Source organism: Marinomonas communis, assembly GCF_004363305.1.
Taxonomy (GTDB): domain Bacteria; phylum Pseudomonadota; class Gammaproteobacteria; order Pseudomonadales; family Marinomonadaceae; genus Marinomonas; species Marinomonas communis.
Window position 1 is genome coordinate 1 of the sequence record NZ_SNZA01000006.1, and the last position, 115,343, is coordinate 115,343.

115 protein-coding genes (1 of these 115 running past the window's edge) are annotated in these 115,343 nt (G+C 47.1%); 53 read left to right on the forward strand and 62 right to left on the reverse strand.

From position 1 onward, the window contains the following. Positions 1-635: 635 nt before the first annotated feature. Positions 636-4,532 (reverse strand): phosphoribosylformylglycinamidine synthase, encoded by a 3,897-nt coding sequence (gene purL, locus C8D85_RS15240; protein ID WP_133564325.1) that lies wholly within the window; start codon positions 4,530-4,532, stop codon positions 636-638. Between the two features lie 104 nt (positions 4,533-4,636). Continuing rightward, on the reverse strand, positions 4,637-5,173 hold the full coding sequence (gene tadA / locus C8D85_RS15245; RefSeq protein ID WP_133564327.1) for a tRNA adenosine(34) deaminase TadA: 537 nt from the start codon (positions 5,171-5,173) through the stop codon (positions 4,637-4,639). 48 nt (positions 5,174-5,221) lie between these two features. On the opposite strand from tadA, the gene C8D85_RS15250 reads away from it, so the two are divergent. Then, on the forward strand, positions 5,222-5,632 hold the full coding sequence (locus C8D85_RS15250; RefSeq protein WP_133564329.1) for a CBS domain-containing protein: 411 nt from the start codon (positions 5,222-5,224) through the stop codon (positions 5,630-5,632). A gap of 57 nt (positions 5,633-5,689) precedes the next feature. Here the strand turns inward: C8D85_RS15250 and C8D85_RS15255 are convergent, their stop codons facing one another. The 4 genes from C8D85_RS15255 to C8D85_RS15270 all read right to left on the reverse strand — a co-directional run bounded on the left by C8D85_RS15255 (position 5,690) and on the right by C8D85_RS15270 (position 11,067). Next, positions 5,690-5,920 carry a cold-shock protein gene (locus tag C8D85_RS15255; protein WP_133564331.1) on the reverse strand — a complete coding sequence of 77 codons (231 nt, stop codon included), beginning with the start codon at positions 5,918-5,920 and terminating at the stop codon, positions 5,690-5,692. A gap of 68 nt (positions 5,921-5,988) precedes the next feature. Then, positions 5,989-8,772, reverse strand: a complete 2,784-nt coding sequence (locus tag C8D85_RS15260; RefSeq protein ID WP_133564333.1) for a valine--tRNA ligase — start codon at positions 8,770-8,772, stop codon at positions 5,989-5,991. 86 nt (positions 8,773-8,858) lie between these two features. Further along, positions 8,859-9,332 carry a hypothetical protein gene (locus C8D85_RS15265; protein WP_133564335.1) on the reverse strand — a complete coding sequence of 158 codons (474 nt, stop codon included), beginning with the start codon at positions 9,330-9,332 and terminating at the stop codon, positions 8,859-8,861. A 277-nt stretch (positions 9,333-9,609) separates the two neighbouring features. After that, positions 9,610-11,067 carry a leucyl aminopeptidase gene (locus C8D85_RS15270; RefSeq protein WP_133564337.1) on the reverse strand — a complete coding sequence of 486 codons (1,458 nt, stop codon included), beginning with the start codon at positions 11,065-11,067 and terminating at the stop codon, positions 9,610-9,612. A gap of 128 nt (positions 11,068-11,195) precedes the next feature. Here C8D85_RS15270 and lptF point away from each other — a divergent pair, with 128 nt between their 5' ends. Both lptF and lptG read left to right on the forward strand, forming a co-directional pair. Further along, positions 11,196-12,311 carry an LPS export ABC transporter permease LptF gene (gene lptF / locus C8D85_RS15275; protein ID WP_133564339.1) on the forward strand — a complete coding sequence of 372 codons (1,116 nt, stop codon included), beginning with the start codon at positions 11,196-11,198 and terminating at the stop codon, positions 12,309-12,311. After that, positions 12,304-13,365, forward strand: a complete 1,062-nt coding sequence (gene lptG, locus C8D85_RS15280) for an LPS export ABC transporter permease LptG (protein WP_133564341.1) — start codon at positions 12,304-12,306, stop codon at positions 13,363-13,365. Before lptF ends, lptG begins: the two co-directional genes overlap by 8 nt. Before the next feature lie 29 nt (positions 13,366-13,394). Here the strand turns inward: lptG and C8D85_RS15285 are convergent, their stop codons facing one another. Together C8D85_RS15285 and C8D85_RS15290 are read right to left on the reverse strand one after the other, a co-directional pair. After that, on the reverse strand, positions 13,395-13,817 hold the full coding sequence (locus C8D85_RS15285; protein WP_133564343.1) for an RDD family protein: 423 nt from the start codon (positions 13,815-13,817) through the stop codon (positions 13,395-13,397). A 120-nt stretch (positions 13,818-13,937) separates the two neighbouring features. Then, positions 13,938-15,098, reverse strand: a complete 1,161-nt coding sequence (locus tag C8D85_RS15290) for an aminotransferase class I/II-fold pyridoxal phosphate-dependent enzyme (RefSeq protein ID WP_342353332.1) — start codon at positions 15,096-15,098, stop codon at positions 13,938-13,940. 168 nt (positions 15,099-15,266) lie between these two features. Here C8D85_RS15290 and dksA point away from each other — a divergent pair, with 168 nt between their 5' ends. The 9 genes from dksA (at position 15,267) to C8D85_RS15335 (ending at position 26,479) form a co-directional block, all read left to right on the forward strand. Beyond that, complete coding sequence (gene dksA, locus C8D85_RS15295; RefSeq protein ID WP_133564347.1) at positions 15,267-15,701, forward strand: RNA polymerase-binding protein DksA; 435 nt, start codon at positions 15,267-15,269, stop codon at positions 15,699-15,701. Positions 15,702-15,704: 3 nt separating this feature from the next. Beyond that, a complete protein-coding gene (gene gluQRS / locus C8D85_RS15300) occupies positions 15,705-16,586 on the forward strand; it encodes a tRNA glutamyl-Q(34) synthetase GluQRS (RefSeq protein ID WP_133564349.1) in 882 nt (293 codons plus the stop codon). 64 nt (positions 16,587-16,650) lie between these two features. Further along, the gene (locus C8D85_RS15305; protein ID WP_133564351.1) at positions 16,651-18,066 is read left to right on the forward strand and encodes a sigma-54-dependent transcriptional regulator; all 1,416 of its coding nucleotides are present in this window, start codon (positions 16,651-16,653) and stop codon (positions 18,064-18,066) included. A gap of 542 nt (positions 18,067-18,608) precedes the next feature. Continuing rightward, the gene (pcnB, locus tag C8D85_RS15310) at positions 18,609-20,039 is read left to right on the forward strand and encodes a polynucleotide adenylyltransferase PcnB (RefSeq protein WP_133564353.1); all 1,431 of its coding nucleotides are present in this window, start codon (positions 18,609-18,611) and stop codon (positions 20,037-20,039) included. 3 nt (positions 20,040-20,042) lie between these two features. Next, positions 20,043-20,531, forward strand: coding sequence for a 2-amino-4-hydroxy-6-hydroxymethyldihydropteridine diphosphokinase (folK, locus tag C8D85_RS15315; protein ID WP_133564355.1), 489 nt, complete (start codon positions 20,043-20,045; stop codon positions 20,529-20,531). A 3-nt stretch (positions 20,532-20,534) separates the two neighbouring features. Next, positions 20,535-21,362 (forward strand): 3-methyl-2-oxobutanoate hydroxymethyltransferase, encoded by an 828-nt coding sequence (gene panB, locus C8D85_RS15320; RefSeq protein ID WP_133564357.1) that lies wholly within the window; start codon positions 20,535-20,537, stop codon positions 21,360-21,362. After that, the gene (gene panC / locus C8D85_RS15325; protein WP_133564359.1) at positions 21,359-22,210 is read left to right on the forward strand and encodes a pantoate--beta-alanine ligase; all 852 of its coding nucleotides are present in this window, start codon (positions 21,359-21,361) and stop codon (positions 22,208-22,210) included. The genes panB and panC overlap by 4 nt, the downstream gene beginning before the upstream one ends. A gap of 31 nt (positions 22,211-22,241) precedes the next feature. Continuing rightward, positions 22,242-23,888, forward strand: a complete 1,647-nt coding sequence (gene pgi / locus C8D85_RS15330; protein WP_133564361.1) for a glucose-6-phosphate isomerase — start codon at positions 22,242-22,244, stop codon at positions 23,886-23,888. A 290-nt stretch (positions 23,889-24,178) separates the two neighbouring features. Beyond that, positions 24,179-26,479, forward strand: a complete 2,301-nt coding sequence (locus tag C8D85_RS15335) for a bifunctional diguanylate cyclase/phosphodiesterase (RefSeq protein WP_133564363.1) — start codon at positions 24,179-24,181, stop codon at positions 26,477-26,479. Between the two features lie 7 nt (positions 26,480-26,486). On the opposite strand, the gene C8D85_RS15340 is transcribed toward C8D85_RS15335, so the two are convergent. The 7 genes from C8D85_RS15340 to C8D85_RS15370 form a co-directional block, all read right to left on the reverse strand. Then, entirely contained in the window at positions 26,487-27,215 is a 729-nt protein-coding gene (locus C8D85_RS15340) for an SDR family oxidoreductase (protein ID WP_133564365.1), read from the reverse strand. A 169-nt stretch (positions 27,216-27,384) separates the two neighbouring features. Continuing rightward, positions 27,385-27,861 (reverse strand): transcription elongation factor GreA, encoded by a 477-nt coding sequence (gene greA, locus C8D85_RS15345; RefSeq protein WP_133564367.1) that lies wholly within the window; start codon positions 27,859-27,861, stop codon positions 27,385-27,387. Beyond that, positions 27,861-31,079: a carbamoyl-phosphate synthase large subunit gene (gene carB / locus C8D85_RS15350; protein WP_133564369.1), complete on the reverse strand. Its 3,219-nt coding sequence runs from the start codon at positions 31,077-31,079 to the stop codon at positions 27,861-27,863. The genes greA and carB overlap by 1 nt, the downstream gene beginning before the upstream one ends. A 17-nt stretch (positions 31,080-31,096) precedes the next feature. Continuing rightward, positions 31,097-32,227, reverse strand: coding sequence for a glutamine-hydrolyzing carbamoyl-phosphate synthase small subunit (gene carA, locus C8D85_RS15355; RefSeq protein WP_133564371.1), 1,131 nt, complete (start codon positions 32,225-32,227; stop codon positions 31,097-31,099). Between the two features lie 250 nt (positions 32,228-32,477). Next, on the reverse strand, positions 32,478-33,029 hold the full coding sequence (locus tag C8D85_RS15360; RefSeq protein ID WP_133564373.1) for a DJ-1 family glyoxalase III: 552 nt from the start codon (positions 33,027-33,029) through the stop codon (positions 32,478-32,480). A gap of 12 nt (positions 33,030-33,041) precedes the next feature. Continuing rightward, a complete protein-coding gene (gene rimI, locus C8D85_RS15365) occupies positions 33,042-33,512 on the reverse strand; it encodes a ribosomal protein S18-alanine N-acetyltransferase (protein WP_133564375.1) in 471 nt (156 codons plus the stop codon). After that, complete coding sequence (locus tag C8D85_RS15370) at positions 33,509-34,342, reverse strand: hypothetical protein (protein ID WP_133564377.1); 834 nt, start codon at positions 34,340-34,342, stop codon at positions 33,509-33,511. Before C8D85_RS15370 ends, rimI begins: the two co-directional genes overlap by 4 nt. Positions 34,343-34,522: 180 nt before the next feature. Between C8D85_RS15370 and C8D85_RS15375 the strand changes: the two genes are divergently transcribed. Both C8D85_RS15375 and C8D85_RS15380 read left to right on the forward strand, forming a co-directional pair. Then, the gene (locus C8D85_RS15375) at positions 34,523-35,311 is read left to right on the forward strand and encodes a transporter substrate-binding domain-containing protein (protein WP_133564379.1); all 789 of its coding nucleotides are present in this window, start codon (positions 34,523-34,525) and stop codon (positions 35,309-35,311) included. A 26-nt stretch (positions 35,312-35,337) separates the two neighbouring features. Next, positions 35,338-36,129 (forward strand): amino acid ABC transporter permease, encoded by a 792-nt coding sequence (locus tag C8D85_RS15380; protein WP_244937034.1) that lies wholly within the window; start codon positions 35,338-35,340, stop codon positions 36,127-36,129. Positions 36,130-36,177: 48 nt separating this feature from the next. Here C8D85_RS15380 and thiL read toward each other — a convergent pair whose 3' ends face one another. The 7 genes from thiL to nrdR all read right to left on the reverse strand — a co-directional run bounded on the left by thiL (position 36,178) and on the right by nrdR (position 41,624). Further along, complete coding sequence (gene thiL / locus C8D85_RS15385) at positions 36,178-37,128, reverse strand: thiamine-phosphate kinase (RefSeq protein ID WP_133564384.1); 951 nt, start codon at positions 37,126-37,128, stop codon at positions 36,178-36,180. 65 nt (positions 37,129-37,193) lie between these two features. Further along, positions 37,194-37,673: a transcription antitermination factor NusB gene (nusB, locus tag C8D85_RS15390; RefSeq protein ID WP_133564387.1), complete on the reverse strand. Its 480-nt coding sequence runs from the start codon at positions 37,671-37,673 to the stop codon at positions 37,194-37,196. Further along, on the reverse strand, positions 37,673-38,152 hold the full coding sequence (gene ribH / locus C8D85_RS15395; protein ID WP_133564389.1) for a 6,7-dimethyl-8-ribityllumazine synthase: 480 nt from the start codon (positions 38,150-38,152) through the stop codon (positions 37,673-37,675). Before ribH ends, nusB begins: the two co-directional genes overlap by 1 nt. Positions 38,153-38,167: 15 nt before the next feature. Continuing rightward, positions 38,168-39,307 (reverse strand): bifunctional 3,4-dihydroxy-2-butanone-4-phosphate synthase/GTP cyclohydrolase II, encoded by a 1,140-nt coding sequence (gene ribBA / locus C8D85_RS15400; RefSeq protein WP_133564391.1) that lies wholly within the window; start codon positions 39,305-39,307, stop codon positions 38,168-38,170. A gap of 32 nt (positions 39,308-39,339) precedes the next feature. Beyond that, entirely contained in the window at positions 39,340-40,008 is a 669-nt protein-coding gene (locus C8D85_RS15405; protein WP_133564394.1) for a riboflavin synthase, read from the reverse strand. Further along, entirely contained in the window at positions 40,008-41,144 is a 1,137-nt protein-coding gene (gene ribD, locus C8D85_RS15410; protein ID WP_133564396.1) for a bifunctional diaminohydroxyphosphoribosylaminopyrimidine deaminase/5-amino-6-(5-phosphoribosylamino)uracil reductase RibD, read from the reverse strand. Before ribD ends, C8D85_RS15405 begins: the two co-directional genes overlap by 1 nt. Before the next feature lie 3 nt (positions 41,145-41,147). Beyond that, positions 41,148-41,624 (reverse strand): transcriptional regulator NrdR, encoded by a 477-nt coding sequence (nrdR, locus tag C8D85_RS15415; RefSeq protein ID WP_133564860.1) that lies wholly within the window; start codon positions 41,622-41,624, stop codon positions 41,148-41,150. A 165-nt stretch (positions 41,625-41,789) separates the two neighbouring features. On the opposite strand from nrdR, the gene C8D85_RS15420 reads away from it, so the two are divergent. Together C8D85_RS15420 and ettA are read left to right on the forward strand one after the other, a co-directional pair. Next, a complete protein-coding gene (locus C8D85_RS15420) occupies positions 41,790-42,695 on the forward strand; it encodes a DMT family transporter (RefSeq protein WP_133564399.1) in 906 nt (301 codons plus the stop codon). Between the two features lie 115 nt (positions 42,696-42,810). Continuing rightward, positions 42,811-44,472, forward strand: a complete 1,662-nt coding sequence (gene ettA, locus C8D85_RS15425; protein ID WP_133564401.1) for an energy-dependent translational throttle protein EttA — start codon at positions 42,811-42,813, stop codon at positions 44,470-44,472. 55 nt (positions 44,473-44,527) lie between these two features. Here ettA and C8D85_RS15430 read toward each other — a convergent pair whose 3' ends face one another. The 5 genes from C8D85_RS15430 to C8D85_RS15450 all read right to left on the reverse strand — a co-directional run bounded on the left by C8D85_RS15430 (position 44,528) and on the right by C8D85_RS15450 (position 48,054). Further along, complete coding sequence (locus C8D85_RS15430; protein WP_133564403.1) at positions 44,528-45,262, reverse strand: hypothetical protein; 735 nt, start codon at positions 45,260-45,262, stop codon at positions 44,528-44,530. Between the two features lie 16 nt (positions 45,263-45,278). After that, a complete protein-coding gene (locus tag C8D85_RS15435) occupies positions 45,279-45,683 on the reverse strand; it encodes a PIN domain-containing protein (RefSeq protein WP_133564406.1) in 405 nt (134 codons plus the stop codon). A 19-nt stretch (positions 45,684-45,702) separates the two neighbouring features. Then, positions 45,703-46,107 carry a type II toxin-antitoxin system HicB family antitoxin gene (locus C8D85_RS15440; RefSeq protein WP_133564408.1) on the reverse strand — a complete coding sequence of 135 codons (405 nt, stop codon included), beginning with the start codon at positions 46,105-46,107 and terminating at the stop codon, positions 45,703-45,705. A gap of 7 nt (positions 46,108-46,114) precedes the next feature. Continuing rightward, positions 46,115-46,300 (reverse strand): type II toxin-antitoxin system HicA family toxin, encoded by a 186-nt coding sequence (locus C8D85_RS15445; RefSeq protein ID WP_133564410.1) that lies wholly within the window; start codon positions 46,298-46,300, stop codon positions 46,115-46,117. Positions 46,301-46,440: 140 nt separating this feature from the next. Further along, the gene (locus C8D85_RS15450; protein ID WP_133564412.1) at positions 46,441-48,054 is read right to left on the reverse strand and encodes a methyl-accepting chemotaxis protein; all 1,614 of its coding nucleotides are present in this window, start codon (positions 48,052-48,054) and stop codon (positions 46,441-46,443) included. 206 nt (positions 48,055-48,260) lie between these two features. On the opposite strand from C8D85_RS15450, the gene C8D85_RS15455 reads away from it, so the two are divergent. Together C8D85_RS15455 and C8D85_RS15460 are read left to right on the forward strand one after the other, a co-directional pair. After that, positions 48,261-49,475: a DUF2868 domain-containing protein gene (locus C8D85_RS15455; protein WP_133564414.1), complete on the forward strand. Its 1,215-nt coding sequence runs from the start codon at positions 48,261-48,263 to the stop codon at positions 49,473-49,475. Then, positions 49,475-50,827, forward strand: a complete 1,353-nt coding sequence (locus C8D85_RS15460; RefSeq protein WP_133564416.1) for a GTPase/DUF3482 domain-containing protein — start codon at positions 49,475-49,477, stop codon at positions 50,825-50,827. Before C8D85_RS15455 ends, C8D85_RS15460 begins: the two co-directional genes overlap by 1 nt. Positions 50,828-50,833: 6 nt before the next feature. Here the strand turns inward: C8D85_RS15460 and C8D85_RS15465 are convergent, their stop codons facing one another. The 3 genes from C8D85_RS15465 to C8D85_RS15475 form a co-directional block, all read right to left on the reverse strand. After that, positions 50,834-51,559, reverse strand: coding sequence for a 1-acylglycerol-3-phosphate O-acyltransferase (locus C8D85_RS15465; protein ID WP_133564418.1), 726 nt, complete (start codon positions 51,557-51,559; stop codon positions 50,834-50,836). Between the two features lie 75 nt (positions 51,560-51,634). After that, positions 51,635-52,585 (reverse strand): 23S rRNA (adenine(1618)-N(6))-methyltransferase RlmF, encoded by a 951-nt coding sequence (gene rlmF / locus C8D85_RS15470; RefSeq protein ID WP_244937035.1) that lies wholly within the window; start codon positions 52,583-52,585, stop codon positions 51,635-51,637. 78 nt (positions 52,586-52,663) lie between these two features. Continuing rightward, complete coding sequence (locus C8D85_RS15475; protein ID WP_133564423.1) at positions 52,664-53,599, reverse strand: LysR family transcriptional regulator; 936 nt, start codon at positions 53,597-53,599, stop codon at positions 52,664-52,666. Between the two features lie 112 nt (positions 53,600-53,711). On the opposite strand from C8D85_RS15475, the gene C8D85_RS15480 reads away from it, so the two are divergent. Together C8D85_RS15480 and C8D85_RS15485 are read left to right on the forward strand one after the other, a co-directional pair. Beyond that, on the forward strand, positions 53,712-54,689 hold the full coding sequence (locus C8D85_RS15480; protein ID WP_133564425.1) for a DMT family transporter: 978 nt from the start codon (positions 53,712-53,714) through the stop codon (positions 54,687-54,689). A 62-nt stretch (positions 54,690-54,751) separates the two neighbouring features. Next, positions 54,752-55,168: a CBS domain-containing protein gene (locus C8D85_RS15485; protein ID WP_133564427.1), complete on the forward strand. Its 417-nt coding sequence runs from the start codon at positions 54,752-54,754 to the stop codon at positions 55,166-55,168. Positions 55,169-55,200: 32 nt separating this feature from the next. Here C8D85_RS15485 and C8D85_RS15490 read toward each other — a convergent pair whose 3' ends face one another. The 9 genes from C8D85_RS15490 to C8D85_RS15530 form a co-directional block, all read right to left on the reverse strand. Further along, the gene (locus C8D85_RS15490; protein ID WP_133564429.1) at positions 55,201-55,563 is read right to left on the reverse strand and encodes a DUF6164 family protein; all 363 of its coding nucleotides are present in this window, start codon (positions 55,561-55,563) and stop codon (positions 55,201-55,203) included. A 73-nt stretch (positions 55,564-55,636) separates the two neighbouring features. Further along, on the reverse strand, positions 55,637-56,176 hold the full coding sequence (locus C8D85_RS15495) for a DUF3833 domain-containing protein (RefSeq protein ID WP_133564431.1): 540 nt from the start codon (positions 56,174-56,176) through the stop codon (positions 55,637-55,639). Positions 56,177-56,212: 36 nt separating this feature from the next. Continuing rightward, on the reverse strand, positions 56,213-56,911 hold the full coding sequence (locus C8D85_RS15500) for a hypothetical protein (RefSeq protein WP_133564433.1): 699 nt from the start codon (positions 56,909-56,911) through the stop codon (positions 56,213-56,215). Continuing rightward, a complete protein-coding gene (locus tag C8D85_RS15505; protein ID WP_133564435.1) occupies positions 56,904-57,428 on the reverse strand; it encodes a DUF2878 domain-containing protein in 525 nt (174 codons plus the stop codon). The genes C8D85_RS15500 and C8D85_RS15505 overlap by 8 nt, the downstream gene beginning before the upstream one ends. Before the next feature lie 25 nt (positions 57,429-57,453). After that, complete coding sequence (locus tag C8D85_RS15510) at positions 57,454-58,710, reverse strand: class I SAM-dependent methyltransferase (RefSeq protein WP_425324510.1); 1,257 nt, start codon at positions 58,708-58,710, stop codon at positions 57,454-57,456. A 13-nt stretch (positions 58,711-58,723) separates the two neighbouring features. Continuing rightward, positions 58,724-59,500: a DUF1365 domain-containing protein gene (locus C8D85_RS15515; protein WP_133564439.1), complete on the reverse strand. Its 777-nt coding sequence runs from the start codon at positions 59,498-59,500 to the stop codon at positions 58,724-58,726. Continuing rightward, positions 59,500-60,753: an NAD(P)/FAD-dependent oxidoreductase gene (locus tag C8D85_RS15520; RefSeq protein WP_133564441.1), complete on the reverse strand. Its 1,254-nt coding sequence runs from the start codon at positions 60,751-60,753 to the stop codon at positions 59,500-59,502. The genes C8D85_RS15515 and C8D85_RS15520 overlap by 1 nt, the downstream gene beginning before the upstream one ends. Positions 60,754-60,758: 5 nt before the next feature. Beyond that, entirely contained in the window at positions 60,759-61,523 is a 765-nt protein-coding gene (locus C8D85_RS15525) for an SDR family NAD(P)-dependent oxidoreductase (protein WP_133564443.1), read from the reverse strand. A gap of 1 nt (position 61,524) precedes the next feature. Then, positions 61,525-61,974 (reverse strand): nuclear transport factor 2 family protein, encoded by a 450-nt coding sequence (locus C8D85_RS15530; protein WP_133564445.1) that lies wholly within the window; start codon positions 61,972-61,974, stop codon positions 61,525-61,527. Between the two features lie 162 nt (positions 61,975-62,136). Between C8D85_RS15530 and C8D85_RS15535 the strand changes: the two genes are divergently transcribed. From C8D85_RS15535 to olsF, 4 genes are all read left to right on the forward strand, one after another. Then, the gene (locus tag C8D85_RS15535; RefSeq protein WP_133564447.1) at positions 62,137-62,712 is read left to right on the forward strand and encodes a sigma-70 family RNA polymerase sigma factor; all 576 of its coding nucleotides are present in this window, start codon (positions 62,137-62,139) and stop codon (positions 62,710-62,712) included. Between the two features lie 5 nt (positions 62,713-62,717). Beyond that, entirely contained in the window at positions 62,718-63,419 is a 702-nt protein-coding gene (locus C8D85_RS15540; RefSeq protein WP_133564449.1) for a ChrR family anti-sigma-E factor, read from the forward strand. Between the two features lie 103 nt (positions 63,420-63,522). Further along, on the forward strand, positions 63,523-63,705 hold the full coding sequence (locus tag C8D85_RS15545; RefSeq protein WP_133564451.1) for a hypothetical protein: 183 nt from the start codon (positions 63,523-63,525) through the stop codon (positions 63,703-63,705). A gap of 134 nt (positions 63,706-63,839) precedes the next feature. Continuing rightward, a complete protein-coding gene (gene olsF, locus C8D85_RS15550; RefSeq protein ID WP_133564453.1) occupies positions 63,840-65,576 on the forward strand; it encodes a bifunctional ornithine lipid synthase OlsF in 1,737 nt (578 codons plus the stop codon). Here olsF and C8D85_RS18225 read toward each other — a convergent pair. Next, positions 65,561-65,683: a hypothetical protein gene (locus C8D85_RS18225; protein ID WP_266099417.1), complete on the reverse strand. Its 123-nt coding sequence runs from the start codon at positions 65,681-65,683 to the stop codon at positions 65,561-65,563. The genes olsF and C8D85_RS18225 overlap by 16 nt on opposite strands. 248 nt (positions 65,684-65,931) lie before the next feature. Between C8D85_RS18225 and C8D85_RS15555 the strand changes: the two genes are divergently transcribed. The 3 genes from C8D85_RS15555 (at position 65,932) to betA (ending at position 69,645) form a co-directional block, all read left to right on the forward strand. Next, positions 65,932-66,237, forward strand: a complete 306-nt coding sequence (locus tag C8D85_RS15555) for an isoamylase early set domain-containing protein (protein ID WP_133564455.1) — start codon at positions 65,932-65,934, stop codon at positions 66,235-66,237. Between the two features lie 270 nt (positions 66,238-66,507). Further along, a complete protein-coding gene (betB, locus tag C8D85_RS15560) occupies positions 66,508-67,965 on the forward strand; it encodes a betaine-aldehyde dehydrogenase (protein ID WP_133564457.1) in 1,458 nt (485 codons plus the stop codon). A gap of 15 nt (positions 67,966-67,980) precedes the next feature. Beyond that, the gene (betA, locus tag C8D85_RS15565) at positions 67,981-69,645 is read left to right on the forward strand and encodes a choline dehydrogenase (protein ID WP_133564460.1); all 1,665 of its coding nucleotides are present in this window, start codon (positions 67,981-67,983) and stop codon (positions 69,643-69,645) included. A gap of 251 nt (positions 69,646-69,896) precedes the next feature. Here betA and dhiA read toward each other — a convergent pair whose 3' ends face one another. The 4 genes from dhiA to C8D85_RS15585 form a co-directional block, all read right to left on the reverse strand. Then, entirely contained in the window at positions 69,897-70,394 is a 498-nt protein-coding gene (dhiA, locus tag C8D85_RS15570) for a type II toxin-antitoxin system antitoxin DhiA (protein WP_133564462.1), read from the reverse strand. Further along, positions 70,388-70,657, reverse strand: a complete 270-nt coding sequence (gene dhiT, locus C8D85_RS15575) for a type II toxin-antitoxin system toxin DhiT (protein ID WP_133564465.1) — start codon at positions 70,655-70,657, stop codon at positions 70,388-70,390. Before dhiT ends, dhiA begins: the two co-directional genes overlap by 7 nt. A gap of 651 nt (positions 70,658-71,308) precedes the next feature. Further along, the gene (locus tag C8D85_RS15580; RefSeq protein ID WP_133564467.1) at positions 71,309-71,566 is read right to left on the reverse strand and encodes a Txe/YoeB family addiction module toxin; all 258 of its coding nucleotides are present in this window, start codon (positions 71,564-71,566) and stop codon (positions 71,309-71,311) included. Continuing rightward, positions 71,563-71,814 carry a type II toxin-antitoxin system Phd/YefM family antitoxin gene (locus tag C8D85_RS15585; RefSeq protein WP_133564469.1) on the reverse strand — a complete coding sequence of 84 codons (252 nt, stop codon included), beginning with the start codon at positions 71,812-71,814 and terminating at the stop codon, positions 71,563-71,565. Before C8D85_RS15585 ends, C8D85_RS15580 begins: the two co-directional genes overlap by 4 nt. Positions 71,815-72,103: 289 nt before the next feature. On the opposite strand from C8D85_RS15585, the gene C8D85_RS15590 reads away from it, so the two are divergent. Then, on the forward strand, positions 72,104-72,604 hold the full coding sequence (locus C8D85_RS15590; protein WP_244937036.1) for a GNAT family N-acetyltransferase: 501 nt from the start codon (positions 72,104-72,106) through the stop codon (positions 72,602-72,604). Positions 72,605-72,677: 73 nt separating this feature from the next. Here C8D85_RS15590 and C8D85_RS15595 read toward each other — a convergent pair whose 3' ends face one another. Further along, complete coding sequence (locus C8D85_RS15595) at positions 72,678-73,247, reverse strand: GNAT family N-acetyltransferase (protein WP_133564471.1); 570 nt, start codon at positions 73,245-73,247, stop codon at positions 72,678-72,680. Between the two features lie 100 nt (positions 73,248-73,347). Between C8D85_RS15595 and sdhC the strand changes: the two genes are divergently transcribed. The 3 genes from sdhC to C8D85_RS15610 all read left to right on the forward strand — a co-directional run bounded on the left by sdhC (position 73,348) and on the right by C8D85_RS15610 (position 74,607). Continuing rightward, positions 73,348-73,728, forward strand: coding sequence for a succinate dehydrogenase, cytochrome b556 subunit (sdhC, locus tag C8D85_RS15600; protein WP_133564473.1), 381 nt, complete (start codon positions 73,348-73,350; stop codon positions 73,726-73,728). After that, positions 73,719-74,069, forward strand: a complete 351-nt coding sequence (sdhD, locus tag C8D85_RS15605; protein WP_133564476.1) for a succinate dehydrogenase, hydrophobic membrane anchor protein — start codon at positions 73,719-73,721, stop codon at positions 74,067-74,069. The genes sdhC and sdhD overlap by 10 nt, the downstream gene beginning before the upstream one ends. Positions 74,070-74,142: 73 nt before the next feature. Then, positions 74,143-74,607, forward strand: coding sequence for a GNAT family N-acetyltransferase (locus C8D85_RS15610; protein ID WP_133564478.1), 465 nt, complete (start codon positions 74,143-74,145; stop codon positions 74,605-74,607). Between the two features lie 154 nt (positions 74,608-74,761). Here the strand turns inward: C8D85_RS15610 and C8D85_RS15615 are convergent, their stop codons facing one another. Beyond that, a complete protein-coding gene (locus C8D85_RS15615; protein WP_133564480.1) occupies positions 74,762-75,442 on the reverse strand; it encodes a zinc metallopeptidase in 681 nt (226 codons plus the stop codon). Positions 75,443-75,528: 86 nt separating this feature from the next. Here C8D85_RS15615 and C8D85_RS15620 point away from each other — a divergent pair, with 86 nt between their 5' ends. Further along, entirely contained in the window at positions 75,529-76,122 is a 594-nt protein-coding gene (locus C8D85_RS15620) for a DNA-J related domain-containing protein (RefSeq protein WP_133564482.1), read from the forward strand. Positions 76,123-76,194: 72 nt separating this feature from the next. Then, on the forward strand, positions 76,195-77,307 hold the full coding sequence (gene mltA, locus C8D85_RS15625; RefSeq protein WP_133564485.1) for a murein transglycosylase A: 1,113 nt from the start codon (positions 76,195-76,197) through the stop codon (positions 77,305-77,307). 7 nt (positions 77,308-77,314) lie between these two features. Here mltA and C8D85_RS15630 read toward each other — a convergent pair whose 3' ends face one another. Genes C8D85_RS15630 through C8D85_RS15645 form a run of 4 tightly spaced genes read right to left on the reverse strand, consistent with a single transcriptional unit; the run spans position 77,315 to position 79,716 of the window. After that, complete coding sequence (locus C8D85_RS15630) at positions 77,315-78,196, reverse strand: energy transducer TonB (RefSeq protein WP_133564487.1); 882 nt, start codon at positions 78,194-78,196, stop codon at positions 77,315-77,317. Further along, entirely contained in the window at positions 78,196-78,633 is a 438-nt protein-coding gene (locus C8D85_RS15635; protein WP_133564489.1) for an ExbD/TolR family protein, read from the reverse strand. The genes C8D85_RS15630 and C8D85_RS15635 overlap by 1 nt, the downstream gene beginning before the upstream one ends. Continuing rightward, a complete protein-coding gene (locus C8D85_RS15640; RefSeq protein ID WP_133564491.1) occupies positions 78,630-79,052 on the reverse strand; it encodes an ExbD/TolR family protein in 423 nt (140 codons plus the stop codon). Before C8D85_RS15640 ends, C8D85_RS15635 begins: the two co-directional genes overlap by 4 nt. Then, entirely contained in the window at positions 79,042-79,716 is a 675-nt protein-coding gene (locus C8D85_RS15645; RefSeq protein WP_133564493.1) for a MotA/TolQ/ExbB proton channel family protein, read from the reverse strand. The genes C8D85_RS15640 and C8D85_RS15645 overlap by 11 nt, the downstream gene beginning before the upstream one ends. A 142-nt stretch (positions 79,717-79,858) precedes the next feature. Here C8D85_RS15645 and C8D85_RS15650 point away from each other — a divergent pair, with 142 nt between their 5' ends. Genes C8D85_RS15650 through C8D85_RS15660 form a run of 3 tightly spaced genes read left to right on the forward strand, consistent with a single transcriptional unit; the run spans position 79,859 to position 84,212 of the window. After that, positions 79,859-81,178, forward strand: coding sequence for a DASH family cryptochrome (locus C8D85_RS15650; protein ID WP_133564495.1), 1,320 nt, complete (start codon positions 79,859-79,861; stop codon positions 81,176-81,178). Positions 81,179-81,180: 2 nt separating this feature from the next. Then, the gene (locus C8D85_RS15655) at positions 81,181-82,665 is read left to right on the forward strand and encodes a cryptochrome/deoxyribodipyrimidine photo-lyase family protein (protein WP_133564497.1); all 1,485 of its coding nucleotides are present in this window, start codon (positions 81,181-81,183) and stop codon (positions 82,663-82,665) included. Next, entirely contained in the window at positions 82,662-84,212 is a 1,551-nt protein-coding gene (locus C8D85_RS15660) for a cryptochrome/photolyase family protein (protein WP_133564499.1), read from the forward strand. The genes C8D85_RS15655 and C8D85_RS15660 overlap by 4 nt, the downstream gene beginning before the upstream one ends. Before the next feature lie 52 nt (positions 84,213-84,264). Here the strand turns inward: C8D85_RS15660 and C8D85_RS15665 are convergent, their stop codons facing one another. The 6 genes from C8D85_RS15665 to C8D85_RS15690 all read right to left on the reverse strand — a co-directional run bounded on the left by C8D85_RS15665 (position 84,265) and on the right by C8D85_RS15690 (position 91,324). Further along, on the reverse strand, positions 84,265-85,587 hold the full coding sequence (locus tag C8D85_RS15665; protein ID WP_133564502.1) for an MATE family efflux transporter: 1,323 nt from the start codon (positions 85,585-85,587) through the stop codon (positions 84,265-84,267). A gap of 60 nt (positions 85,588-85,647) precedes the next feature. Next, the gene (locus C8D85_RS18300) at positions 85,648-85,815 is read right to left on the reverse strand and encodes a DUF2256 domain-containing protein (RefSeq protein WP_133564504.1); all 168 of its coding nucleotides are present in this window, start codon (positions 85,813-85,815) and stop codon (positions 85,648-85,650) included. Then, complete coding sequence (locus C8D85_RS15675; protein WP_133564506.1) at positions 85,787-87,049, reverse strand: multidrug effflux MFS transporter; 1,263 nt, start codon at positions 87,047-87,049, stop codon at positions 85,787-85,789. The genes C8D85_RS18300 and C8D85_RS15675 overlap by 29 nt, the downstream gene beginning before the upstream one ends. 64 nt (positions 87,050-87,113) lie before the next feature. Next, positions 87,114-88,766, reverse strand: coding sequence for a cation:proton antiporter domain-containing protein (locus tag C8D85_RS15680; protein ID WP_342353333.1), 1,653 nt, complete (start codon positions 88,764-88,766; stop codon positions 87,114-87,116). Then, the gene (locus tag C8D85_RS15685; protein WP_133564508.1) at positions 88,754-90,337 is read right to left on the reverse strand and encodes an L-lactate permease; all 1,584 of its coding nucleotides are present in this window, start codon (positions 90,335-90,337) and stop codon (positions 88,754-88,756) included. Before C8D85_RS15685 ends, C8D85_RS15680 begins: the two co-directional genes overlap by 13 nt. A gap of 105 nt (positions 90,338-90,442) precedes the next feature. Then, on the reverse strand, positions 90,443-91,324 hold the full coding sequence (locus C8D85_RS15690) for a LysR family transcriptional regulator (protein WP_133564510.1): 882 nt from the start codon (positions 91,322-91,324) through the stop codon (positions 90,443-90,445). Between the two features lie 127 nt (positions 91,325-91,451). On the opposite strand from C8D85_RS15690, the gene C8D85_RS15695 reads away from it, so the two are divergent. Both C8D85_RS15695 and C8D85_RS15700 read left to right on the forward strand, forming a co-directional pair. Continuing rightward, positions 91,452-93,005 (forward strand): NADH-quinone oxidoreductase subunit L, encoded by a 1,554-nt coding sequence (locus tag C8D85_RS15695; RefSeq protein ID WP_162847601.1) that lies wholly within the window; start codon positions 91,452-91,454, stop codon positions 93,003-93,005. Further along, positions 93,005-95,416 (forward strand): YbcC family protein, encoded by a 2,412-nt coding sequence (locus C8D85_RS15700; RefSeq protein ID WP_133564514.1) that lies wholly within the window; start codon positions 93,005-93,007, stop codon positions 95,414-95,416. The genes C8D85_RS15695 and C8D85_RS15700 overlap by 1 nt, the downstream gene beginning before the upstream one ends. On the opposite strand, the gene C8D85_RS15705 is transcribed toward C8D85_RS15700, so the two are convergent. Continuing rightward, positions 95,417-97,105: a flavodoxin domain-containing protein gene (locus tag C8D85_RS15705; RefSeq protein WP_133564516.1), complete on the reverse strand. Its 1,689-nt coding sequence runs from the start codon at positions 97,103-97,105 to the stop codon at positions 95,417-95,419. A 108-nt stretch (positions 97,106-97,213) separates the two neighbouring features. Here C8D85_RS15705 and C8D85_RS15710 point away from each other — a divergent pair, with 108 nt between their 5' ends. From C8D85_RS15710 to C8D85_RS15760, 11 genes are all read left to right on the forward strand, one after another. After that, entirely contained in the window at positions 97,214-97,819 is a 606-nt protein-coding gene (locus tag C8D85_RS15710) for a PepSY-associated TM helix domain-containing protein (protein WP_133564519.1), read from the forward strand. A gap of 14 nt (positions 97,820-97,833) precedes the next feature. Further along, positions 97,834-98,307, forward strand: a complete 474-nt coding sequence (locus C8D85_RS15715) for a DUF2271 domain-containing protein (RefSeq protein WP_133564521.1) — start codon at positions 97,834-97,836, stop codon at positions 98,305-98,307. Positions 98,308-98,323: 16 nt separating this feature from the next. Beyond that, positions 98,324-99,133: a DUF4198 domain-containing protein gene (locus C8D85_RS15720; protein ID WP_133564524.1), complete on the forward strand. Its 810-nt coding sequence runs from the start codon at positions 98,324-98,326 to the stop codon at positions 99,131-99,133. Next, positions 99,133-99,438, forward strand: a complete 306-nt coding sequence (locus C8D85_RS15725) for a hypothetical protein (RefSeq protein WP_133564527.1) — start codon at positions 99,133-99,135, stop codon at positions 99,436-99,438. Before C8D85_RS15720 ends, C8D85_RS15725 begins: the two co-directional genes overlap by 1 nt. Further along, the gene (locus C8D85_RS15730; protein WP_133564529.1) at positions 99,425-99,865 is read left to right on the forward strand and encodes an SH3 domain-containing protein; all 441 of its coding nucleotides are present in this window, start codon (positions 99,425-99,427) and stop codon (positions 99,863-99,865) included. Before C8D85_RS15725 ends, C8D85_RS15730 begins: the two co-directional genes overlap by 14 nt. A gap of 8 nt (positions 99,866-99,873) precedes the next feature. Further along, positions 99,874-100,725, forward strand: coding sequence for a metal ABC transporter solute-binding protein, Zn/Mn family (locus tag C8D85_RS15735; protein ID WP_133564531.1), 852 nt, complete (start codon positions 99,874-99,876; stop codon positions 100,723-100,725). Then, positions 100,722-101,420, forward strand: coding sequence for a metal ABC transporter ATP-binding protein (locus C8D85_RS15740; protein WP_133564534.1), 699 nt, complete (start codon positions 100,722-100,724; stop codon positions 101,418-101,420). The genes C8D85_RS15735 and C8D85_RS15740 overlap by 4 nt, the downstream gene beginning before the upstream one ends. After that, positions 101,410-102,306 (forward strand): metal ABC transporter permease, encoded by an 897-nt coding sequence (locus C8D85_RS15745; RefSeq protein WP_133564536.1) that lies wholly within the window; start codon positions 101,410-101,412, stop codon positions 102,304-102,306. The genes C8D85_RS15740 and C8D85_RS15745 overlap by 11 nt, the downstream gene beginning before the upstream one ends. Continuing rightward, positions 102,297-103,040, forward strand: a complete 744-nt coding sequence (locus C8D85_RS15750) for a metal ABC transporter substrate-binding protein (RefSeq protein ID WP_133564538.1) — start codon at positions 102,297-102,299, stop codon at positions 103,038-103,040. Before C8D85_RS15745 ends, C8D85_RS15750 begins: the two co-directional genes overlap by 10 nt. A 230-nt stretch (positions 103,041-103,270) precedes the next feature. Next, complete coding sequence (locus C8D85_RS15755; protein WP_162847602.1) at positions 103,271-105,487, forward strand: TonB-dependent receptor; 2,217 nt, start codon at positions 103,271-103,273, stop codon at positions 105,485-105,487. Positions 105,488-105,630: 143 nt separating this feature from the next. Beyond that, positions 105,631-106,317, forward strand: coding sequence for a Fe2+-dependent dioxygenase (locus C8D85_RS15760; RefSeq protein WP_133564542.1), 687 nt, complete (start codon positions 105,631-105,633; stop codon positions 106,315-106,317). A 3-nt stretch (positions 106,318-106,320) separates the two neighbouring features. Here C8D85_RS15760 and C8D85_RS15765 read toward each other — a convergent pair whose 3' ends face one another. The 5 genes from C8D85_RS15765 to C8D85_RS18100 all read right to left on the reverse strand — a co-directional run bounded on the left by C8D85_RS15765 (position 106,321) and on the right by C8D85_RS18100 (position 110,314). Beyond that, complete coding sequence (locus C8D85_RS15765) at positions 106,321-107,409, reverse strand: alpha-hydroxy acid oxidase (protein WP_133564544.1); 1,089 nt, start codon at positions 107,407-107,409, stop codon at positions 106,321-106,323. A gap of 10 nt (positions 107,410-107,419) precedes the next feature. Further along, positions 107,420-107,773, reverse strand: coding sequence for a DUF3325 family protein (locus tag C8D85_RS15770; RefSeq protein ID WP_133564546.1), 354 nt, complete (start codon positions 107,771-107,773; stop codon positions 107,420-107,422). Then, complete coding sequence (locus tag C8D85_RS15775; protein WP_133564548.1) at positions 107,770-109,590, reverse strand: PepSY-associated TM helix domain-containing protein; 1,821 nt, start codon at positions 109,588-109,590, stop codon at positions 107,770-107,772. The genes C8D85_RS15770 and C8D85_RS15775 overlap by 4 nt, the downstream gene beginning before the upstream one ends. After that, positions 109,587-109,898 (reverse strand): hypothetical protein, encoded by a 312-nt coding sequence (locus C8D85_RS15780; protein WP_133564550.1) that lies wholly within the window; start codon positions 109,896-109,898, stop codon positions 109,587-109,589. The genes C8D85_RS15775 and C8D85_RS15780 overlap by 4 nt, the downstream gene beginning before the upstream one ends. Before the next feature lie 263 nt (positions 109,899-110,161). Then, positions 110,162-110,314 carry a hypothetical protein gene (locus tag C8D85_RS18100; RefSeq protein WP_162847603.1) on the reverse strand — a complete coding sequence of 51 codons (153 nt, stop codon included), beginning with the start codon at positions 110,312-110,314 and terminating at the stop codon, positions 110,162-110,164. On the opposite strand from C8D85_RS18100, the gene C8D85_RS15785 reads away from it, so the two are divergent. The 4 genes from C8D85_RS15785 to C8D85_RS15800 all read left to right on the forward strand — a co-directional run. Then, positions 110,295-111,479, forward strand: coding sequence for an efflux RND transporter periplasmic adaptor subunit (locus tag C8D85_RS15785; protein WP_133564552.1), 1,185 nt, complete (start codon positions 110,295-110,297; stop codon positions 111,477-111,479). The two genes, C8D85_RS18100 and C8D85_RS15785, sit on opposite strands and share 20 nt — an antisense overlap. Then, on the forward strand, positions 111,469-113,397 hold the full coding sequence (locus tag C8D85_RS15790) for a MacB family efflux pump subunit (protein WP_162847604.1): 1,929 nt from the start codon (positions 111,469-111,471) through the stop codon (positions 113,395-113,397). Before C8D85_RS15785 ends, C8D85_RS15790 begins: the two co-directional genes overlap by 11 nt. Further along, positions 113,397-114,749 (forward strand): TolC family protein, encoded by a 1,353-nt coding sequence (locus C8D85_RS15795; protein WP_133564554.1) that lies wholly within the window; start codon positions 113,397-113,399, stop codon positions 114,747-114,749. Before C8D85_RS15790 ends, C8D85_RS15795 begins: the two co-directional genes overlap by 1 nt. Positions 114,750-115,042: 293 nt before the next feature. Beyond that, a protein-coding gene (locus C8D85_RS15800; RefSeq protein ID WP_133564556.1) for a TonB-dependent receptor domain-containing protein crosses the window boundary here: on the forward strand, positions 115,043-115,343 show its 5' end (the start). The gene runs 1,844 nt beyond the window's last position; the window shows 301 of its 2,145 coding nt (coding positions 1-301); its start codon is at positions 115,043-115,045; its stop codon lies off the right edge, out of view.

Consider the following 115,343-nt stretch of genomic DNA (forward strand, 5'->3'; position numbering starts at 1 on the left):
AGCCTGCCGCCAGCGTTCAATCTGAGCCATGATCAAACTCTTCAGTTTAAAAAAGCTTGCTCAAACTCATGAATCACGTCTGACTTTAACTATATTCTTCAACCAAAAGATTAAAGAACGTAAAGCGAATTGACATGGTCACTCATTTAAGACTTCAAAGTTTTTGAGAAGTCTCCAGCGAGTGCCCACACAAATTATCTGATTATCTATTTTAAAGAGCGTTGACACATTTTCTTACCGTTTCCAGTTCGCTGTGCAGTCCGTGGTGGTCTGCCGTGTCAGTGGGTGCGTATAATACGCATCAGAATTTTCAGCGCAAGCTCTTTTTCAATTAATTTTAAAAAAGTTCCGTTTATGACGAAAAAAGCTCGAACCTGTTTATTTATCAACCAAAAACACACGCCAATCGATCAATAAACAGCCAAATCAGTTTTCAATAGTCTTCCGTGGAGATTGATAGACCTCTAACCCCTCCCCAATCCTCATTAAAAGGGGTCAGATCCCTTAACAGATAGAAGGCATTGAAAGCTAATACTTTGAAGGGATCTGACCCCTAGGCCAAAGGAATGCCTTAAAACCAAAAAGCCCGCTACTAAAATAAGTAGCGGGCTTTGAAATGTTTTTTAGCTAAGTGATTAGCCTAGGAACTTGCGTGCGTTTTGGAATAGACGCAACCAAGGGCCTTGCTCTTGCCAACCTTCTGGTTTCCAGCTGTGCTGAACCGCTCGGTAAACACGCTCTGGGTGAGGCATCATAATAGTCACGCGACCATCTTCAGATGTTAGGCCAGTGATACCTTCAGCAGAACCGTTCGGGTTGAATGGGTAACGTTCCGTTGCTTGACCGTAGTGGTCAACATACTGAAGTGCTACTTGACCATTCGCTTGAAGGATCGCTTTGTGTGCATCATCACGGTATTCCGTGTGACCTTCACCGTGAGCAACGGCAATCGGCATAATCGAACCAGCCATGTCTGCCAGTAGAACAGAGTTAGACTCTTTCACTTCTACTTGTACTAGACGTGCTTCGAACTGAGCAGATTGGTTACGTACGAACTTCGGCCAGTTTTGCGCACCTGGGATCAGGTCATGCAAGTTAGATAGCATCTGACAACCGTTACACACACCTAGTGAGAAAGTTTCTTGACGGTTGAAAAATGCTTCGAACTGCTCGCGTGCACGTGTGTTAAACAGGATAGACTTCGCCCAACCTTCACCAGCACCCAGTACGTCACCGTAAGAGAAACCACCACATGCCACTAGGCCATGGAACTCTTCTAGCGAAATACGACCAGATAGAATGTCACTCATGTGTACGTCTACTGGATTGAAACCAGCTTTATGGAAGGCTGCCGCCATTTCCACTTGACCGTTAACACCCTGCTCACGCAATACCGCCATACGAGGTTTCGCGCCAGTATTGATGTAAGGTGCCGCAACATCAGCATTGATATCGAAACTTAGCTTCGCAGATAGACCAGGATCTTTGGCATCTAGCAAGTTATCGAATTCTTGCTGTGCTGATTCTGGGTTATCACGCAGTGCTTGGATACGGTAACTTGTTTCAGACCAAGTACGCTGCCAAGTCACACGATCTTGAGAAAGCACTTGCTCACCCTGGAAAGCGAAGTTCAAGGTATCGCTATCGTTTAGTGTAGCAACCACTGTCGCAGAAACACCCGCTGCTTGGTAAGCCGCTAGGACTGCATCCACTTCACTGTTCGCGACTTGGATGACCGCACCTAGTTCTTCGTTGAACAACGCCGCTGCTAGAGACGCTTTATCTTTCGCTACGTTTGTTAGGTCAACATCTAGACCGATGTGGCTAGCAAACGACATTTCTGTCAGCGTTGCGAACAGACCACCGTCAGAACGGTCGTGGTAAGAAAGCAACTTACCTTCCGCGTTCAAGGCTTGCGTGGTATCGAAGAAACCAGCCAGTACTGCTGCACTGTCAACGTCAGGTGTTGCGTTACTTACTTTGTTGAATACTTGAGCAAGCACCGAACCACCTAGACGATTTTGACCCGCACCAAGATCTAGAAGGATCAATTGGCTGTCAGCTTTCTTAAGCTCAGGTGTTAGAGTCTTACGAACATCTTCCACTGGCGCAAACGCTGAAATCACTAGAGACAATGGTGAAGTAACGGCTTTCTCTTCTCCGTCTTCTTTCCATACCGTCTTCATAGACATAGAGTCTTTACCAACAGGGATCGCGATATCCAATGCAGGACATAGCTCCATACCGACTGCTTTTACAGTTTGGTATAACTTCTCGTCTTCACCTGCGTGACCCGCAGCCGCCATCCAGTTTGCCGATAGCTTAATGTGGTTACGTTTGGTGATTTTCGCTGCCGCAAGGTTCGTTAGCGCCTCACCCACTGCCATGCGACCAGACGCTGGCGCATTCAATAGAGCCGCAGGTGTACGCTCACCCATAGTCATCGCTTCACCAGTGTAGCTGTCTAGTGACGAAGTCGTTACTGCTACGTCTGCTACGGGTACCTGCCATGGACCAACCATCTGGTCACGCGCCACCATACCGGTGATCGTACGGTCACCGATAGTGATCAAGAAGCTCTTAGACGCAACCGTTGGTAGACTAAGAACGCGTTTTGCTGCTTCAGCAAGTTCAACGTCAGAACCGTCAAAGTCATCGCCTTTAACATCGGCTTTAGTCGCTTCACGGTGCATCTTAGGTGGCTTACCAAATAGTACAGACATTGGTAGGTCAACTGGGCTGTTGTCGAAGTGTGGATCTTCCACTTCTAGGTGTAGCTCTTCTTTCGCTTCACCGACCACAGCAAATGGACAACGTTCACGCTCACAGATCGCTGCGAACTCATCAATGCGGTCAGCAGGGATCGCCATTACGTAGCGTTCTTGAGACTCGTTACACCAGATTTCTAGTGGTGACATGCCAGGCTCGTCGTTCAATACTTTACGTAGATCGAACTTGCCGCCACGCTCACCGTCTTTAACAAGCTCTGGTAAAGCGTTAGATAGACCACCAGCACCCACATCGTGGATAAAGCTGATTGGGTTCTTATCACCAAGCTGCCAACAACGGTCGATAACTTCCTGACAACGACGCTCCATTTCTGGGTTACCACGTTGTACAGAGGCGAAATCTAGATCTTCATTACCGTCAGAAGAGGCCATAGAAGAGGCTGCGCCACCACCTAGACCGATCAACATAGCAGGGCCACCTAGCACGACTAGTTTAGAACCTACTTGGATCTCGTCTTTTTCAACGTGCTCACGACGGATGTTACCGATACCGCCGGCAAGCATGATTGGCTTGTGGTAACCGCGAACTTCGTCACCCGTTGGGCCTTCTACTTTCTGTTCGAAAGTACGGAAGTAACCGAGTAGGTTTGGACGACCAAATTCGTTGTTAAATGCCGCGCCACCGATAGGACCTTCGATCATGATGTCCAGAGGTGTCACGATACGACTTGGTTTGCCGTACTGGCTTTCCCATGGTTGTTCAAAACCAGGAAGTTTCAGGTCAGAAACCGTGTAACCTGTTAGACCCGCTTTTGGCTTCGCACCGATACCTGTCGCGCCTTCGTCACGGATCTCACCACCAGAGCCTGTCGCAGCACCGGCAAATGGTGCAATCGCTGTTGGGTGGTTGTGAGTTTCTACCTTCATCAGAATATCGATGTTCTCTTGCGAGAAATCGTATTCACGAGTTTCAGAGTTCGGGAAGAAACGACCTGCTTTGTGACCTTCCATCACCGCAGCGTTGTCTTTGTACGCAGACAAAGTGCCATCTGGGTTATGTTCATGAGTGTTCTTGATCATCTTGAACAAAGAACGTTCTTGTTCTTCGCCATCGATTGTCCAAGAAGCGTTAAAGATCTTGTGACGACAGTGTTCAGAGTTCGCTTGGGCAAACATCATTAGTTCTACGTCATTTGGGTTACGACCCAATTCTTTGAATGACTCTACCAAGTAGTCAATTTCGTCTTCCGCCAAAGCCAGACCAAGTTTTTGGTTAGCTTCCACCAATGCTTCGCGGCCGCCGCCTAGCACATCCACGCTGGTCATTGGTGCAGGTGTTGCGTGGCTGAACATCGTTTGTGCCGCCGCTACATCTAACAGTACGCTCTCAGTCATACGATCATGAAGCAGTGCTGCAACTTCGCCACGTTGAGCATCAGATAAGGCTTCATTTGCATGTACAAAGTACTGAACCCCACGTTCAACACGCTCGACTAGCTCAAGACCACAGTTATGCAGGATATCCGTTGCTTTAGAAGACCATGGAGAGATAGTGCCTAGACGTGGTACTACTAAAACGTAGTGATCAGATACTTGAATCGGCGCAGACTTAGCACCGTAAGTCAGAGCCTGTTCCAACACCGCTTGTTGTTCTGCAGTCAGCGCCTGACCTGACTTTAGTTCAACAAAATGTAGAAACTGAGCATCGATATCTGTGATGGATGGATACAGATCTTGTAGACCTGCTAAAAGCTTAGCTTTGCGAAACGCAGAAAGCGCTGCGGAACCATGCAGAGTCAGCATGTCGAGTTTTGCCTCATGTGGTAGTTTGGGGAAAAATTTGCGCGTATTTTAAATCATTGGGGCGTTTTGAAGCCAGCATAGTCTGCTCAATATGACGACTTTCCTTACTCAGTATCGCCAACTTGTGCTTTAGCTTGTTGTTTTAAGCGCTTTTTTTGCTCACGACGATACTGAAAAAAGTTTGAAAGCTGAGAACTGGCTTGCTCCGCTAGCACACCTCCAGATGACTCGACCTGATGATTCAGAAACGGGTGAGAGAAAAACTGCTGCTGACTTTCAACAACACCACTCTTTGGTTCAGTCGCACCATACACCACTCGAGCAATTCGACTATGCACAATTGCGCCCGCGCACATAGAACATGGCTCTAGGGTCACGTACAAGGTCGCTTCAGGAAGTCGATAATTATTGACGTTTTTACAAGCGTCGCGAATGGCTTGAATTTCCGCATGGGCGGTCGGGTCACAAGTAAGAATCGGTGAATTAAAACCTTGGCCGATGATCTCACCATCCAGCACAACAATGGCACCAACTGGGATTTCGCTTTCCGCCTCAGCTTTCGCTGCTAGCTCTAGGGCTTTCGCCATCCAAAATGCATCAATCTCTGACTGAGAGTGATTCGGGTCTATTGCACTGGGCATTTCAAATCTCCTAAACTCAAGGAAACTATTATACAAGGAGTTTGAAGCGTGCAAACTGTAGCTGATTTAATGATCACCAATTTAATCACTCTTAAAGAAAGCGACTCAATGGCCAAAGCCAAAGCTCTGATGGCAGAAAAAAACATTCGCAACCTGCCCGTCATTAACGATGAGGGCACCTGCGTAGGCATGCTGACTCAAAGAGAGTACCTTAAACACGCCTTTTACTTAGTGAGCCAATTTGGTACACAACAACTGACTAAGAAGGAAGAACAAACGCCTGTACGCAATGCCATGAATAAAGACATTCTGAGCATAGAGCCAAGCTTGTCATTAAAAACTGCCGCTGAATTTTTTATTGAAAATAAATATGGCAGCTTACCAGTGGTTGAAGACGGTAAACTAGTGGGCATTCTAAGCCCCGTGGACTTTGTGAAGCTTGCCCACAGTATGCTTTAAGCACTTTTTTGAACACATAAAAAAACCAGCCGTCGGCTGGTTTTTCTTTCTAATACGTTAAATATCAGCGGTTGGTTTCTTCTCCAAGGTGACATCTGCCGCTTGGGTACCAAAATCCGTTTCTGTAATCGCAAAACTTACGTATTGACCCTTTTTTAACGTTTTATGCCCATCTGACAAAATCGACTTGTAATGCACAAACACATCAGGGAAATCATCGCGCTTGATAAAACCAACCCCTTTCGTGTCATTAAACCAACGTACCTTACCGAAAAATCGTTCTGCCATTGACCACCTCTTGTTATTTTTCTGAGCCAACCACTCAGGTGACGCCAGCGCCACCTGAGTTCATTAGATTACAGCGACTCGATGCTTGCTTTTTGTTCTTCAAGCTTCGCAACAACCGACTTCAAGTCTTCACACTTCGCTTTTTCTTTCTCAACAACCGCCGCCGGCGCTTTTGCTACAAAAGACTCGTTTCCAAGCTTGCCTTCAATGCGCTGAAGATCTTTACTCGCTTTATCGATTTCTTTTTGTAGACGTGCAAGCTCTGCTTCTTTGTCGATTAGGCCTGCCATAGGCACCAACACTTCCATCTCGCCTACCAACGCCGTAGCAGACATTGGCGCTTCCGCACCAGCTTCCAACCAAGTGATCGACTCAATCTTCGCCAGCTTCTGCAAGAATGCCAAGTTAGCTTCCATGCGCGCCTTATCTTGCGCAGAGCCATTACGGAAGAAAATCTCCAATGGCTTAGATGGTGCAATATTCATCTCACCACGGATATTACGAACACCTTCAATAACGCCTTTTAGCCATTCCACATCAGCTTCTGCCTCTGCATCGATCTTAGAAGCTTCTGTTTCAGGGAACGCTTGCGTCATGACAGTTTCGCCCGTTTGACCAGCTAGCGGAGCAACACGTTGCCAAATCTCTTCTGTAATGAACGGCATCATTGGGTGTGCAAGACGAAGGAATGCTTCCAATACACGAACCAATGTACAACGAGTGCCTGCAAGCTGTGCTGGTGTGGCATTTTCATCCCATAGCACAGGTTTCGACAACTCTAGGTACCAGTCACAGTACTCATGCCACATGAATTCATAGATAGCTTGCGCCGCCAAGTCAAAACGGTGCGTGTCGTAAGCTTTATTCACCGCATCTTCCGCATGCTGTAAACGAGAAATGATCCATTTATCCGCTAGAGACAACTCCACTTCGCCACCGTTTTGCGCACAGTCGTTACCTTCCGTGTTCATTAATACGTAACGAGCAGCGTTCCAAATCTTGTTACAGAAGTTGCGGTAACCTTCTAAACGGTTTAAGTCGAACTTGATGTCACGACCACCTGATGCAAGCGAGCACAAAGTAAAGCGCAATGCATCAGTACCGTACGCAGGCATGCCTTCTGGGTAAGCCTCACGAGTGTTTTTCTCAACTTTTTCTGCCAAACGTGGCTGCATCATGCCGTAAGTACGTTTTGCGACCAGCGCATCTAAATCGATACCATTGATCAAATCCAATGGATCGATCACGTTACCTTTCGACTTAGACATTTTGTCGCCACGTTCATCACGGATCAGACCGGTGATGTAAACAGTTTTAAACGGTACTTTGTTAGTGAACTTCAGGGTCATCATGATCATACGAGCAACCCAGAAGAAAATAATGTCAAAGCCTGTTACCAAAACATCCGACTCACCAAACAGGTCTAGATCTTCCGTTTGCTCCGGCCAACCTTGTGTTGCGAAAGTCCATAACGCAGAAGAGAACCAAGTGTCTAGTACGTCTTCGTCTTGAGTCAGCTCAAGGTCTGCTGCTAGGTTGTACTTAGCACGAACCGTCGCTTCGTCTTGACCTACATAGAAGTTACCTTCTGCGTCGTACCAAGCTGGGATCTGATGCCCCCACCAAAGCTGACGAGAAATACACCAGTCTTGAAGATCACGCATCCACGCAAAGTAAGTGTTTTCCCATTGCTTAGGTACGAATTGGATATCACCGTTTTCAACTGCTTCGATCGCAGGCTTAGCCAATGACTCAACCGCTACATACCATTGATTGGTTAGGTATGGTTCAACCACTGTGTTACCACGCTCACTACGCGGCACTTTCAGTTTGTGGTCATCAATCTTCTCAAGCAGGCCTAGCTCTTCGAAATCTTTCACGATGACTTTACGGGCATCGAAACGATCAAGGCCACGGTACTTTTCTGGGGCATCGTTATTGATCGCAGCATCATCAGTAAAGATGTTTAGCATTGGTAGGTTATGACGCTTACCTACTTCGTAGTCATTGAAGTCGTGCGCAGGGGTGATTTTCACACAGCCAGTACCGAACTCTTTGTCTACGTATTCATCGGCAATGATCGGAATACGACGATCAACCAATGGCAATAGGATTTCTTTACCTACCAAATCAGCGTAGCGCTCATCATCTGGCGCAACCGCTACAGCAGAGTCACCTAGCATGGTTTCAGGACGCGTCGTTGCGACAACAATATAGTCTTTACCTTCCGCTGTTTTCACGCCATCCGCTAGCGGGTAACGGAAATGCCACATGAAGCCATTTTCTTCTTCAGACAATACTTCTAGGTCAGAGATCGCGGTATGCAGTTTAGGATCCCAGTTTACAAGACGCTGACCGCGGTAAATGATGCCTTCATCATATAAACGAACGAATACTTCTTGAACCGCCGCAGACATACCTGGATCCATCGTGAAGCGCTCTTTATTCCAATCAACCGAATCACCCAAGACACGCATTTGATCAGAGATAGTACCGCCTGATTGACCTTTCCATTCCCAGACTTTCTCAAGGAATTTTTCACGACCAAGTTCAGTACGCGTTAGATTTTGTGCTGCCAATTGACGCTCAACTACCATCTGAGTCGCGATACCCGCGTGGTCACTACCTGGCTGCCATAATGTGCGCTTACCTTGCATACGTGCACGACGAATCATGGCATCCATCAAACTATGCTGGAACGCGTGCCCCATATGTAGGCTACCCGTGACGTTTGGCGGTGGAATCATGATAGAAAATGGCGTGCCAGTACCGCTTGGGGCGAAATAGTTTTGATCTTCCCAGCGCTGGTAAATTGGCTGTTCGATACTTTGAGGTTGGTAAGTCTTTTCCATTATGGTGTCTTAAAGCTCTTGGATGGCAAAAATAAAGTTGTGGGAATTATAACGCTTACATGGCGAGCGAGAAAGCCGCCAATACACTAAGAACGTTTGTCGCGCTCGATTTCCTGCAAGACCTCAGTCACTAGGTCTGGTAAACGTTTCTCCAGTACACGCTGTATCGCTAGGGCGACCAATGATTGATCTGTATGTGAAGTCTCTTTTTCTGATATCTGCACGGCACTGTGTTCATCTGATGTCGTGCCCAAGAATCCGTTAGATGACTCCTCAGCAAAGGCTTCCTTAAGGGTCGCCTCCAATGGTTCAACAACGTCCGTAATGGTTTCCGCGGACGTCTCTGCACTGTCAGATAAAGCAACATCCAGCTCCTCATGAGCAAGGGAGTTTTTCAAATGCGTTTCTTGGCTGACTGATATGACCGGCACTTCATCGTCATCTTCTCCAACAATATCCATCAGAATAGGAATATCATCTTTATTACGAAGCGCAGCCGTCAGAACCGTTTCATCAGGTTCCGACAAGTACATTTGAGCATCAGAAAGCACATCAGACATAGAAAACCACAAATAACGTATGCAAAGAGTACGCGAGATACCCCAGCTAGGTTGTACTTAAAAGTTCAGCATTAAAGTTGTACAACTTTCGCACTGCCAACCCAAAAAGTCCACCCTACTTAAGCATGATCTCACACACCTATACCCACCATACTATTCGCAATAGGTACAGGCCTGCTTATTTTTGCTGGCGCCGCCGAACTCTTTACCGTAAAAATTAAAAAGCCCCAGCTGTTTCCACAACTGGGGCCAGTGTATTCGCTTGGAATAAAGCCGTTTAGTGCGCTTTATTTAACAAGTATTGTGTTAGTAGGCCCACCGGACGACCACTCGCACCTTTTGCAGCACCACCAGTCCATGCCGTACCTGCAATGTCTAAATGCGCCCAAGGGTAACTTTCCGTAAAGCGAGACAAGAAACATGCTGCCGTTACCGAGCCCGCCTCAGGACCGCCAATGTTGCCTATATCCGCAAAGTTACTATCTAACTGCTGCTGGTACTCTTCATCTAGTGGCATTTGCCATAGTTTATCGGCAGCATCTTTACCCGCTGCTTTTAAGGCATCCGCTACTTCTTGTTTGTTGGCATACATACCCGTGTTCACACTACCAAGCGCCACAATACATGCACCGGTTAGGGTTGCGATATCCACAACAGATTGAGGCTTAAAGCGCTCAATGTACGTTAGCGCATCACATAACACCAAACGGCCTTCAGCATCTGTGTTTAATACTTCAACCGTCTTACCTGACATAGTTTTCACAATGTCGCCTGGTTTCGTTGCACGACCACTTGGCATGTTCTCAGCCGCAGCAATAACAGCCGTGAAGTTCAATGCAGGCTTAAGCTCACAGATAGCCTTCATCGTACCAAACACACTTGCCGCACCGCACATGTCGTACTTCATTTCATCCATTTTCGCGCCTGGCTTCAATGAAATACCACCTGTATCAAAGGTAATACCTTTGCCTAGCAATACATGCGGCGCTTCGTCTTCTTTACCTCCACGGTAATGCATGACGATTAGGTAACTTGGCTGATCGCTACCTCGACCGACAGACAATAGACAGTGCATGCCCAGCTCGTCCATTTTGGTTTCGTCTAACAATTCGATCTCGATGTCGTAGTCTTCACCTAACTGCTGAGCTTTTGAAGCAAGGTAAGCTGGCGTACAAACGTTGCCTGGTAAATTACCTAGCTGACGCGTGAAAGCAGAACCCGCAGCCGTCGCTACACCTACTTTAAGTGCATCTTCATTGGCGCCTTCGATTAGCAACGCTTCAACTTTATTAACTTTCTCAGCATCAGATTGCTTGAAGCCTAAGAACTCATAAAACGCTTCGTTTAACCATTGAGCTAGAAGCGTTACTACATTGTCAGCATTGCGCTCTTTCACAGTCAGAGCACTTGCTGCAACCGCAACGGTCGCATACGGTAGCGACTTAATTTGACTACCAACCGCTGCTGCCACTTTTTTAACATTCATGTCAGACAGTGCATCTTTACCCGTTCCAACCAATAATAACGATGGTTGACCTTCTACAACACTTGGCAACAGAAGTGTTTGAGCAACTGAACCTTTGAAAACGCTTTGTTCGCGTAGCGCGGTAATTTGACCATTAACTTTTTCATCCGCTTGAGCCGTTGCTGCTGGCAGTGCACCTTCACTTGGAACAAAAACCACAAGCAGGTCAGCTTGCACATCAGCAACATTGTTGAACAATTCTGTTTTCATATTTCCCATCCAATTCAATAATCTTTCTAAAATACTGGCTACCTACGGCAACTATCGAGATAATACTGGCCGTTTAATTTTTAGTAGCGATCACCTGAAGTCACGCTAGAACTCCAGTAGAGGTTCCTTTGAAACTATTCAGATACTTGGCTAAAGAAGTGTTGGTGTCAACCGCAGCAGTGACCCTCATCTTACTTCTTGTCATTTTAAGTGGACGCATATTTAACTATTTAGGTCGCGTCGCCGAAGGCCGAATGAGCTTCGACTTCCTTTTCATCTTGCTGGGGCTACATGTCCCTAGCTTTATACAAGTCATTTTACCCTTAGCCTTTTTCCTGTCGCTATTATTAGCATATGGACGTTTATACATTGAGAATGAAATGTCCATTTTGTTTGCCAGCGGCATCAGCAAAATCAAATTAGCAGGATACACGCTAGGAATCGCATTTTTTATTACAATGCTATCCGCCGCGATCAACTTTTGGATCTCTCCTGCGTTTGAGTATAAGGCTCAAGAAATCACTCAAGAACAAGACAAGCTCACAGCATTCGATTTTCTGCAAGCAGGCAAATTTGAAGGACGTGGGCAAAAAGCCACCTATGTTGAGCAGTTCACCGCGAACGAAGGCTGGATGGAGAACCTTTTCATCTCTGATATTTCAACCAACGCCAATCAACAGACACCAACGCAGACACTTGCTCGTTATGGTGAGTTAGTCCGCTTTCCTGAACACGACGGCCTGCAATACCTAGTGCTAAAACAAGGCGTACGCTATGAAGGGAAACCTGGCACTGGCAATTATCGTGTTACGACCTTTGATACCTATGCAATTCGTATCGAAGACTCGCCTTCTGGAGAAATCACCGACGAGAAAGCACAACCCACTTTAGCGCTACTAAACTCTAACGATCCAAAACTGATCGCCGAACTTCACTGGCGCATTGGTCTCGTTGTGATCGTACCAATCTTGGCAATCATTGGCTTATCGCTGAGCCAAGTAAACCCGCGACAGGGACGATTCTTTAAAATGCTTCCCGCCATCATCTTGCTGATCACCTATTTAGGCCTACTTATTTGGGGACGCACAGCATTGGAGAAACAAATTATCCCACTACAATATGGCATGTGGTGGGTACACGGGATATTTGGCTTGATCGCGCTTTATACCTTTATGATGTTTAACCAGGTATTTGCTCGCAAAGCTGCCAAATTGCCTACTACAAACGGAGGGTCTAATGCGTAAGTTAGATCGCTATGTTGGCCAGAGTGTTTTCCTAGCCGTTTGCTTGGTAGCGTTTGTATTGCTTGGATTAGATTTTGCAATCACATTCATCGAAGAAGTCAAAAAGGTCAACGAGCAATACACGGCCGCAACACTCATACAGGTATTAGGACTCCAAATACCAGGCAAGCTCGCCGAGTATCTCCCCGTATCATCGCTTATCGGGACACTTATTGGCTTGGGCGCATTGGCTTCGACCTCTGAAGTCACCGTCATGCGAGCGGCAGGCATTCCACTTTGGCGCATTGGCTATTCAGCCTGCAAACCCGTTCTAGCCCTTGCCATTGTCGGATTACTGGTTGCTGAATACGTTTCCCCTATCGCTGAACAAAAAGCCAACCTAGTGGACAAACTGCAGGTCGGTGTTAATAACGATTTCGCCATTACTGGTGGCAGCTGGTTAAAAGCAAACGGCGATTACGTCTACATTGATGCAGCAGATCGAGATGGCAATCTTTACAACATCACGATTTATGACCGAGAGAACGATCAGCTACAAGCTATTAGAACAGCCAAACGTGCCACCCAAGAAACGGACAACCTTTGGACGTTACACGATATTTCCAGCTCAACGTTTACGGAAAGTCAGGTTGTCATCAGCCATGATAAGACACTTGAGTGGCAGTCATCGCTTAAAGCGGATTTCTTGTACTTATCCACTCAAAAGCCCGACAGCCTCTCCTTATCACAGCTTTATCAATACTCCAGCTTTTTGAAGGAACAGGGGTTAAATGCAGGAGAATATGAGCTGGCGTTCTGGAGTAAGGTATTCCGCCCACTGTCGTCTTTAGCATTAGTGATTGTGGCGATCTCCACTATTTTTGGACCACTACGTTCATCAACCATGGGTGGTAGAATTTTCTCAGGCGTTCTGATTGGCCTTGCTTTCCAGAATACACTTTACATCATGGGGCGACTCAGCCTAGTCAGCTCATTGCCGCCGCTTGTAGGCATCTCTCTGCCCATCCTGGTGTGCTTTGTAGTGGGGCTGTATTTACTTAAGCGCCGTCACTAATACAGACAGATCAAAGATAACAGCGAGATCTATGGCAGATCTCGCTGTTTGTGATCAATAAACTCCAAGTGCGTTTGCGAAAGCTTGTCGTGCCAAGTCTGATGATTCTTATCGATAAAGGCCCACAAAAAACCTAACCCGAAACACGCCCAAGACACCATCGCAAACACATAGCGCGCCGTTGCTTGACGCATGGTAATCGGCGCACCATTTTCTTGTACCACACGGAACTTCCAAACTTGCATACCCAACGTTTGACCAGGGTAACGCCAGAATTTCACAAAGAAGCCCCAAGCGATTAACAGCAACAACCAGAACAACCAGAAGCCTTCCACAGCTTCACCGTTATTCGCCATCACAGCGACCCAGCCAACCACAAAATACAGGGCAATCAATAAAAGAGAGTCGTAAAAGGCTGCCGCCAAGCGACGCCATAAGTGAACTTTGCGCATTATGTCTCTTCACTCTTACATGCTAAACGATATAGCAAACTATAATGCAGAGTAATAATGCGCATTTGAAGCAGCTTTTGGAAAACCTTAGAAGAACACGATTAAGGTCAATAAATAGGCTTACGCTTGAATAAAACGCTTTATTCGTTCCAACGCTTGCTCAATACGCTCGCAATCGCAGGTGTAAGCAAAGCGCACATATTTGTGAGCATCTTTCATTCCAAAATCAGCACCGGGTGTTAATGCTACAAATTCCTTTTGCAACAAATCCAAACACCACTGCATGGCATCGGACGTGATACTCGACACATCTACGTAGACATAAAAAGCCCCTTGCGGTGCCGAAGCAATAGGCAGACCTAATGACTGTAGCCCCTTTATCAAGGTTACTCGTCGCTTAGCTAGAGTTTGACGTCGCGCCTCACATTCCGCCAATACATCTGGCTGAAAAGCACGCAATGCAGCATGCTGCGCGACAGATGAAGCAGATATAAATAAGTTCTGCGCTAATTTAGTCGCTCCCTCAATCGCCCACTCAGGGACCACAACCCATCCTAAGCGCCAACCGGTCATAGCGAAGTATTTTGAAAAGCTGTTCACCACAAAAATGTCGTCGCTAATGCTTAACGCCGTAAAATCTTCACCTTCAAAAACGAGCCCTTGATAGATTTCGTCTACCAACAGATGACCGCCCTGTTGCTTAACAATGTCCCAAGCTTTGGCTACATAGTCTTTAGATAACACCGACCCAGTCGGGTTCGCAGGCGATGCTAGCCATAACCCAGTGGTCTGCTCGCGCCATTGTGCAGCAAGGGAGTCTAAATCAATTTCAAAGTTATTTACGCTAGCACATTCAAGCATGCGCGCTTTCGCCCCAACTTGTAATAGGAAGTGGCGATTGCATGGATAACATGGGTCTGGCATCAATACTTCAGAACCGACTTCTGCCATCAATGAACTGAGTAATAACAGAGCCCCTGAGGCACCAGGCGTCACAATAACTCGCTCCGGCGCGACATCGACCTGATAGCGCTGTTGATAAAACTCACTGATCGCATGACGCAACTTTGGCAGCCCTGTCGCAGCGGTATAACCCGTTTTACCAGCACTAATGGCAGCTTTGCCCGCCTCATTAACAGCCTCTGGCGCTGAGAAGTCCGGCTCCCCTACTTCTAAATGAATCACATCTTCACCAGCGGCCTGTAATTGTTTCGCCCGAGCCATTACCGCCATCACCTGAAATGGCGCGATTTGCTCGACGCGTTTTGCTAATCTCTGCATACTCATTCACTAATTTCGTTAAAAATGCTTGGAAAAGAATCGACTTTTTGCGCAAAAATTGTGGTTCTGCTGCAAATTATCTGATAACTTTCCGCCCGAAAAATTAAACCACCTTAACTTAATGTAAACAGGTTACCACAAGGAACACCTGGGAAGTGAGGCAAGACTATGCCAAGTAAAAACCCTGAATCATTGATGAAAGACTTTACTCCTTACGTTGCGGCGGAAGGGGAAGAGTACATGAACGAAAATCAATTGGCGCATTTCAAAAGCATCCTTCTCAACTGGAAGCAAAACCTAATGGAAGAGGTTGATCGTACGGTACACAACTTACAAGAAGAAGCTGTGAACTATGCCGACCCGAATGATCGTGCCAGTCAAGAAGAAGAATTCAGCCTAGAACTTCGTGCTCGTGACCGTGAACGTAAATTGGTTAAAAAAATCAACCAAACCATCGAACGTATCAACGATGACGACTACGGTTTCTGCGATGAATGTGGCATTGAAATCGGTATCCGCCGCCTAGAAGCACGCCCAACAGCGACGATGTGTATCGACTGCAAAACACTAGCAGAGATTAAAGAGAAGCAAATCGGCAACTAAGACATGCCTAATGCTTATCGAGGCCGGTTCGCTCCTTCGCCAACCGGTCCGCTTCATTTCGGCTCATTACTGAGCGCCGTTGCGAGTTATCTCGATGCTCGCCAGCAACAAGGCACGTGGTTAATTCGCATTGAAGACGTTGACGGCTCACGCTGCTCAACCGACAACCAACACGCCATCATTAAAACCCTACACAGTTACGAGCTTTTCTCAGACGAAGGCATTCTAATTCAGTCTGATCGTTACGACTTATATCAGCACTATTTAGAAATGCTGATAGCAAGGGATTTAGTGTATCCCTGCCAATGTACACGAGCCTCACTTAAACGCACTCAAGGACTGCACCCCAAACGCTGCGACAGCGATGCTCTGCAACCTCATTCTTGGCGTGCTCAATGTGATATTGGGATATTTGAGTTCACAGACCCCATTCAAGGGCCGCAACACTTCGACGTCAGCCAACCACTAAACCACCCCGTATTAAAGCGTAAGGATGATTATTTCTCCTACCAACTGGCTGTGGTAGTGGATGATCACGTACAAAACATCAGTGATATTGTTCGTGGTGCAGACTTATTAGAAACCACCGGACAGCAGCTTTGGCTGTATCAACAATTTGGCTGGCAATCACCCAGACTTTGCCATCTACCATTAATCATCAATGAGAACGGCGATAAGATCAGCAAACAAAATCACGCCAAAGCGATACCCAATGCCGAGCCAAAAGTGCTGAGCAGTGTGCTGCATTATTTAGGTTTCAAAGATATTCCAAGCGACTACTCTATTGCTCAACTACTGGTTTGGGCGACCGAGCGCTGGTCACGTCAACAATTAACCCAAGCCAACCTTTCTTTGTCAGAAAACGATCAAGTTCTAATACGCTAATCGATACTCGCGCTACCATCCATTCTGGGTATAATCGTTACATCAAGTTACAAGGGGTGACACGATGTATCATGTAATGGTGATTTGTAGCGAATATTCACCGCTAAAAGAAGTCGATCGCTGGTTAAGCAGAAACGGTTTTCACGTCAACATTAGCCAATCAATTGAGCAGGCTAGTAAATACTACGAATTAGAGGACTTTGAACTTCTTCTAGTCGATGCCGATGCTTTGACGGATGACGCACTGGAGATCATTCAACCTTATACATTCATCGTATTTGACCAACGCCCCAGTTTGAATGCAGCAGTAGAGTACATGGCAAAAGGGGCTCACTACTTTATTCCGCTACCAACCGACCCAGATACGGTTCTTGCACAAGTTATCGAGGCCCTTGAAAAGCCCAAATCAAACAATGCGACAGTTAGCAAAACAGTAGAGCCAGAGATCAGCCTATTTGGCAACCAAGTGACTGAGCCCAAAACACCACCATTAGGCACTCCTGAAAGCGGCATTATTGGCAATAGCCCAGCCATGCACACTCTATTCGATGAGCTTTTAAAAGTGGCCAAGACCGATGCCACCGTTCTCATTCACGGTGAATCCGGTACTGGTAAAGAGTTGGTCGCCAAATCCATTCACAATTTATCAAAACGCAAAGATCATGCGCTCATCAGTGTTAACTGTGCAGCTATCCCTGAAAATCTAATAGAGTCTGAGCTGTTCGGTCACGAGAAAGGTGCCTTTACCGGTGCAGTCTCCGCTCGTGATGGCCTCATCGTAGCCGCCGATCACGGCACACTTTTCCTTGATGAAATCGGGGAGTTACCACTTGAAGCCCAAGCGCGCTTGCTTAGGGTATTGCAAGAGGGGGAAATTCGCAGAGTTGGTGCGGTCACCTCAACTAAAGTCAACATCCGACTGGTCACTGCCACTCACAGAAATCTATTGCAAATGGTTCAGAATGGGATGTTTCGTGAAGACCTCTATTACCGGTTGTATGTGATGGAGCTCAGCGTGCCCCCGTTGCGCGAGCGCGGCGATGACATTCCCTTGATTGCTAAAACTCTTTTAGAGGAGGCTTGTAAAAAGCATGACAAGCCCATACCTCATTACAATAAGGCTTTCGATGCGGCTATCCGTGAACACTCATGGCCAGGCAATGTACGAGAGCTAGAGAACGCTTTAGAACGAGCCGTTATTTTAAGCCCTGAAGGCAAGCTCGAAGCGCATAACTTAAAATTAAAACGCAATGAGCGTCATCAGGCCGCAACAAAAAGCACACATAATACGACCGCTCAAGCCACCCCCTCCCCTTTTGCAATTGAGGGCACCACGCTAGACGACTACTTCAAGCATTTTGTGTTGACGCACCAACATAAAATGACTGAAACCCAGCTTGCACAGTCGCTGGGCATTTCTAGAAAAAGCCTTTGGGAAAGACGCCAAAAACTCGGCGTGCCCAGAAAAGTAACAGACTAAAAGTAACAAATGTTACTAAAGCACCCAAAAAACAATTACAAAATCGTAAAAAAAGTGCACAACATTTTCAAAAAACCCTTACTTTTCAGCACATTGAAAAAATTGGCACAACTAATGCCTTATAACAGGCACAACGATAACAAGATTGACGATAATAAAAATAAGTTGATCATTGTGTAACGTTCCTAAAACAAAAATAAAACAAAGGAACACCGCAGCCTCTTCAAATAAAAATAAAAATTTGAGGCTGTGGATGGAAAAATCGCTTTGGATAATTGATTTTTTTAGATATGCCAGCCGTAAGGCGATGAAAACATTGCAAAAATAAAAATAAGACTTGAGTAGAACTGCAGAAGCAGCACCAACTTTGTTTTCGGAACTAGTATCTTCATGTATCCAAAGCGATTATTTTATTTTCGCCTCTCTAGCTATTCTTTTCTTCTATCTCTATTTTCTTGTTTCACTCTGAATTTTTAAACCGTGTATCTTCTACCCTTTGCCGTGTAGAATAACCAAACCCATCAATTATTGAATTTTAAATAATGCTTGCAGGTTTTAGGTCTTTGGTTCGTAAAGCGACGTCCTTATTTGGCTCAGACGAGTCTCAACAACTCCCTCTTGAAATCCCAAGAGATGATCATTCTTTTTCTCGAAAGAACATTAGCCCCAATGCGCTAAAAGTTCTTTACCGCCTCCACGAAGCAGGTTTTGATGCTTACCTAGTTGGCGGCTGTATTCGCGATCACTTAATCGGTATCGAACCAAAAGACTTTGATGTGGTAACCAATGCCACACCAGAAGAAGCCCACGCACTGTTTTCCAACTCTCGCTTGATTGGACGTCGTTTCAAGCTGGTGCATGTCACCTATGGTCGTGAAATCATTGAAGTGTCTACGTTTCGCGCCAACAGCGCTGCACAAGCCGAAGACACCGACAAGCGCCAATCTTTGAAAGGCAAAGATACCGCTCGTTCATCCCATGGCATTATTTTGCGCGATAACGTGTACGGCTCGATTGAAGAAGATGCAGAGCGTCGTGACTTCACCTTCAATGCGCTCTACTACAACATTGCCGACTTCTCTATCAACGACTATTGCGGCGGTTTAGAAGATATCGACAAGCGCCAAATCCGCATCATCGGAGATCCGCGACAACGTTATCAAGAAGACCCTGTCAGGATGCTACGTGCCGTGCGCTTTGCCGCAAAACTTAACTTTGATATTGAAGCCAATACGGCAGCACCGATCAAAGAGATGGCACACTTACTGGATCACATTCCACCTGCTCGCTTATTTGAAGAAGTTTTAAAACTCCTCGGCAGTGGTTATGGTGTAAAAACCTTCCAGCTATTACGCGAGTATGGGCTATTTAAATATTTATTCCCTGACACAGACGCGCTACTAAACAGCGGTTGGCAGCGTAAAGACATCACACCGGATGCTTTCATCCTACAGGGACTGTCCAATACAGATACTCGTATCCAAGGTGGAAAGAGTACCGCGCCCTATTTCTTATATGCCATCTTAATGTGGCCAAGCGTGGCATTACGTCACGAAGAGTTTTCTAAACAAGGGTTGCCAGAGCTTCCAGCGTTACACCAAGCTGCCACCATGGTGCTCGACAACCAAGTAGCTTCCACTGCGATTCCACGCCGCTTCTCAACACCTATGCGTGAAATCTGGGATCTACAGTTCCGTCTACCCAAGCGCTACGGCAAACGCGCCTTTACGTTGCTACACCATCCGCGTTTCAGAGCAGCTTTTGACTTTTTATTGATCCGTGAGCAAAGCGGTACAGATTTAGGCGGGCTCGGCACTTGGTGGACAGAATTCCAAGAAGCGCCTGACAATCAACAACGTGATCTCGTCAATCAAGCTGACGGTCGTAAGAATGAGGCCAGCAAACCCAAACGACGCCGTCCACGACGCCGTAAGAGCAACGCCAAACGTCCGTCCGATTCTCAAGAGTCATAAACAATGAATAATGTGGTTTATATTGGCCTAGGCAGTAACCTAGATAATCCTTTAGCGCAGTTAAAAAGCGCCATTGAACAGCTATCAAATCACCCAAGCATTGCAAACTTTCAAGTTTCAAGCCTTTATGGCAGCAAACCGGTTGGCCCACAAGATCAACCGGATTACACCAATGCTGTAGCTCGATTTGAAACCACACTCGATGGCATCGCGACGCTCGACCTTCTGCAGAGCATCGAGCAAGATCACCGACGTGTTCGTGAGCGCCACTGGGGGCCACGTACTCTTGATCTAGATATCTTACTGTTTAACAATGACAACATCGCCTTACCAAGGCTGACCGTTCCACACCCATTTATGCTAGAACGCGGGTTCGTGATCCGTCCCCTGCTTGATCTAGCGCCTGAAATGCTTCTGCACAATGGCAAAACCGTGGCAGAGCACGTTAGTCAACTTGATACCAGCGACTTGGTATTAATCAAAGAAGAATAAGCCATGTACTCAGATACTACTGCGAAAAAGCCGACGCGTCCGATTACCTTATCGAAGCTACAGAAAATGAAGCAAGATGGTGAAAAGTTCACCTGTCTAACTTGTTATGATGCCACCTTTACTCACGCCATGAACCAAGCAGGAGTCGAAACCATTTTAGTCGGTGACTCTCTAGGCATGGTTGTGCAAGGTCAAGACAGTACGCTTCCAGTGTCCATTGAAGACATGTGCTACCACACCGCAGCAGTCAAACGCGGCAACAGTCACGCTTTTATTTTGGCTGATATGCCTTTTATGAGTTACAGCACCCCAAACCAAGCACTGGAAAATGCTGCCAAGCTTATGCAAGCTGGCGCCAACATGGTGAAACTGGAAGGCGGTAGCTGGCTGGCCGATACCGTTCGCTTGTTATCTGAGCGTGGCATTCCTGTGTGTGCCCACTTAGGCTTAACACCGCAAGCGGTACACAAGCTTGGTGGCTATAAAGTACAAGGAAAGGACAAAGCAGCAGCAGACTTGATCCTAGCAGAGTCGTTAGAATTGGTGGCCGCTGGCGCAGACATCTTATTATACGAGTGCATCCCAAGTGCATTAGGTAAAAGTTTAACCGAAGCGGTTTCGGTGCCTGTTATCGGCATTGGCGCTGGCTCTGAAACAGATGGGCAAGTATTGGTAATGCACGACATGCTAGGCGTCAACATAGGACGACCAGCAAAATTCGTGAAAAACTTTTTGACCGAAGGACGCACGATTGAACAAGCCTTTGCTGCTTACGTTGAAGAAGTGAAAAGCGGCGCTTTCCCTGCACCAGAGCATACATTTGACGCATGAAAACATTCCATACTGTTGCTGAACTTCGCACAGCCTTAAAAAGCGAACGCCTACAAGACAAACGCATTGCTTTTGTGCCGACCATGGGAAACTTGCATGAAGGCCACATGGACCTTATTCGTCGCGCCCGCAAAGAAGGGGACGTCGTGGTCTCCTCGATCTTTGTCAACCCTATGCAGTTCTCTGCCAATGAAGATCTAGAGCGCTACCCACGTACATTAAAAGAAGACCAAGCCTTGCTTGAAAGCAACGGTTGTGACTTTCTATTTGCCCCGTCTGCGTTAGAAATGTACCCAGATGGCAAACGCAGCCAGACTCAAATTGAAGTCACAGGCTTGTCTGATATCCTTTGTGGAGCCACTCGACCTGGACATTTTGTTGGTGTGGCCACGGTTGTGACAAAACTCTTTAACATTGTCATGCCAGACTGTGCGATATTTGGTAATAAAGATTACCAGCAATTAAAAGTCATCGAAGACATGGTGCGTGATTTAAGCTCCAATGTTGAGATTATCGGTGTGGACATTGCCCGAGCTGAATCAGGCCTGGCCCTAAGCTCTCGTAACGGTTACCTAACGGAAGCTGAGCGCAACACCGCAACAACGATTTATCAAACCCTTCTATGGGCGAAGCAACAAATCCTAGAAGGTCACGTAAGTTACGCAGACATTTGTGAACAAGCTCAACAGAAGCTTGAAGCAGTGGGTTTTAAGCGCGACTACTTTGAAATACGTGCACAACACGACTTATTAACACCATCAGAGAAAGAGAAGCGACTGGTTATTCTAGTGGCAGCCTATTTAGGCAAAGCGCGGCTGATCGACAACTTAACCGTTGAACTGCCGTAATAACTCTTACACTCAAATTAGGGAGATTGTCATGAGCTCACCAACGCAACACTCCGCGTGGCAAGCGCTGGCGCAACATCAGCAGGAAATGGCTTCAGTAAAAATGACTGAGCTGTTCGCTGATGACTCGACACGTGCCGAGTCTTTCAAAGCATCCGCGGCCGGATGGACACTGGATTACTCTAAGAACCGTGCCAACGCCAACACCATGAAACTGCTGCTTGAACTGGTTGAACAAGCGGGTATGAAATCTGCTATCCAAGGCATGTTCCACGGTGACCACATTAACAATACGGAAGATCGTTCTGTGTTACATGTGGCCCTACGCGCAAGCCAAGCTCAAGATTCTCTAATGGTCGATGGTGTCAATGTTCTAGAAGAAGTACGCAGCACCCTAAATCAGATGGAAAAGTTTGTCGCGCAATTGCACAGCGGCGAATGGAAAGGCTACACTGACAAAAAGATTACCGACGTCGTTTCCATCGGTATTGGTGGCTCTTACCTTGGTCCAAAAGTAGTGGCTGAAGCCCTTACGCCTTACAAGAAAGACGGCATCAAGGTTCACTTTGTTGCGAACATTGACGGTTCAGACATTACAGAGAAGTTGAAGCTGCTTAATGCTGAGACCACCGTATTTATCGTCTCTTCGAAATCATTCGGCACCTTAGAAACCCTTTACAACGCCAACGCCGCCCGCGCTTGGTGTATTGATCAAGGCGTGCCAGATGCAGACATCAAGAAACACTTTGCAGCAGTCAGCTCCAATGTCGAAAAAGCCGTTAAATTCGGCATGGCAGAAGAGAACATTTTCCCTATGTGGGACTGGGTTGGCGGACGCTACTCACTATGGTCTGCTATCGGTCTTCCAATTGCAGTAGCAGTTGGTATGGACAAGTTCTATGAGCTGCTAGATGGCGCTCATGCCATGGACCAACACTTCAAAACAGCCCCACTTGAAGAAAACCTTCCGGTGATCATGGGTGCACTCGGTGTGTGGTATAGCAACTTCCATAACGCTCAAACCCACGCTCTGATTCCATACGACCACTACCTACGCGCAATGCCTGCACACATCCAACAACTGGATATGGAAAGTAACGGCAAAGCCAATTTACTTGACGGCTCAGGCGTAGCAACTGACACAGGCCCAATTATTTGGGGCGGTGCCGGCACCAACGGTCAGCATGCCTATCACCAGCTTTTACACCAAGGCACACGCCTTGTACCAGTGGATTTCATTGCACCATTGAAAACCCACAACCCTGTTGCAGACCATCATGCACAGCTGTTTGCCAACTGCCTAAGTCAGTCACAAGCACTGATGGTGGGCAAAAGCTTAGAACAAGCTGAGAAAGAGCTGCGTGATGCGGGTGCAACGGAAGAACAAGTGGCTGCTATCGCACCGCATAAAGTGATTCCTGGCAACCGTCCAAGCAACACCCTGCTAACAGAGCAACTGACGCCGTTCACTACAGGCTCTTTGATTGCTTTATACGAGCACCGTACCTTTGTTCAAGGCACTATCTGGGGCATCAACTCCTTCGACCAATGGGGTGTAGAGCTGGGCAAAGTGTTGGGCACCGACATCTACAATCGATTAGTAAGTGATAGCGATAATTCTATGTTAGACGCTTCTACTCAAGCACTAATTGACGCGTTCAAAAAAGCTCAGTCCTAAACTTAGGCACTACCCCAACCTTATAAAACACCAGCTACGGCTGGTGTTTTTTTTCATTCCACCCTCCTTAACGGCACACCACAAAGCTTTACGCAATCCCATAAAAAGCGCTTTAAACAAAGTGGTTGTTTCAAGCTCGAGAGTCTATATTTGACTTAATCTATTAAAGATTTGCTTTATAAGTGACAGCAGGGATGCTCAAGCACTAGATGAGATGCTTGTTATCTCTGTATCAATTTTCAATTCGGTCACTTGTCTATATTCGATTAGTAATTCTAAGTGAGGCGTGAATGGATTTAGTCAGAAAGAATATCTGGACAGTATTTTATCTAACCGCCACCATTTGGTTAGTATTTTTTGGTATTTCGGCTTCTGTTACTTATCAAAACATCAACAATGGATACACCGCAGAACAAAAGAAACTCATGTCTCTGACGGCTAATTCCATACAGTCCACTTTACACCAGTATGAAGTTTTGCTCGATCTAGTAGCCAAAGAAGTGATCGCCTATGGCGAGCTAGGTGACAAGAACACTATTCAGAAGGTAATGGATTCCGTCGTAGAAGTAGATGATTCCATGCTTGGGGTTGGCCTATTTCTTCCTCATGGCGACGTCTATGTTGCTTCATCTGGCGTAACACTACCAAAAAATTTCAACATACTCTCTCAACCAGAAAATCGTGACAGCTTCCAACAAACACTGGAATCAAACAAAATGGTGCTGGGGCGCACTTACCGCAGCGAAGTGTTGGACAGCATCGCATTCCCCTTGCGCAAATCTGTTATTGATCTCGATGGCAACGTGCTATTCGTACTGTCCACTGTCGTCGATATTTCGAAGGGGTTTAAATTCTTCTTCGAGGGCGAGAGTAATCAAAACAACAGCAATCTTTATCTATATCGTGGCAAGGACAATTACTTTCAGATTGTTCTTTCCCATGATCAGCTTGATCCTGAGATATACAACTATCAGATTCCTCAAACACGCCTTGATCAGGCCTTCCGCTCATTAGAGCAGAAGAAAGGGCTGACTATTGAGGAAATTAAAGCGAACGAACTGGAAGTGATTACCTCCAGTGTGCAACCTGGCCCTAGTAGCAAAGCGATAAGCCGTTACTTATCTGAATACGATCTGTGGGCCGAAGTTAAATTTGATGACAGCTATGTTATGAGTCTGTTCCTCAAAGAGTTGCAAGTACTCATTGGAGTGTATGGCAGCTCATTATTACTCATCTATCTGTTGTTCAGAAATGTAGCAAACAATGAAAAACGCATTAAACAAGCGTTAGAACACCAAGCTAATCATGATTACTTAACAGCACTGCACAACCGTTTCTATTTAGATAAACAACTCGCCACGATGAAAAAGGGTGATTTGTACTATCTAGTTTTCATCGATTTGGACAATTTTAAAGCCATCAACGATGGCTATGGTCATGAAATCGGCGATCAGGTGCTGTGCTTGGTAGCAGGAAGATTAAAGTCTTTAGTCAGTCCACAAGACGTCCTAGTACGTTATAGCGGCGATGAATTCATCATTGTGGCATTTGATAAAAACGAAAGTGGTATTAATTCATTCTGTAAGGCGGTTCAGAACAACTTAGCTGAGCCAGCGTTAATCGGTGATTATCGCTTTGTACTAAGTGCCAGTATCGGCATCGCCGCTTTTCCAGATGATGGGCAAGACCTTGATGAGCTAAAGCGTTATGCAGACCTTGCCATGTATGAAGCGAAGAAAACTCGCAACACCATTACTTTCTTTAGAGAAGACTTTAAGCAAGCTTATAAATACCGTGCACAAATGGAGCAAGAGCTGAAGAAAGCTTTGCTACAAAACGAGATGTACATGGTATACCAGCCGCAAATTAGCCGCGATGGTAACTCTTTTGGGGTAGAAGCCCTAGTGCGCTGGGAAAACGAGGTCCTTGGATTTGTACCGCCTGATAAGTTCATCGCTGTTGCAGAAGCCTGCGGCCTCATGCTGCCAATCGGTGAATTTATCATTGAGCAGACTTTCAAAGACATGAAAATGATCCATCAGGAAACCCATATTCCAGTCAGTGTTTCGATAAACATTTCTGTACGTCAGTTCCAGCATGATGAGTTTTTTGACAAGCTCATAGAACTCATAGAAAAGCATAGTTTCATCCACTTGGAGCTTGTTCTTGAAGTCACAGAGAACCTCTTTATCGATGATGTGATTGGCATACAGCAATTGATGGAAAAAATCCGTAAAAAGGACATCCGCATTTCTCTAGACGACTTCGGTACTGGTTATTCTTCTTTGAGTTTGCTGAATCAACTGCCGATTGATGAACTCAAAATAGATAAGAGTTTTGTCGATGACATCACTACCAACAGCAACACACTCGCCATGGTGGAAGGCATCATTGCCATTGCCAGAAGATTAAACATCACCACCGTTGTTGAAGGGGTAGAGACAGATGAACAGAAACAACTCTTAGCCGATTTGCAGTGTGATATTTTCCAAGGCTACCATTTTTCAAAACCACTCAAAGTCGACGACCTTAAAGCGTTTATATTGGAAAACAAAGACTTGCTAACCGGCGCTAAGGGAAGCTCGCTGTAAAGTACGCCTACAGATCGAAGTTAGTTGGCATCACCACCACATCACGGATCGTCATACCACGTGGTCTTGTTAGCATAAATAAGATGATCTCAGCAATCTCTTTGGCTTCGACTAGACTACCTGACGCTTTGGCTTCGTCCAGTTTTTCTTGTGGCCAGTCATCCAGTAAAGCGGTAATCACTGGTCCTGGCGAGACGGAGCCGATTCGAAGCCCATCTTTAAAGACCTGGCGGCGAGTGGTTTGTACAAAGCAATCGATAGCCCATTTGGATGACGCATAGACGGGCTCCCAAGGGGTTGGGAAATGTGCTGCAAGCGAGCTGGTGACAATGATGTCGCCCGTTTTATTCGGTGACATATGCTTAATCACATCTCGAACGTTTTTCATCACCACATTGATATTCAGGTTTAGCATACGATCTATGTCATCAGGATCGGCATCCACTAAGTCACCACCAACATAAAGGCCCGCATTGGCATGAAAAATGTCCAGCGTCCCATTTAATCGCTCAAGAATACCTGGCATGAGGGTTTTACACGCTTGCGTATCAAGTAGGTCGATCACTAATGGAATCGCTTTATCGTAACCTGTACAAACTCGCTCTAGGGCTTTGGCATCACGGTCCACAAGCACCACCGTGGCCCCTGCCTCAAGCAAAGCTTTTGAACTAGCCCAACCAATACCTGATGCAGCACCAGTTACTGCCGCATTTTTTCCTTCAAGTGAATAGCCCATACCTAAACCCTTTTTTATTCTTAGCAATGTTATGTGTGCCTCTATTATCAGCCTCTTGCCCCCTAAGGTTATGCTACTAAAACCGCAAGAAGTAATGCTTTTTTGAGCACACATAAAAAAACGCCAAGAAGTTTCCCTCTTGGCGTTTTTATACTAGCCGTTTAGATGACTAGATGTGTTCAACCGTTTCGATTTCATAGACCACTTCACCAGCAGGAATCTTAATCGCAACTTCGTCGCCTTCCATTTTGCCAATGATTGCTTTCGCAATCGGTGAAGCGTAAGAGATCTTCTTCGCTTTCACATCAGACTCATCATCACCCACGATTTTGTAAGTAACCGTCTCTTCGGTATCCACATTGAACAACGTCACTGTGGTGCCAAAGATCACTTTACCTGTGTGTGGGATCGTCTTTACATCGATAACCTGTGAGTCAGAAAGCTTGCCTTCGATCTCAGAGATACGACCTTCACAAAAGCCCTGCTCTTCACGAGCCGCGTGGTATTCCGCGTTCTCTTTCAGGTCACCGTGCTCACGTGCTTCCGCAATGTCTGCGATCACACGTGGACGAACAACTGTTTTCAAGTGGTTAAGCTCTTCACGTAAACGTGTTTCACCTTCCACTGTCATCGGTACTTTTTTCATTATTTCCCCGAATGCAAATCTTGTAGTCTTCTGACTGTGATTTCTTCATTCTTACGGCTGATTGCTAGGCTAGTTGCTTCCGCGCCCGCTAGGGTCGTGGTGTAACAAACTTTGCCTTGAAGCGCTGTACGACGAATCACAGAAGAATCTGCAATCGCTTGCGTGCCCGATGTCGTGTTGATGATGTAAGCGATTTCGCCGTTTTTCAGCATATCAACGATATGTGGACGACCTTCGTTTACTTTGTTTACTTTCTTCACTTCAACGCCACTGTCAGCAAGGAACTTCGCTGTACCACCTGTAGCCACTAGATCAAAACCTAGTCCAGCCAAACGCTTCGCTACTTCAACCGCTCCTGGTTTGTCTTGGTCACGTACAGAGATGAAAGCACGACCTGATGTTGGCAATACAGTACCACCACCTAGCACAGCCTTACCAAAGGCTTCGGCAAAACTATCGCCAACACCCATCACTTCACCCGTAGATTTCATCTCAGGGCCAAGAATTGGGTCAACACCTTGGAATTTGTTGAATGGGAAGACTGCTTCTTTCACACTGTAGTAATCAGGAATCACTTCCTCAGTAAAGCCAAGTTCAGCCAATGTCTTACCAGCCATCACTAGAGCAGCAAGCTGCGCTAAAGAACGACCGATACACTTAGACACGAACGGTACCGTACGTGATGCACGAGGGTTAACCTCGATTACGTAAATTTCACCGTCTTGAACTGCTAACTGAGTGTTCATCAGACCGATTACACCAAGCTCAAGTGCCATACATTTGATCATTTCACGGATTTCGTCTTGGATATCCGCTGGCAATGAGTATGGAGGCAAAGAACATGCAGAGTCACCAGAGTGAACACCCGCTTGCTCGATATGCTGCATGATACCACCGATTACTACCTGCTCACCATCAGAGATACAGTCGATGTCGATCTCGATTGCTGAGTTTAGGAAGTGGTCTAGTAGTACTGGGCTGTCGTTTGACACTTTTACCGCAGACGTCATGTAACGAGTCAATTCTTTCTCGTTGTAAACGATCTCCATCGCGCGACCACCAAGTACGTATGAAGGACGTACAACCAGTGGGTAGCCGATTTCAGCTGCTTTTACGATCGCTTGTTCCGTTGAACGTACAGTCGCGTTCTTAGGCTGCTTGTAGCCTAGGCGCTGAATCATGCTTTGGAAACGCTCACGGTCTTCCGCACGGTCGATTGCTTCTGGTGTTGTACCGATAATTGGCACGCCTTCGTTTTGTAGAGCACGAGCAATCTTAAGCGGTGTTTGACCACCAAACTGTACGATCACGCCTGTTGGTTTCTCAGTACGAACGATTTCTAGCACGTCTTCAAGCGTTACTGGCTCGAAGTACAGACGGTCAGAAGTATCGTAGTCAGTCGAAACAGTTTCAGGGTTACAGTTAACCATGATGGTTTCGAAACCGTCTTCACGCAGACCTAGGGCCGCGTGTACACAGCAGTAGTCGAATTCGATACCTTGACCGATACGGTTAGGACCACCACCTAGGATGATCACTTTTTCTTTGTCGCTTGGTGCAGCTTCACACTCGTCTTCGTACGTTGAGTACATGTACGCAGTGTTTGATGCGAATTCAGCCGCACACGTATCTACGCGCTTGTACACTGGGTGTACATTAACTAGGTAACGACGCTCACGAAGAGACTTCTCAGTGACACTTAGTAGAGACGCAAGACGTGCATCAGAGAAACCTTTGCGTTTCAGACGACGCATGTAGTCATAATCAAGATCCGCAAGACCTGCGTTTTCAAGCGCTTGCTCTTCTTTGATTAGGTCTTCGATTTGTACAAGGAACCATGGATCAACGCCGGTTACTTCGTACACTTCGTCAACGCTCATGCCTGAACGGAACGCATCACCGATGTACCAAATACGGTCTGCACCAGGTGCTTTCAATTCGCGCAGCAACTTCTCTTTGCTGCTTTCGTCAGCAAGATCAAGTTGAGGGTTAAAGCCATCAGAACCTGTTTCCAGACCACGCAATGCTTTTTGCATAGATTCTTGGAACGTACGACCGATTGCCATCACCTCACCAACCGACTTCATCTGAGTTGTCAGACGGTCGTTTGCTGTTGGGAATTTTTCGAATGTGAAACGAGGAATCTTCGTTACAACGTAGTCGATTGAAGGCTCGAAGCTCGCTGGTGTTAGACCACCAGTGATGTCGTTTTGTAGCTCATCAAGGGTGTAACCGATCGCCAATTTCGCAGCAATCTTAGCGATTGGGAAACCTGTTGCTTTAGACGCTAGTGCAGAAGAACGAGATACACGAGGGTTCATCTCGATCACGACTAGACGACCAGTCTTAGGATCCATACCGAACTGTACGTTCGAACCACCTGTTTCTACACCGATCTCACGCAATACCGCCAAAGAAGCGTTACGCATGATTTGATATTCTTTGTCAGTCAGAGTCTGAGCCGGTGCAACGGTGATCGAGTCACCTGTGTGAACACCCATGGCATCGAAGTTTTCGATCGCACAAACGATGATACAGTTATCGTTTTTGTCACGAACCACTTCCATCTCGTACTCTTTCCAACCGATTAGAGATTCGTCGATTAGAAGCTCGTTAGTTGGAGAAAGATCAAGACCACGAGTACAGATCTCTTCAAACTCTTCCATGTTGTAAGCGATACCACCACCGGTACCACCCATTGTGAAAGATGGACGAATGATACATGGGAAGCCTACTTCGTTTAGCACACCAAGTGCTTCATCCATGTTGTGCGCGATACCCGCACGCGGACATTCTAGGCCGATTGCCTTCATCGCTTCGTCGAAACGGTGACGGTCTTCCGCTTTATCGATTGCGTCTGCTGTCGCACCGATCATTTCAACATTGTACTTTTCTAGTACACCGTGACGCTCAAGATCTAGGGCACAGTTCAACGCTGTTTGACCACCCATAGTAGGAAGAACGGCATCTGGACGCTCTTTCTCGATGATCTTTTCAACGGTTTGCCACTCGATCGGCTCGATGTAGGTTGCATCCGCCATAACAGGGTCTGTCATGATGGTTGCAGGGTTCGAGTTCACAAGGATTACTCGGAAGCCTTCTTCACGAAGGGCTTTACAGGCTTGCGCACCTGAGTAGTCAAATTCACAGGCCTGACCGATGACAATCGGGCCAGCACCTAAGATTAAGACGCTTTTTATGTCAGTACGTTTTGGCATAGTCTTCTCGTTCTCGCTTAGGCTTTCGTTGCTTTGATGTTTTCAATGAACTGATCGAATAGCGGCGCCACATCGTGTGGACCAGGGCTTGCTTCAGGGTGACCCTGGAAGCTAAACGCTTTCTTATCAGTACGCGCAATACCTTGTAGAGAACCGTCAAACAATGATTTGTGAGTCGCTTCAAGATTTGCAGGCAACGTTGCTTCATCTACGGCGAAACCGTGGTTCTGGCTGGTAATCATGACACGGCCAGATTGGATGTCTTGCACAGGGTGGTTTGCACCGTGGTGACCAAACTTCATCTTCACCGTTTGCGCACCGCTCGCTAGAGCAAGCAACTGGTGTCCTAGACAGATACCGAAAACGGGAATTTCAGTTTCTAGGATCTCTTTGATCGCAGTGATCGCGTAATCACATGGCTCTGGGTCACCAGGACCATTCGATAGGAAAACACCATCTGGTTTAAGAGCTAGCACATCGCTTGCTGGTGTTTTCGCAGGTACAACTGTCAAGCGGCAACCTCGCTCAACAAGCATACGCAAGATGTTCGTTTTCACGCCGAAGTCGTACGCCACTACGTGGAATGGGAATTCGGTTGGCGTTGTGTGACCGTTTACAAGATCCCAAGTAGACTCCGTCCACTCGTAAGATTTCTCAGTTGTCACTTCTTTGGCTAGATCCATGCCTTTCAAACCAGGGAAAGCTTTAGCTTGTGCAATGGCTTCCTCTTCGTTGATGTTGTCACCAGCCATAATACAGCCAGCTTGTGCGCCTTTTTCACGCAGGATACGAGTCAGTTTACGCGTATCAATATCGGCGATACCTACAACACCCTTGCGCTTAAGATAAGCATCAAGAGATTCTTGTTTACGCCAGCTGCTTGCTAGCAAAGGTAAGTCGCGGATGATCAGGCCCGAGCACCATACTTGGTTAGATTCTTCATCTTCGGCGTTAACGCCAGTGTTACCAATGTGAGGGTAGGTCAAAGTGACCATTTGTCGAGCGTAGGAAGGGTCGGTAAGAATTTCTTGATAACCGGTCATAGAGGTGTTAAATACAACCTCTGCGGTTGAGGAGCCATCTGCCCCGATCGACACTCCTCTGAATATTGTGCCGTCTTCCAGAGCAAGAATCGCTGATGTTGCCAAAGGAACCTCCCGTTAGAGCCTATTTTAGGTTGCAAAAAAGCGAGGTAAACTCGTGGTCCACCTCGCTTTCTTAAAATCATGCTGATGTCGTAGCAAAACTACTGCTATTTGATGAGCCGCTACGGCTAAATAAATCTGGCCAATTTTACTCTTATATGACGATAGCGTCCATATAAAAGACCCTATTAAACTGTAAACTTTGGCGATTTTTAGCCGTTTTTAGCTGACCATTTAGACAAGATTAAAACAATTAGCAAAGCAGGCCTTGTGCGACTTCCTGGGTTTTCTCAATCCCCTGAAGGTTCGCCAAAACAGCCAATGAGAATGCCATCGCCATCGCTGGCCCTTGTCCCGTAATGATGTTGTCGTCCATCACGACAGGTTGATCCGCAATGTACTCAGCTCCCTTCAGACCCTCTTCGAAGCCTGGGTAACAGGTTGCTTGTTTGTCCATAACAAAACCGTGTGTACCAAATACTACTGCTGGCGAAGCGCAGATAGCAGCGAGCAATGCATCTTGAATATCATGTTTTTCAAGCATATCAATCAGCAGTTTGCAGTCTCGCAAATGCTCTGCTCCAGGCATACCACCTGGTAGAACAATAGCGTCATACATGTGCTCAGCCACATCGGTTAACAACGCGTCCGCTACGATTTTCGTACCATTCGCTGCCTGGATTTGCTTTTCTTCATGGACACTCGCCACGGTGACTTCCGCACCACCACGACGCAGCACATCAATGATGGTGATTGCTTCGATATCTTCACTGCCATTGGCAATTGGAACTAATACAGTCGTCATGGATTCTCTCACTTATTTCAATTTGCATGTCATGAGGACCGCGTGTTCACTGCCGCCCTCATCTAAAGGATAATAATTTTTGCGGATACCCACTTGCTCAAATCCAAGTAGCAAGTAAAGCTTTATCGCACCAAGATTAGACTCTCGCACTTCCAACAGTGCTTCTTCACAGCCCTGCTGCTTCGACCAATCCAGCCATTGCTCTAATAAGGCTCGCCCTAACCCTTGTCGACGTCGATGAACGTCCGTTACCACCAGCTCAAGCTCTGTTTGTTCAAACATCATCGATGCCGTGAGCCACCCCACCGCTTGTCCAGAGTCTCTACATTCTAGAAGCCAATTATGGCGACTGTGTAACGCTTCTTCGATCAAAGAAAGTCGCCACGGATGAGGATCAGAAGAGTTTACTAAGTCGTAGATAGCTGTACTGTCCGCTTGGGTAGCCACACGTAAAACAGGCACCGAATGTTGATCTTGAATCATGATGAAAAGCTCGACTGCATCACGCCCCACGCTTCCTTACGAAGCTCAGGTATACGTAACATCTGCGGTAAACTATGGACATTTGCTGTCGGGATATGACGCAACGGGTGCTGTTCATTAAGCTCGTCAAGGTAAGCACGACTTTGCTCCCCTGCGACAATCAACTTAGCGGGCAACGCCGCATCCAGCTGGTTTGCAATAAACTGCTCAAAACCACCCACAGCCCAGTCCACTCGTGCCATCAAATGGCGATTTGTCAGCTTTCCTGGCCATTGAAAGTGAGCCGATTGCCAAGCTGAGATATCTTGTTTAAGCAGTGCTTTAGCAAGACTCAGGGACAGTTTATCTAATGCCTCTTGGTCGGCAAATGAGCGGGGCAAGTCAGTGATGATCAAAAGCTGCTCAGCCAACCAATAGGCACACAAATGCACCGGCATGGGTAAGCGCGCACCTGCGATATCCACCTCAGCGACAGGTGCTTGAATGGGAGCAATCTCTTCCTCAATCGGTTGTAGATCTTCAACAATGACTTCCGGCCCTGCATCAAGCTGTCGACGCAAATTCGCAACCGATGCATCTTTTTGTTTCTCATCTACTGGGACAACAGGGGCAGAAGGTTGGTGGGGCGTAAATGTTTCGTCCTCCATGTCCAATTCAGGGATTGGCATCGAAGGGGAACTGACCGCCACATTTTCAGGCATTTGCCATGGATTCGGGGCCAGCCAGACTGCACCATTAACAGGCTCATCCTGTTGAAACCAACTCACCACACCTAAATCCGCTAAACAGCGTGTTTGAAATGCATGATGTTGAGAAAGTTCGCGTGACACGAGCGGCCCCTTAAGGAGAAAGTGAATGCCCCCGATTATACGCACTCAGCTACCTAAGCGCCAAACAATCCCCTAAACAAGTTTTTTGACCAAAGTGTCAAGATAACGTGGAGCGTCATGCACCAGATGCGTATAATTCTTGCATCCAATTTATCACCCCAATCAATCTATAGGTCCACTATGAAAAAGCCAATCCTAAGCGCAGCCTGCGCCATGCTGCTTAGCCTTGCTATGCCATCTCAGGCAGACACTCTACCCGACCTGAAAGGCCGCACTATCGTAGCCGTTACAGAAAACGCCTACACACCATTAAACTTTGTGGACCCAGAAACCGGTGAAGGCATTGGCTGGGAATACGATGCCTTCAATGAAGTGGCGAAACGCCTAAACGCTAAAGTCGATTGGCAACTTAGCAGCTGGGACACCATGATCCAAGCGGTCAAAGAAGGCCAGTACGACGTGGGGATGGATGGCATCACGATCAATGAAGAACGCGCCGCTCAAATTGATTTCTCAGAACCCTACATGGTGTCTGAGCAATTTATGCTCGTCCGCGCCGATGAAGATCGTTTTACCAATGCCAAACAGTTTGCAGCGGATGATGACCTATACTTTGGCGCACAGCCTGGCACAACCAACTTCTATGTTGCGGTTTACGATGTTCTAGATGGCAACGAAGCCAATCCTCGTATTAGCCTGTTTGAAACCTTTGGCGCATCGGTTCAAGCCCTCAAGACGGGTGACGTAGACTCAGTATTGATGGACAGCACCTCCGCTCGCGGCTACATGGGTGCAAACCCTGGCGCCTTTAAAGTGGTCGGTGATGCCCTAGGTTCCGAAGCGTTTGGCTTTATCTTCACGCCAGGCTCAGACTTAGTTGAGCCTGTAAATGCCGCATTGAAGGCTATGAAAGCAGATGGCACTCTGGACGCACTCAATCAAAAATGGTTTTTTGACTACAACCAGTAACCTTCCACATGGCATTTAAATCCTCTATGCAAAAATTACCATGGTGGCTTGTGGCCACCGTGGTGCTCGCTGCACTGTTAGCTTGGAATATCGTTGCGGATGAAAGCTATCAAAAGATAGCCAATACCTTAGGACAAGGTTTACTAACCACGATCGGCGTGACCCTTATGGCGTTTGTGCTGGCCTCGATCATTGGCCTTCTCATCGCTTTGGCAGGCTTTTCTAAATGGCGTGCTGTAAGAGAATTCTCGCGATTTTATATCGAGATTCTTCGCGGCGTTCCCGTTTTAGTACTTTTGTTTTACATCGCCTTCGTAGGTGCTCCAGAGCTGGTCAAACTTTATAACTGGATGCTGCAATGGCCTATTGAACAAGGTTGGCTGGACAAGGCACGAACTCGAGATTTTACGCTACTTTGGCGTGCTATTTTTGCCTTATCGATTAGCTACAGTGCTTTTATCGCAGAAGTGTTCCGTGCTGGCATCCAAGAAGTCAGTAAAGGACAGATTGAAGCAGCTCAAGCACTGGGATTAAACGGTTGGCAGCGCTTTCGATTGATCATTTGGCCGCAAGCGTTACGTAAAATCCTACCGCCACTGGGTAACGACTTTGTTGCACTTATCAAAGATTCCTCTCTGGTTTCCGTACTCGGAGTGCAAGACATCACCCAGCTAGGTAAAGTGTACAGCTCCTCCACATTTCAGTTCTTTGAAACCTACAACGTTGTCGCGTTTATGTATTTGATTTTAACCCTCAGCCTATCCTTGATGATTCGCGGGTTAGAACAATATTTAAGAAGACACGAGCACAAAAGGTAATGAGCAACACCCTCTTACTCTTAGGTGAGAGGATGTTTGCCAATACAGTTAAAAGTGTAGCCAGCCAGACACATCTCCATCATAGCCTTCTATCTCATAACCAGATTCGGTGATTTCACCGATGCGTGTACAAGGCAGATGTAATGTTTGTAGGATCAACTGAATGTCTTCTCGAGCCGATTTCGGAGCCGTGAAGCACAGCTCGTAATCATCACCACCCGTTAGTGCCAGTATGCGAGCACTGTCCGGCTGCCAATTCATAAGCGCTTCAGAGACAGGCAAGGCATTGAAATCTATTCTCGCCCCTACTCCTGAAGCACGTGTAATGTGCTGCAAGTCCTGACCAATACCATCCGAGATATCCATCATGCTGTGGACGATACGTTTCAAAGCCATCCCCGCAATCAAGCGCGGATTAGGACGCCAAAAGCGTTCATAAAAGTAATCAAAACGCTCAGTATTAACATGCAGCTCACCGGTCACGATCGGCACAGCGGCTGCCGCATCGCCTAATGTACCCGTGACATAAATATCATCACCCACTTGAGCTTGGCTTCTTTTGGGTGTCAGTTCTTGCTCGACGTAACCATGCACTTGCAAGGTAATGGTTAACGGGCCTTTAGTCGTGTCACCACCAACCAATAACAGGCCGATAGGCTCCGCCAATTCCGCCATGCCTTCGGCAAAACCTGCCAGCCATTGGGGATCGGATTCAGGTAAGGTCAAGCCTAGCGTAAAGAATGCAGGTTTTGCGCCCATCGCCGCCAAGTCACTGACACAGGTCGCCACCGCGCGATAACCAATCTCAACAGGGTCTGCATCAAACGGGAAGTGTCGCCCTTCTACCAAAGTATCCATAGAGAACACAAGACTCTGACCTTCCGGCACCATCACTTGGGCACAGTCATCACCAATACCCAACAGGATATCTGAACGACCTTCGGTCTTGGCCATGATCGACGATTGGAATATAGAACGGATTAACTCAAACTCTTGCATCGCTTTTCCTAGGCTAGATAAAAGAAAAGCCATCGTTTGATGGCTTTTCTAAATCGGTATGTCGATTACTTAGCGTTGCGGCGAGCGGCGATTTCTTCGCGACGCGCACGCTGCGCTAGTTTGTCTAAGATACCGTTCACATACTTGTGGCTTTCGCTCGCACCGAACGATTTTGCTAGCTCAACACCTTCGTTGATCGCTACTTTGTATGGTACGTCTAGACGCTCTACCAATTCGAAAGTACCGATACGCAGTGTTGCTAATTCGATCGCATCCAATTCCGCTAGAGGACGGTCCAGGAATACTTCGAATTGCTCATCTAGCGCTTTTGACTTAGACGCTACACCGTAAACCAATTCACGGAAGTAAGTCTTGTCACAGCTGCTCATGTCGTGGTCAACCGAGAACTGAGCTTCAATTTCGTTTACCGATGAGTGGTTCATTTGCCACTGGTAAAGTGCTTGCAATGCAAACGAGCGCGATGCGCTACGTAGTTGTGAGCGTGAAGGTTTCTTTGGCTTTTTCGCCTTGTCTTGATCGCTCATTATTTGCCTTCCAACTCACGTAATACCGCAACAGTTTCTAGTGCAGACAAGGCAGCTTCGCCACCTTTGTTGCCTGCTTTAGTACCGGCGCGCTCAATCGCTTGTTCGATGGTATCCACTGTCAACACACCGAATGAAACCGGTACACCAAATTGCAGCGCTAGTTGACCAAGACCTTTAACACATTCGCCTGCAACGTATTCAAAGTGAGGCGTACCACCACGAATCACCGCGCCTAGGGCAACGATAGCATCGTATTGGTTCTGCTCAGCTACTTTCTTAACCACAACTGGGATCTCAAATGCACCAGGTGCGTAGATCACAGTGATGTCTTCTTTTTTGATACCGTGGCGAACTAGGGTATCGATGGCACCTTCTTTTAAACTTTCTACGATGTAGCTGTTAAAACGGCCAACGACAAGCGCGAATTTTGCGCCAGGTGCTGCGAAATGACCTTCGTAAGTCTTAATATCGCTCATATTTGCCTCTAAACTTTAAACTTGATCGGCACGAATTGGCGTGCCCTTGTATGGAATAAATTCCACGGCTTCTAAGTCAAATCCTGTGACGGAGAATTTTCTTGGTGAGCTTAATAGGCGCATTTTGCTAACGCCTAGGTCACGCAAGATTTGAGACCCCGTACCAACGGTCAAGTAAGTACCTGAACCGCTTTTATCCGAACCCTTACCCGCAGGTGGGTTAATCGTCGCCGCAAAAATCTCAGCAAGGTCTGTTGGGCGATCTAGCGTATCCACCAACACCACCACACCGGAGCCTTCTTTGGCAATGTATTCTAATGCCCCTGACATCGACCATTTCGGTTCACCGTCCGCACTAATGATCCCCGCCACATCACGGGCAGGATCTCGAACATGAACACGAACTAATGTCGGAGTTTCAGGAGAAATGTCACCTTTCACAAAAGCCATGTGGCTTAGGCCGTGAACCGTGTCACGGTAAGTGATCAGATTAAATTCGCCCACTTCAGTTTGGACCTTTTGCTCCGCTTCACGCTTCACAGTGGCTTCGTTCAATGTGCGATAATGAATCAGGTCGGCGATTGTACCAATTTTTATGCCATGTTTCTCGGCAAACTTTTCTAAATCTGGTCGGCGCGCCATGGTTCCGTCGTCATTAATGATTTCGACGATCACAGAGGCTGCTTCATAGCCTGCCATACGTGCCAAATCACAACCCGCTTCAGTATGACCCGCGCGCGATAACACACCGCCTGGGCGCGCCATCAATGGAAATACGTGGCCAGGCTGAACTATGTCCGAAGGCTTAGCATTAGCCGCTACCGCACGTTTAACTGTCAACGCACGATCGGCAGCAGAAATCCCCGTTGTCACGCCTTCTGCTGCTTCGATAGACAGCGTAAAGTTGGTACTAAACTGCGCGCCGTTTTGCGTCACCATTAAAGGCAAATTCAGCTGTTCACAACGCTCTGGCATCAATGTTAAACAAATCAAACCACGGGCATGAACTGCCATGAAGTTAATAATTTCTGGTGTAATGCACTCTGCCGGAACAATCAGATCGCCTTCATTTTCGCGATCTTCATCGTCCATCAGGATGACCATTTTACCTTGACGCATATCCGCCAAGATTTCTTCAATGGTATTAATTGCCATGGTACTTCACCTTATATTCGATATTGAACGCCTTAACGGCGCCCTGTAAACCCATGTTCAGCTAAGAATGCAGCCGTCAACGTAGACTCTTTGCTTGGCACTGACGTTGCTTGCGGAGCAATCAATCGCTCTAAATAGCGAGCGATTTGGTCCACCTCGACATTCACTTTCGTGCCCACCGTGTAGCCTGGCATAATCGTCTCATCCGCTGTGTGAGGCACGATGCTGAGTTCAAACTCGTCATTCTCTAGCCCCGTCACCGTTAAACTAATGCCGTCCACACAAATGGAGCCTTTAAGGGCAATATAACGCATTAGCTCAGGCATTACCTTGACGCGATAGCGAATACTGCGCGCATCCGGCCAAATTGCACTGATTTCCCCAATTGCGTCCACATGACCACTGACAAGATGGCCACCAAGACGGGAAATAGGCTGCAACGCCTTTTCTAAATTCACGGTTTGACCCACCTGCCACTGACCTAAGGTCGTATGGGCTAAGGTTTCTGCTGAGACATCCGCCCAATAACTCGCGCCTTCTAGGCGAGTCACCGTTAGACATACGCCATTAGTGGCAATGCTGTCTCCCAGCTTCACATCGGACATATCCAATGTTTGCGCGTGAATTTTTAGAGTTAGGTCGCCACCTTTGCGCTGCAATTGCGCAACGCGGCCAAACCCTTCAATGATGCCGGTAAACATTATGCGTTTTCTTCCTCACGGTAAATCGGCTGATACACCAACTTAATGTCGTTGCCGACTTTCGCCATGTCTAACAAGTTTAGCTCAACCGCATCCGACATGTGCTCCAGCGGTAAACTTAATAATGGACGTGCTTCAGAGCCCAGAAGTTTTGGCGCCATATAAATCACCAACTCATCCACTAAGCCAGAGTCAAGGAAAGCACCCGCCAAGACTGCGCCAGTTTCCACTAATACTTCGTTGATACCATCGTCAGCAAGTTGCCCCATGGCCTCGACAAGGTCTAAACGACCATCGTCCGCTAACGGTAAAAAGCGCACACCGACTTTTTTCTTCTGCAACGTTTTTAGATGATCTGCTTCGATTTCTTCCTCATCACAGAACACCAAGACTTCGTTGGTGGGATAAAGAATTTTCGCTTCTGGTGGAATCGACAACGCAGTATCCATGATCACGCGCAAAGGCTGACGAACCGCTTTCGTGTCCGCCTCTTGATCGTTCTCATCAATGCGTACAGTCATGCTTGGATTATCCATGATCACCGAGCCAATGCCCGTCACCACTGCAGAACTTTGCGCACGTAGACGTTGTACATCTTGGCGTGCTTCAGGGCCGGTAATCCACTGACTTTCGCCTGATTCCATTGCCGTGCGACCATCGACACTCATGGCCATTTTCACACGCACGTAGGGTAATCCTTCTTCCATGCGTTTGATAAAACCTGGATTGAGTGCGCGGCATTCGTTTTCTAACACTGGCCCCAGCACTTCGATGCCTGCATCAGCGAGCATTTTCAAACCATTGCCCGCCACCTGCGGATTCGGATCTTGCATGCCATATACCACGGTAGCAACACCTGCTTTGATCAAAGCTTCTGCGCAAGGTGGCGTACGGCCATAATGGCTGCACGGTTCTAATGTGACATACGCGGTCGCACCTTTGGCATCCGTGGTTAAGCTTGCAAGAGCTTGCACTTCCGCATGGCCTTCACCCGCCTTTTTATGGAAGCCTTCACCGATGATTTGACCGTCTTTGACAATAACGCAGCCAACACGCGGATTAGGATGAGTGGTATATAAACCTTTACGAGCCAACTGCACGGCACGTGACATAAATTCGTGATGATTAATAGCCATCAACTACTTCTCCTCAGGTGTTTGATGTGCGCCCAGTTCTAAGCGATCAATTTCTTGGCGAAACTCACTGATATCTTTAAAGCTTCGGTAGACCGATGCAAAACGCACATAGGCTACTTGGTCGAGGCGTTTTAGCTCTTCCATCACGGCTTCACCTAACACTCGAGACGCTAGCTCTCGCTCACCAGTTGCCTGAAGCTTTTCTTTGATTCGAGCAATGGCGGTTTCAAGCGCCTCAATACTCACTGGGCGCTTTTCAATCGCTTTGATAATGCCTGAGCGCAATTTGTCTTCATCAAACGGTTCTCGGCTACCATCATTTTTGATGAGCTTTGGCATCTGTAATTCAGCGACTTCGAAGGTTGTAAAACGTTCTTGGCAATGGCCACAGGTCCGACGACGACGGACTTGCGCCCCTTCAGACACCAGTCGAGAATCCAGCACTTTGGTATCTTGTGTACCACAAAAAGGACAGCGCATCTTGGTTCCAATAGTTGGCAAAATTTCGTACGATTCAAGCCAAAACAAGATTGGCTTATGCATGGGCTAAATGATACCAACCCCATCACGCTATGGCTATAAAATGGCCTCGGTTTGCGCATTGCCGTCAATACTATCTGGGCACAAAAAGGAGGCCCAAAGATTATGCCATTTGCCGAGCTTTCAGGATTGCTAGCGGCACTGTGCTGGACGCTTTCCAGCTTACTCGCTCCCACTTTAATCAAACAATTTGGCACCTTCCGCTTTAACACCTTTCGGATTGTCATGGCCGCTTCGATGCTGCTGTTGATCAGTCTCTGGCGAGTGGAAGAGCTAGACCGTTTGGCGCTGTATCTAGGGCCACTGGTACTCTCAGGCCTACTTGGCATTTTGATTGGTGATACGTTTTTGTTCAGTGCGGTACACCGCCTAGGCCCAAGACGTGCCGGGGTACTGTTCGCCATGAACGCGCCCTTTTCGATCTTGCTGGCGTGGCTGTTTTTAAATGAACAACTCTCATGGCAAGAGCTTCTCAGCTGTGCTGTGGTATTAGTCGGCGTCATTATTGCCATTTTATTTGGTCGTCGTGGTCAAACCCACGAATGGGAAACCACCCAAGGTTTGCTCTGGGTGGGCGTATTGATGGGCTTGGGAGCGGCATTATGCCAAGCAATCGGCGCGCTGATCGCCAAGCCTGCGTTGGTCGCTGGCGTCGATCCAATTGTTGCCTCCGCGGTGCGCGTTACCACGGGGGCGGTGGCACTCAGCGCCGTCTACGTATTGTTGTATCGCCCTAAGCATCAAGCAACACTCTCTGATGCTCGCTTATTCCCCATCACAACCTGGTTACGGCTTTTGCTTTTGGCAACGGTCGGCATGGTGATCGGCATGAGTGTTTTAGTCTGGGGGGTTGCCAACGCCAACGTCGGGATTGTCACCACCCTATCCGCTACGGTACCGGTCTTGATTCTGCCTGGCTTATGGATCACCACGAAGAAAATCCCTGCCCTCGGGGCATGGATTGGTGCCTTTTTCGTTGTCGCAGGCGCAGTGGGGATTGTTCTGAATTAAGCGGATATGTGCTATGCTTAGCGCCAAAATTTACGTGTATTTTCATTGATTGTGAGCACCTTAATTAGATTGCTGACGATCAACAGTTTCTTCAACTTAGGACAGACATAACCTTATGGCACAGTTTGTATACAGCATGAACCGCGTTGGCAAAGTCGTACCGCCAAAACGCGAGATTCTTAAAGACATCTCTCTGTCGTTTTTCCCAGGCGCTAAAATCGGTGTTTTGGGTCTAAACGGTTCTGGTAAATCAACCCTGCTTCGCATCATGGCGGGTGTCGACACTGAGTACAACGGTGAAGCACGTCCAATGCCTGGCCTAAAAGTAGGTTACCTTCCTCAAGAGCCTGAGCTAGACCCAACTAAAGATGTACGTGGCATTGTCGAAGAGTCTGTTGCCGATGTAAAAGACGCTCTAGTTCGTCTGGACGAAGTGTACGCAGCGTACGCAGACCCTGATGCAGACTTCGATGCGCTAGCGGCAGAGCAAGCAGAGCTTGAAAACCTGATCACAGCGAAAGACGGTCACAACCTTGATCGCGCCCTAGAAGTTGCCGCAGATGCTCTTCGTCTTCCACCTTGGGATGCGAACGTTGAACATCTATCAGGTGGTGAGCGTCGCCGTGTGGCGCTATGTCGTCTACTGCTAGACAAGCCTGACATGATCCTTCTAGACGAGCCTACCAACCACTTGGACGCTGAGTCTGTAGCGTGGCTGGAACGCTTCCTGAAAGACTACCCAGGTACTGTTGTGGCGATCACCCACGACCGTTACTTCCTAGACAACGCTGCGGGCTGGATTCTTGAGCTTGACCGCGGTCATGGTATTCCATACGAAGGCAACTACTCTTCTTGGCTAGACCAGAAGAATGCGCGTCTTGAAATGGAAGCCAAGCAACAAGCATCGCACAACAAAGCGATCAAGTCTGAGCTTGAGTGGGTTCGTCAGAACGCTAAAGGCCGTCAGTCTAAGTCGAAAGCTCGTCTAGCACGTTTCGAAGAAATGAACTCGAAAGAATTCCAAGAACGTAACGAAACCAACGAGTTGTACATTCCACCTGGTCCACGTCTTGGTAACAAAGTGATTGAAATCGAAGGCGTATCCAAAGGTTTCGATGGCCGCGTATTGATCGAAGACTTCAACATGGTTGTGCCACCAGGCGCGATCGTAGGTGTTGTCGGTGGTAACGGTGCGGGTAAATCGACATTGTTCAAAATGATCGCTGGTATCGAACAACCTGACACAGGTTCTGTGACACTGGGTGAAACCGTACAACTTGCTTACGTTGACCAGATGCGTGAGCTAGATGGCGAGAAAACGGTCTTTGAAGAAATCTCTGACGGTCAGGACATCATCACAGTACATAACTGGAAAGTCCCTGCACGTGCTTACATCGGCCGCTTCAACTTCAAAGGTTCTGACCAACAGAAACTTGTGAAACACCTATCGGGTGGTGAGCGTAACCGTCTGCACCTTGCTAAACTTCTAAAAGAAGGCGGCAACGTATTGCTATTGGACGAACCGACCAACGACCTAGACGTTGAAACATTGCGTGCCCTAGAGGAAGCGCTACTAGCGTTCCCAGGCTCTGCCATTGTTATTTCCCACGACCGTTGGTTCCTTGACCGTGTAGCGACTCACATCCTTGCGTACGAAGGCGACTCTAAAGCCGTATTCTTCGAAGGTAACTACCAAGAATACGAAGCCGACTACAAGTCCCGTACTGGTAAAGACGCGACACCAACACGTATCAAATACAAACGTATCGACGCCTAATCTTCAGGATTATTCGCTTAAATACAAAAAAGCCGCTTCAATCGAAGCGGCTTTTTTATAAAGAAATGATATCCAAGTTAATGCTTTCAACTTCGACTTCTAACTCACACCTATCTTGCCCTAAATAACTTAAATGCACCTCTAAGGCATGAGGGTTAATATTAAGGTCTATAGCGTCTATAACGATATTACTCTCGAGGTATCCTCTAAGCACACCAAATATATGTTCTTCTCCATCAGTAAGTTCCTCATCACACTCAAGTTTCTTTCTATATTCATATGGAAGTGTCTCATACGTTTCAGGAGAACAAAAAACATGCAATTCAAGCAAACACTCCATATTAGTAGACAGGCTGAATTTATTGCCACCTAGAAATTTTGCTTTGGATACATACAAATCATTAAAGTCTAACTCACCTAAAATTTCCGCTTGTACTGACCAATTATTCGAACTATCAACAATCTCTTTTAGATCATATGGCAAATCAATAGAGTCATATAGGAAGTCTTTATCTAGATATTCTTCTCTCTTAAATTCACTTATAAACTCTTGGATAGATATGCTACCTGAAGAAGACTCTAAGGTTTCAAGAATGCTATTTATACGCCCATCCACACTATCTAGGTCGATAATGGCCTTCTTGATATCATTTTCCTCAAACAAATCATCTAATGAGGTACATACCGTAATCGTATTTAGGCTTGTACAGCACCCAGAAAGGTGTTGATCTCTTGTAATTACATAAACATTAGATTCTGTAGAGAGCTTTCTGATACAGTCTAAAATCACAGCATCGGGGAAATCTTCACGGCTTTTTGAAAGCCCCTACCCCTAGGAAGTAGTCATTGAAAATATCTTCAATTGATGTGTTATTGATTTCATATATTTCGATACCTTCTTGACTAGCCCATTCATGAAAACTTGGCTCAATGTCGTTGATAGCTTCCGAAATAGAAGACTCAATACTAGACAAAGAGTAATCACTTCCATATACCTTACTATTCTTAAGTTTTCTTGCTTCTGAAATAACTTTTTCCATTGAAGCTTTAGATTCCGAAACTCTTTTAGTCAAATACTCCTTAGCAACAACTTCAGGTATAACAAGCTTCAAAAAACCTGATTTAACTAACCTCAAGAGCATTTGCATTCCAGATGTATCTGTACGAGTGCTGTGAAAGATATTGGTATCTAAAATTACTTTGCGATCCATCTACAACTTCCTTAATTATCTATACCAAATTTAAAACTTTTTTAGAGGCCTCAGCCAAGAATCCTGATCGGGATTTATATTTGGGATTCGCAGCCACGACCTTATCAATTTTGGTGATCAATAAGTGTGGCAAGGTGACATTGATCTTCTCGCTTTTACCCAGCAATGGTGTGATGTCCACATTTACGATTGCCCAAACACCATCACGATAGTCTGGATGATCTTTTAATTCGGCAATTGGACTCGCAACAGGGATATCCTCCCCGTCTTCAAGCATCAATTCTAAATGACTGAAAATCGCTTCTTCTGCCATTTCCAATGCTTCATCAAAGGTATCGCCAGCAGAAAAACAGCCCGGAATATCAGGAACCGTAACGCCGTAACTTACGCCATTATCAGTATGTAATACGATTGGATATTTCATGTTCTACCTACCCATCAAGCTGTGCTTGTTTTCTGATGCTGTTAAACGTGCCAAGCGGCAAGTCTTTTTTCGGGTGCGGCACTGTCACTGTGCCTCGCTTCGTTGGATGTTTAAACTGAACGTGACTTCCTTTGACACGCACTTGATACCAGCCATCCTCCAACAAAAGCTGAATAACCTCTCTACTCTTCATACGATCATTCCTTTGATCTTCAGAACTTAAAAATATAACCCCAATAACCCCGCATATCCAACTCAACGATTAACAAACAGAAAAAAGCCGCATCTTTTCAGACACGGCTTCCCTTGATCAAAGCGTTACAAGAAAAAGTATTACACCTTGAAGCTACCCACTTGGCGATCCAGTTCTTCGAACAAGTCACTGATCTGTTTAGACTGTGATTGAACCATATCTGAAACCGCTTGTACCTCGTCTGTCTGTGCTTTCATAGATGACAAGTTTTCATTGATTTCGTTAGAGACCGTGGATTGCTCTTGAGTCGCTTGGGCTGTTTGAGCGGCCATTTGTTGTACTTTGCCGAAGGATTCTTCCAGCGAGCCAAAGATTCGGATGACTTCATCAAAGTTAGCTACGGTTGTATCTGCATTATTACGGCTGTTCTGAATCGCACGAGATGACTCTTGAACGTTAACCTTCAATTGCTCAATCATGGTTTCGATTTCATTGGTGCTGTCTTGTGTACGGGTTGCCAGAGTACGTACTTCGTCAGCTACTACAGCGAAACCTCGACCTTGCTCACCAGCACGAGCCGCCTCAATGGCTGCGTTCAATGCAAGTAAGTTGGTTTGCTCTGCGATATTACGAATAACTTCTAATACTGAAGCGATGGCTTCGGAGCTTTTCTCCAGTTCACCAGCACGATTTAGCGCATCATTGATATCTCGCACCAAGCCATCAATTGCGCCTTGGGAGGTATTTACTGCACGAATACCTTGGTTCGTCAGTTCGCTAGAGGTCTGTGCCTCATTCGCGGTATCGTTGGCAACACCCGCCATCTCTTGGTTTGACATACTCATCTGATGCGCTGCGCTAACGATCGAGTTAGAAGCATTTACTAGAGTCATGGTGACACCAGAGGTGCGCTCAGAAGCATGATTCAAATCGGTCGTCATATTGCCAAGTGACTGAGACTGGTTACGAATGCTGCCGATAATGCCGCGCAAGCGTTCAACAAAGGCATCAAACTCGTTTGCCAAATCACCCAGCTCATCTTTCGCTGTCGAGTTAATACGTAATGTTAGATCACCGTCACCTTCGGCAATTTCTTTGATACGACCAGCTAGTCGTGTGACACGGCGGTTCAAGCGTTGTGGCACTATGTATCCCGCCACAGCAGCGATGATCAAGGCGATGACGATGATGACCATTACCACTGTTTGGAAAGACTCTATTTTAGCGATCATCTCTTCCTGAGAGCTCTTCGCTCGATTCGCGACAGTCTCGCCCGCTACGTCTAACACATCGCGTATTGCTGAGAAACTAGCATTAGCCGTTGTCGCCGCAGCTTGCCAATCTTGGCCTGCTTGCGCTTGAGATAAGAGACGCTGCTCGTCCGCTTTCCACTTATTGAATAAGGTATCAAAGTTAGAAAATTGCTTTAACAGATTAGGCTCGTCTGCCAAGGCTTTACGGTATGCCTGAAAGCGGTCAAATACCTGCTGAGCATTGTCTTCAAAATCAGCAAGATTGTCCGCGTAGTTACCTTGGTTGTGCAAAATAGCATTACGACCGACCAGCGCCTGATAAATATCTCGGTCGGCATTCAGCACTAGGTTACTGGCAGAAAAGTAGCCATCAGACTGCTTCTGCATATGCTGTTTCTCGACCTGGATCAGATAATTCGATGATGAAAAAACACCGATTAAGATGACACCCAACAACGCAATAGGCGCTGTGACCTTAGCTCGAATGGAATTAAAACGCATGATGGTTACCACCTTAAAAGATTCAAAGTACTGTTTGATAGTAATGTAGCGACTCAGAATTAGGCAATTGCTGGTAACAATTGCATACACTTTACTCTTTATGCTTAACAATTCGCCAAAAGCCCCCCAACACAGGTAGACTGATCACTAGTTTTATACCCCTTGATGCGATGACAGATACCTCCCTCAGGAAGCTTTAAACCACCATGAAAGAAAACGAAAAACAGGCGTTCATTTCTCACCTCCAGCAAACGTCATCTTCTTCCACATTTAGCAGTGACATAGATACACATTACCTCAAAGCCAAGTCACTCGTGCGTTCCACACAGGTTGGTGCATTTTTAATTGCTTTCTTATTCGGCATTCTTGCAGCCCCCGTCGCGTTTCAAACCAATGCCACCCAGCAGATAAATATCTTCTGGCTGCTGGTAATTTTGCTTGGCGCCCACTTTTTCAGCCTACTTTTGTGGTGTGTAAGTCTCATTACAAAACCTTACAGATTGCCTGGCGATAGCGGTTGGCTTACACCGGTCATGGTGCGTTTTAGCCAATGGCTGAAGATTTCTCCTGTGGCCATGGAGGGCTTTCAATCATTACACATATCTGGAAAGCTTAAGCATTGGTGGGGCGCCCGCCTGATTCATGGCTGCTGGCTAGCTTATTTAATCGGTGGTTTTTTGAGCGCGACGCTGTTTTTGATGACACACCATGTTCAGTTTATTTGGCAAACCACACTCTTAACGATTGAAGATTTCACGTCACTGACACACGTACTAAGTGTTATCCCTAGTTGGTTGGGGGTAGCTGTGCCATCCCTGCAAGATATCCAACTGAGTCAAATAAGCACGCTTGTGCAGCCAGATGACACACGTAAAATCTGGGCAACTTGGCTTCTTAGCAGTCTTGTTATTTACGGTATTGCAGTGCGAGGAATTTGCTTGGTTGTCAGCCAAGTTGCTTATCAACACCAACGTAAGCGCCTCTGGTTCACTATTAAATCAAGTACGGTTACTTCAACCCGCAGTACCATCATTGATGCGGACAACACCTCTTCTGACAATCATACTAAGATCACGGAGCAGCCGTTTTCTCTGAGAACCGCAGAACTTAAAGATGCGACCTACTACTTATTTGAATGGAGCCATGAGATACCGTCAGAGCTTGCTCAAAATAGACCAGTAAACATGCTCAATGATGCCGAAAGTCAACGTCGTTTTATCGCTGAACATCCTAACAATGCGATTTTAATGATTGACTCAAACAGCAGCCCCGATCGCGGCAGCGCCCGCTTTTTGAAGCACAGCCATACCTCCGACATGGAGTATTATTTATATGGAAATGTATTCAATCAGGAGTGGGTAAACACGCTCAGGTCATTAGGGGTTGAGCAACAAAACATAGCGCTATGGGAGGTGAAGTAATGGCCATCTCTTTATTAATAGTAGGGCACGCTAATACCGGTAAGACGTCATTAATCCGCACCATGGTTCGAGATCATACCTTTGGTAAGGTACAAAACCAGTCCGGCACAACTCGCCATGTAGAACGTATTACCCTAAGTTTGGCAGATCAGCCATTACTACACCTGGTAGATACCCCTGGATTCGAAGACTCCATGGGACTGTGGCAAACACGAACCTCTGAGCCATTTGTTCAGCTATCCAACGAACAATGGTTAAACGCCATTTGCGAAGATCCCAACTACCAGGTGGAGTATGAACAAGAGCTGAAGATTCTGCGTCAACTCAATCAATGCGACGTTATCTTGTACGTTATTGATCTTCGCCAGAAACCATTAGGTAAATACTTAGACGAGCTAAACATATTGGCCTGCGCCAACAAACCCATCGTGCCGATATTGAATTATTGCCATGAAGAAGCGGGTCATCGAACTGCTTGGAAACAATGCTTGGCAGAGCGACATCTACACGCTCATGTACAGTACGACACCGTTGCCTTTTATCTTGCGGATGAACGTAAGCTCTATCAGACGCTGCAAAGCCTTATGCCAGATCACTATGAAGCACTTCAAGATTTCATGACTCAGCGTGAACGAGATGCCTCACATCGCCTGACAAAAGCAACGGAGCAATTAACTAAATTGCTCATCGAGTGTGCCACCACTCAGAAAATATGCCGTAGCAAAACACCCAGTGCGCTCGAAAAAGCCACCTTTGAACAAAGTATTCGCCAACGAGAACAGCTGTTTGTCGAGTTTTGTCTGCACCTCTACGCTTTCCAAGCATCGGATGTCATTCTCCAAGATTTACCTCTGGAAGAAGGCGCTTGGCAGCAGGATGTGTTTGATGCAGATACATTAAAGCATTGGGGAATCCAAACCAGCACCAAGGCCGTTACCGGTGCTGCAATCGGTGCTGGGATTGATGTCCTGAGCGCTGGCTTAACCTTAGGTACAGCCACGACGTTGGGGGCAATGATCGGTGCTGGCCTGCAAACAGGCTACACCTTTAAGTCAGCATTGCTAAACAAATTAAAAGGGCAATCGGTGCTAGCGCTGCAGCCAACAAGCTGCATAGTATTGATGTGGCGTGGCATTGAGCTAGTACGTCATTTACATCATCGAGGACACGCAGCTCAAGTGGCTTATCAAGGCAATATGGCAATGAAAACAGAGCCTGACGAGTTGGCTCGTTTGGAGCGACTATTCCAAAAACTGAGCCAACGTACCGAATGGCATGGAATAGAGACATTGCCAACCCATGAGCTGGTCAATCAACTTAGGGATACCCTCGACCAGAGCCTAAAGGACTAACGTCTTTTATCGATCGAGGATCGCAAGCTGTTCATCCAGCTCTTGCTGCTTCTGTTGCATTAGCGTTTCACATTGGCTCACTAGCTCAGGAATATCGGCTTCAGTGAGCCCCTTAGTGTAAATAGGGTCTAATACTTCCACTTTTACCGCACCATTATCCCGTCGATTGAGTTTCACTTGCCCATGGGTAGAGCTACAGACAATGGGAACTATCGGTACGCCTGCTTGAATCGCAGCATGAAAAGCACCGCGTTTGAAAGGTAAGAAGCCTCGCCCTCGGCTACGAGTTCCCTCCGGAAACATCCATATAGACAACCCAGTGTCACGCATCTTCTCGACAATTTGCGCAATGGTGGCAATGGCTTTATTTCGATCATTGCGGTGGATTAAGAAATTCCCTGTTGCCCAATACAGCCAGCCAAAGAATGGAATCCATTTTAAGGTACTTTTCCCGACTGTTACGGTGCTGTGTGGCACCACATGGGAGAAAGTAAATAAGTCATAGTTATTCTGATGATTGGCGATGTAGACCGCTTGAGGCACATCATAGGCCTTGTAAGACACATGCTTGTAGACACGCAAACCAAATAGCTTGGCCACCGGCGCAAATGCTTTCGCGATGTAGTACACGCGATCTTTGGAAAGCGCTAAGAATAGGCTCATTACCAAGCCGCCAGCGGTCACTAGCACAATTAGAAAAAACAAAGCCACTAGTCGAAATAACGCAATCATGTCACACCTTCTTTAACACGCAGGTTTCATTAGTTTAGTTCATTGCCCAGCACACAACACTCGGTGCTAAGGCGACTATTTACGCCAACGTGTGTCACGCCAGAAATCAATTTGTGCCGGCTCTAAAAAGCTCCACGCGACAAAACGACTAATTTTCTGTCCTTGCGCCATTTCAATGGTTTTTACTTGAACCGCTCCAACGGATTTCAGTACACGGTATATCGCCGCTAAATTTTCCTTACGTGCGACCAAAGACGTGAACCAGAAGCATCGATCCTTCACATCCACACTTTCTTTGATCATGCGTGAAATAAAGCCTGTTTCGCCCCCTTCACACCACAATTCAGGCGCTTGGCCGCCGAAGTTTAACGTGGTCTTGTTGGCATCACCCTTCACACCACGCCATTTACGTTTGTTCTCAGATGTCATGGCAGCTTGGCTTGGGTGAAATGGCGGATTGCATAAGGTCACATCAAACACTTCATCCTGTTGCCAAATACCAGCAAATACATGCTGCATATTGCTTTGATGACGAAGTTGAATACGCTTTTTCAAACTTGGATTGGCATCAACGACTGCTTGCGCTGATTGCACGGCAATATTGTTTGCGTCACTGCCGATAAACTGCCAGCCATATTCTTGAGAACCGATAATCGGGTAAACACAGTTTGCTCCAGTTCCTACATCCAACGCTTTAACCCCACGACCACGAGGGATCTGGCCAGCGTTACTGTCGGCCAACAGGTCTGCAAGATAATGAATGTAATCCGCGCGTCCAGGGATAGGCGGACATAAATACCCCTCTGGGATATCCCAAAACAACACTCCATAGAAATGATTTAACAGCGCGCGATTCAATACCTTAACCGCATTCGGATCGGAGAAATCAATGGTTTGAGTGCCGTACTGGTTGAGCTGAATATAAGGCGCAAGCTCTGGGCACGAGTCCGCCAACAACGAAAAATTGTAGCGTGCTCGATGAGGGTTTCGAGGATGTAACGTTAGCTTGTGCTCTTTCTTAGCCATATGAGGGTTAAACCATTTCATCTTTCTGACAGGGCATGAGGACCTATTTTACTGAGTTTTGCCCCCAACAAACAAATCCTAAGACACGACCGGGTAAGGAATCATGCTTTGCACAACATTGGTACAGAGGTTTCTGAGCCACATACCGCCTGGATCTTGGCTCTGTTCTGAAGGCCAAGAAAGACAATAATCAATCGGTGGGAAGTCATAAGGTAACGGTTTAATCACCAAACCAAACTGCTCTTGAAAGCGATACGCAAGCAATTGACTGGTACTAAACAGCAAGTCCGTTTTCCCTACCGCTTCCAGTGCGGACATAAAATACGGGGTACGTAACGTATAGCGACGATCTTTAGCACGATCTCCAAGCGCCGACTCACTGTATATTTGACTGCTACCCCCCAATGTCACCAGAACATGATTGTAAGACAAGAACTCATCCAAACTGATGGTCGGCTGCCCCGCCAGCGGATGATCTTTGGCCATAATGCAACCAAATCGCTCGCGCCCTAGAATCTTACTTTCAAAACGTGAGGGCAATTGCACATACTCACTACAAAGCACCGCGTCCACCGTTTGGTTTTCAGATCGAAGCAAGCTGTTCTCGGTCACCAAACTGGTTTCCAGAGACGCATTGGGGGCCATCTGATAAAACCGCTCAGCAATGGTCGGCATGTAAGCTTGCGCTTGATAATGAGACGTTTGCAGACGAAAGACCCGCTCCGACTTATGGGGCACAAACTCTTGATCATTACTTAAGCCGTTCATCTGCTCAAGTATCTGACGCAATGGCATCTCTAATGCCAAAGCTTTTGCAGTCGGTAACATTTCCTTATGGGTTCTAATGAATAGAGGATCATCAAAAGCCTCACGTAAGCGGCTCAAAGTACGACTCATCGCAGGCTGACTCAGATACAGCTTGTTCGCAACACGGCCTACGTTTCGCTCTTCTAACAAATATAAAAGAGCCGTCAGAGTTTTGATGTCCAAATGCATCATACTGCTATTCAACATAGTAATATCCATTTATTGAATAATATTTAGAAGCATTATGCATTGGATAACATAACAAAACTAGCACACCATTTAGGCTTACGATGTGGGCCTGTTAAATGGGGGAAAAGTTATGCCAATTTCAAGTCGCCAAGCCTTCTTATATGGTTTGTTCTTCTGCACCGTGTGTGTGCTGTTTTGGAGTGCGTTACCGATTGCTCTGAAACTGTCTGGCGGCTTTTCGGACCCCGCAACGCTAACTTGGTTACGCTTCTCCGTAGCCGGGATCATTTTACTGGCTTGGCAAGGATGGCGTGGAAAGCTCTATGAGTTTACCAAACTAACCAAGAAGCAATGGTTAACATTGGCCGCTGCAGGCAGTTTGTTAATCATCAACTACAGTTTTTTCGCGTGGAGCTTGGATTTTTTACATCCAGGTGTGGCGCAACTTAGTTTCCAAGTCGCACCTTTGTTCTTGGCCCTTGGGGGCATGGTGTTTTTCAAGGAAAAAATCCGCTGGCCACAGTGGCTATGCTTTGCCGTACTGGGTTTAGGTATGGTGATCTTTTTTCATCCGGTCATAAGTGGTCAAATCAGCGGTGATCCAAGCATCCTTGCTCTAGGCTTTTTGATTGTACAAACGTCAGCTTGTGCGTGGTGCTTTTATGCTCTATTGCAGAAGTCACTATTCAAGGCGCTGTCTTCTACCAATATCTTATTGGGCATTTACATGTATGCCTTAGTTGTAATGCTGCCGTTTACCAGCCCGAGCGATTTGCTTGAGATGAACAGTGACCAAGTATTAGTAGCAGCATTCTGTTGCTTCAATACCTTGATTGCTTATGGGGCGTTCGCGCAAGCACTTAACTACTGGCAAACCGTGCAAGTCAGCGCGTCCATTGCACTGACGCCTGTCATCGCCTTTATCGCAACCGAAGCGTGTGTGGCGTTAGGACTATGGCAAGGTGTTATAATCTCTAGCCATGCGGACACCCTGAGTTTATTCGGCATGGCTTTAGTTGTAGGCGCTGCAATTTCCGTACAGTTTATTACTGCGGCATTGAATAAACGACAAGCCAGACTGGATTCATTACAAACAACGACGGCTTAATAAGCAAAATCTGAATTCCCCCACTACACTAAAGAAGTACCTTTCGTTGAGTGGGGGTGTTTATGAAATTAGAAAGTCTTTGTGTCCAAGACATCATGTCCCACGACACGTTCCATGTTTATCCGACGACACGCATTGATGACTGCGCCGAGCAATTGGCTCGACACAAACTCAGTGGTGCGCCGGTCACCGATCAATACGATCACGTTATCGGTTTTGTTTCTGAACAAGACTTATTAGAGCCGTTAAGCCAAGCCGTTTATTACTGTCATCAACCTAAAAATGTGGAAAGTGTAATGCGCTCAAACGTGCTAACCGTGACACCAACCATGCAAGTCATGCAAATTGCAAAATTGATGATGGAAGATAAACCAAAGATCTTTCCCGTGGTGGAAGAAGGACGTTTAGTGGGCGTTATCACTCGACGTTTAGTGACTCAGGCACTGCTGCAGGCGCAAAAACAATGCGTTCCCGTATAAGCGATTAGGCAGAGAGAAAATAAGGCATAGAATCAGGAAGCGAGGTTCTGACCAATCCAAAATGGAATCAATGTCAGAGACAACACCATAGCGATCGCTACGATGGTAAATAAAAATTCCACTGGGTTTTGGCGTGCATGAGTTAAAAAACCAACCAACCAATCACGTGCGCTAATATTTTGAGCGCTGGCTGCACGCGCTGATTGATCTTCTGCAATCAGCGCTTTTGCTTGCTGGGCTTGTTCTTTATCGCGCACCCAAATACCCGCCATAGAAATTTGCCAACGACCAGCACTGGTTTCGTAAAATTCAATGTCATGTTCGTTCAGTAATGCACGAATATCGTCCGCTTCTTCTTCAGGAACATTCTTTAAACGAAATACCAATTGTGCCACGTTTGTTTCTCCAGGCTCTGCGAGTTATCTGTATGGCGCGCAGAATAACAGACCCCAATCATCAATCAAGCGCTTATTCTCTCTGATGTGCTTTCTGACGAATACTTAAGGTCAAAGATGCCACTTCAAAACCAAACTTGGTCAGTACCGATTCATTGATCAAATGATCCGGTGTGACCAGGTACATACGGTCATCCACATTTAAATCAATGGTATCACCATCATAAGGCACCCGTAATACGTACTTCATGAACAGCGCATTACCCGACGTTTCTAAACGCCCTGCTCCGATCACATCCCCTGCTGTTGCGGTATAGGTGCCATCACCATTCGGAGTTAATGTCCAAATCCGCTCTTGCTGTTCCCCATCATCGAACACAAACCACTCTTCCAGTGTTCCCACGCCATTTTCCCAACTGCCTTTTAAATCGGCATAAAAATAACGTGTTACTTTGCCACCACGATCTTTCAGCACACCGTGGGCGACTAAATCACCTTGAAAGAAGGACTCCACATTCAATTCGGGTTGGTTACTGGCGTACTCTTCTATCGAAGTCGACGAGCATGCAGTTAGCCATAGAATGGAAAAAAACAGGGCCATTATTCGAATCATACGAGCCTCCATTGGCGCAAATTGGTCAGTTCAAAATTATTCAGGGTACTGGTAGCGAATATCGACGGTTTGGTATTTGCCATCACTGCTAGCAATGTTGCCGCGTCCATTGAAGCGTAATAAATGACGAGTGTCTGGGTCGTACGCCACCGTAATCGGGTCAACAGCGAGAGATACAAACCAAGAAGTAGGAGTTATTGCAAAACATACCGCATCCGCCCGAGTATTCGCTAGGCAATTAACACGTCCGACTTCGAACCCAACCGTCGTCAAACGGCTAGGCACTAGGTAATCAATTTTCATCGAAGCATTGCTCAGTAGCTTGTCCCAGTGCATTTTCACATAGCGGTCAAAGCCCGCGTCGACCAACAAATGTTCATTCACCTTGATTCGCTTATCAAACACGACGGCACCAGATTCTTCTCGATATTGAACCTTTATCCGATCCCCTTCAGAGGTGACTTTTATCCATTCTCCACGCAAGCTGTTCTCTTGTTCGAAGGCGGGTGCTTGCTCATATTGCTCATAGCTCAAGCGCTTTTCAGCGAATAACTTGCCGTTTGGGTCGTAGTATTTGACCTCGTGTTGATTGCCCTCAACATAGCGATGTTTCTCAACGTATATCAGCTGCTGACTATCAATATCGAAAGCTTCGCCAATCACGACTTGAGATTGCTGCGCCAAAGCTGGAACGCTAATGGCAAGCGCCAGCAGCGCAAATGAATGTTTAAACATGGTGTTTGCGTCCATTACGTTTTTGAGTAAGTTTTGCCGCAAAGACGCCTACCTGCATGACCCAAAACCAGATAAACGCCATCAAAGCCCAAGTTGCGATAGTAGAGCGTCCTAATGACACTTCTGCGAAATCAGCGCCAACGAGATAGCTCATAGGAGCAAAAAATGCGGCCAGCACACTTAACAGCCAAGGGCGATCCAATCCCCAACTTAGACAATGGAAGAATAAAGAGCCTACGCCAGCCCACAGTCCAAGCAACCACGGCGGCGGAATAGGAAATGTCCAAATGGATGGTGGCATTAACAACCAACCATCAAAGATTAATGCCCCATCGATGACAACACCTAGGCCGACAAACAGTAGTATCAACCACCACTCTCGGTGCGTGCGAACAAAGTAAACGTGATGAATAACGAAATAGACTACGATGGCCGCGACAGCCCAGTTATCACCACCGAGCACACAGGCAAACCAAAACAATTGAAAACTGATGGCATTGAGCAGAGACTTCAACATGACAGGCCTCCGTCAGACTCCTCGCCTAGTGACGAGGAAAGCGATAACGAGGTTTGGCAAAAACGAACTGACCGGTACTGATTGCGCGCTCGCGGAAGCCACCTTCACAGTAAGCTAAGTAGTAATCCCACATACGGCAAAATACATCATCAAAACCTTGCTGCTTCACTGTCTCGATTTCCTTATGGAAACGCTCGCGCCAGTCAGCCAAGGTATCAGCGTAATGCTCAGTAATGTCTTCCACCGCAACAATCTGCATATCCGTCTTGCGAGCTATTTTTTCAGCAATCACGGCATTTGAAGGTAAACAACCACCTGGGAAGATATATCGCTGAATAAAGTCCACGGATTTACGTGCGTAATCATAACGCTGGTCGGCAATGGTTATCGCTTGAATAACCATTAAGCCATCTGGCTTGAGCAGTTGGCTACACTGACTGAAGTAGCTGTCGTAAAACTCATGGCCAACCGCTTCAATCATTTCGATCGACACCAACTTGTCGTATTGTCCTTGAAGATCACGATAATCTTCCAGCAGTAAAGTAATACGATCCTGTAGGCCCAATTCATACACTCGAGCTTTGGCAAAGTCATACTGTTCTTGTGAAATGGTCGTCGTGGTCACATGGCAGCCGTAATGTTGCGCGGCGTGAATCGCCATCCCGCCCCAACCGGTACCAATTTCAAGCAAGTGATCATCTGGGCCAAGCTCAAGCTTTTGGCAAATTCGATCCAATTTATACACAGAGGCTTCATGCAATGTGGCATCCGCGCTAGGGTAAATGGCTGCGGAATACATCATCGTTGGGTCTAAAAACAGCTCAAAGAAATCATTACCTAAATCGTAATGTGCTGAGATATTTTTTTTGGAACCATCTTTAGTATTAGCGTTAAAAGCATGGAACGCTTTGGTGGCTAAACGAGTCCACAGGGAACCACTCGAGTCAGCCTCGTTGATCAGGCTTAAGTTTGCACACATCAGTCGAATCACTGCCGTCAGGTCTGGGGTACTCCAATATCCTTTCATGTAGGCTTCCGCGGCGCCAATACTGGTGCTGGCAAAGACATCTTTGTATACATGAGAATCATGAACCGTGATGTGCGCGTGGTACTGACTGTCAGCTAAGCTTTGCCCAAAGGTGTAAGTATTGTCACCGTCTTCCAGCACTAAATGACCCACTTCAAGACGATCTAAAATAGCCAATACGGCTTTTTTAGCCGCCTTATCAACAATACTTCGACGGAACGTTTTCTTACCTAAACCGACACTGACTGAGTTGATCATCAAGTACCCCTTAATCTGAAGAATGCCCCAAGTTGTGTTTTGGGTGATCGTGTACTGGCACACGTTTTATAAACAGCTTCATCGCTTGCCAATAAATGCCCCAAGCCACTTTGGCGGTCATCCAAGGATAACGCCACAACACTTTACTCAAGCTGGCTTTGGTTATCGGCTCACGGCGCAACGAAAGTGTTGCGTCAAAAATGCATTGCTGCTTACCGTGTTGTTCTTTGTTTTGCATGTGAATCGCAAGCTTTTGACCGGGCTGATTGCTACGCCAGTCATAAAAATGATCCATCGGATGAAATGGTGACACATGCATCGTCTTATCAATGTGGGTACGTTGAATGGTGCGCTCTGGATCACAGGAAAAGACATAAGTCACCTTTTCTCCCCATGGAGTATTGGTGACTTCAAGTAACATCGCCCTAAGGTTCTGTGCTTCGTCGTAGCAGTAATACACGGAAATGGGATTAATGAGGTATCCAAAATAACGTGCATTGGTTAGCAATTTCACGGGGCCATTTAATGTAAGCCCCAAGCGCTTATTCACCTCATTCTGCACCGCTTCTTTTAAGGGGATATGCGAGTCACCAAAGTAGTCTTGGCGCACAAACCGAGCTGGCCGCCAAGATTTGGCAGACCACCAAGGAGACAATGCTAGAATGTCATCCACCTCATCCAAATCAAACAGCACCATACACACTTCATAGGTGAAGCCGTGATAACGTGGAGCAAAGCGACGATGCCGTACCTGCCCCGTATACAGAGCACTGGACCAGTCAGACATTACCAGTCAACTCCCAACGCCCGCGCCACTCGTACTGCACTCCAACAGCCATCTTCATGAAAACCATTGCGCCAATAGGCACCACAGAACCAAGTCTTGTCCGTATTGATCTCTTGCCAGCGCTCTTGTGCTTCAATCCCTGCGAGGGTAAACGTTGGGTGGGCATAAGTGTAACGACCAATGATTTTATCTGGGTCAATCCAATGCGTATGGTTCAATGTCACGACAAATGTCTGCTTAGAATCCTGAATGCCTTGCAGAATATTCATGTTGTAACTGAGCGTTGCAGGCTTTAGCTTTTCCGTACCCAAATGATAGTTCCAGCTAGACCACGCTAAAGTTGCCTTGGGCAGTAAGGAAGTATCTGTATGCAAGACCACTTCATTGTCGCGATAAGGGATAGCAGACAACACCTCTCGCTCTAGGTCTGTAGCATCATCACCTAACAAGGCCAAAGCCTGATCGCTGTGGCAAGAAAAGACCACCTGATCAAATGTCTCAACGCTGCCTTCTTCTAAGTGCACCTGCACACCTGCATCAGTCCGCACCACCTTTTCTATATGGCTTTCAAGGCGAATACGCTCTTTAAACGTTTGTGTAATGGGCTCAAGGTAAGCAGCAGATCCGCCTTCAATAACATGCCATTGAGGGCGGTTATTAACACTCAAAAGGCCATGATTTTTGAAGAAGCGTACAAAGAATAGCAATGGGAACTGCATCATTTCCTGTAAGGTTGCTGACCAGATCGCACTGCCCATAGGGATCAAATAGTGACTGGCAAACATATCACCATAGCCTTGTTTGGCTAGGTACTCCCCAAGCGTAATATCCGGCTCTAAACGCCCTGATTCAAGGTCTGCGATCGACTCTTTGTTAAAGCGCAAAATGTCTTTCAACATGGACAAAAACGACCAGTTCACTAAGTTTTTTCGTTGTGCAAAGAGCGTATTAAGGTTGTTACCACCGTACTCTAATCCTGTGCGCTCACAACTGACTGAAAAACTCATTTCAGTCGGCTTGGTCGCGACATTGAGTTCTTTCATCAAACGAATGAAGTTGGGGTAAGTCCAGTCGTTGTAAACGATAAAACCCGTGTCGATGTGTCGAGTAACACCTTGATCATCTACTTTTTTGGTTGCGGTATGCCCACCAATTCGAGCATCGCGCTCAAATAGGGTTATGTCATGTTGCTTGTTCAGCAGATACGCTGCCGTAAGTCCTGAAATACCGCTGCCGATGATGGCAATTTTCATAACTTTTATCCTTCGCTGGGACGCTTGCGCGCATTAAATTTAAACCATCCTGATGGCGCTAAACGAGCCAACGCCAGTAGAGCTGATAACCGTTTCGGGAATGCGTATTCAAATACACGCTTTTCAATAGCGTTTGCTATTCGGTGCGCGGCTTGCTCTGGGGCCATCAGAAAAGGCATGTCGAAATCATTTCGTTGCGTCAAAGGTGTATCGACAAAGCCTGGCAAGATACAAGATACCGCCACATCATCTGGGGCAAGATCTAGCCGTAGTGAATGAAGTAAGTAGCGCACCGCGGCCTTACTAGCGCCATACGCTTCGGAACGAATAAAAGGAGCTTGTACTGCTTGCGAAGACACTCCCACTAAGTGTGCGTTGGCAGTTTGCTTCAGCTTGGGTAGGCAAACTTGTAGGGAGTTAACCATGCCTAGGTAGTTAACTTGGTTCACACGTTCGAATAACGCCCAATCAGGAGCATCTACATCAAAATATTCGCAGGTGCCCGCGTTTAAAATCGCCATGTGCAAAGGGTCAGTCATCGACTCTAGTGCCGTGCGTGTCGCATCAATTTGTGACGTGTCCGTCACATCAAAGGCTAAAAAAGACAATTCATCAGGATAGAGCTTAGCGAGTTGCGATAGTTCTCCTTCACTTCGGGCGGAGGCAATGACTCGATTTCCCATTAGCAAATAGTGCTTAGTTAGGGCCAACCCTAAACCAGAGCTTGCTCCTGTTATCCAAATGGTTTTATTGCCCTGCTCATTTGGCATATTACCCCTCCGTGGCCATTCGTTTACGCAGACGTTTTACCGCCCAACCAATAACTGGCACATGTTCGTAGATCATCTGCCCCATGTCATAAACGTCTTCATGATAGTAAATGCGATCCGTAAATTGGATCTGGGTCATGCCGCGCACGACATGTGTTTCCTTACCAAGCTTAGGATGAGAAAAATACATATTCCACTTTATATAGGCACTATCTTTGCCTACCAGCTGATCCAAGAATTCAAATCGGCCACTGACAACATTCTCAGAAGCCTCTGAAAGGTACGCATGAAGCTCCGCCAAGCCTTGTACTTGATGCACTGGGTCACGAAATTTCACATGACTGGCGTAAACGTCACCAATAGCGTCCAAGCGAGGATTCTTCACATCTTTGTAAAAGGCTTTGAATCGCTCGATCAATTCGTTTGTTGAATTTGCATTGCATGCCTGCATCGCGGAACTACCTATTAATGTTGTCGGATAACTTTATAGTACATACGCTGAAAAAAAATCATCAGATCACTGATCCATCCATCTAAAGCCCCCGTATAATGAAACTGTGAAGATAGCTTCACCACACCCAGACTGACCCACGTGCACGTTTGGAGCCCTAGGATGAACACAGTTTCTGAAACGACAGTAGACAACACTTTGTTGGCAGACATGACTCAAGTAGCGCAAGCGCGTGATACGCGCGCACTAGAACGCTTATTTGATCACTATGCTCCACGCATTCGCGCCTTTTGTTTAGCATCGCAACCCGGCGCTAATCTTATGGCAGATGACATCGCCCAAGAAGTGATGATCCGAATCTGGAACAAAGCTCATTTATACAATCCCGCTACTGCGTCGTTGAATACATGGATTTTTACGATTGCCCGTAACGCACGTATTGATTACATGCGTAAAAATGGGCGATACCAAAGCGATATCGATCCAGAAGAGTTTTGGAGCGAAATGGCTGATGAGAATGCCGACCCCTTTCGGGAGGCACAACAACAACGCGACCAAGTTCGCATACGAGAAGGACTAACGCATTTGCCTACTGAGCAACAGCAAGTTCTGTCGAAGGTGTATTTAGAGGGTAAAAGCCACTCTGAAGCCTCAGAAGAACTTGGCTTACCATTAGGTACGGTCAAATCTCGTGTCAGACTCGCGTTAAACAAGTTATCCGTAATTATTAAGAGGTAGTCGTTATGCTTAGCTGCCATCCTTCGCTCGACATTTTGACAGATTATTCCTCTGGCACTTTGCCACTAGCGCATGCTTTGGGTGTATCTGTGCATTTAGATCAATGCCCACATTGTCGTGAGCAGATGCGTCGTCTAAATAATGTCGGGGCGGAATTGTTTGCAGAGCAAATAATTGATTCACGCCCAGAGCATATGGCGTCTTTGAAAAGCAACGTTTTAGCAGCCATCGCAAACAGCGATCAGCCAGTAGCCCACTCTAAACATGAGTCCGAACAAGAGACTGTGTTTCAACACATTCCGCGCTCCCTACGACGTTTGATACCCAAAGGTTTCAACGAGTTAAACTGGATGCCTCTAACGCCATCTTTTAAATTGGCGACGTTGAGTGATGAAGCTGGCGGACCACAAATTGCTTTATCACGAGTAAAACCAGGCGCTCGATTACCAAACCATACCCACACAGGAAATGAAATCACTGTGGTGTTGAAAGGGGCTTTCTCTGATGACGAGGGTTTGTATCGTGAAGGCGACTTTATTTGTCGAGATCATAATCACAAGCACCAGCCTCGGGTCACTAAAGACGCTGAATGCATCTGTTTGATTATCCTAGATTCACCGATTGAGTTTACCGGATGGCTAACGCGATTCCTAAATCCAATTATGCGTTATTTTCATCCCAACAAAGGCAACGCCCTCCCATCGTAGGGCAAGCTTTTATGTTTCTGATTGCGGTGAAAAAATAAACTAAAGCCATGAACATGGAAATTTGATATGATTAGAGTTCAATCTATTATAAAAGGAATACACCATGGCTTCTAAAAAGAAATCAGCCGACACTCCAATGGAAACGTCTGCAAGCATTGCGAAACAGATGGAAGAGTTCTTGGCTCGTGGTGGGCAAATCGAACAGATTGATCAAGGTGTTAGTGGTCAGTCCAACCTCAAAGGTTCGCGTCACATTACCTTGGGAAACAGTAAGCCTAAAGCTTAAATGCACGAAAAGCCGATCAATGATCGGCTTTTTGCTATCTAACCTGTCATAAAGTCGACACAAAAACTTCACTGAGCTGTCATCGTCTCTCCCTAGCCTGTTCAAGAGAACCTTGAAGGTGAGTGGAGTAGATCGTGTTACAAGTCGAACAAATCATTTCCAGTAAAGCCCCAGGCTTTTTAGACAAAAGCCCCATCATAACCAAGCCCACCTTGAGCTTGCTTAAACGCCTATTTCACGAAAATGAAGTGAATCAGTTTCTTGAACAAAATGGGCACTGCATTGGATTTGAGTTCATTGATCGCGTTTTAGATCACTTCAATTTTGGCTATCGTGCCAGCCAAGTGGATCGCCGTAACATCCCCGCAGTTGGCCGTACTCTGATCGTGGCAAACCACCCTCTTGGCGCATTAGATGGTCTAGCTATTTTGCGTCTCATTGGCGAGATTCGCCCTGATGTCAAAATCGTGGCCAACGACCTCTTATTAGGCTTTGATGCCCTCAAAGGACTTGTACTTCCGGTCGATAACATTGGCGGCAAAACAGGTCGTCAGCAACTTAAAGCCATTATGGACTGTCTACACCGAGAAGAGTGCGTGATTATCTTTCCTGCTGGTGAAGTATCACGTCTTTCTCCAAGTGGAGTCAAAGATCTAAAGTGGAACTCCAGTTATCTAAAAATTGCGCAAAAAACCAATAGCCCGATACTTCCAGTGCATATTGGTGGACGCAACTCCATGATGTTTTACACCAGTTCTTGGGTCTATCGTCCCCTCTCAACAGTGCAACTGGCCAATGAAATGTTCCGCCAGCGTAATCGTCGCATCCCTATTCAAGTGGGCGAACCGATCCCGATTCAAGAGCTGGCTAAGTTGCCATTAAGCAACAAGGAAAAGAATAAACTGGTTAAGCGACACTTGTACCGTATTGCCAAAGGTCGCAAGCCTCTGCTTAAAACGGAAAAAACCATTTCTCACCCTCAAAACCGTCAACAATTGAAACTCGAGCTTAAGCGTGCAGAGCATTTAGGATCGACCAAGGACAACAAACAAATCTATCTAGTCGATTACGAGCACGAGTCGAGCCTGATGCAAGAGATCGGACGTTTGCGTGAAATCGCATTTCGTAAGGTTGGAGAAGGCACCGGTGAGCAAAAGGACTTAGACAAATACGATCAATATTATCGCCACCTTGTCCTATGGGATGAAGATGAGCTCGAGATTGTCGGCGCATACCGTATTGGTGAGGTGTACCGCTACTTAAAAGCGGGACAAGATAAAAGTATCTACAGCAGCACTTTATTCAGCTATAGCTGCGACATGGAGCCCTATTTTGAGCAAGGGATCGAATTAGGACGCAGTTTTGTCCAACCTAAGTATTGGGGCAAACGCAGTCTCGATTACTTGTGGTATGGCATCGGTGCCTATTTAATTAAACACCCAGAAGTACGTTACATGTTTGGCCCTGTCAGCCTCAGCGGACATTTCCCACCACTGGCGAAAGACATGATCGTGCACTTTTATCGTACCTATTTTGCCGACCCTGAACACTTGGCCACCTCGTTCACACGCTACACGATACAACCTGAGCACAAAGATTTACTGAAAAGCTATTTCAGTGGAGAAAGTTACGAAGAAGACTTTCGCAGCTTAAAAGAACAGCTAGGCAACATCGGTGCTGCTGTCCCCACACTGTTTAAGCAGTACAGCGAATTATGTGAAGACAACGGCGTGCGCTTCTTAGACTTCGGTGTGGATGCGAGTTTCGGATACTGTGTTGATGGTCTGGTCCTTGTCGATTTAGACAAGGTGAAAGACAGCAAACGTAAACGCTATCTCACAGGCAATGATGTCGCTCATGAATCTTTATGATGGGAGCGCTGAGAAGCACCTGAGTGATGCTTTAAATACCATAGATATCCAAGCTTAACGGCTAAAGCGATGGCAAGTACGATCAAAACAATGTGAGCGAATTCCATGGAAACCTCCTCGATTGTTGAATGACTCACTGTCATTTTAGCTGCTCAAGTAAAATAATTGTGCATTGTTTGAACAATATGCCCTCATTTTTAGCGTTCAAGTTATGTACTATCGGTTATAGGACTGCTGATTTGGGGCGGGTTGGGGATAACACCCCAAGTTTTCCCCATTGGCGTAAGACTTGCTTGCAAACAAGCTGGATGTGCATAAGTCACACGAATCCTGCCGCTGACTCAAGGAGCTGAAGATGATCGAAAAGAACTATCTAAAAACCAAACCCGAGTGCAAAGTAAAGTTTGCTCTGCCGATAGAGCAAATCGAAGGTGCAAAAAAAGTCTTCCTTGTTGGAGATTTTAATAATTGGGACGAATCTGCCACGCCGATGCGTAAGCAAAAATCAGGCGTATTTTCTTCTACCATCAACTTGGAAAAAGACAAACAATATCAGTTTCGTTATCTGGTGGATGGCACAACTTGGCTTAATGATGAAAGCGCTGACGCTTATGCTCAGAGCCCAATCAGCCACGATCAAAACTGCGTATTACAACTGTAATTATCACGCGGTTTACGCTTCTCTTCTGAAAGGCTCCTGTTATCAAGACAGGGGCCTTTTTCATGTCTGCCGATCGTCCTCACATCGTATCGCTTTTAACTCTGCTAGAATTTTTTTTGCTCTATGGATTTCAAAATCACTCATTTTATGTACAATGTTTTTTATTAAACGCTCATTTAATAAAAAACTTACCGCTAACTTTAGGCTAAATGAGCTGACCCAAATACATCCTAATTCAGGATCTGACTTTTCGACTTTGAGAGGTGAAACATGGCACATAAGCAGCAATACATTCATGGCCGCTACGTTGCGTCCACGACGGGTGAGACCTTCGAGACACGCAATCCAGCAACAGGTGAACTGCTAGCAACCCTAGAACTTGCAGGCGAGAAAGAGCTGCAAGCAGCTGTGGACTCAGCCAAACAAGGTCAAAAAGTTTGGGCGGCAATGAGTGGCGTTGAACGTGGTCGTATTCTTAAACGAGCTGCGGACCTGCTGCGCGAGAACAACGAAGAAATCGCGAAACTGGAAGTACTGGATACGGGTAAACCGCTACAAGAAGCGATCGTTGTCGACATTCAAACCGGCGCTGACGTAATCGAATATTACGCAGGCCTAGCAGACAAAATCCAAGGCGACTTCCAAGACCTGGATGCGGACAGCTTTTTCTACTCACGCCGCGAACCACTAGGCGTATGTGCTGGCATCGGTGCTTGGAACTACCCTGTACAAATTGCCTGTTGGAAATCTGGACCTGCCTTGGCTGCGGGTAACGCAATGATTTTCAAACCGTCTGAAGAAACGCCGCTTACGGCTTACAAACTGGCGGAAATCTTTACTGAAGCAGGCCTTCCTGACGGCGTATTCAACATCGTTCAAGGGGATGCACGCACGGGTCAATTGATCACTAACCACCCTGAGATCGACAAAGTATCCTTCACTGGTGAAGTCGGCACGGGTAAAAAAGTCATGTCTGCTTCAGCGTCTTCACTTAAAGAAGTCACCATGGAGCTAGGTGGTAAATCACCACTGATCATCTTCCCTGATATGCCTGTAGACCAAGCGGTTTCCGGCGCAATGCTCGCTAACTTCTACACTCAAGGTGAAGTCTGCACCAACGGTACACGTGTATTCGTACACGAAGACATGCTGGAAGCTTTCAAAGCAGAGCTGAAAACGCGTACTGAAGCCATGATCATCGGTAACCCAATGGACATGGACACGCAAGTTGGTTCTTTGATCAACCAAGGTCATATGGAAAAAGTTCTAGGCTACATTGAGGCTGCGAAAGAAGCTGGCGCAACATTGCTATGCGGCGGCGAGCGCTACACAGAAAATGGCTGTGAAAACGGTGCCTTCGTCAAACCGACTGTATTTACCGATTGTACCGATGATATGCCACAAGTTCGTGACGAAATTTTCGGCCCTGTTATGTCAGTACTGAGTTTCAAAGATGAAGACGAAGCGATCCGTCGTGCCAATGATACGAAATACGGCCTAGCAGCAGGCGTCTTCACGAAAGACGTGAGTCGAGCTCACCGTGTGATCAAGCAGCTTGAAGCCGGTATTTGTTGGATCAACACTTGGGGCGCGTCGCCTGCAGAAATGCCTGTGGGCGGATACAAAGAATCTGGTATTGGCCGTGAAAACGGTATCGAAACCCTACGTGCATACACGCAAGTGAAAAGCGTATTGGTTTCTATGACAGACATTCCTAGCCCTTACTAAGGTAGCGGAGACATCATGAGCGAAGTATATGATTACATCATTGTTGGCGCCGGCTCTGCGGGCTGTGTGCTAGCAGATCGCCTAACGGAAAGTGGCGAGCACAAGGTTCTACTCGTGGAAATGGGAGGCTCTGACAAGAGCATCTTTATTCAAATGCCAACCGCATTATCGTACCCAATGAACACGGATAAGTACGCATGGCAATTCCACACTGATAAAGAAGACGGCCTTGATGGCCGTGAAATGCATTGTCCACGAGGCAAAGTGTTAGGCGGCTCCTCTTCGATTAACGGCATGGTGTATGTTCGTGGTCACGCCTGCGACTTTGATGAATGGGAAGAAAATGGTGCCGAGGGTTGGAATTACCAGACCGTGCTGCCTTACTTCAAACGTGCTGAAACTTGGTCTGGCGGTGCAGATACGTATCGTGGTGGTGATGGCCCATTATCGACCAACAATGGTAACGATATGACCATGAATCCGCTGTACCAAGCCTTTATTGATGCTGGGGAAGAAGCAGGCTACGGTAAAACAGACGACTACAACGGTTATCGCCAAGAAGGCTTTGGCCCAATGCACATGACCGTTAAAGACGGCGTTCGTGCATCGACGTCAAACGCTTACCTGCGCCGTGCCATGAAACGCCCGAACCTTACCTTAAAGACAGGCGTTTTAACTGAAAAAGTCTTGTTCGATGGCCAACGCGCCACCGGTCTTGAGTTCCGTGTCAACGGACAGAAACAGCAAGCAACAGCGTCTAAAGAAGTTATTCTAAGTGCTGGTTCAATTGGCTCACCAACCATCTTGCAACGTTCAGGTGTTGGTCCAAAAGCGGTACTTGAAAACGCTAATGTGCCAGTGGTTCACAACCTGCCTGGTGTGGGTGAAAACCTGCAAGACCACTTGGAAGTGTACTTCCAATACTGGTGTAAACAGCCGGTGACGTTAAATAGCAAATTAGGCTTGATTAGCAAAGGTTTAATCGGCACGCGTTGGATTTTGTTCAAAGACGGTCTGGGTGCTACCAACCACTTTGAATCTTGTGGCTTTATCCGCTCACGCGCGGGTCTTAAATGGCCAAATATTCAATACCACTTCCTGCCAGCAGCCATGCGCTACGACGGTCAGGCAGCGGTTGACGGCCATGGATTCCAAGTACACGTAGGCCCGAACAAGCCAGAGAGTCGCGGTAAAGTTTGGATCGAGTCAAACGACCCTGAAGCGAAGCCACGTATTCACTTTAACTACATTGGCACAGAACAAGACAAACAGGACTGGCGCGACACCATTCGCCTAACTCGTGAAATCTTGCAACAGTCTGCCCTTGACGACTACCGCGGCGAAGAGATTCAGCCAGGTATGAACATCCAAAGCGATGAAGAAATCGACCGCTGGGTAAAAGACAATGTAGAAAGTGCCTACCATCCATCTTGTACTTGTAAGATGGGCGCTGACAACGACGCTATGGCGGTTTTGGATGCCGAATGTCGTGTTCGCGGAGTAGAAAACTTACGCGTGGTGGATTCCTCTATCTTCCCAACCATCACCAACGGCAACTTGAACGCCCCAACTATCATGGTGGCGGAGCGAGCGGCCGATATGATCTTAGGAAAATCTCTACTGCCAGCGGCCAACGCACCAGTATGGATTCATCCTGAGTACCAGACTCAACAGCGTTAAGGTTGAGTCACAGCGTTACTCCACTTTTAGGCCTCCTCGGAGGCCTTTTTTGCGTTCTAGCAATTATCTCTCAGGAGTATTAGGGATTCAGATCGCTGTCACCAAAATCAATTTCTAGCTCCACGCGCAAGCGCGAGAAGTCGCTGCAACATTGTTTTAGTGACCGCCTCAAAGCACCGCAGAATTAACATCGTACGACCCGGCTCCGTTCGGGGAGAGGCCTCGGTAAGCACCTAGACAAATAGTTGAGGCTATTTCTCGCTAAGCTCCCCTGCCAATTCAATCACGGCACGCCCAAGTTGAACTAACGTGCCGAAGTTCGGTGTGGTATCCGGTTTTAAAGAACGATAGGCACTCGTTCTGCTTTTGATTCCCGCTTTGGCAATGACTCGCTGATGACCAAATTTTTCTACGTAACCTCGAATTGCGGCTTGTAAAATATCTGGTCGTCCCTCTTGCATAGACTCCCAAGCCGCAGATTTAATGACCGCCTCAATCTCTTCTAAGCTGGATAAATTGCTAGCTTCAGACAACTGGCCAACGGACAGATCGCGTAGCTTATTCGCAGTTAGAGTAATGTTCTCCCAGCGAAGAGAGCCATCTGTATCTAAAGCAAATTTATCAAAACGAGAAGACGATTCTACTGTAGAAAAAATATCTTCTAGATCTACAGTGCCTTTAAAGCCATCACTGAAAATCAAAGCCAAGTTGTAATCGGTGATAAGATCTACATCTATTACTTTTAACATACGTCGCCTATTTTCCCAGGGTTGATGCCAATCACTGCAAGATTCCACATCTTCATCAACTGTTTTCTATGTGATGCGATATAGTGCTCAGCACGCTTACGCTGCTTGTTAGGTAAGTACCCTTCTAAGCATTCAGCTGTAACGATTGAGATAATCAGTTCAAAGCCACCATATTTGACATGCACATGTGGCAATTTGTGTTGTTGGTTGTCGAAGAAATACAAATGAAACGACAACCCCATCCATGTGTCGATTTCAGGCATCCTTGCCTCGCTATCTGATTCATTATCTATAGAATAGACAAGTCTCTTAAAAGAGACAAACTTTATTGAAAAATATCCTGCGCACTGACTGAGCTATTCGGGAAAACACTTACTTCAATTCAGTACTGTTTTAGTCAGGCATTGATAAGCAGAGGTGGCTTGTTGAGGTTGATAGCCAAGTGTTTGATAGAGTGTTTTGGCGGTGTTGTTATCGTGGGCAACACGCAAAGTAAGTTATTGATAGCCTTGATATTTTGCAACATCAGCAATGCGCTGAAATAAGGCTTTGGCAAGTAGCCCTCAGGAGTATTAGGAATTCAGATCACCGTCACCAAAATCAATTTTTAGCTCCACGCGCAAGCGCGAGAAGTCGCTGCAAAATTATTTTGGTAACTGCCTCAAAGCACCGCTGAATTAACATCGTACGGCCCGCCTCCGTTCAGGGATAGGCCTCCAATAGCCTCTGGCAAGTAGCCTTCAGGAGTATAGGGATTCAGATCGCCGTCACAAAAATCAATTTCTAGCTCCACGCGCAAGCATAAGAAGTCGCTGCAAAATTATTTTGGTAACCACCTCGAATTGCGACTTTCAAACATTTGGTCGTCCTTCTTTCGTCGACACTCAAGCAGCGGACTTAATCACGACTCAACACTACCCATAATGATATCTAAGCTGTGCGATCATCAAAGTATCATTATCACATCGATAAATAATCCGATGCTCATCGTTAATGCGTCTTGACCAATAGCCTGACAAGCCATGTTTCAATGGTTCAGGTTTACCAATGCCTTCGTACGGCTGTCGCTGAATCTCTTTGATCAAGGTATTAATACGTTTTAAGACTTTCTTGTCCGTGCTCTGCCAATATAAATAGTCATCCCAAGCGTGGCTTGAAAACATCAGCTTCATTCAATTAATTCCCTTTCTTCACCTTTCCCTGCTTCAAGCTCAGCCATGGATTCCAGTAGTCGCTTGGCATTAGCTGGAGATCGAAGTAAATAAGTCGTCTCCTGCATAGCCTCATAGTCTTCAAGTGAAATCATCACAACTGGCGCTTCACTCTTGCGAGTAATGATCACTGGCGAGTGGTCATTACAGACCTTTTCCATCGTGCTCGCTAAATTTGCTCTTGCAGTGGTGTAGCTAATAGCATCCATAAAATAAACCTCAAATTGTACATGTACAGAATTAAGTACATTGTAATTCTTTGATCAATTCTCGTACAAGCTATATTTGATGATTGGAAGGTACAGGAATGCATTCGAATCAACGCTGACACTCGTCAGAGGAAACTCTAATGAACCAAGAGATCATTCTCGAATCGCAGCTAAGATCATGTCCTTCAGACGAAAGATCCGGGTATAAAATCCAACGATTGCTCTCTTCGCCGTTTGCCAGTACTTTGTATATCAATTTCGTCAAGGTACACATGGATTGGTAACAACTATGACAACGTTCACCACCTACTATTTAGAAATGCACTCACCTCATCAACTGAATGCAAAAATACTCCCAGACTCATTAAATATTGTTGAATGTGAGCAACCACAATATGAGCTAAACCGCTTTTTATACCAGCTTGTTGGAGATTCATGGGATTGGGGAGATTTGGACACTTATACTAATGAGCAGTGGCAAGCTCGTGTCGAGGACAAGGCTTTAAGGACATGGGTTGCCTATTACCGTGGCAGCATTGCTGGATACTATGAACTCTACCAGCCTGACAATAAGCATACCGAAATAAAATATTTTGGCCTTTCTAAAGAGAATATCGGCAAAGGATTTGGTGGCGCATTACTTAGCCAAGCAATTATATCGGCTTGGGAGTGGCCTGGAACCAAAAGAGTTTGGGTCCACACATGCACATTAGACCACCCAAATGCACTAAAGAATTACTTGTCTCGTGGGATGGAAATTTATAAACAAGAAACAGCTCAATTAGATTAAATAAATCTACATTGTATCGACTCATAGCAAAAATTTCTGCGCACTAACTGAGCTATTCGAGAAAACACTTACTTCAATTCAGTACTATTTTAGTCAGGCATTGATAAGCAGAGGTCGCTTGTTGAGGTTGATAGCCAAGTGTTTGATAAAGTGTTTTGGCGGTGTTGTTATCGTGGGCAACACGCAAAGTAAGTTGTTGATAACCTTGGTATTTGGCGACATCAGCAATACGCTGCAGTAGGGCTTTGGCAATACCTTGGCGGCGATGTGCGGGCGCGACATATAGGCCGTTGTGCCACATTTCACTGTCGGCAAAATGCTGGGGGCCGTGATTTAAAGGGGAGCGCATTAAACGCCAAAAAGCTTTGTAACCTAGGGCTTTCAGTATAGAGCGCCAGTTCCCTGCACCGGTAAAGCTTCCGCTTGGTTGCTGAAAGCCAGCAATGCCGACAACTTCACCTGCGCTGAGTGCATATACACCATAGCGCCAATCGACCACTGTTTGCAGCAAGCGCTGCACTTTTTCAGGTTCCAAGTCCATGCCATGTAACTCAAGACAAATCGCCTGAGCATAAAGCTCTAACGCTTGCTGTGATTGCAGCGTATTGAGTTGATGCTGTATATCGAAACTAAGCGTTTGCATGGTTTGCGCCCAAAAATATGACAAAGTCTGCGGATTAACTAATGATAATAAATATCATTTTCAATACAATAAGTCACCTCATAAACCTAGGGAGTTTTTCATGAGTCAGGAACGTCCAGTCAATTTGGACCTTAAAACAATACGCTTACCGATCACGGCCATTGCTTCCATCCTCCACCGGATTTCTGCAGTCATTATCTGGGTAGGACTTGGCGCTTTTTTGGTCGCTAACCTTATCGCATTATCTTCTAGTGAAGGCTTCGATACGATTCAGTCACTGTTGGATGAATATTTCATTATTCAATTCGTACGCTGGGGCTTCACTACCGCTCTGGGCTACTACATTGTGGCTACCCTTAAACACATCGTTCAAGATTTTGGCCACTTTGAAGAATTAGAAAGCGGTCAAATGATTGCTAAGGTCGCCATTGCTGTGGGGATATTGCTGAGCCTAATGACAGGAGTATGGATATGGGGGTAAGTGCAAAAGACAAACTACGCAGTGGTACTCGCGAATGGGTGTTTCAGCGCGTTGCTAACTTTCTAATTTGCCTTTGGGCAATCACCTTTATCACAACAGTATTGCTCCAAGCACCCACAGACATGGAGTCTTGGCGAGCATTGTTCGTCCCTATGTGGTTCAAACTGTTTAGTACCCTAGTACTATTGTTTGCAGGCTTAAACAGCATGCTGGCCGGATGGCAGATCGGCACGGACTATATCAAAGTCCCAGCTATAAACCGTCCTTACATGTGGCTAGTGAAGCTCATCAGTATCGCTTATGTGGTGATCGGTCTATATATTTTATGGGGATTGAGTTAATCCGCTTATCAAAAAGCGTTACTCTATCTGACTAACGCTTTTTACTTTCAGCATCCAAATGGATAACAGCGGTATGGATACCCTCTTAAAGCTAAGACCCTTGACCACAGCAGATATCGATTGCGCGAGTCAAATTTGCTTGGCGGCCTTCAATCAATCCGTCGCACATACTGTCTCTGCTGATGGTATTGCTACATTTTTCAAGATCGCCTCGCCTGACGCTTTTCAAGCGCGTATGCACAAAGATACTTTTATGCTTGTCGCAGAACGTGAAGATATCGTAATCGGTGTTGCTGAGCTGCGCGAAGGTCATCACATCTCGATGCTTTTTGTTCGACCAGATCAACAGCAACAAGGTATTGGGCGAGCATTGCTTCATGGTTTGCTCAATCACGTTCGATCAAACACCGTCACCGTCAGCGCATCGCTTACCTCTGTTCCTGCCTATGAAAAATATGGTTTCAAAGTCACAGGTGAGATTTCTGAAACAGCAGGATTAATTTATCAGCCAATGTCACTGAGTGTTGATATCAAGTAGCACAACTAATGGATATCCTAAACCTAGAAGACTTCACCGTAAAAGACTGACGATTAAGAACTCGTAATGCTCTTGCAATGAATCCAGCGACAGTCAAAATCCCGAATCGAGTTGCCTAAATGGCAACAATACATAACTTTAACTTTTTTAAGCTTTAGCGCCGCGGAAAACGCCAGAACAGCAGGATATTCATCAATGCTGAAGCCACGTAAGTTAAAGCACAAGCGGTTAATATGCGTTTTACCTTAGGGAGATCTTGGCTGGGTAAGTAGCGTCCTTTTTTTAACATGGGCAAAGCTTTGTTAAAGCTCGCATCCCATTCTTCAGGCAAGATCGCCAGTTGTATGAAAACGGTCATCAAGCCTAACGTTACAATCACTAAACCATGTATTAGCGGTGTATAGGGCAATCGTAAAACGGCACTGAGAATGGGCCATGCGAATAGCATCAAGACCGCAAAACGCTGAATAATCATCGCCACAGGCAAGTAACGAGTACGCAATCGAGCGACGGTTTCTTGGCGGTGATGCGCAATCGCGTGACCGACCTCATGAGCCGCTACCGCTACAGCGGTAAGCGAGCGCTCGTTTAGCACATAGGGACTTAAACGGACAGTTTTAGCTTGAATGTCGTAATGGTCTTTACCCTCTTCTGCCACATCTACGTTAACGTCTTGTATGTCGTAGCGCTGCAGCAGATGCCGTGCTAATTCCCCCCCTGTACCTGGCAAGTCACCACGAGGGGATCGGTATTGGTTCAACACACGTTTCACCCAAATCTGTGGGCCAAAAAAGAGAGCCAGTAAGCTAATCAACAAGGCGATATAAATAATCATGGGCTTTTCATTCTCTTGTTACAGGATGCACTTTGACGAATGGAAACTGGGTCACCTACACTATTAACAACGCAAGGAGCTCACGTATGCGAAACCCACTCATTCCTGACATTTTGGCCATTCTCAAAGAGCATTCTCAAGGCATTTCTGAGTTTGATTTGCTGAAGGCGCTCAAAGCACGTCATGCCATGTTAAGCCAACTCGCAGAAGACTCAAACCTATTGCTGTTTCGCCAACATTTTTTGATCATGAATGCGCTGTATCAGCTGCAGACAAGTTTGTGGCAGGAAGAGCAACTCGCCCTTGAGATCTCTGGAACTCGTATTAGTTTAGTCTACGGTAAACAACACCCGTCATCGTCTTCTAATACGAACGTTTCTGACAGTGCGGATGCCAAGCTGGCGGCTTATTACAGCGACTGGGATGAATACGTAAAAACAGACAAAGAGGATGTTGAACAGCTGCTGCAAAGTTTTTATCAAGGTATCGCCAGTGTTGATGAGCGTAAAGATGCATTAAAGGTCCTAGCATTACATTCTGACTTCATGAATGATAAAGAGGCGATTAAGCGTCAGTACCGTAAATTAGCAAGAGACGCTCACCCTGATCATGGAGGCGATCCAGAGCGTTTTATCAGCTTAAGACAGGCTTACGAATGCTTAATGCACAGCTTTGTGTGAACTTTATCCCGTATCTTTGAGTCTTAACAGGAACCATTTTTAACCGTTAAGACCTTTAACGAATGAGCTTCTATGTCTGTAAAACCGCTGTTGCTGTTAATACCTATTCTCGTGCTGTCTGCTTGTTCCACACGAGAAATCGATCCTTCGAATGATTTCCCAAATAATGGCCGTGATGAGCAAGCACAAAAGCGTGAATCCCTCTACTTAAGTGAGCGCTTACCACCAGGGCTGCCCTATCCAGATGCTACTTTTATAACGGGTATTGAACAGCAAATACGTTATCTAGAGCGTATTTCTGCAACCTCATACCAGCTGGATAATCTACTCGTTACCCGTGATGATTTGCGCGCCGCCGCGGAGGAAATTCAAACATGGGTCAATCACCCGACTTACTGGCCTCAGTTGAGTGCTTATCAAATCGCAGGTCAGGACCAACGGGGTAATGTGCAGATTACAGGTTACTATGTTCCCGTGATGAGCGTACGCCATCAGGCAGATGATGAATATCGCTACCCTCTTTACCGCAAGCCTAATGTGGCCAAAGGAACGCCTCTCCCTGATCGTGAGGCGATTGATTTTGAAGGCGCTTTAGATGGTCAAGGGCTAGAGATTGCTTACAGCAATAGCTTGGTCGATAACTTCTTTTTGCATGTGCAAGGCTCAGGGGTTGTCGAGTTTGAAGACGGCGAACGTCGTTTACTCTCTTGGGGAGGCGTGAACGGCCATGCTTATCGCAGTCTTGGTAAAGTATTGATCGAGAAGGGCGAAATTGATCGGGCTGATATGTCAGCTCAAGCCATACGTGAGTGGCTTGCCGCTCACCCTGAGCGCCAACGAGAGATCATGTCGACGAACCCAAGTTATCTGTTCTTTAGTGAGGGACTGACCCAACCCGTTGGCGCCGCTAACGTGCCTTTGACGCCACTTTACTCTGTTGCGGTCGACCCAAGCGTCATTCCTCTGGGCAGCATTTTGCTAGGTGAAGTGCCTAAGCTTGACCAGCAAGGGAATCTAGTGGGTCATGAGTTTCGTTTGCTACTCGCCCAAGACAAAGGTGGAGCGATTAAAGGCCCAGGGCATATCGATTGGTATCAGGGCATTGGTGAGGCGGCGCATTTTCATGCAGGACAGTTGAAGCACTTTGGCCGAGTGTGGCTATTATTACCACGCTCGGCCAAGTAGTCGAATGCTAATCCTTTAGCTGGAAAGCAACAGGAAGTGTGATCTCTATCGCATCACTTCCCATTTCCAAGTTAAACGCTGGCAGAGGCTGTGAGCGCTTCACCATATCGATGGCCGCTTGGTCTAAGCGCTTAGAGCCTGAGCTTTCTACCACTCGAATCGGACGTGCGTCGCCGTTCGCATGGGCGGTGAACGATACCGTTACGATGCCTTCTTCACCACGGCGGCGAGATGCTCTAGGGTAACGTTTGTTGTGCGCTAACTTCGCTTTTAGCTTAGCGTAGTAATCCGCTTTCGCTCCGGCTTGCCCACCATTGTGTGCGGCACTCGCTTTACCCGTTGTCGCTTTTTGCTGCACTACCGTTTGCGCGGCATTCACCTTCTGCGCCACGACAGGGGCTGGTTTTGGACGAGGCTTAGGCTCTGGTTTTGGCTTCGGTTTAGGTTCCGGCTTGGGCTCTGGTTTTGGCTTCGGCTTAGGTTTCGGCTTGGGCTCTGGTTTCGGCTCAGGCTGAACAATCTCACTCTTCTGCTTCACCTCGACCTTAGGTTCCGGTTTTGGAATCGGCTTAGGTTCAGGGATCGGTTCGGGCTCAGGAATAGGTTCCGGCTCAGGCTCTGATTCAGGAATTGGCTCCGGTTCAGGCTCAGGAAGCGGTTCTGGTTCAGGCTCTACAATTGGCTCCGGTGGCGTTACTTCGGCTTGGGCAACGATGGTTTCTTCTTTGACCCCCATGTCACCTAGCATACCTAAATCAAACTCAATGCCTTGTTCGCCTGCAGCCAAACTGCCTGATTCATTTTTAGGGTGCATAAACGCCCCATAAAAAGCACCAGCATGCAAAGATACGGCAAGGCCACCCGCCACAATCCAATGTGTTCTCTTCATTACTCCGTCCCTTTTCCTAGTTGTGTTGCCACACTTACTTTGGTTAGACCCGAAGCTTTAATTTCAGAGAATAATGGGCGTAAGGCTTCAATACTGACATCGCCGTCTGCTTTTACCTGTACCCAGAACTCGTCTTTATCAGAGGCTTGATCAAACAGAACACTTAAGCGACTTTGAACATCTTCGACTTTGGTTAAGTCATCGTTCAAGTAAAGCTCACCATTGGTCCCTAGCACGATCAGCACATTGGGCTCAGTGGCAGCACGTTGCTCATTAATGGAGTTAGGCGGTGTAATTTTGATTGGGTCAGATTTTTGAATCTGACCTGCAACCATAAAGAAGATCAACATCAAGAACACGACGTTGATTAATGGGATGACACCGTCATCCCCAGCTTGGCTATCACGCTGTGCAATAAATTTTTGATTAATATTCATGATTGAGGATCATTAAACGCGTTTGCAATCGATAGCTTTTCAGCACCTTGTAACTTGAGTTGGTCGGCAAGCGTCATTAATGATTGTAGCGATACGCTATCTTCAGCCTGAAGAACAAACAAGCGATCTTTGTTTTGCTGCACAATGTCGCGAATGCGATCACTGTTTTGCACGGAAATAAACTGATTGTCGAACCACACTCTGCCGTCGTTGGCTTTCAGCTCAAACAATAACGGATCTTGCTTATCTTGGTCAGGCAATACTTCCTGAGAAGGCGCAGCCAAAGGTGTGTCTAATGTTCTCCATGCCACAAACGATGACGTCAGCATGAAGAACAATAGAAGAATGAAAACGACATCGATCAGTGGTGTTAAGCTAACAAGCTGCTTTTTGCGTGGCTGGTCAAGCTTAAGCGGCATGCAGCACCTCGCGCGCAGCCACTGCGGCTAGGCGTTCACCTTCTTTTGATGTAAAAACCTGCGTCACCGAGTCGTTCATGTTGTGTGCCACACGCTCTACTTTACGCTCTAACCAAGCGTGCATAGCAATGACTGGAATCGCTACCGCAATACCTACTGCAGTGGTCAGCAATGCCTGCCAAATACCACCAGACAATACAGAAGGATCAACTTGTGCGCCTGCACCTTCCATCTGTTGGAACGCAGTGATCATACCTAGCACTGTTCCGAGTAGACCCAATAATGGGCTCAATGAACCGATGATTTCCAGTGGTCGTAGGAACGAACGTAGATCATGCAGCGTGTTCAATGCACGACGTTCAGCTTCTTCACGTACCGTTGCCACTTCTCGATTCGCATGACGCAAGGCTTCCATACTGTATGCAACAATGCTTTCAACCGGACGCTTTTCTGAAAGCTTTGCCAGCGCTCCATCAATATCACGAGCACGCCACGCATCCAGCGCAAGATTGACATTCTTGCGGCTTTCCGCTCGCAACATGGCCAATTGCCATAGTTTCACTAAGAAAATAGTGACAGCAATAACGGAGAATCCCAATAGTATCCATACAACCGGGCCACCAACCATTAAGAAGTCTTTGATTTGTTCCATTGTGCTATTCATCGCACGCTCCAGAGAAGAAAAAAGATAATTTCATCAATGATATTCATTCTCACCTGCATTTACAAGAATTTACCCATAATTTGTTGCAATCCAAAACATATTTTTTGACGTACTTAGACTATCAACGGGTGGAGAATTAGATATGAGTATTGGGCTAATTTGGTTCGGTAATGACTTACGCACAGCAGACCAAACCATGATGTGGCACGCCAGTCAGGAAGTAGATCAGCTAATATGTGTTTTTTGCGACTCTTCTTTGGCTGACACTTCACCTCTGAGCGCATATGCCACGCCTTCGACGTTACGGAAAGTTTTTCTTCGCCAAGGGCTGAATGACCTCTCTAAGAGTCTTTCCGAGTTAGGACAAACCTTGTTTGTCTCGTCACTGCCTGCGCATCATGTCATTACCACATTGCTAAATGAGCTGCCCATCACACACGTGTACCGCAACTTGCACCCTGGCTGGTACGAGCAAAAAGCTTTAGACGATCTGAAAGAAGCTTTTTCAGATGTGCAGTTCCGCCTTTTCTCAGGGCTGCAACTCTTTTCACCATCCCACACTACTTTTATCGGTAATCAGTTTCCCGATACGTTCTCCAAATTCCGTAAACATATGGAGCGTTTGGAGGTTTCTCCGCCCGCACCAGAGATCAATCGACTGCCCGCTATTGCACCGTTTGTATTGCCTAATATAAGCCCTTGGAAAGTCATCCAAGAACAAGAAGCTCCGCTCTTTAATGGTGGCGAATTAGCCGCCCTAACACAGCTCAGCGATTACTTCGCCACACCATTGCCAAGCACTTATAAAGAGACACGCAACGCCTTTGATGGTTGGGAAAACTCAACGAAGTTTTCCGCTTGGCTGGCACAAGGCAGTATCTCACCAAAGCAAATTAAGGCCTGCCTTGATGTCTATGAGCGTGATCACGGTGCCAATGACTCCACCTACTGGATTTTCTTTGAACTGTTATGGCGGGACTATTTCCATGGTTATGGACTGCATTACGGGCGACAGTTGTTTGCTCGACAAGGTATTCGTGGCCAAGGCGCACAAGGCAGCTTCTACCCAGAACGTTTTAAGAAATGGTGCCAAGGCAACACGCCCTACCCCATTGTTAACGCCTGCATGCGACAGCTCAATCAGACTGGTTACATGAGTAACCGAGGTCGCCAGCTGGTGGCCAGTTGTTTAATTTACGATTTGGGAATCGATTGGCGTTATGGTGCAGCCTACTTTGAGTCACAACTACTAGATTATGATGTCGCTTCCAATTGGGGAAATTGGCAATACATTGCTGGAGTGGGAGCCGATCCCCGTGGTGGACGTCACTTTAATCTAGACAAACAGGCACGCACCTACGACCCAGAACAACGCTTTATTCAAACTTGGGGGGGTAATGACTTTGACAAGAATCTAGATTCTGTCGATGCTGCAGACTGGCCCATCTCACCCACGTCTTAGTCATGGCATTAAACCATTCTCCTATTGTTGTTTGGTTTAAGCGTGATTTGCGTTTGAGCGATCACGCCCCTTTAAAACAAGCCTGTGCAAGTGGGCATCCTGTTTTATTGCTGTATGTGTTTGAGCCTGAACAACTAGATGATCCTCATTACGATGAACGACATTGGCGCTTTGTATGGCAATCATTGCAAGACTTACAGCAGCAGCTCGCGTCATACCAAGGACAGATACATATTCGCCAACAATCTATACTCGAAGCATTTGATGAGTTGCATCGCAACACGGGCTTTACTCAGATACTGAGTTACGAAGAAATTGGCGTAGGGATTACGTTTAAGCGAGACCAAGCCGTCAAGAACTGGTGTCAGCAACACCAAGTACAATGGACAGAGTTCCCAACTGGCGCGGTCATTCGGGCACTGACCTCCCGCACCACGTGGGATAAAGCGTGGCAAAGCACCATGCGTGCGCCTTTAGACACACCTAACCTTGAGCAAGCCGAATGGTTTGCTATCCCCGAAACAACTTTCATACCACCTGACTCATGGCAAACACCCCAACGAGGCATGCAAACCGGTGGAAGTTCACTTGCTTGGCAAACGTTAACGAGCTTCTACGAAGGTCGTGGACAAGATTACTACCGTCAATTATCAAGCCCTCTTACCAGTCGTAACGCCTGCACCCGCTTATCGCCTTATTTGGCTTGGGGCAACATCAGCCTGCGGGAAGTTTACCAAGACTTGCTGTCGCGCTGGCACACCAAAGGTTGGCGTCGCACCTTGGTCGCGTTGAGCTCACGTTTGCATTGGCACTGTCATTTTATGCAAAAGTTTGAAAGCGAGTGTGAGATGGAGTGGCGCCCTATCAATCGTGGCTATGACCGCTTCCCTTACCGGCAAGACGAGCGAGTTAACGACGATCTCAGAGCTTGGCAAAGCGGTCAAACTGGCGTACCTATGATCGACGCTTGCATGCGGGCTTTACACTTTACTGGCTACATTAACTTTCGCATGCGCGCTATGCTGGTCAGCTTTTTATGCCACCACTTAAATATTGATTGGCGCTTAGGCGTACATCATTTGGCTAGGCTATTTTTAGATTTCGAACCGGGGATTCATTACCCGCAATTTCAAATGCAAGCAGGTATTACAGGCGCAAACACCATTCGTATCTACAACCCTATCAAGCAGTCCCAAGATCAAGACCCTGATGGGGACTTTATTCGACGCTGGGTACCTGAACTTGCTGACGTTCCAAGTCCACTCATTCATACCCCTTGGACCATGACGCAAATGGAGGAAGCTTTGTATCAATGTACTGTTGGTGAAGATTATCCCGCGCCCATTATCGATGTACCGAGTGCAGCGAAAGCCGCACGGGACAGGCTCTGGGGATTTCGTAAAGAAGCCCTTGTACAGCAGGAAAAACAACGTATTTTAACCACTCACGTACGGCCATCCAGTCGCCGTAAGGGCATGACATCATGAGCCAATTTGAAACCTTGCGCGTCATTTTGGGAGATCAATTAAATGCCGCCCATTCTTGGCTCAGAAAGCCCAATGACAAAGTCGCCTACCTCATCGCTGAGCTGCATCCTGAAGCTACCTATGTGCGCCATCATAAGCAAAAGTTGTGCGCCTTTTTCCTGGCCATGGAACGCTTCGCTCAAGCTCTGAAAGACGCCGGGCATAACGTGCAGTACTTGACCCTCGACGATACCGAAGGGCACAGCTTGGAATCCTTGATTATGGGCATGGCGGACTCTCTTGGCGTGCGCCGTATTGAACTGCAACGACCTGACGAGCATCGTGTGCTGATGCAGTATCAAGCCTTGGCGAGCCAAGCTAAGGTGCCGGTGCATTTAGCCGACACGGAGCACTTCATGCTGCCCTTCGACGAGATCCCCCGCTTCTTCAAAGCTAAAACCAGTGTGCGAATGGAACATTTCTATCGCAAAATGCGTCAACGCTTTAACATCCTCATGACCGACGACCATACACCGGAAGGCGGTCACTGGAATTACGACTCCGCGAATCGACAGAAATTAAAGGCCAGTGAGTTAAAAGACATCCCTGAGCCCTTGCTATTTCAGCATGATGTAAGTCACCTACTCGAACGTATCGAGCGCCATAAAATTCCGTTTCTTGGCGAAGCGGATGCTGCCTTACCATGGCCTGTGACTCGCCAAGACGGCTTGAACTTACTGCAGTACTTTTGCGATCACTTACTGGCTAATTTTGGCCGTTTCCAAGATGCGATGACTGGTCGCTCGCCTCATGCTTGGAGTCTGTATCATTCGCGCCTATCGTTCGCGTTGAATACCAAAATGATTCATCCAAATCATGTTATCAAAGCGGCCGTGATGACCTATCGTCAGCGAAACGACATCGACATTGCTCAAGTAGAAGGGTTTGTGCGACAAATCCTTGGCTGGCGCGAATACGTGCGGGGCATGTACTGGATCAACATGCCTGATTACTATGAACAGAACGCATTGGATGCCCAACGAGACTTGCCCCATTATTTCTGGGATGGCCAAACCAAGATGAACTGTATGGCACACGCCATCGGTCAATCCCTCGAATACGCCTATGCACACCATATTCAACGGCTGATGGTGACGGGTAATTTCTGTCTATTGGCTGGCATCCATCCAAAACAAGTGGATGAGTGGTATTTAGGGATTTATGTAGATGCCTTGGAATGGGTGGAACTACCTAATACCCGCGGTATGAGCCAGTTCGCTGATGGAGGTTGGATTGCCTCAAAACCTTACGCGGCCAGTGGTAATTACATTCAAAAAATGAGCGATTATTGCAGCGATTGCCACTATCAAGTGAAAGAAAAAGTGGGTGAAAAAGCCTGCCCAATGAACAGTTTATATTGGCGCTTTATGGTGCAACACCGTGACCGTCTATTAAAGAACCCGCGCATCGGTATGATTTACGGTAACTGGGACAAACAAGATAAAGCCCAACAAGATGCCGTACTAGAGCGGGCACAATGGTGCCTGGATAACATCAACGGATTATAGAGCGGACGGTCTCGCTCTGTTATTACCATTTCTAAGGCATATTGAGCATGACCTAAGCGTCATGCTCAATATGACAAGATATCCGATAGATTGATTGATAAATCCACCAAGCGGCCACACCCGCGCAGACATTCGCCAAGCTTGCACCGATAAACAGCCCCCATAAACCACCGATCTGGCCACCGATCCATAGGCATGGTAGGAAAAAAGCAAACAGGCGCAGCGCTGACATCCACAACGCGCGATAGGGTTTACCCAATGCATTTGCCGCAGAGACCATCATCATACACACGCCCAAAGGCCCTAAGCTGATCGGCACCCACATCAAATGCCAAGCCACGATATCTGTGACCTCCGCGTCGCTCGACATCAACTGCGCTAAGCTCGGTGCCCACCACCAAACCAAGATCGCCACAAGGGTCTGGAAGACCAAGACATAACCCACAGCGATTCGCAGCAGCTGTCTAATCGCTTCGAATTGGCCTGCCCCAAAAAAGCGACCAACCATAGGTGGCAATGTCATGGTCAGCGCCAACACAGTCACAATCGCCAAAAACTCGAACCGAGAGCTTACCGCCCAAGCCGCAACCGCTGCCGTGCCAAACCCTGCTAATAACTTAGTCGCCAACACAGACGATAGCGGTGGCAATAATTGGCTAACCATAGCAGGCCCCATAATATGACCAATGCTACCTAGTGTTTTGATAATAGACAGGTTGCCAAAATCAAACGTCAGCCAATGGCTGGCAAAGCATTTTGGCACAATGATTAACATCCCCAACGAGAAAGCTAAGCAAGTCGCTAAAGCAGCCCCTACAATGCCCAAATCAAGCACAAAGATAAATAATGGGTCCAAGGCGATGTTCAGTAAGCTGGTCACCACCATAATGGTGCCAGGTAGCATGGTATTACCATTAGAGCGACAAATGCTGTAGAAAAAATAGATCATGGCGCCCATCCAAGTACTGACGAGCCACCATCCCCAGTAGTCATCAATAATCGGGGTCACGCTCTCAGGTGCACTTAGCAATGCCAGAACTGCAGCTCGGCTAAACCAAACCAATACGGCAACCAGACCGATACCGACGGCTCCCAACAGCACAACCAAACCGGCTAATTGCTTAGCGTATAAGGATTCTGATGCACCCAGTGCTCGGGAAATCAAAGACGTTGTGGCAATGCCTAGCCCCACCTGTATGCCGATAAAAATTAACGCAATCGGTGCAGTGAAGCCTTGCGCCGCCAAAGGTAAAACACCCAATTGGCCAATGAAGGCACTGTCTACTAACTGGAAACTCATAATCGATAAAATGCCAAACAGCATCGGCCAAGTCATCGAGAAAAGTTGTTTACCAAGAGAGGATGTTGACTGCATGGGCTACCTTAAGAATGAGCGTTATCTAACCGCCACACAGTATACGGTAGAGTCATGACACTAAGGCGAATTTTCCGTGTTTTTTGCTAGGTTAATACGTTGTCCACGACACCGTTCCGAGCAGTATTTCACCTCATCCCAACATTTGGCCCACTTTTTCCGCCAAGTAAAGGGGCGCTGACAAACTGGACATTGTTTACTAGGAAGGTGTGGTTTCTTGTGTGCCATGATGTTTCTCTTGCTGCAATCGACGTACTCGCCACATCAATACGACCGCCAAGCTAGTAAAGATCACATACCCCGCCGCCAAGGGTGTCACAGAGAAATCATAGAAACGTCCTACCGATACCGACAAGACAACGGCCAGCAAACTGGACAACGACGAAATCAGCGAAGCCCCAAGTCCTGCCATACGCCCTAAGGGTTCCATCGCCATCGCGTTAATATTGCCAAACAGTAGCCCCATGCTAAAAAAGATCGGAATCCCCAAAGATAAGAATAACCACAATGGCGGCTGCCCTTGCCATACCAGCGAAACGCCCATCATGGCTAACGCTGCGCTGCATTTCAAAGTTAATGCAAACCAGATCAAGCGCTGCATGCCAAAACGCATCACAATGCGACCATTGGTAAAAGACGCCAACCCTGCGCCACCCGCCATCATGGCAAAGTACAGTGGAAAGGCTTCTCCCGTTTGATAAACATCCTGAAAGATCGACTGCGAAACCCCTAGATACAACATGAGTCCTGAAAACACGAGTCCAGCCATTCCCGTTAAGCACATCACTTCTTGTTGTTTTACGATAAATCGAGCATCACGCCATAAGCGGGAAAAGGCCAGCGGTTGGCGTTGTTCTTTAGCTAACGTTTCAGGCTGACGCAGGATCAGCCAAATGGAGGCGATTATGGCTTGTAACATCAATGCGCCAAAGATCCAGCGCCAGTCCCCAAGCAACAACACCAATTGGCCAAAAGCAGGCGCTAGCATGGGAACTAAAATGAAGATAAGCATCACATAAGACATGATGCGCGCCATGGCCGCCCCTTTGTACATATCTCGGATCAATGCTCGAGAGGCAATCTTGGGGCCTGCAACACCAAAGCCTTGTATAAAGCGTCCTAACAACAGCGCTTCCAGAGTGTCTGCTGACATAGCAACCAAACAGCCCACTAAATACAAAGCCACACCTGTGAGGATACTTTTCTTGCGCCCTATCGCGTCCGATAAAGGACCAAACAGCAACTCCCCAAACACCATCCCAGCAATCAATGCCGACACCACCCATTGCATGTGGGTGTAATCCGCAACCGTCAATTGCTCAGCCATATCTCGAAATGCAGGCAGCACGGCATCCATGCTCAATGCCGTCAGCGACATCATGCAGGCAAATAAACCAATGAATTCTTTTTCGGAAAGAGGGAGGTTGGGGCTGGGCAAGCGTCCAGCGAAGCGGCGTTTCATGCTAGTTGTCCTTATCTATTGAGGAGCAAGGCTAGCACGAAACGCGCTGCGACAGGCAAACAGATTAACGGATCAGAGACAGACTCTCTTCGGCAAACCCTGTACCGGCTTCGGTATAGAAGTTGAAAACGTTGTCGATGCCCGCTTTTAACATATAATCACGTTCATCATGATAACGAGCAATGGCCGCCACCTGACCACGGAAGCCACCGCTACGTAACTGCTTCACTACATTAACACTGTCATCAGCAGAAGGCAGGGCCAATAAAATCAGCTTCACATTTGTCAGGTCTAGATGCTCCCAAAGGTCAACGTCTTCACCGTCACCAAAAAAGACATTATGCTGATCGTTTTGCATTTGTTTGATACGGAACTGATCTGCATCCATACCGGCCACCACATTACCAATCATGCCGGTCAACGACTCAAACGCACCACGTCCCACTCGACCTAAACCAACCACTAGGACTTCCATATTCTTTGGCTGTTCAAAGCAATCCTCTGGCAAAGGTACGGCATTTTCATAACGACGAATCGTATCTTTGTAACGACGGAAATAGCTGTGCGCTTTACGGTAGAACACACTGGTAATAACAAACGAGAACGATACCGCCAACGCCAGAATCACCAACCAGTCATTGCTGATCCAGCCAGCTTGTACACTCAGTGCCACGACAATTAGACCAAACTCACTGTAGTTTGAAAGCGCCAGCGCCCCCAAGAAAGAGGTACGACCGCGAAGACGTAAGCTGTTAAAGAAGTAGAAGAACAATAGGAACTTAACCACTAACAATACTGTGAGGATCAAACTCAGTCCCAACATACTCCATGTCGGTAAAGCACTGAAACCAATGGATAAGAAGAAGCCAATTAAGAATAAATCCTTAAAGTTCATCAGTGACTTGTTTAACTCAGAGGCTTTGGTATGGGACGCTAGCAAAATCCCCATAATCAACGCACCGAGATCACCTTTCACCCCCACTAGGTAAAACAGTTCATAGCCACCCAGCGCAAAGAACAGTCCCGTTAACGGTAGCATTTCACCGTGACCAGACTTGTTCAAGAGTTTGCCAAGTACAGGACGCAACGGAATCAAAGCAAATAACAGTACTGCCCAGATCGAAGGCACTTTTCCGGTCGCTAATACGAGGAATACAACCGCTACGATATCTTGCATAACCAGTATACCCAACGCCAATTGACCATGGCGGGTCTTCATTTCACCGGCCTCTTCGAGCAACTTCACAATACAGACCGTACTAGAGAAGCTCAGTGCAAAACCGATTAATGCCGCGGTACGCAGAGATAAGATTTCAAAAGCATGCAGACCTACGATGCCAAGCAAAGACGCGACCCCGATGATCAGAATCGTCCAAGCTCCCATGTGCCCTATGGTGGATGCCCAAACTTCCCGTTTCAGCAGATCTTTTACATGCAGTTTTAGGCCAATACAAAAGAGCATCAAGGTGATACCCAAATTGGATAAGTGCTCCAAAATACTGCTGGGCTGAACTTGCATAAAGTTCAAAATAAACCCCGCAGCCAAAAAACCAATCAGTGGCGGCAAGTTCACCAACTTAACCGCTAAACCACAAATAAACGCAAACAGTATCCAGATAAATTCCATAACGACGACGATTTTCCTAACGCAATCAGTACCCAATGCACCGTTAGCAAAAGCATAACGGCAAAGTGCTCCGCTTGCTATATTAGCCAAGTAAGAATCACTTGTCCTAGCAAGGCTGCCACGACGGCGTAAACCAGCAGCGGCTTAAGAGTCTGCTTAATCATGGCCCCCTCTTGGTTTTGAATGCCAAGAATGCTGGCCACGGCAATAATATTGTTCAAACACACCATATTGCCCATGGCCGCCCCAACCGATTGCAGGGCGAGAATCACACTCACCGGAAGGCCTGTCTGCGTGGCGATGGTTAACTGAATACCGCCGAAGGTAAGATTAGAGACCGTCGCCGAACCGGAGAAGAACGAGCCCAAAGCGCCCAATAACGCAGCAACGTATGCCCAATTGGCACCAACCACACTGGCCAGCGTATTGGCTATCACAAAAATAGGAGAGTTTTCTGCTCCTTGCATCATCACACTCACCATGATCAAAGCTCCCATCAACGCCAAAATAGGACGTTTTAAGCGCCCCCATGTCTCAGCACTGGCCTGATATATCTGAGATTTAGATAGGGAGAGAATAGGACTCATAATCGCCACAGTGAGTACAAACGGAATGATCGCAGGGACATACAAAGCTTTATAAGACCAGTCGACATTTGTGCCCAAAATATTCGGCCAAGCAACAACTAACGCTCGGCTCACCTCTATGGCTCCAAACTGCCACCACAAGCTCGTATCGTTTAGCCAGCCCTTAAATGGCCAACTGGGAATACGGGTCACCAGTAGAATAATAATCAGCAATACAAACGGTAATAAGGCCTGCACCAACGCATAATTTGATGGGGGTTTTATACTTGATCTATCCGTTACCGATGCAGTTTGATGCAGCCCTACGCCTAGCTTAGCCATCCAAATTGAGATCAGTAAGCCGATAGCACCTCCCAACAGTGAAGGAAATTCATCGTTTATTTGTGCGATAAGAAAAAAAGGCGCTGTACAACTTACGATACTCATGAGAATAAAGCCTGAGTTTTGCCAGACCTCACGCCAAGAAACCAACCAGCGCAGCGCTATAACGGGTATAACAAAACTTGCGCACAAGTGGATCAAAGCCGTCCATTGAGCTACTTCTAGACGAAGCGGCGCGGCTAAGGCTAGTCCCGCAAAACCGAACCAAGCTGGCGTACCAACCGCACCAAAGGAAACCGGCACGCTATTCATCACCAAAGTCAGTAGCGCAACGGGTAAAGCAGGAAAGCCAAGCCCAACTAAAATTGGAGCGGCAATGGCAGCCGGTGTACCAAAACCTGATGCTCCTTCTAGCATGAAGGCAAAAGCCCAACCAATCACCATCAACTGTGCGACTGGATTGGGGCTGATCCCCGCTAACCACTGTCGTAACGTTTGCTCAGCACCAGAAATGACCAACACCCGATTCAGCAATATTGCGCCTGCGATAATGGACACAGGGGTCAATACCGCTAGCCCACCAGCAATGATATTGGCCAACAAGGTCAGTGCATCCGCTTGGAAGTAGCCCCATTGAATCAGCACTGCACAAAGAGCCGCCAGCGGCAATGCCACGTGCGCGGTCAATGGACGCGCTTTCGTCATACTCCAGATCAATGCAACAACAGGGAAAAGCGCGAACACAGTATCCATACGAGCACTCCGAATCGGTGATGATTACATTATGTCTGCCTTAGCTATGCAAAAACAGTGCGCACCGATGCGTTATTACTCTGGTTTATGACTTAAGACAAAAGGCTATTCAAGCTGGTGTTTTCGTAACAAGTCGAGCAGCACTTCTGGGACAAACTTTCGTGGCATCAACAGCGCGTAGAAGTGTTCGTAAGCTTGTGGGAGTGTCTGATATACCTGCAATTTTTTAGCTTCGATTTCGTCCTTTACAACCACTGGTGGCATCACTGACAGAAAACCGCTGTCACGGGCCAATAGACGCATCATCGCCATATCGTCTACTTCAGCTTTAATGTCCGCTCGATATTCATGGGTAGCACAAAAGGATTCAAACACCGAGCGTATGCCCATATTCCGTGCAGGCAAAATCCAGTGCTTGTCTTCGTAACCTTTTGGGAAAGGTTGCTCTGGCTGTTGTCCATAGGGGCCAACGATCGCCACAGATTGTCGCGCTACCAATTGGTTTTGCCACAGCACCCCTTGCACATCATTAGTAATGGCTCGGTTAGTCAGTGCGATGTCCAATTCATGGTTTAACAATCCTTCTGTTAGGTCTGTCATGGTGCGGGCATACAAGGTGAAACTTACATCTTCTTGAGCAAATAACGGTGTAATGAACGCCTCAATAAAGTTACGGGATAAATGGGTTTCAAAACCAATATTTAAGTGCGTATGCGAGGTGTTACCGCTCTTTAAATACTGCTCCAGCTCTTCTCCGGTAGAGAAAATGTCTTGCGCATAACTTTGTACTCGACGACCTACATCCGTTAACACTAAGCGGCGCCCTTCCCGCTCAAACAAGGTACGCCCCATTTTGTTTTCGAGCTGTTTGATTTGTGCCGACAGCGCAGATTGAGACACATGCAATTGCTCTGCGGCTTGGGTTAAGTGGCCAATATTCGCCACGCGCCAGAAATAATAGAGGTGGTGGTAGTTCAAACGGGGCATAGGAGTCTCAATTCATAACCAAAAAAGAACAATACATTAAAATATATGTATTTTTATTAACTTTAAAGGCGCGTCATACTTAGCGCAAATGGATTCACTCGATGTAGCGCCTTTCTTTATGACTTTCATGACGTTTCTTTTACCTGCCCTGTTCGCCGTTTCAGGGATTTTATGCGGCTTATCAAGATTGGAGCGTCGTGCCGCTTGCATTGCCTTGTGGAGTGTTCGCGGTGCACCTCTGCTTTTGGTCGGCATTTTGAGCTTTTGGCTTGCCACAAAGCCTGATCCTCAAGCCGCTTTTCACGGGTCGTTACTGAGTGCTCTGATGCTCATACTGGTGGTCTTTATGGCCTGGGTATTGGTGCAGTTTTCGCAGCATTATATGAAAGGGGAGCAACGCGTTGCGCAGTATTATCGCTGGCTTATGCTCACCTTAGCCGCCGTCACCTTGACCCTATCGAGCAATCACTTGCTTGGTTTCTGGATTGGCTGGGTAGGCATTAGCCTTGGCCTTCACTTTCTACTCACATTTTATCCCGAACGCCCACGCGCAATCTTAGCGGCCCACAAGAAGTTCATTCTGGCTAGGGTGGCCGAGCTGTCCTTGCTAGTCGCTTTCGCGTTGCTCTATTGGGAACATCAAACTTGGTATTTGCTTGAGCTTATGTCTCACATAGATGGCACCCTATCTTGGTCTGAGCAAGTGGCGGCGTGCCTCATCGCTGTCGCAGCACTGATGAAATGCGCACAACTCCCTGTGCATGGTTGGCTTATGCAAGTTGTCGAAGCGCCAACCCCCATCAGTGCATTATTGCATGCTGGCATTATCAACTTAGGTGGCTATCTGGTGCTCACGTTCTATCCATTGCTACACCTAAGTCATTCAGCCACTTGGTTACTGCTCATTGTCGCTGGATTCACGACCTTATTCAGTGCCCTGATTATGACAACGCGTATCAGTGTAAAGGTACGTCTTGCTTGGTCTACTAGTGCTCAGATGGGATTAATGCTTTTAGAGTGCGCTCTGGGCTTATACGAACTGGCGGTTCTGCATCTATTAACGCACTCAGTCTACAAAGCGCATGCATTTTTAAACTCTAGCAGTGCCGTACAGGAGTTTCTGACTCGCCGTGCCGCCCCCGACGATACGCCCAATCCTATTATCTGGCTGTCAGCATTCTTATTTAGTGTTGCCACCGTTATTTTTTCGGCTCTGTTTTGGCATTACCAAGGCCCGATGAGCCCTTGGCTATTGATGGCACTCGCGTTAACGGTATTGGTTGCACAGGGGCGCAGTATTCCCAAACCGGTGCCTTGGCCTCGATTGCTGATGCTTACATTTGGCCTGTCATTACTCTACGGAGGTTTAAAGACAACGCTTGGATGGCTGTTTCATGGACATATTGCGGCCCACACAGAAATCCCTTGGAGTGCCGCTGACCTTTGGGTTTCAGGAATTTTCATCAGCTTATTCGTGTTAGCGGTTTGTTTGCGTTATTACGCCCATCTCGCTTGGGTAAATCGCTTCTCAGTGATCTTATTTGCCGGCCTTTATATGGACGAATGGTTCACCAAGGTAACCTTAAAAATCTGGCCTGTTGCACTACCGGCTTATTCAAAAGCGAAACACCACGGTGTTTCATTGCTGTTCCCTAATCTGTCAAAAGGTTGGAAAAAATAATGTCTGATTTCACTGTCTCCCAATCCTTGACAACACAGCAGCAAGAGGCGCTACAACGTGCCACAAAATGTCTAGCGCCAAACTGGCCACTCGATCGCATGATTGCGGTGAACCCACTTTGGAACTTGGTGGATCGCCCGTTTGATAACGTCGCCACGGACATGTCCTTATTGGCTGGCATTCGCTGTCACATGCCAGTAGAAACTTACTTAAGTTGGTACGAAGAAGGCCGCATTCAAAATCAACAACTTCTGCAAGCCGCCCATGAATACGGGCTGAATCTTTCTGCGGAAGCATTGATTGTTCATCTGAGCAAAGACACAGGACGCGTGCAAAGCTGGCGTAACATTGCCGACTGGGCAGATTTAACTCGTAGTAATCATAAAATGTCGTGGCACGATGAGATCACTCATCAAATTAGCCAGTTCTGTGCTGCTCATTATCAAGATCAGCGCCCCATGCTCCAGCGCCAATATCGCCAGCAGTCTTTAAACCTGTATCAGCATTGGCTACAGGTATCTCGCATGGACCGAGGCTTATCGATCATCCTGTCAGAAAGCCATCTAGCTGATGAATTTGACTTGCTACCAAACGATCAAGAGCAATTGTTTGCCACCGCCATCAGCGAATTAAAAGTTCCCAGCCAAAGCATTTACAACTACGGTCAAGCATTGCTCCTAGACATTAATGGTTGGGGGGCCTATTTGGCTTATCGTGCTTTCGAAGCAGAAAAAATCGGTAAAAGCCAAGACGATGTGCGCTCTTTGCTTGCCATCAAGTTAGCTTGGGAATTGGTTATTTGGCGCTACTTGGAGAAACACCAAGCAGATGAGTTCGATGCATTAAAGGAGCGTTGGGGACAGCAGCTACTGCATACTCACGAGTTGCGCAGTCAACATCATGATGCACTGAGCATCCCGCGCATTTGGGCCCGTGCGCTAGAGCTGAGTGAACAACACCGTTTGCAACAACAGCTCGTGAACGCGCAACCTAAACCCTCAGACAAAGCAACCCTGCAAGCCATTTTCTGTATCGATGTACGTTCAGAAGTGTATCGCCGCGCTCTGGAAAGCCAAAGTCGTGAGATTGAAACCTATGGATTCGCAGGGTTCTTTGGTCTGCCCATTGAGTACGAGCAAGCTGGCACTCAAGTGTCACGACCACAATTACCGGGGCTGGTTCCTGCTTCCATTCGCGTCTTCGAGAGCACACCAAACGAGCATAAGCTGGCACAAACCAGTCGCCATGCTGGCTGGAACCGCTGGGGCAATGCGGCCGCGGCAACTTTTTCCATGGTTGAGTCCATGGGCTGGTGGTATGCCTTTAAGCTGTTCAAAAAGAGTCTAAAGGGCGATCAAGGTCATGCCTTATCGCCTACCGATGCCACCCATTGGACGTTAACCCGTCAAGGCCATGCTTTGAGTGTTGATGACCAAGCGTTGTTGGCAAAAGGGGTTCTGGACACCATGGGGCTGCGCTATTACGCCCCCACTGTATTGCTGGTGGGGCATGGCAGCCATAGCTGCAACAACTTGCAAAGCGCTGGGTTGGAATGTGGCGCATGTGGCGGGCAAACGGGGGAAGTGAACGTCCGCGTATTGGCTCAGCTGCTGAATGACACTCAGGTGCGTGAGGCATTAGACAAACTTGGACACGAAATTCCTAGCAATACCCAGTTTGTCGCCGCCTTGCATAACACAATGACAGATCATGTCACTTGCTTCCAAGAGGTGCGTGACGGCTTTGTTTACGACTGGCTGCAGCAAGCCACTTATCTAACGCAACTTGAACGGGCGCCTCGACTTGACCCGGCCTTGCTGGAAATGGATAAGCAGGAACGTAATGAAGCCTATTTAAAGCGAGCCAAGGATTGGTCACAAACACGACCTGAGTGGGGCTTAGCGGACAATAATGCCTTTATTATTGCGCCACGCCAGTACACCAGAGCTTTAGATCTTAATGGTCGCTGCTTTTTACACGATTACGACTTTCATCTTGATCCAGACAGTGCCGTGTTAGAACGGCTGATGACAGCTCCAATGCTGGTCACCCATTGGATTAACATGCAATATAACTTATCAACTACCGATAACTTTAAGTTCGGCAGCGGTAATAAAGTTTTGCATAACGCTGTGGGCGATCATATTGGTGTGTTTGAGGGGAACGGTGGTGACTTGCGTATTGGGCTCGCCATGCAGTCTCTGCACGACGGCCAGCAATGGATGCACACACCACAGCGATTAGCGGTCTATATTCGTGCGCCGCAGTCTGCTATTGCGGCGGTGGTTGCCAAACATGCATTGCTGCAACACTTGATCAACCACCAGTGGCTTTATGTTTTCCAATGGCAAGACCAGTCCATCCACCGCTTTCATGCTGGTGAGTGGCACCCTTGCCCCGCTAATGATTAATCAATAAAGGTCCGTATGCAGTTGAGACTGCCACTGCGGTTCCGGCAAAATGTCTTGGAGAGTCGCGAGCACAGACTCTCCAAAACCCTCTCGACTACCACATACGTAAACATGCGCTCCTTGTTCTGCCACCCATTGGCGAATGGCCTTGTGGGACTGCTGTAATAAGTCCGGAACATAGACCCCATCACTGCGAGACCATGCTCGATCCAAACGGGTCAATATTCCCTGATCCTGGAACGCGGTCAGATCTTTGGCAAAGTAGGCATCATGCTCCACATATTGCTCACCGAAAAACAGCCAACATGGGGCACTGTCTTGCTCTGCTTGGCGTTTCTTTAAAAAGCTTATAAACGGCGCCAGCCCAGTGCCAGCACCAATCATGATCCAAGGGACGTTTGCCTTAGGGTGAAAAGTCGTATGCTCACGCACACTGGCCAATACACGATCACCCGGAGTCAACTGACTCAGCATTCCCGATGCCAGCCCAATAGTTCCATCCGCACGAATATGCTGACGCACCAACAGCTCTATTGTGTTGTCTTGGTAAGATGCAATCGAATAAAGACGCTCGTGCTCATCCTTCTGTTCAGGCTGTACCGCCAATAGATCACCAGCTTCGTAACGCGCATTCGCACAAAACAATGTCACTCGATGAGCCAAGCGATGCGTTTGCTCTGGGTTCAAGCATTCGTTCGCCATCACCGTATAGTCATCGTATTCAAATAATTCAGGCGCAGTATGAATGCCAAGCAATTCCCCAACTTGCTGCCACCAATGAGCAACCCCTTGGGGATCCATTCGATCGATTTCCGTTGTAGGAATGGCTCGTTGGTAGCCTTTCTGCTCCAGTAGCTCAGACAAATAGTGACCGAATGCACAGAACGTTTGATAAGTTCGATCACCCAACGCGAGTACACTGAATTGGGTTTGAGAGGCTGCCGAGTTGGCCCCCTGCAGTGTATTAACGAACCGTCGAGCGCTGTCAGGTGCTTCTCCTTGCCCGTAGGTACTCACCACAAAGAAAACCCGCTGATAACGCTTTAATGTTTGCTCGGTCAGGGTCGAGACACAAGCGATATCCATCAGTGCATGGGCCGTATCGTGTAAACGTTGGGCAAGATATTTTGCACTGCCTGTTTGGCTAGCGTAGACGATCAGCGCCTGACTATGTGTCTGTGGAACAGGTAATGATTTTGCAGCCCAGCGAACACATAACAGTGCGCCTGCCACACGAACCAATTCCCACCAAGGTAATACACCGGATTCGTATAGTGAATAAAGCGGTGAGACCATAAGCAAACCACTGGCATACAAGGCCACCCCAGCATACAAACGATAGGACTTATCTCGCAATGCGATCAGTGAGAGCACCATAATGATGGCGAGCGCTATCTGACAGAAAAAGGTCACTATTGAGATAAAAAGCAGCTCAGTGCGAGTGAAAATGTAACCCACCTCGCCTTCGCTGATATGTGCCCAAATCCCTCCTGGTAATTGATGCACCGAACGACCGGAAAATTCAAAGCCACTTAAGGCCTCCAGCGATGTCATCAGCGATACTGGGTGACTCATGCCGAATTCCAGCACGCCCCAAAAGTACCCCAGCACAAACAGCATGCCGATGCTGACCAGCCACAGCACACGTTCAAACTGAAGCACAGCCTTTGTTAGCCAAGTTGATGACACCCAAGCCTCACTTATTACAAATATTATTGATAATTATTGTCATTATATTGCAAAGATCAATTGCAAGCGATTATCATTAGCGAACAATTTACATTTGAATGCAATTTAATGACAACCAGACTTTCCACCATCAATCGCTGGGCACGATGGCTACATATCTACAGTGCTGCACCAGTGCTATTACTGATGCTGTTTTATTCTCTGACTGGGGTGTTGTTGAACCATACAACTTGGCACTTAGGCGAGACTCGACAAGTCAACCAAACGTTTGATTTGCCTGAATACTTACTCGAACAAGATTGGCAAACAGAGTCTGCGCAAACCGCATTGAGCACCTTAAGTTGGCTGGACACCGAACATGGTATTCATGGTGTCGATATTGAAATTGGCTGGGAATTGGAAGAGTCGTTGCTGATCCTCACCTTAGAGACCCCAGAGGGTAGTTATACCGTTGAAGTCTACCCAGAGGATGAGGTCGCTGAGCTGTTTGTGCTCGATTTGCCATTTTTAGAAATGCTCAACAACTTACACCGTGGTAAACACGTGACGGGGTTTTGGCGCTTTCTTTCGGATTTAGCTGGTATTTGTATGTTTGTCTTTTGCGCTACTGGACTGTGGCTGCTGTTGACTAACGCCTTACAACGACAAAGTACGCTGAGCTGGGTTGGGCTCGGGTCGATTGTCATGGTAGTGACCATTTTTCTAATGCATTAACAAAGGAGAGCTTGATGCGCTCACTGTTTAAAACCTCTATGTTGGCCGCAACACTAAGCTTTGCAGGTATCACGCATGCAGCGTCAATGGAGGTGTCTTTTGATATCCCTCAAGTAACGACTGGCAAGTATGCCCGCCCTTATGTGGCTATTTGGGCTGAGCAAGGCAAAGAATCCAAACCTCTGCTGGTCTGGCATTTACAAGGCAAAGAAGACAAATGGCTGAAAGACCTACGCCGCTGGTGGCGTAAAATTGGTCGCTATGATGCCCACGTTGACAGTCTAACTGGTGCGACCAAAGGCCCTGGTCATTACCAAGAAACCTTGGATCTTGGTGACTGGAGCGAGTTCACCTTGTACGTCGAAGCTGCCCGAGAAAATGGCGGCCGCTCTCTAGTGAAAACCAAAGTCGATCTAAATAGCGCCACGCAGTACAGCATCCCAGCAGATGCCGAAATCGGCCCTATCCAAATTTCCATTAACCCCTAAATAGTTAGGATTGAATATGTTCAAGACAAGTCTTTGTGCTTTGGCTGTCGTTGCGGCAAGCTCAAGCTTTGCTCACGACCTAATGGTGTTACCAAGCAAATCTATTCTGTCAGCAGTACCAGCTAATGTGGCCGTTGATGTAACAGCGACACATGGCGTTTATCGTTTTGATAAAGCCGTTTCTCCTGACAATGTCACAGTTTACGGTCCTGACGGCAAGCGTATTCGCGACCTTGGCACTATGGTAAAAGGCGCAACTCGTACGTCATTTGATCTAAACGTTACTGAAGAAGGCACTTACAAGATCACCTACGGTTCCAGCATGGCTGGCTACATGACCACTTATGAAGTTGGCGAACGTAATACTCGTAAGCGTCTACGTGGTAACCAGCAAGAAATGGCTGATCAAATCCCTGCGGATGCGAAAAACATCGAAACCACTAAAATGGGTCGCACTGGTGTGACATACATCACCAGCAAAGCACCAACGGATACGGTATTGAAGCCAAGCAACCAAGGCTTTGAAATGGTGCCAGTGACTCACCCAGCTGATTACATCAACGGTGAAGAAATCGAAATCAAAGCCCTGATGGATGGCAAGCCATTAGCGGGTGCTAAAGTGGTAGTGAAAGCAGAATCGGCAATTTACGGCATTGCCGAAGAACCGGTTGAAGTCAGCACAGATAAATCTGGTGTTGCTAGCTTTACTCTAGACAATGCAGGTCGTTACAACGCTGCGGTTTCTTACAGCGGCCCAAGCAGTGACCCACTGGCTGACAAAGAAGCCTACACTGTGTTCTACACCTTTGAAGTGGTATACGAATAATGACCAAAGCTGCCTTAATACTGGGTAGCGCAGTGGCTTTGCTTTCGAGCAAAGCCATGGCTCATTACCCGACCTTAGATTGTCAACTGGATCAACAAGAAGTGGTTTGCGTGGCTGCGTACAGCGATGGTTCAGCCGCCTACAACGAGCAAGTGGAAGTTCGTAGCTATGACGATGACGTACTGCAAACTCTTACCACAGATGACGATGGTGAAATTCGTCTCGCTCAGCCTGAGGGTGAATATTATTTAATCTTCGATCCAGGCCACGAAGATCCTGCTGAGTTCGACTATGCCGAATTCTAATATTGAGATCATTGCACCGGCGGATGGTCGCGGCGAGACTCGTAACTTTTTATTAGTATGCGCCGCGGTACTGATTTGCGCCATCAGCTTACTTTCACTGCTCCACTCTGCGTCCCCCAAAGCGTTGCCAGAATTGCCCAATCACCTGAGCAATTTAGCAACTCAGGTGAGCAATGCGGTAGAGGAAATCGAATTGCTGGAACAAGCCGAGCTGATCAATGCGCCTTATCAATTGGCCGACCTCCCTTTCCCTACTTACCAAAACCAGTCATTTACTCAGCAAGACGAACACTGCTTTAGCTTGTTCCAAGGTCAATATGTGTTCGTTATCGAACGTCATGAAGAAGGCTGGGATGCTCACTGGGCACCATCAGAACAAGCCGTTGATTGCCACGCTTCTCTTGATTGGCATTCGCTTAACCAATAGGAACTCCCATGCGTTTACTTTTACTCAGTCTTTTGGTGTTACTCAGCTCACAGGCAAGTGCCCGTTTGCAAGTTGGCATCACATTGCACCCTTACTATTCCTACGTGAGCAATATCGTGGGAGATAAAGCCGATGTGCTGCCACTGATCGACAGCGGTTTTAACCCGCATAATTACCAACTAAACCCTGCCGATATTGAGCGCCTCAACAGTTTAGACGCGCTGGTAGTGAATGGCATCGGTCACGACATGTTTGCGACCAATACCGTTGACCGTCTCCAACCCAAAAACTTGACTGTCATTTACGCCAACAAGGATGTCCCTCTGATCGGACATGACGAAAAAGTAAACCCTCATACCTTTGTTTCCATTGACGCTGCCATTCGTCAGGTTTACACCATCGCTAAAGAGCTGGGTGCTTTAGATCCAGACAACAAGGCATACTTCCTTAAGAATGCGCTGCAATACGCGAAAAAGTTAAGAGCATTAAAGAAACCGGTTCAGCAAGCACTGCTAAATAAGGACGTTAGCAAGCTGCGTATTGCCAGCACACACGGTGCCTACGCTTACCTATTACAAGAGTTTGGCTTAACGGTTTCTGCCGTAATCGAGCCTGCCCACGGCGTTGCCCCCACTGCATCGCAACTGGAAGAAACCATCGAAACGATTCGTCAGCAGAACATTGATGTACTGTTCACTGAGCTGAACATGGAAAACAAATACGTGGATCTGATCGAACGTGAGACTGGGATCAAAATTTATTACTTCAGCCATATGACTCATGGCGCGTACAGTAAAGATCAAGTCGAGCAAGAAATGGGGCACAACTTAAGCAAACTGGCTGAGGCACTGAGTTCATGATGGGACCAAGTCTTCATTTATCTAATGTCGGTGTCACAGTAAAAGGACAAGTCCTCGTGACACCACTAAGCCTGCAACTAGAGGGTGGCTTGTGGCATGGCATTGCTGGCCCCAATGGCGGCGGCAAAAGCACCTTACTCAAAGCCATCGCAGGCCTTCACAATCATGTGGGGGAAATAGCCTTACATTGGCCGTCGGATCGCGGACAGATCGGCTACATGCCTCAGTTATCCCCTTTTGATGCTTCTCTTCCCGTGACGGCGCTGGATTTCTTGCGCATGCATTGTGATAAGCAACCGGTATGGCGTCGCTATCGTGGTAACCCCAACATAGAGCAAGTCATTGAAAGAGTTAGCATTAAAGGGCTACTCAGTAAGCGTCTTGGGACCCTATCTTCAGGGGAGCGCCAGCGTATCCTATTAGCGTGCGCCCTAGTGAACAAACCCAACATTTTATTGCTAGATGAACCGCTTGCGGGGGTCGACAAGGCGGGCCGAGAGCAAATCATCGAGATTCTTTGCGCCTTTAAAGCAGAAGGTGGCTCACTCATAATGATCGAACACGACTGGCAAATCTTACAAGCTCATTGCGATACCCTGTCATGGATTGACGGCGGTTTGCAGCACCATGATGCCCCTGACGCCATTTTTACCAAGATAAACAGTCTTCATTTAGGTCTTCGTCATGCTAGCTAGTCTACACAGTTTCTTTTCAGGGCTAGTGGACGCTGGCATCTTACCCACCATGTTCAGTTATGGCTTTGTGGTCAATGCTTTTATCGCCTGCCTGATGATCGGCCCTCTACTCGGCTTATTAGGCACCTTGGTGGTGGTCAAACGCTTGGCGTTCTTATCTGAAGCGGTTGGACACAGTGCGTTAACAGGTGTCTCTATCGGCATCTTGATGGGAGAGCCCGTCACCGAGCCGTGGATCAGCCTATTTGCTTTCTCGGTCCTATTTGCTCTAACACTGCAATGGGTACGAGGCCGAACGACTGTTCCCTATGATGCTTTGATTGGGGTGTTCCTAGCCTTTGCTTTGGCGCTCGGCGCAGCATTGCTGATGTTTGTCGCGAAGAAAATTAATGCACATTTGGTAGAACAAGTGTTATTTGGTTCTATCTTAACGGCCTCTGCCTATGACTTAGTGATTTTGGCTTTCATCACCAGCGTGGTTTTAGCCCTCGCGTTTTTCAGTGCCAACGATGCTTACTTGAACGCACTTAGCCCAGATATCGCACGTTCACGACGCATTCGCACCACGCTACATGATTATGGCTTTGTGCTACTGATTGCATTAGTCACGGTAGCAGCCGTCAAAATCATCGGTGCCATCTTGGTCGGGGCTCTACTACTAATACCAGCGGCCAGCGCCCGATTAATGGCTCGAGACTTACGTGGCATGGTGGGGTATTCCGTGCTGATCGCCACTACCAGCGCCTTGATTGGCGTACTACTGCCCATGCATATGAAGTGGGCCATTGGCACAGGTCCCGCCATCATTCTGGTGGCGTGTGTTTGGTTTGTGATCGCTATCTCTGTTTATTCATTGCGTAAAGGAGGACAACCGGCATGCGCATAATCCTAATCAGTTTGTTCGCTCTTCTTACCAATATTGGACACGCGGCTAGCCTCGCGACGGTGTCACCGATTGCCCATAGCATGAGTAGCGCTCTTAGCGAAAACACCCCCATTGAGGTGACCTACTTACCCCCTACTCGCTTACCGATCAACCGTATACCGAGTTGGTTAAATCGCTCAGCAACGGAACCCATGGAGCACTTTGATGCCATCGTCAACATCAGCTCTATGCGTCCAGACCTCGCATTCTACGTGCCTTTACGTAGTCGTAATATTCGCATTGTGCCGATTGATATTGCCAAAGCCTTGATCCCTGGCGGAGAGCAAGTGGCAACCCATCAAGCTGATGAGTACTTTTGGCTAAATACCAATAATGCTCTACTCATGCTCGGTATCTTAAAGCGAGACTTGTCCACCCTATGGCCAGAATACGCAGAGCAGATCAGTCAGAACTATCAAACGACTAGTGTGGCGTTACGTCAGTTAGCATTGGATATTGATGACGCATTACTAATGAAGGGTTATGACGCTATTGTGTTGGATAAATCCTCATTAGAACCGTTTAGCAAGGGATTATTGCTGCCCACTCTTGATGCTTCTGAAGCAGAGGGGTTGAACACGATTACTCTCTCAAACAAGGCTTCAGCAAGCACTTGGCAGCTAGACGACTTCAGTCGCTACAGTGATGTGCCATTTATTGAGCGCTGGCAACAAGCCATCCAATCCATGCCGTAAAAGCTGTTTTTTAACGCTCTAACAGAGTGTTTTTCTCTCGACTACCTTGCTCGCCTACCAAAGCGGAGTTCAGTTTCTGAGCTCCGCTTTTTTACGTTCAAATTAAACTAATGCAAATTTAATGTAAAACAACGTAAATTTATTATTTAAATAATACTCGTTATCGTTTAGCATTCTCTTCTCATTAAAATTATAAATAACACTAATATAAATTTTGTATGGATAAACGAATGAAAAACGCGGCTCCTAGTTACACTCCTTTCAAAGTAGCACCCATCGCTATCGCGGTCAGCTCAGCACTCGCAATGATGAGCTCAACAGCTCTTGCAGCAGAGCAAAGTACCGTTAAGTTGGAACAGATTGAAGTAGTTGATACAGCGCAAGATGGCTATGCGGTGAAATCAGCTGCGAGTGTGAAATACACTCAGGAATTAGTAGATACTCCTCAGACAATCAATATTGTCAACGAACAGGTTTTAGAGGATCAAGGCGTCACTTCCCTTGAAGATGCCCTACGTAACGTAGCGGGTGTTTCTACTTTTGGTGCAGGTGAAGGCGGTGGTGGTAACGTTAATACTACCGACAACGTTACCATTCGTGGCTTTGATGCAAACGGCAGCATCTACTCTGATGGCATCCGCGATGTAGCAGGCTACAGCCGCGACACATTCAATACAGAACAAATTGAAGTAGCGAAAGGTGCCAACGGCACTATTTCAGGCAAAGGTTCAGCAGGTGGATCGGTTAACTTAGTCACCAAAGCCGCTAACCTACGTGGTGACAAAAACAGCATCAGCGCCTCTTATGATGAAGGTGACACAGCCCGTCTAACAGGTGACTTTAATAAGGTTCTATCAGATGACAGCGCTCTGCGCTTAAACCTGATGGCTGAACAAGGTGGCGACTACTGGGACAACGGCGAAGAAGAATACAAGAGTTACGCTATCGCGCCATCTTATTTCACTAAGGTCAGTGAAGACACAGACTTGACCATCAACCTTATGCATATGAAGCAAGACAACACCCCTGTGATTGGCTTGCCATTTATTACTGAAGAAGTGGCCGCTGCAACAGGCTTACCTGAAGGTATGATTGATGAACAATATTGGGATAACTATTATGGCGTTAAAGGCTTAGACTTTTCGGAAGTAGAAGCCACCACGCTAACCGCGATTCTAAATCATAGTTTGAATAAGAACTGGGCATTTAGAAACCAAACTCGTTTTGGTGTAACTGAAACACAAGCGATCATTACACGCCCTTGGCCAGAAAATACAGGGACAAGAGCAGCGCCAAACTACACGGGCAACTACCTAACCACAAACACCAAGCGCGACTTCAGTGATAACCAGCTTGCAGTGTCTCAATTCGACTTTTTAGGCGAGTTAAATACGGGATCTATACGCCATGATCTTGTCATTGGTGCTGAAATCTATCAAGAAAAGCAAACCAGCTATGATGCCGATTTGAGTAATATTACTCGCTCTCAATCCAGTTATGATGCAACTAATCCTGGCGTAACGACAGCGACAGGTAGCTACTCCTTAACGAAGAATAATGTCTTTGTTGGACAAGGTCTTGCTGCTTACTTGAGCAATACCGCTACGATTAATGATTATGTTCAACTAAGTGGTGGCGTTCGAGCGGAGCGTTACGAAACTGAGCAGGACACTTACGATGCCGGTGCCTTTCAAGAAACGCTAAAAAGTGATGCTGACCTGTTAACCTGGCGTGCTGGTATCAATGTGAAACCAACCAGCAATACTAGTATTTACGCTAGTGTTGCTAATGCACAGCAACCATATGGTTCTGATATCTCAGCCGATCGAGTCCGTGGAGTCGATGCGGAGGATGTACGAGGCTCGGACCCAATATCATCTACTACCATGGAAATTGGTACAAAGGCTGAACTCTTCAATAGCAAGCTGTTATTGAGTGCAGCAGTGTTTGAAACGACTAAGGATACCTACGATACCAATGACAGTGATGAGTTAATTTTTGGTGAGGAGGAAAGTAAAGGATTTGAACTGTCTGCAACCGGCCAACTAACCGACACTTTAAGCATTACGGCAAGCTATACCAAGCAAGACGCCAAGGTTACTGAAGACGCGTCTTCATCTGATAATGTTGGCGATGGCTTAAGCTCGGCTCCCGATGAGTCTGCTAGCGTTTGGCTTTCGTACAAAGGCGAGAAGCTAGGCCTAGGAATAGGCGCAGAATACACATCTGGCAACGACTACTGGCGCCGTAGTGAAGTCTACTTCACAACAGGTGAAGTAACTTTGGTAAATGCCATGGCGAGCTATGCCTTCACCGAGAACCTATCAGCGCAACTTAACATCAGCAACTTAACGGATGAACGTTACGCAACGGATTACAGCGCTAAAGGCCACTTCTTACCTGGTAACCCACGCAATGTAAAAGCAACGGTTAAGTACGATTTCTAAGCTCGTATTATTAACCTAATCGCTGGCAATTAAAGAGTGACGTTACTCCCCTTTCTTCGCTCTTACAGAGCAGCTGTGTTAGTTTTAGCACAGCTGCTTTGCTGTTTTAGCTTTTCATTTACCCTCATAAGAAGCGTTTCAAGATGTTGTTACACCTCAAAAATATTCTCACCAAAGAACAAGTCAAAGAGATTCGCCAAGCCTTAGATCAAGCCAATTGGCAAGACGGTAAACTCACCGCTGGCAACGCATCACGACAGCAGAAAAGCAACTTACAACTTAATCAAGAAGACCCATTAGCCCGCAAGCTAGGGGACTTTTTATTGCATACCCTGAGTCAACGGGAAGACTTTATGGGCAGTGCCCTACCTGCCAAGATCTTCCCGCCGATGTTCAATCGTTACGAAGGGGGCGGAGCCTTTGGCTACCATGTGGATAACGCCATCCGCCAGGTGCCCAATACACCGGTAAAGATTCGCACCGATTTATCGATGACGATTTTCTTGAGTGAGCCAGAAGAATACGAGGGTGGTGAGTTGGTCATCCAAGACACCTTTGGCACCCAAGAAGTAAAGCTGCCAGCAGGAGATATGGTGCTGTACCCTTCAACCAGCCTACACAAAGTTACCCCTGTGACCAAAGGCGCACGTGTCAGCTCCTTTTTTTGGCTACAAAGCTTAGTGTCTGATAACGAACAGCGTCGTACCTTGCATCAACTTGATCAAAGTATTCAAGGGCTTAGAAAAGAACACGGCGAAGAAAGCGAGCACATTCAAAACCTAATTTGGGTGTACCACAACCTACTCCGCCAATGGAGCCAAACCAACTAATGTTCAGAACGTTGATGCATTAGGTTGATACAAGCATTCGGACGTAATGTCCTGCACACTGGCGCAGCCACACAGTGCCATGGTGGCTTCCAATTCATCTCGCAGGATGCGCAAGCAATGGGCTACCCCCAATGGACCAGCCACGGCTAGAGCGTAAAACACCGAGCGGCCAAGTAATACCGCATCCGCACCTAACGCAATCGCTTTAAAGATATCACTACCACGGCGAATACCGCTATCAAATAACACCGTCGTCTCTTTTCCTACCGCTGCGCGAATAGCAGGCAAGACCTCAATGGTAGCAGGTTGGCTATCGAGTACACGGCCGCCATGATTAGAGACGATGATGCCATCTACCCCAAGTGCGACAGCACGTTGAGCATCTTGTACCGACATAACGCCCTTCAACAATAGCGGCAAGTTAGTTTGCTCACGTAACCAGACTAGGGTTTGCCAATCTGCAGCTTGTCCCATCCAACAGGAAAAAACGGAGTCCCCTTGCGCTGCACTAGGCAAGCTTTCTAAATTCACCGCCCTGACGCCCTCTGGCAAAGAAAAGCCAGCTCGCTGCTCTGCATTGCGTACGCCGTTAATCGGCGCATCAGCGGTGACGACAATCGCCTGATAACCGGCCTGCTCTGCACGGCGCACAAGCTGCAAAGTGGTTTCACGGGAGGGCTGGCAATACAACTGGAACCAACGGGTAGCATCTGGCGACATTTGCGCCACATGCTCCAGAGGCGCACTGGCTAGGGTGGACAAACAAAACCCTACATTTTGCGCTGCTGCAGCTTGGATCGTTCCCAGCTCTCCAGTGGGATGAGCCAACTTTTGATAGGCCAGCGGCGCTACCAACAATGGCATGGCTAGATGCTGGCCAAATAAGGTCTGCTGACAACCACCCTTAGCCATGTCTTCACATAACACACGCTGTTGTAACAGGATCTCATCGAGCTTTTGACGATTGCGTTGGTAAGTCAGGCCATCCATAGCCGTTCCAGAGAGATAAGCCCATGTAGGCGCTGGCAATACTTCTTTCGCATGTTGCTCATAATCCGCTAATGAGCAAACGCCTACAGGGATGGTGGACATCTAAAACCTCTTATTTTGTTCGTTGCGGACGCTCTGCGGGCGGTGCAATGAAACGCACCACCCCCAACAAACGCCATAGTTTGGCAAAGCTTTCTGGAGCAAAGTTCACTAGCGCTGTCACCACGAGAGCGGATACCGTAATCAATAGTAGCCAAGTCATGATACCAATGCCGACACCCCAGTGCTGTATCGCAGGGATCAAGGTACCCAACAATGTTACCCAAGCAACACCTTGCAGTACACGGAACTCTTTGTTGGTAATGGCCATTTTCTTGTAGAGGTCACGATGGTGCTTTTGCACCGACACCGCAAAGTGCATGAAACTAAAGAAGCTGACAATTAAAATCCCCCATAACGCGGTCATTTTACAGCTCCTTCTAAAGTGGGTTTACGAGTAGCTGGTTTTGGGGATATGACACGACGAGCCTTGTTCTGTAGATAACGCGCGGTGGCCAACATAATGCCGCCCAACAATAAACACATCACATCGAAACTTAGACGCAAGACATCCACATGAATGATGGCATGCAAAAGGCTAGCGGAGGACGTTAGCGTGTCCAATACCGGAATCAAGCAGAACAATGCGCCAGCAATGCCTAGCTGCACCACCCAAGCGCCTTTATTACGATAGAAAATCGCATGGAGCAATGACAACAACCAAGCCACAAAGAAACCATTGATTTCCCAGTTAGTTCGATTCTCTAGGGTGGCAGGCAATAAGCGGTTTAACCAGAAGTAAACGGCCACCGCGCCACACAAACCGGCAATGCTGGCGATATTGGTGATCACAACTAATTCATAACCGAACTGGCCCATCTGGCGTTTGGCACGTTTGACCGCCCACAAGACAGAGCCCGTTCCCACCATAATGGTGCCCATCACACCCGCCAAGAAAAATGCCCAACGGGTGATCGCATCGGCGAAACGCGCTTCATGCAAAGTATGCAGCACACCGCCGGCGGCACTAAAGAAGGAATTGTTTTCACTCGCTTTCGCTTGGTTACGCTCAATCTCTAATCCCGTGGCAGAGAAAGTAACGCTATTATTAGAGCCTCGCTCCACCATCAACATATCGCGATTCACCGGAGAAAAGACAAAGGTCGCATCAGCCGTTAAAGGGTTCTGAATCTGTACTCGACCAATGTCTCCAGCAAATAAAGACTCGGCTTGAGTCAGCATGTTACGTAACGGTGGTGTTGCTATGTCTTGCCGACCTTGATGACGAGCCGTTTGAGGACCTTCGCCGCGGGTTCTTCGTTCACCTAAACGCTCACCCTCAGTTTCGCGAACATCACGATTCGGTCTCGCGCGAACTTCTGAAGTGTCAGCGCCAGCACGAGCACCGTCTTGTCCACGGGCGCCATTCATACCTTGCGTACGCTGCTCAGTCATACGCCCACCTTCGGTGCGATTGGCCGTCAACGTTGCTAAATCGCCTTGTCCACCACGTGGACCGTTCTCTGCCATTTGCTGTTGGGCATTTTGTGCTTGGTTACGTTCACCGCCACCACCGCCGCCACCGCGGGTGTTCTCCGTCCAGAATATCAAACTAGAGGACAATAGCAGCAAACCAGAAAAGGTAATCATAATGTGGAATGGCAACGCCAGTACCGCTGTCACCGCATGGGCATCCGCCCAGCCTAAAGAACGGTTTTTGGTGCGCATCATAAAGAAATCACTGAAGATTTTCCGGTGCATCACGATGCCACTTAAGATCGCAATAAACATCGCCATGGTGGCGATTTCAACCACAGTTCGGGCAAAGCCTCGCGGCATACCATACAACTCAAAGTGGAAGCGATAGAGAAAGTCACCGCCTCGGGTTTCTCGACCATCAATGGATTCGCCCGTTGCCGCGTTCATGGTTTCTTGAGGACCACGTCGACGCTGGTTTTCACCTTCGTTCTGCCAACTCAGTCCCACCGTATTATCACGTACAGTCGGCAGAGAAATGCTCCAGCTATTGGCGTCAGGCGCCACTTCTGAAAGACGTTCATAGGCTTTCATAATCGTATCGTCGGTGACATAAGAGGCATGCTGCTCAGGCGTCATCCAATGGCTGATTTCACCACGAAAATACGACAAAGTACCCGTTAGGAAAATCGCAAACAGTAACCAACCTAATAAAATGCTGCTCCATGTGTGCAGCCATGTCATGGTTTTACGTAACGGCCCCTTCATACCGTTTGCCCTCCGAGTAACCACCAGCTTCCCCAAACCACTACATTGGTACCCAACGCAATCCAGACGCTACGGTAAAGAGAGTTAATCGCCACGAAGGTCATAATAGAAAAGGCGTAATATAGGAAAAACATAAAATGCACGATGGTGCGCATTTCACGCTCAGTGCCGCCAATGATAGTGCTGGTTAATAGACTTAACCCGGCAGACAAAATATATCCACCAATCAATGCCACAGCCAAACGGATCGCTAAAGACATCTTTGGCGATAAAGCGAGGCCATACCCTTTTTTAATTGCATGCAACATTATTCAACATTTCATCCCTATTTAAAGATGAGAATGATTATATTTTCAAGATCTATACCAAGCGATACCCGCAACGTAAAGTTAAGTAAATAACAACCATTTACATAGCTTTACCAAGAATCGTTTTCATTCTTATTTACTTGTTTTCTGCAATTTGTAAAGATCTCCCTCCCAATTGGTCAACCAAATACTTAACTCTATGAAAGCCTTAATTCTTTCTGCCGTGCTTAGCCTCACGCTGAGTGTGTCAGCTATGTATTTTTTTAGCTCGTCTTCAGGTCAGCAACAGTTGCTCTCATACGTCGGCCTTTCGGATGACGCCACGCCACCTCAGGGCGAACGTCCACACCGTAACCCTGATGCCAATAACCGTCCAGCAAGGAGCGAATAGCCGCCATGGCAATCTTACGATTCACATTGAAGTGTGTTCTATGGAGCATCACATTAGGCAGTCCTATTTTTGCGGGATGGTGGCTCTATCAAGACAGTCAAAGCGCTTCGGTTAGCTGGTTAACGGATACGGTAAAAACGGGCTCTATTGAAATCACCGTACCTGCCACGGGGACGTTAGAGCCTTCAAACTATGTTGATGTCGGCGCGCAAGTCTCAGGCCAAATAAAAACCCTGCATGTCAGCGAAGGCGATGTGGTAAAAAAAGGCCAACTGTTGGCTGAAATCGACGCAACCGTATTTGAGACCGAAGTTAAGAGAAGTCGTGCCAGCCTATTAAGCCAGAAAGCACAACGAGATCAATTGGTCGCGCAATTAGAGTTGGCTGAAAGCCAGCTTGAGCGAGATCGTCGTCTGAATGCTCGTGGTGCCGTGAGCGATGATTCTTTAAAACAAAGTGAAACAGACATCGTCGTACAGCGCGCCAAACTTGCCGCCACCGAAGCCGAGTTACAGGTCGATGAAGCCGCATTAGAGCAAGACCTTATTACGTTATCTTATAGCCAAATCTATGCTCCGATGGATGGCACCATCACCAGTGTTGAAGTACGTGTAGGGCAAACGCTGAATGCCAGCCAAAGCGCCCCGACGCTGATGACCATTTCCGACCTGTCTCACATGACATTGCGTGCCAATGTTTCCGAAGCCGATATCCAACGCTTGTCTCCAGACATGCCAGTGCGTTTTTCCACACTGGGTAATCCGAATGACTTCTTCTATTCCTCCTTGGAAAAGGTACTTCCAACTCCCTTGGTGAATAATGACGTCGTGCTTTATCAAGTGTTAATCAAGGTTGATAACGAAGCTGGTCATTTAATGGATGGCATGAGTACTCAGGTCTTCTTTATTGAAGCTCAAGCCAAAGACGTATTAACCATTCCTCTAGCCGCCATCTCTGAGCGCCCCCGCGGCACCGTTGCATTCATTCCAGGACCAGACAGCGGTTCACGTGCGACAACGCCGGTGAAAGTTGGCCTTAAGAATCGTACACAAGTGGAAATAGTAAGCGGACTAAGTCTTAACGATAGCGTGATTGTTGGTCGTGAGAATGGTGCTAGCAGTGAGAAAAGCATCAGTTTGACCGGTTCCTCAAGCAGTCGAGGCCCAATGGGAGGACGTCGTGGATTCTAAACGTCCGCTGCTGTCGATTGAGCAAGTAAGCCGCCATTATCGCAATGGTGACTCACTGATCAGTGCTTTAGATGGGGTTTCTCTCACCGTACACGAGGGTGAATTTGTCGCCATCATGGGACAATCAGGGTCCGGCAAATCCACCCTGATGAATATTATTGGCTGTTTGGATCAACCCAGTGAAGGACGCTATCTGATTAATGGCCATGATGTTAATAAGCTCAATACCAACCAGCTTGCAGCGTTGCGTCTTAAAACCTTTGGTTTCGTTTTCCAACGCTATCAGTTGTTACCAACACTGAATGCTCAAGAGAACGTTGCCCTACCGGCCCTGTATGCGAATACGGCAAAAGAGCAGCGCCTACAAAAGGCCATGGAGTTGCTACAGAAGCTTGGCTTAGAAGGACGTGAGCACCACAAACCAAGCGAGTTATCGGGCGGCCAACAACAGCGTGTCTCCATTGCTCGTGCATTGATTAATGGTGCTGAAGTGATTTTGGCCGATGAACCAACGGGGGCACTGGATTCAAAAAGCAGTGAACAAGTACTGGCGCTGCTAAGTGAATTGAATGATCAAGGGGTCACGGTCATTTTGATCACTCACGATGCAGAAGTCGCAGCCAAAGCCAAACGTCAGGTGCATATTCAGGATGGTAAGATCCTGTCCGACAGTGATGTTTCAAACACCGACCCGGTGAGCGAAAACCCTGAAACCATGCAAGAGCTACCCTCCATTGGCATTGATGAAGCCATTAATATTTCGTTTAAGGCGCTGCGGGCGAATTGGTTCCGTACCATGCTTACCTTGCTCGGAGTAGTAATTGGTGTCGCCGCGGTGGTGGCGATGATGGCGATTGGTGAAGGCGGCAAACAGCAAGTGGTACAGCGTATCCAGTCTATGGGTACTAACCTTCTACTGGTTCGTCCAGGCGGCGCCAATATGCGCAACACTGGAGACATTGCCACATTAACCGAGTATGACGCCGAGGCGCTCAGCACTCTTGAGCATATAGAGTTCGTGGCACCCGAGCGTGAAAGTCGCTCGACGATTCGTTACCGCAGCCAAGACTATCGAGGCAAGATCATGGCCACGACACCGAATTATATTGACGTAAAAGAGTGGTCTTTATCGCAAGGGGTCATGTTCGACCAGCAAGACATGCTCAATAAAGCCCCTGTGATTGTTATCGGTGACACCATTGCCACATCTTTATTTCCGGATGAAAACCCAATCGGTCAATACGTGATGATGAAGAGCGCCTTGTATCAAGTGATTGGCGTGCTCAGCACCCAAGGGGCCACAGCAAGTGGCGTCAACAACGATGAAATGGTGCTGATACCTCTATCTACCGGCCTGTCGCGCGTGTTTGCTGGCCAGTACTTAAATGGCCTAACCGTTAAGGTGGATGACACGGACAATTTGGACAGCGCCGAAGAAGCCATTCGTGCGCTCTTGATCCAACGCCACGGTACAGAAGACTTTCAAGTATTGAATACGGCATCATTGATCGAAGCCGTTTCCGAAACCCAAAACACCATGACTTGGTTGCTGGGTTCCATTGCCGCCATTTCGCTGCTCGTCGGTGGTATCGGCGTGATGAACATTATGCTGGTAAGTGTTTCCGAGCGACGCCGAGAAATCGGCTTGCGTATGGCAACGGGCGCCAAACCAAAAGACATCTTACGCCAGTTTAATATCGAAGCCTTGGTGGTGTGCTGCAGTGGTGGTCTATTGGGCATCGCAATTGGCCTCAGTGCCGCCTTAGCCATGTCCAGCTTTAACCTTGCGATCGCTCTGTCTTGGCACCCGCCTGCGCTAGCGTTTGCCTCAGCGTTCTTTGTCGGTTTGATTTTCGGACACGCACCCGCCCGCAAGGCTTCTAAGCTCAACCCTATTGACGCACTCGCGGAGGAATAATGAAGTATCTAATCACCGGTTGTGCCGCGCTATTATTATCCGGCTGCGCCAGTCAATATCAGTATGAAGCGCCTTCCGTGACGGCAGATAGCATGCCGACGTATGCCCTTGCAGAATTTTCTGCCAACCAATGGTTAAGCTTTGGCTCTCCTGATCTGGAAGCCTTACTTAAAACCGCATTTGCTCATAACTGGACCATCGCGGTGGCTACAGAGCGGGTACGTTTAGCACGATTGGCAATCGAGACAGAAGAAGCCAACCAAGGCATTTCAACGACGGCCACACTTACTGCTGGCTCAACACAAAGCGCCAACAGCAATGACCTGAGTAACTTCACTAGCTCAGATGCATCATCTCTGTCCTTTAGTGCGAAATACGAATGGGATTTATGGGGTAAATTACAGGCGCAAATGGATCAAACACTGCTGTCAGCGCAATCTTCCCAGTGGAGTTTTGAAACCGCTAGGCTGACGGTAACAGCCAGTATCGTTAAACAGTACATCGCCTATTTGTCTTTAAAAGAGCGCATGACTCTGGCTCAGAAAAATCTGGTGTCAGCACAAGAAAGCTACGAGCTTTACTTAGCCCAACATGAGGAAGGTTTGGTTTCGCGCATTGATCTGATTGATCAACAAGAGACAATCCTTAGCTTGGAAGAGAAAATCGAAACGTTGCAACTCGACCAGCGAGATCAAGAGCGAGCGCTAGCCCTGCTAACAGGGCAACCATACTGGCAAGAGCTTGATCCGAATTTTCGTTTGCTGGACTTAACCGTACCCGATATTGCGCTTAACCAACCAGCAGAGTTAATCCGTCAACGCCCTGATTTGAAAGAGGCTGAAGCATCCGTCAAAGCCGCCTTTTTAAGCAAAGTTGAGACAGAACTAGATCGCTGGCCAAACCTTTCGATTAGCCTTAGCTTACGTCCCTCAGACCTTTACGACCTAGCAGAACAATGGACCGTTACCCTAGCGGAGTCCATTAGCTTGGCGCTGTATGATAATGGTGATAACAAACGAGCCTTGAAAAAAGCGGAAATCAACGAGGCTATTGCACGCATCAATTATCAGAATACAGTTGTATCTGCATTACATGAGGTACAAGACACATTGAGCGCTTATCAGCAAAGCCGTATTGGCTATCGCTATGCGCAAATTGCCCACCAGAATCAAATTGTGAAAACCCAACTCACGGAGTATGAGTGGGAAGAAGGTGTACGTGACAAGTCAGACCTTATTAGTGCTCAACGCAGCTTGTTCAGCACTGAAGAATCCTTGGTAACAGCCAAGCAAAGTGTGCTCAACAGCATTGTCGCCTTATACCAAGCGAACGGCACAGCGCCTAATTTCTAATCCCTTTTAACCTCTTTTCCCCTATCTATTTGATCAGCCGGTAAGTGTTCACATTTATCGGCTTTTTTTATGCACAAACGCCACACAGTATGACTCTGATATGGCATTTTCGACGAATAAAACACGTCAAATTGCAGTATTCATCATGACGCGTTGCAATTATTGAAACAGTGCGTTTCCCATATAATAATGATAACAGTTCGCATTAGCATTTAACTTTACTAACCCCTGTGAGAATATAGCGCCGACTTTACTGATCTTTACACTTTTTGACACAGGGAGACTCCATTCTTATGAAACCCACTTTGGTCGCATTGGCTGTTGCACTCGCTTCAGGTGCCCTACACGCTGATAATGAACTGGATACATTACTAGTTGAAGGACAGACAGAACTTCAAACAACGGACAAAGCACGCGTGAGTGAAGCCCAAGGCGCTACCACCATCACAAGTGAAGACCTTGTTGAAGCACAAGCCTCTAACCTAGCCGATGCGTTGCAAAACAATGCCTCAGTTCAAGTAGACGAAGTGGGCGGTTCCCGTGGTAGTGAGATCACTATCCGAGGCCAATCAGGTAATGCGGTGAGCGTTCGTG

Excerpts from the sequence above, each read along its gene's own strand:
- purL (WP_133564325.1), bottom strand. The coding sequence starts at position 4,532 with ATGCTGACTCTGCATGGTTCCGCAGCGCTTTCTGCGTTTCGCAAAGCT.
- tadA (WP_133564327.1), bottom strand. The coding sequence starts at position 5,173 with ATGCCCAGTGCAATAGACCCGAATCACTCTCAGTCAGAGATTGATGCA.
- C8D85_RS15255 (WP_133564331.1), bottom strand. The coding sequence starts at position 5,920 with ATGGCAGAACGATTTTTCGGTAAGGTACGTTGGTTTAATGACACGAAA.
- C8D85_RS15260 (WP_133564333.1), bottom strand. The coding sequence starts at position 8,772 with ATGGAAAAGACTTACCAACCTCAAAGTATCGAACAGCCAATTTACCAG.
- C8D85_RS15265 (WP_133564335.1), bottom strand. The coding sequence starts at position 9,332 with ATGTCTGATGTGCTTTCTGATGCTCAAATGTACTTGTCGGAACCTGAT.
- C8D85_RS15270 (WP_133564337.1), bottom strand. The coding sequence starts at position 11,067 with ATGAAAACAGAATTGTTCAACAATGTTGCTGATGTGCAAGCTGACCTG.
- lptG (WP_133564341.1), top strand. The coding sequence starts at position 12,304 with ATGCGTAAGTTAGATCGCTATGTTGGCCAGAGTGTTTTCCTAGCCGTT.
- C8D85_RS15285 (WP_133564343.1), bottom strand. The coding sequence starts at position 13,817 with ATGCGCAAAGTTCACTTATGGCGTCGCTTGGCGGCAGCCTTTTACGAC.
- C8D85_RS15290 (WP_342353332.1), bottom strand. The coding sequence starts at position 15,098 with ATGCAGAGATTAGCAAAACGCGTCGAGCAAATCGCGCCATTTCAGGTG.
- dksA (WP_133564347.1), top strand. The coding sequence starts at position 15,267 with ATGCCAAGTAAAAACCCTGAATCATTGATGAAAGACTTTACTCCTTAC.
- gluQRS (WP_133564349.1), top strand. The coding sequence starts at position 15,705 with ATGCCTAATGCTTATCGAGGCCGGTTCGCTCCTTCGCCAACCGGTCCG.
- C8D85_RS15305 (WP_133564351.1), top strand. The coding sequence starts at position 16,651 with ATGTATCATGTAATGGTGATTTGTAGCGAATATTCACCGCTAAAAGAA.
- pcnB (WP_133564353.1), top strand. The coding sequence starts at position 18,609 with ATGCTTGCAGGTTTTAGGTCTTTGGTTCGTAAAGCGACGTCCTTATTT.
- folK (WP_133564355.1), top strand. The coding sequence starts at position 20,043 with ATGAATAATGTGGTTTATATTGGCCTAGGCAGTAACCTAGATAATCCT.
- panB (WP_133564357.1), top strand. The coding sequence starts at position 20,535 with ATGTACTCAGATACTACTGCGAAAAAGCCGACGCGTCCGATTACCTTA.
- panC (WP_133564359.1), top strand. The coding sequence starts at position 21,359 with ATGAAAACATTCCATACTGTTGCTGAACTTCGCACAGCCTTAAAAAGC.
- pgi (WP_133564361.1), top strand. The coding sequence starts at position 22,242 with ATGAGCTCACCAACGCAACACTCCGCGTGGCAAGCGCTGGCGCAACAT.
- C8D85_RS15335 (WP_133564363.1), top strand. The coding sequence starts at position 24,179 with ATGGATTTAGTCAGAAAGAATATCTGGACAGTATTTTATCTAACCGCC.
- C8D85_RS15340 (WP_133564365.1), bottom strand. The coding sequence starts at position 27,215 with ATGGGCTATTCACTTGAAGGAAAAAATGCGGCAGTAACTGGTGCTGCA.
- greA (WP_133564367.1), bottom strand. The coding sequence starts at position 27,861 with ATGAAAAAAGTACCGATGACAGTGGAAGGTGAAACACGTTTACGTGAA.
- carB (WP_133564369.1), bottom strand. The coding sequence starts at position 31,079 with ATGCCAAAACGTACTGACATAAAAAGCGTCTTAATCTTAGGTGCTGGC.
- C8D85_RS15360 (WP_133564373.1), bottom strand. The coding sequence starts at position 33,029 with ATGACGACTGTATTAGTTCCAATTGCCAATGGCAGTGAAGATATCGAA.
- rimI (WP_133564375.1), bottom strand. The coding sequence starts at position 33,512 with ATGATTCAAGATCAACATTCGGTGCCTGTTTTACGTGTGGCTACCCAA.
- C8D85_RS15375 (WP_133564379.1), top strand. The coding sequence starts at position 34,523 with ATGAAAAAGCCAATCCTAAGCGCAGCCTGCGCCATGCTGCTTAGCCTT.
- C8D85_RS15380 (WP_244937034.1), top strand. The coding sequence starts at position 35,338 with ATGCAAAAATTACCATGGTGGCTTGTGGCCACCGTGGTGCTCGCTGCA.
- thiL (WP_133564384.1), bottom strand. The coding sequence starts at position 37,128 with ATGCAAGAGTTTGAGTTAATCCGTTCTATATTCCAATCGTCGATCATG.
- nusB (WP_133564387.1), bottom strand. The coding sequence starts at position 37,673 with ATGAGCGATCAAGACAAGGCGAAAAAGCCAAAGAAACCTTCACGCTCA.
- ribH (WP_133564389.1), bottom strand. The coding sequence starts at position 38,152 with ATGAGCGATATTAAGACTTACGAAGGTCATTTCGCAGCACCTGGCGCA.
- ribBA (WP_133564391.1), bottom strand. The coding sequence starts at position 39,307 with ATGGCAATTAATACCATTGAAGAAATCTTGGCGGATATGCGTCAAGGT.
- C8D85_RS15405 (WP_133564394.1), bottom strand. The coding sequence starts at position 40,008 with ATGTTTACCGGCATCATTGAAGGGTTTGGCCGCGTTGCGCAATTGCAG.
- ribD (WP_133564396.1), bottom strand. The coding sequence starts at position 41,144 with ATGGCTATTAATCATCACGAATTTATGTCACGTGCCGTGCAGTTGGCT.
- nrdR (WP_133564860.1), bottom strand. The coding sequence starts at position 41,624 with ATGCGCTGTCCTTTTTGTGGTACACAAGATACCAAAGTGCTGGATTCT.
- C8D85_RS15420 (WP_133564399.1), top strand. The coding sequence starts at position 41,790 with ATGCCATTTGCCGAGCTTTCAGGATTGCTAGCGGCACTGTGCTGGACG.
- ettA (WP_133564401.1), top strand. The coding sequence starts at position 42,811 with ATGGCACAGTTTGTATACAGCATGAACCGCGTTGGCAAAGTCGTACCG.
- C8D85_RS15435 (WP_133564406.1), bottom strand. The coding sequence starts at position 45,683 with ATGGATCGCAAAGTAATTTTAGATACCAATATCTTTCACAGCACTCGT.
- C8D85_RS15440 (WP_133564408.1), bottom strand. The coding sequence starts at position 46,107 with ATGAAATATCCAATCGTATTACATACTGATAATGGCGTAAGTTACGGC.
- C8D85_RS15445 (WP_133564410.1), bottom strand. The coding sequence starts at position 46,300 with ATGAAGAGTAGAGAGGTTATTCAGCTTTTGTTGGAGGATGGCTGGTAT.
- C8D85_RS15450 (WP_133564412.1), bottom strand. The coding sequence starts at position 48,054 with ATGCGTTTTAATTCCATTCGAGCTAAGGTCACAGCGCCTATTGCGTTG.
- C8D85_RS15455 (WP_133564414.1), top strand. The coding sequence starts at position 48,261 with ATGAAAGAAAACGAAAAACAGGCGTTCATTTCTCACCTCCAGCAAACG.
- C8D85_RS15460 (WP_133564416.1), top strand. The coding sequence starts at position 49,475 with ATGGCCATCTCTTTATTAATAGTAGGGCACGCTAATACCGGTAAGACG.
- C8D85_RS15465 (WP_133564418.1), bottom strand. The coding sequence starts at position 51,559 with ATGATTGCGTTATTTCGACTAGTGGCTTTGTTTTTTCTAATTGTGCTA.
- rlmF (WP_244937035.1), bottom strand. The coding sequence starts at position 52,585 with ATGGCTAAGAAAGAGCACAAGCTAACGTTACATCCTCGAAACCCTCAT.
- C8D85_RS15475 (WP_133564423.1), bottom strand. The coding sequence starts at position 53,599 with ATGTTGAATAGCAGTATGATGCATTTGGACATCAAAACTCTGACGGCT.
- C8D85_RS15480 (WP_133564425.1), top strand. The coding sequence starts at position 53,712 with ATGCCAATTTCAAGTCGCCAAGCCTTCTTATATGGTTTGTTCTTCTGC.
- C8D85_RS15485 (WP_133564427.1), top strand. The coding sequence starts at position 54,752 with ATGAAATTAGAAAGTCTTTGTGTCCAAGACATCATGTCCCACGACACG.
- C8D85_RS15495 (WP_133564431.1), bottom strand. The coding sequence starts at position 56,176 with ATGATTCGAATAATGGCCCTGTTTTTTTCCATTCTATGGCTAACTGCA.
- C8D85_RS15500 (WP_133564433.1), bottom strand. The coding sequence starts at position 56,911 with ATGTTTAAACATTCATTTGCGCTGCTGGCGCTTGCCATTAGCGTTCCA.
- C8D85_RS15505 (WP_133564435.1), bottom strand. The coding sequence starts at position 57,428 with ATGTTGAAGTCTCTGCTCAATGCCATCAGTTTTCAATTGTTTTGGTTT.
- C8D85_RS15515 (WP_133564439.1), bottom strand. The coding sequence starts at position 59,500 with ATGTCTGACTGGTCCAGTGCTCTGTATACGGGGCAGGTACGGCATCGT.
- C8D85_RS15520 (WP_133564441.1), bottom strand. The coding sequence starts at position 60,753 with ATGAAAATTGCCATCATCGGCAGCGGTATTTCAGGACTTACGGCAGCG.
- C8D85_RS15525 (WP_133564443.1), bottom strand. The coding sequence starts at position 61,523 with ATGCCAAATGAGCAGGGCAATAAAACCATTTGGATAACAGGAGCAAGC.
- C8D85_RS15530 (WP_133564445.1), bottom strand. The coding sequence starts at position 61,974 with ATGCAGGCATGCAATGCAAATTCAACAAACGAATTGATCGAGCGATTC.
- C8D85_RS15535 (WP_133564447.1), top strand. The coding sequence starts at position 62,137 with ATGAACACAGTTTCTGAAACGACAGTAGACAACACTTTGTTGGCAGAC.
- C8D85_RS15540 (WP_133564449.1), top strand. The coding sequence starts at position 62,718 with ATGCTTAGCTGCCATCCTTCGCTCGACATTTTGACAGATTATTCCTCT.
- C8D85_RS15545 (WP_133564451.1), top strand. The coding sequence starts at position 63,523 with ATGGCTTCTAAAAAGAAATCAGCCGACACTCCAATGGAAACGTCTGCA.
- C8D85_RS18225 (WP_266099417.1), bottom strand. The coding sequence starts at position 65,683 with ATGGAATTCGCTCACATTGTTTTGATCGTACTTGCCATCGCTTTAGCC.
- C8D85_RS15555 (WP_133564455.1), top strand. The coding sequence starts at position 65,932 with ATGATCGAAAAGAACTATCTAAAAACCAAACCCGAGTGCAAAGTAAAG.
- betB (WP_133564457.1), top strand. The coding sequence starts at position 66,508 with ATGGCACATAAGCAGCAATACATTCATGGCCGCTACGTTGCGTCCACG.
- betA (WP_133564460.1), top strand. The coding sequence starts at position 67,981 with ATGAGCGAAGTATATGATTACATCATTGTTGGCGCCGGCTCTGCGGGC.
- dhiA (WP_133564462.1), bottom strand. The coding sequence starts at position 70,394 with ATGTTAAAAGTAATAGATGTAGATCTTATCACCGATTACAACTTGGCT.
- dhiT (WP_133564465.1), bottom strand. The coding sequence starts at position 70,657 with ATGCCTGAAATCGACACATGGATGGGGTTGTCGTTTCATTTGTATTTC.
- C8D85_RS15580 (WP_133564467.1), bottom strand. The coding sequence starts at position 71,566 with ATGAAGCTGATGTTTTCAAGCCACGCTTGGGATGACTATTTATATTGG.
- C8D85_RS15585 (WP_133564469.1), bottom strand. The coding sequence starts at position 71,814 with ATGGATGCTATTAGCTACACCACTGCAAGAGCAAATTTAGCGAGCACG.
- C8D85_RS15590 (WP_244937036.1), top strand. The coding sequence starts at position 72,104 with ATGACAACGTTCACCACCTACTATTTAGAAATGCACTCACCTCATCAA.
- C8D85_RS15595 (WP_133564471.1), bottom strand. The coding sequence starts at position 73,247 with ATGCAAACGCTTAGTTTCGATATACAGCATCAACTCAATACGCTGCAA.
- sdhC (WP_133564473.1), top strand. The coding sequence starts at position 73,348 with ATGAGTCAGGAACGTCCAGTCAATTTGGACCTTAAAACAATACGCTTA.
- sdhD (WP_133564476.1), top strand. The coding sequence starts at position 73,719 with ATGGGGGTAAGTGCAAAAGACAAACTACGCAGTGGTACTCGCGAATGG.
- C8D85_RS15610 (WP_133564478.1), top strand. The coding sequence starts at position 74,143 with ATGGATACCCTCTTAAAGCTAAGACCCTTGACCACAGCAGATATCGAT.
- C8D85_RS15615 (WP_133564480.1), bottom strand. The coding sequence starts at position 75,442 with ATGATTATTTATATCGCCTTGTTGATTAGCTTACTGGCTCTCTTTTTT.
- C8D85_RS15620 (WP_133564482.1), top strand. The coding sequence starts at position 75,529 with ATGCGAAACCCACTCATTCCTGACATTTTGGCCATTCTCAAAGAGCAT.
- mltA (WP_133564485.1), top strand. The coding sequence starts at position 76,195 with ATGTCTGTAAAACCGCTGTTGCTGTTAATACCTATTCTCGTGCTGTCT.
- C8D85_RS15630 (WP_133564487.1), bottom strand. The coding sequence starts at position 78,196 with ATGAAGAGAACACATTGGATTGTGGCGGGTGGCCTTGCCGTATCTTTG.
- C8D85_RS15635 (WP_133564489.1), bottom strand. The coding sequence starts at position 78,633 with ATGAATATTAATCAAAAATTTATTGCACAGCGTGATAGCCAAGCTGGG.
- C8D85_RS15640 (WP_133564491.1), bottom strand. The coding sequence starts at position 79,052 with ATGCCGCTTAAGCTTGACCAGCCACGCAAAAAGCAGCTTGTTAGCTTA.
- C8D85_RS15645 (WP_133564493.1), bottom strand. The coding sequence starts at position 79,716 with ATGAATAGCACAATGGAACAAATCAAAGACTTCTTAATGGTTGGTGGC.
- C8D85_RS15650 (WP_133564495.1), top strand. The coding sequence starts at position 79,859 with ATGAGTATTGGGCTAATTTGGTTCGGTAATGACTTACGCACAGCAGAC.
- C8D85_RS15655 (WP_133564497.1), top strand. The coding sequence starts at position 81,181 with ATGGCATTAAACCATTCTCCTATTGTTGTTTGGTTTAAGCGTGATTTG.
- C8D85_RS15660 (WP_133564499.1), top strand. The coding sequence starts at position 82,662 with ATGAGCCAATTTGAAACCTTGCGCGTCATTTTGGGAGATCAATTAAAT.
- C8D85_RS15665 (WP_133564502.1), bottom strand. The coding sequence starts at position 85,587 with ATGCAGTCAACATCCTCTCTTGGTAAACAACTTTTCTCGATGACTTGG.
- C8D85_RS18300 (WP_133564504.1), bottom strand. The coding sequence starts at position 85,815 with ATGGCACACAAGAAACCACACCTTCCTAGTAAACAATGTCCAGTTTGT.
- C8D85_RS15675 (WP_133564506.1), bottom strand. The coding sequence starts at position 87,049 with ATGAAACGCCGCTTCGCTGGACGCTTGCCCAGCCCCAACCTCCCTCTT.
- C8D85_RS15685 (WP_133564508.1), bottom strand. The coding sequence starts at position 90,337 with ATGGATACTGTGTTCGCGCTTTTCCCTGTTGTTGCATTGATCTGGAGT.
- C8D85_RS15690 (WP_133564510.1), bottom strand. The coding sequence starts at position 91,324 with ATGCCCCGTTTGAACTACCACCACCTCTATTATTTCTGGCGCGTGGCG.
- C8D85_RS15695 (WP_162847601.1), top strand. The coding sequence starts at position 91,452 with ATGACGTTTCTTTTACCTGCCCTGTTCGCCGTTTCAGGGATTTTATGC.
- C8D85_RS15700 (WP_133564514.1), top strand. The coding sequence starts at position 93,005 with ATGTCTGATTTCACTGTCTCCCAATCCTTGACAACACAGCAGCAAGAG.
- C8D85_RS15710 (WP_133564519.1), top strand. The coding sequence starts at position 97,214 with ATGACAACCAGACTTTCCACCATCAATCGCTGGGCACGATGGCTACAT.
- C8D85_RS15715 (WP_133564521.1), top strand. The coding sequence starts at position 97,834 with ATGCGCTCACTGTTTAAAACCTCTATGTTGGCCGCAACACTAAGCTTT.
- C8D85_RS15720 (WP_133564524.1), top strand. The coding sequence starts at position 98,324 with ATGTTCAAGACAAGTCTTTGTGCTTTGGCTGTCGTTGCGGCAAGCTCA.
- C8D85_RS15725 (WP_133564527.1), top strand. The coding sequence starts at position 99,133 with ATGACCAAAGCTGCCTTAATACTGGGTAGCGCAGTGGCTTTGCTTTCG.
- C8D85_RS15730 (WP_133564529.1), top strand. The coding sequence starts at position 99,425 with ATGCCGAATTCTAATATTGAGATCATTGCACCGGCGGATGGTCGCGGC.
- C8D85_RS15735 (WP_133564531.1), top strand. The coding sequence starts at position 99,874 with ATGCGTTTACTTTTACTCAGTCTTTTGGTGTTACTCAGCTCACAGGCA.
- C8D85_RS15740 (WP_133564534.1), top strand. The coding sequence starts at position 100,722 with ATGATGGGACCAAGTCTTCATTTATCTAATGTCGGTGTCACAGTAAAA.
- C8D85_RS15745 (WP_133564536.1), top strand. The coding sequence starts at position 101,410 with ATGCTAGCTAGTCTACACAGTTTCTTTTCAGGGCTAGTGGACGCTGGC.
- C8D85_RS15750 (WP_133564538.1), top strand. The coding sequence starts at position 102,297 with ATGCGCATAATCCTAATCAGTTTGTTCGCTCTTCTTACCAATATTGGA.
- C8D85_RS15755 (WP_162847602.1), top strand. The coding sequence starts at position 103,271 with ATGAAAAACGCGGCTCCTAGTTACACTCCTTTCAAAGTAGCACCCATC.
- C8D85_RS15760 (WP_133564542.1), top strand. The coding sequence starts at position 105,631 with ATGTTGTTACACCTCAAAAATATTCTCACCAAAGAACAAGTCAAAGAG.
- C8D85_RS15765 (WP_133564544.1), bottom strand. The coding sequence starts at position 107,409 with ATGTCCACCATCCCTGTAGGCGTTTGCTCATTAGCGGATTATGAGCAA.
- C8D85_RS15770 (WP_133564546.1), bottom strand. The coding sequence starts at position 107,773 with ATGACCGCGTTATGGGGGATTTTAATTGTCAGCTTCTTTAGTTTCATG.
- C8D85_RS15775 (WP_133564548.1), bottom strand. The coding sequence starts at position 109,590 with ATGAAGGGGCCGTTACGTAAAACCATGACATGGCTGCACACATGGAGC.
- C8D85_RS15780 (WP_133564550.1), bottom strand. The coding sequence starts at position 109,898 with ATGTTGCATGCAATTAAAAAAGGGTATGGCCTCGCTTTATCGCCAAAG.
- C8D85_RS15785 (WP_133564552.1), top strand. The coding sequence starts at position 110,295 with ATGGCAATCTTACGATTCACATTGAAGTGTGTTCTATGGAGCATCACA.
- C8D85_RS15795 (WP_133564554.1), top strand. The coding sequence starts at position 113,397 with ATGAAGTATCTAATCACCGGTTGTGCCGCGCTATTATTATCCGGCTGC.